Origin of the sequence: Daejeonella rubra, assembly GCF_900103545.1 — a bacterium.
Taxonomy (GTDB): domain Bacteria; phylum Bacteroidota; class Bacteroidia; order Sphingobacteriales; family Sphingobacteriaceae; genus Daejeonella; species Daejeonella rubra.
The window spans coordinates 1-115,343 of record NZ_FNHH01000009.1 but is presented as its reverse complement, the minus strand read 5'-3'; the positions used below and the strand labels follow the sequence as shown (position 1 = coordinate 115,343).

Sequence of the window (115,343 nt, the reverse complement as noted above, 5' to 3'; positions counted from 1 at the left end):
ACTTATTCTACTGACTTTAACCGTGACGGACAAACAAATGATTTGATTTACATTCCTAAGGATGCTTCTGAGATCACTTTTGCAGCTCGTCCGGCTTCTTCAGGAACAAGTAATGTTGCCTATACTGCACAGCAGCAAAGTGATCTCTTCTTCGCTTATGTTGAGCAGGATGATTACCTTAAAAAGAACAAAGGAAAGTATGCTGAGCGTAGTGGAGCTAAACTTCCATGGAGAAACCAGGTTGATGTTAGATTAACTCAGGAAATTTTCAAGGATTTTGGTAAAAGCAAAAATAATTTCCAATTCACTGTGGACGTTATGAACTTTGGTAACTTATTGAGCAGCAAATGGGGTAATGTTAATTTTGTTCAAACTGCAGCTGTTCTTGTTCCTCAGAACGTTTCTGCGTTAACACCAGGTGGAACAACTAAGCCTACATTCTGGTTAAATACATTCAATAATAAACCGGTAAGTTCAACTTTTGGAACTTCTCAAACTTTTGCATCTACTTATTATATGCAATTCGGTTTCCGTTACAATTTCCAATAATATTTTTTGGATTATCCAAAGACCTGCTTCGAAAGAAGCGGGTCTTTTTTTGTCCTTTATTATTTAGAACAGTTTCATCTTGCTTTCTAAGGCATTATATTTGCATAACCAATTTTATTAAATCAAAATTTATGAATCGACTAAAATATGTCTCAGTCATACTGATGGCATTTGTATTGTTTTTGGCTCAGCCTCTAAAGGCTGATGAGGGTATGTGGCTTCCAATGCTCATAGGAAAGAATTATGAGCAAATGAAGAAGCAAGGTTTTAAATTAACTCCCGAAGATCTTTATAGTGTAAATAAGGCTAGTATTAAGGATGCCATTGTTTCATTCGGTGGTTTTTGTACAGGTGAGATCGTTTCCAAAAATGGATTGATCTTTACTAATCATCACTGTGGTTATGATGCTGCTGCATCTAATTCTACTCCCGAGAATAATATTCTTGATAATGGTTTTTATGCTAAATCCTTTCAGGAGGAAAAACCAATCAAGGGATTGTTCGTTCGCTTTCTTGTGCGTATGGAAGATGTTACACCAAAGATAATGGCCGCTTTAGTTGGGGTAGAAGAAAAAGACAAAGCAGCAAAAATAGCTGAGGTAAGCAAGAAGATCACTTCAGATGTAACCTCTGGAACTACTATGGAAGCAGATGTTAGGGATATTTATAAAGCAAATCAATATCTTTTATTTATCTATGAAAGGTTTAATGACATTCGCCTGGTTGGAATACCTTCTCAATCAATTGGTAAATTCGGAGGTGATACAGATAACTGGGAATGGCCTCGTCAAACCGGCGACTTTTCCGTTTTCCGCGTTTATGCTGATGCAAATAATAAATCTGCCGCTTATTCAGAGAATAATAAACCTTATACTCCTAAAAAATCACTTCCTATTTCAATTAAAGGAATTAAAAATGGCGATTTTTCAATGGTTTATGGTTTTCCGGGACGTACAGACCGCTATTTAACTTCTTTTGGGGTAAATCTGGCAACAGAAAAAACCAATCCAACAATTGTTAAACTTCGTGATATCCGCCTTAAGGCATGGAAAGAAGAAATGGATAAAAGTGTGGATACCCGTCTTAAATTGTCTTCTCAATATGCAAATATTGCTAATTACTGGAAGTATTTTATTGGGCAGACTGAGCAGTTAAAACGCTTAAAAATTCAGGATGAGAAGCAAAAACAGGAAGCTGATTTTACCAAATGGGCAGCTTCATCCTCAGTGAATGTAAATTTGATTAGTGCTTATAAAAATGCATATGCTGCCTATGAGCCTTATGCAGTTCACATTACCTATATTAATGAAGGTTTATTGGCTTCATCCTTCATCCGTAATGCTAACCAAATTGGAAGTATGATCAAGTCAATGATCGCCCGTAAAGATGATGCAGCATATCTGAGTCAGGTAAATCAAAATTTGAATGTATTAGTCAATAACTACCAAAACACGTATTCTGAAATTGCAGATAAGAAGATCTTTGCTCAAATTCTGACTTCTTTTTATCAGGATGTTCCTAAGTCGCAGCATCCTAAATTCATCACCCTTATTCTGGAGGATTTCTGGAAAGGTTCAGCTGAAGCTAGTTTTAAAAACTACGCAGACCATTTATGGGAAAAGAGTAATCTTATAGATCCTGAGAAGATGCGTACATTCTTGTCAAATCCAAGTATGGAGGCCCTGGAAAACGATCCTGCGTATAAATATGCTGTAAATCTGGTACCACAGGATTATGTAAAGAATAATTTTGGTACTGTTTTGTCTGATTTTCAAACAGAGAAAAATCGTCTTGATAATCTTTATCTGAAAGCTTTGCTGGAAAAAAATAAAGGAATATTATCTTATCCAGATGCCAATTCTACTATGCGTATCAGTTATGGTACCATTCAAAACTACAGCCCTAAGGATGGTATTACATATGATATTAAGACCACTATTGATGGAATGGTTGCTAAATATCAACCCGGAGATGATGAGTTCGATCTTCCGAAATCTTTACTTGAAGCTTATGCAAAAAGAGATTTCAGAGAATATGCGGAGGGAGGTACACTTCCCGTTGGATTTATAAGTAATAATGATATCACCGGAGGTAATTCAGGATCACCTGTACTAAATGGTAATGGAGAATTAATTGGAATTGCTTTTGATGGTAACTGGGAAGCTATGAGTGGTGATATTGCATTTGATAAGCAATATAAACGTACTATTTCAGTAGATATCCGATTTGTACTTTGGTGTATTGATGTTCTTGGTGGTGCCAGGAATATTATTGATGAATTGGATATCAGAACTAATAAATTACCGGTTCCAAAAGATAAACTGATCATGAAGAAACAATAAATTTTAATTTCCTGGTAGATCAGGTGAGATATAATTAAACGAAGAAAGCCTTTTTGAAAAATCAAAAAGGCTTTCTTATATAGGAATAAATTTTAATGATATATAAATTCACCGTATGGAGAGCGTATTGTGACCTGTTTAGTTTCTGAATCTTCCACATGTCCGATTATCTGCGCATCAACATTGAATTCTCTTGAAATATCAATTATCGATTGCGCTATTTCCTCTGGCACATAAAACTCCATTCTGTGACCCATGTTGAATACTTTATACATTTCTCTCCAGTCTGTATTGGATTGTTCCTGTATAAGGCTGAATAGGGGTGGTACCGGCATCATATTGTCTTTTATGATATGAAGCTTGTCAATAAAATGAAGAACTTTCGTTTGCGCACCACCACTGCAGTGAACCATGCCGTGAATGTTTGAACGGTGTTTATCCAGGATCTTTTTAATTATTGGAGCATAAGTGCGAGTGGGTGAGAGAACTAGCTTTCCTGCAGTAATTTCAAGAGCCTCATTAAATTCTGTCGCCGGAATACTGATATTGTCAGTTAACCTTTTATTACCGGAAAATAATAATTCATATGGCACTGCCGGATCATAACTTTCAGGATACTTTTCTGCAATATATTTATGGAAAACATCGTGTCTGGCAGAAGTTAGTCCGTTTGAACCCATTCCTCCATTGTATTCCTTTTCATAGCTTGCTTTTCCATAAGATGAAAGACCAACAATAACATCCCCTTGACGAATTTGATCATTGGATATTATATCTGAACGTTTCATTCTGCATGTTACAGTAGAATCTACTATAATGGTCCTGACAATATCTCCAACATCGGCTGTTTCACCACCGGTAGAATAGATCCCAATTCCAAGGTCACGCAATTCACCAAGAATTTCTTCTGTACCATTGATCAGTTCAGCAATTACTTCACCCGTTACCAGGTTTTTATTGCGACCAATAGTGGATGAAAGCAATATATTATCAGTAGCGCCTACGCAAAGCAGATCGTCAAGATTCATAATGATGGCATCCTGGGCAATTCCTTTCCAAACTGAAATATCACCAGTTTCTTTCCAGTAAATATAGGCTAAGGATGATTTTGTGCCTGCACCATCTGCATGCATGATATTACAATAGGCATTATCAGATCCTAAAATATCAGGTATGATCTTGCAAAAGGCTTTTGGAAAAATTCCTTTATCTATGTTTTTGATGGCATTATGCACATCTTCTTTATCAGCTGAAACGCCGCGCTGGTTGTATTTGAGGTCTGACATTGGTGCAAAAATAGTACTTAGAAATGAGATGTGAGATATGAGATGTGAGATTATAGATATGAGATGTGAGATTATAGATATGAGATGTGGGATTATAGATATGTTTATTTGGCTATAAACAACAAAGTTCCGCCGAAGCAGAACTTTGTGTCTCATATCTCAATACTCTGTACTCAATACTCAGTACTATTTGAGGAACAATAATTCTCTGAATTTCGGCAGAGGCCATTTTGAGTCATCCACTAATTGCTCAAGTTTGTCAACATGATAACGGATAGGATCAAAGTATGATTTAACTTTCTCATCATACGCAATTGATTTATCTCTGATGTCTTCAATGTTGTTAGCCTTTTTACGTTCATTAACCATTTCAAGGTTTGCCGTTCTGATAAAGTTAACATGTCCTGAAATTTTCTTGATGATATCAAGCTGAGCTGCATAGGTATCTTCACCTAAACCAAGATCTTTCAATCCCTTTACGTTATCGATAAGGGTTGTTTGATAATTAATGGCGGTTGGAATGATCACGTTATCAACCAGGTCACCCATAACTCTTGCTTCAATCTGAAGTTTCTTGAAGTAACTTTCCAAAAGAATTTCATGACGGGCATGTGATTCGCGTTTACTGAACACACCTGTATCTTCAAATAATTTGTCCGTTTTAGGATCAAGTAAAACATCAAGTGCTTTCGGAGTGGTTTTGATATTTGATAAGCCTCTCTTTTTAGCTTCTTCAGCCCATTCATCGCTATAACCATTTCCTTCAAAACGAATGGCTTTAGATTCTTTGATATAACGTTTGATCACAGTCATGATAGCAACATCTTTTTTGTCGCCCTTTTTGATCAGTTTATCAACTTCCGCTTTGAATTTATTCAACTGATCTGCAACGATCGTGTTCAGGATGGTCATTGGATTGGCTGAGTTAGCTGAAGAACCAACAGCACGCAATTCAAATTTATTACCTGTAAAAGCCAAAGGTGAAGTACGGTTACGATCTGTATTATCCAATAATATTTGTGGAATCTTAGGAATGTTAGTCCATAATGACGGTTCCTGTTTCATCTTGTTGGTTACTCGTGATGATTCAATTTCGTCTAACAGGTCATTCAGCTGACTGCCAAGGAACATTGAAATGATTGCCGGTGGAGCCTCATTAGCACCTAAACGGTGGTCATTATTAACAGATGCAATAGATGCTCTCAACAGATCTGAATATTCGAAAACAGCTCTGATCGTATTTACAAAGAACGTAAGGAACATCAGATTGTTTTTTGGAGTCTTCCCGGGAGAAAGCAGGTTTTTGCCTGTATTGGTAATCAGTGACCAGTTATTGTGTTTACCGGATCCATTGATTCCTGCATATGGTTTTTCATGTAAAAGAACCTTGAAATTATGCCTGCGGGCAACTTTGTCCATCAGATCCATTAATAAGGAATTGTGGTCAATAGCCAGGTTCATTTCCTCATACAATGGTGCACACTCAAATTGAGATGGTGCAACTTCATTATGACGAGTTTTCAGAGGAATTCCTAATTTAATTGATTCAGTCTCAAAATCCTGCATATATGCAAGGACACGCTCAGGAATTGAACCAAAATAATGATCATCTAACTGCTGATTCTTTGCAGACATGTGTCCGAAAAGTGCTCTTCCAGTTAGGTAAAGGTCAGGTCTTGCATTAAATAAGGCAAGATCAACAAGAAAATATTCCTGTTCAATACCCAATGAACTATTTATCTTTTCTATGCTCTTGTCAAAGTACTGTGCCACAGCAACAGCTGCTTTATCCATTAAGCCAATTGCTTTCAATAATGGAGCTTTATAATCCAAAGCTTCTCCAGTATAGGAAACAAATACAGTAGGTATACATAAAGTAGAACCAATGATAAATGCTGGAGATGATGCGTCCCAGGCAGTATAACCCCGGGCTTCAAAGGTGCTTCTTATTCCTCCATTTGGAAAACTGGAAGCATCTGGTTCCTGCTGAGATAAAGCTTCGCCAGAAAATTTCTCTAATCCCTGGCCATCAGAACCGGGCTCAAAAAAGGAATCATGCTTTTCTGCAGTAGTTCCTGTTAATGGCTGAAACCAGTGAGTGTAATGAGAAGCTCCCATAGACATAGCCCATGATTTCATGGAAGAAGCAACTTGCTCCGAAATACCTCTGTCAATTTGAGTTCCCGAATTGATTGATTCAACAATACTATTATAAGCTTCTTTAGATAAACTATCTTTCATTTTCTTCTGATCGAAGACATTACATCCATAAAAATCAGAAAGTTTTGATGAAGGCATTTTTACTTCAGGAATTGTCCTTGATAGTACTGCATTTAGTGCTTGAAATCTTAAAGATGACATTGTTTGGCTTGGTTTTAATTAAATTTTGATAAAAATAATCGTTTTGACCTAAAAATCAATAAAAAAATCAAAAAAAGATTGAAATAATTTAAAATTAATGTCTTTTGATGAAATATTGGCCTCGATTTTCGATTATTGACGAATAATTTTAATTTTCGATTGATTTTTTGTCAGATTGGTTTATTGTATTTGAAATTTTCCCGACATGTTTCATATTTTGAATTCACCCGGTATAATCTACTGGACTAAAATTGGTTTTGTACATATTGAAGTATAATCAGGAATATTGTACCCTATATATAATAGAAATATCAGGGTATTTTCTATTTTTGAGAAGTTCGATCATGAACTAATTGGCATGAGTTATAGCTTCTTTCTGGCTGAGCTTCTGGAAGGGCCTTGTTAAAATGTTAGTTATATTAAATACAGACATTAATTAATAGACAGAGTTTCTCAGGGAGAACATAAAGTTGATGATCTTATTTGTCGTTGCTTTATTTCAGAATCTAAAGCCCAATACAACAGGTATTAATAAGAAACATGGAAAATGGGTGAGTTAGACTTGAAGCGTGTACATCATCTGGCAATAATTTGTTCTGATTACACATTGTCAAAATATTTTTACACTGAGATTCTTGGTTTAAAGATTTTACAGGAGGTTTATAGAGCTGAACGTGATTCATATAAGCTTGATCTTGCAGTTAACGGGGAGTATCAGATCGAATTATTTTCATTCCCTGAACCTCCGGAAAGGTTATCTCGCCCTGAAGCAACAGGATTAAGGCATATTGCTTTTGAAGTGAAAGATTTGTCGTCATCTGTTGCAGAACTAAATAAAAATGGAATAACTACAGAAGATATCAGAGTTGACGAATTCAGCGGGAAAAGGTTTGTTTTTTTTACCGATCCTGACGGACTTCCGATAGAGCTCTATGAAAGCTAATGGCAAGCATTTTTCAATTTAAGCAGTTCAGTATTGATCAAACTGATTGCGCCATGAAAGTCAATACTGATGGTGTTCTTCTTGCTGCGCTGGTTGATTCAGATGCTCCAGCTCAAATACTAGACGTTGGAACAGGAACAGGGCTGATTGCGCTAATGCTTGCTCAAAGATTTCCTTTGGCTTTAATTGATGCTGTTGAAATAGATGATAAGGCTGCAAAAACAGCTGAAAGTAATTTTTTTGGATCCCCATTTTCAAAAAGGAGCCGCTTATTTCATATCTCGATCGAAGAATATTTTTTGAACTATAATGGTCAGTATGATCTGATTGTTTCAAATCCGCCATTCTTTATAAATTCATTAAGGTCTGAAGATCCGGCTAAGGGAATAGCCAGGCATACTAATAAGTCTTTTTTTGAAAATTTGCTTAAAGAATCAGCCAATAAGTTAAGCGATAAAGGGCTTTTATTTATCATTTTGCCGATAGAAACTTCCGAATTAGTTAAAAAATTAATTGTTTCAATCCCCAAATTAAAAGTGAAGAGAGAAATTATGATCCATTCTTTTTCAGAATCAAGCCCTCACAGAAAAATATTAGCAATTGGTTTTGGAATTTCAGAACCAATTAAAAATAAATTTGTTATCTATGAGAAGGCTGGTATTTATACCTCAGAATACCGAACTCTGTTAAAGGATTTTTTAACAATTTTTTAATACGAATTGATTTATGATGAGGATAGGGTTGATATCAGATACCCATGGTTATCTTGATGATGCAGTTTTTAAACATTTTGATCACTGTGATGAGATATGGCATGCAGGGGATTTCGGAACTCTTGAGCTTGCAGATAAGTTAAACTCATTTAAACCACTGCGAGGAGTTTATGGTAATATAGATGGAAAGGATATCCGCTCAGTTTATCCCGAAAAAATCAGATTTGTTTGTGAAGAAACTACTGTTCTGATGACCCATATTGGAGGCTTCCCCGGAAAATATGATCCCCGGATCAGGGAGGAAATTTACAGCAATCCTCCTGGTTTATTTATCTCCGGACATTCTCATATATTAAAAGTTATGTATGATAAAAAATTGAATTGTTTACACTTAAATCCAGGAGCTGCCGGAAAGCATGGTTGGCATAAAGTGCGCACATTGCTTCGGTTTTGCATTTCTGAAGAAAAAATTCATACCTTAGAGGTAGTAGAATTGGCAATTAGATAACGTACAAAATACACTAAGTATATGCAGGGAGTTTTAACATTAGGACAATTTATTATTGAAAAGCAAAATGATTTTCCATATGCCAAGGGCGAATTATCCCGTCTTCTTCGGGATATTGGAATTGCCTCAAAAATTGTAAATCGTGAAGTTAATAAGGCCGGCCTTATGGATATTCTCGGTGATGCCGGTACAATAAATATACAGGGAGAATGTCAGAAAAAGCTGGATGTATTTGCAAATGAGCAGTTTATATCAGCTTTGAAAAGTGGTGGAGAGTGTTGTATAGTAGCCTCTGAGGAGAATGATGAATTTGTTTATATCGATGGAGAGGTTTCAAAGAATGCCAAATATATTGTAGCTATTGATCCGCTTGATGGCTCATCAAATATTGATGTTAATGTGGCTGTTGGAACCATTTTTTCAATCTACAGGCGTAAATCCGTTGATGGCAAAGCAACTCTCGCGGATGTTTTGCAAAATGGTACAGAACAGGTTGCGGCAGGCTATGTTATTTACGGTTCTTCAACTATGCTTGTCTATACAACCGGAAAAGGAGTCAATGGCTTTACTCTGGATCCATCGATCGGTGAATTTTGTCTTTCGCATCCAAAAATGAAAATTCCGGAGGATGGTACTATCTATTCGATCAACGAAGGAAATTATGTTCATTTTCCTGAAGGAGTGAAAAAATATTTGAAATATTGTCAGGTTGAGGATACTGATACATTAAGGCCTTATACTTCCCGCTACATAGGTTCTATGGTAGCAGATATACATAGAAACATGATAAAAGGAGGGATCTTTATTTATCCAACTACTTCAAGTGCTCCTAATGGTAAACTTCGGCTTGTTTATGAATGCAATCCAATGGCATTCATAATTGAGCAGGCTGGAGGACGTGCCACCGATGGTTATTCAAGAATACTTGAAAAAGACGTGACTTCATTACATCAGAGATCTGCAATTTTTATAGGATCTGAAAATATGGTTCTTAAGGTTGAGTCATTAATGAGTGAGTATTCACCACTGCTTTATGAAGAAAAAATTGATACGAAACTCGAAAGATTAGGTGTTGTAGGGGGTATTGATTAAATATTTAATTTAAGCTCTTCCTTCTCAAAAAAAGTATCAGTTAACAAATTTCTTTGTTGCGATGCTTGTACAGCCAATTCATCGCATCTTTCATTTTCAGGATGGCCATTATGTCCTTTTACCCAGGTAAATTTTATATGATGTAATTTGTAAACGGCAAGGAACCTAAGCCAGAGATCTTTATTTTTCTTATCCTTGAATCCGGTCTTTACCCAGTTAAATACCCATTTCTTCTCAACAGAATCAATGATGTACTTCGAGTCTGAATAAACCATAATCTCCTGACCTGTTTTTTTTATACTTTCTAATCCGCTGATCACTGCAAGTAATTCCATGCGGTTATTGGTTGTTTTCCGGTAACCTTCAGAAAGTTCTTTGTAATGTTTGCCAGATCGGAGTATTACACCATACCCACCCGGACCCGGATTTCCACTTGATGCTCCATCTGTATATATCTCAATCATTAAATCACGCTTTATTGGGCAATTATAGTGATTTTGTTTTTAAGCGGATTGAATTTCCAATAACAATTACATCAGAAAATGCCATTGTTAATGCTCCAACCATCGGATTCAAAAAGCCTAGTGCAGCAAATGGAATTGCTACTATATTGTAGAAAAATGCCCAAAAAAGGTTCTGCTTGATAGTTAATAAAGTGTGTTTCCCAATTTTCAGCATATTATCTATTGATGAAAGATCGCTTTTAAGCAGTATAACTTCTGCCGATTGAATGGCAATATGACTTGAATCACTCATGGAAATGCCTACGTCTGAGCTGGTAAGTGCAGGTGCATCATTAATTCCATCGCCTACCATTGCGGTCTTCCCTCTTTTTTTAATTTCGTCAATGATCGCCAGTTTTTGATGAGGCATAGTTTCAGCATAAATTTCTTCAATCCCCAATACCGCCCCAAGCTCCTCACATTTCTTTTTCTGATCACCGCTTAACAGAACCGGAATTATGTTCAATTTCTTCAATGTCTTAATTAAATTAACCGCTTCAGGCTTAATTTCATCTTCTATGGCTATTCTGGCAACAAGAATATCATTCATTTTGAGGAATAAGCTGTAATTGCCCGGATCTTCGTCAGAATTTAGTATTTGCATAGAGCCAAACATGTAGGTATTTCCTTCCGAATCAGTAGCTGTCATCCCTAATCCTTTTTCCTCTGTTACTTTGATAAAGATCATTTTTTCAGGTGATTTCAGGCTTAATTCAGTGACCAATGAACGTGCTATCGGATGATTGGAATAGCCCTCAATTCCCGAAATTATAGATTCAGCTTTTTTCTCAGAAATTTGAATGCAATCGAGAGCCCTGATCTTGAAATTGCCTGTTGTGAGTGTTCCGGTTTTATCAAAAACCATGAATTTTAATTTTGCGATCTCCTCAATGGTATTTCCGCCTTTTATTAAGATACCGTTTTTGGCTGCTCGTCCAAGTCCCACCATAACTGCGGTAGGAGTGGCTAAGCCCATTGCACAGGGACAAGAAATAACAAGTACAGCTATTGCATTCAGCATGGACTTTTGAAAGCTTACATCAAATGCATAGAAGGCCAGAAAGAAGGTGATGACTGAAATACCAACAACAACAGGGACGAATATTGCAGCTACTTTATCTCCAAGTTTTTGAATAGTTGGTTTTGCTGCTTGTGCTTTCTTCATCAGTTCAATGATCTGTGAAAGAATTGTATGTTTTCCTGTTTTAGTCACTAATATTTGGATGCTTCCCTTTTCAATCATTGTTCCGCCTATTGCCTGGTCGTATTTTGATTTTTCAACAGGCAGACTTTCACCTGTTAGCATGGCTTCATTAATCGATGCCTCTCCCCAGATTATTTCACCATCAACAGGAATTTTGTCACCTGAATTAATTACAAGTACATCACCTGGACGGATCTCAGATGAGTGTATCTCTACTATTTCACCATTCAGCATTTTATTGGCCTTTACTTCCTGGAAAAGCATAAGGTCGCGAACTGCAGATGTAGTTTGTGAAACAGACCGTTTTTCTAATAAATTGCCTAAAAGTACAAGTGAAATAATGGTTGCAGCTGTTTCGTAAAACAAGAAATCGGGACCCAGATTCTGAATAGTACCGTATAAACTATACATAAAAGCGGCACTTGATCCAATAAAGATCAGTACATCCATGTTGGGAATTCCATTTTTTAGAGAGTGGTATGCACTTTTTCCAAAATGTAAACAGCCTAAAATGTAAACAGGGGTACATAATGCTAATTGAACCAATGGGTTATGAAGCCAATGGAATGGAAGGAACATGTGTGAGAACAAGGGGATGGTAAAAAGCAGACTGAAATAAAATTTATTTTCAATCTTTTCATATGACTTTTCTTCAATAGGAATACTGTCCTCACTAACCTTGTATCCAAGACCTTCAATTTCCTTAATGATCAGTGGGGTAGAAGTGGGGTCATCGGTTTTAAACTTGACCTCATCATTGGCGAAATCTACATAGATATCATGCAGGCCTTTTTTCTCCAATAATTTATGAACAGAAAGAGCGCAATTGTTACAGTGCATTCCGCTAACCTGAAGTTCAACCAGTTCTTCTTTTTCCATCATGGGATTGATTTTATCTTATGCAAATTTAAAACTAATAAGAACTAATGATATAAGACCTCGATTATAATGTTTTTTATATGACAGCACCAGTCTTCATAATGGCCCTGAACGAATGTAATCTGGCAATTGAATTGCCATCGTGCTGATAATCAGTATAGAAAATTACTCAGAAAAAATTTGCAATATATGCCGAAATGCTTAGTTTTGCAGAAACAAAATGGTGGCTGTAGCTCAGCTGGTTAGAGTATTGGTTTGTGGTGCCGAGGGTCGTGGGTTCGAGCCCCATCAGCCACCCATTTTAGATTAAGATTCCCCTTTCAAATTTTGAAAGGGGATTTTCTTTTTTAATCCTTCCCGGAATCTTCTATTCTTAGGTTATGATATCAAATTCTGACGTTTTCTGATAAGCAAAAGATTCAAAATTTCAGCTTGTTGGTGATAATGTAAGTTAAAGGTGGCATAAACTTTAAGGTATATCTGCAATTTCTGAATATTTAATAAAATGAGGGCTTTCAATTCTTCATTTTAAAAATAGAGACAAGGAATGAAGAAATAAATATCATTTTCGACAGTAAGATCTTTTCATATTTTAAATAATCTTTAAAATACACCTAGAAACAAATGTTTTTTTAGCCAAATTTTGAAGAATATTTAATTTATGGCTAGGAAAAGGTGCATTTTTTTGAAATTTTGTTCTATTGTGGTATAAGTGATGAATTGTTTTCAAAACAGGCGTAAATGCACTCAATAACGGGGAAATAAATCTACACTCTCGGGTATTTTATCTACAATGTGGGAATTATTTAGTGGTCTGATTGAGTAATTTGAGGTTCTGGCATATCTTATTGAATGGCATGTAAATTGTCTATTGATTAGTGCCCCAAAAGGGCATGTTTTTCATAGGTAGATGTAGGGTCGAATACTTGTTATTCGGCCCTTTTTTTATGCGAAATTTTTCAGGATGAAAAAAAAGTAAAAAGACTTTTTAAGGAAGGAAAGAATTATTAGAAGAGCGTGTAGATTAAATATTACCGATTGCCATCATTTTATCCATAGTGGGGTTTAAACTTCCACCTCTGGGTTCAAGAGTGACTGCAAATGCCTGGACATCTTTGATGAATTTCATTTTTTTCATTCCGGTACTGTCGTCATTTGCATCAAAGACACCGAGATCAACCGGCTTTCCATCTACTATGGCCCATAACTGATACTGATGCTCCTGGTCATTTGAAGGCATATTAAGTGATGTCATATCGATCATCACCTCTTCCTTGTCAGCATTGAAAGCAACTAGCAAACTGGCATCCGGAGCTTTTGTGGATCCTTTAAGCGTTACAAGTTTATAAGCAGCAGGATCTTGATAGAATTGAAGTGCATTTTTAATATCCCTTAGTTCGCCTTCTTTATAATTTACCTGATTGGAGAATTTTTGATTATCAGATTGCAGAACAGCAAGCTGAACATAGGATTCATTAAGCTTATTGTTCAGATTGATCAAAAGGATGCCACTTAGGAAAAGAAGTGATAATGATGCTGCAAAAGCGTATTTGTAAAATTGCAAATTTCTTAAAGATGCTCCTCCAGTGTTTATTGAAGGAGAATTATTGACCTGATCGATAGTATTTATTGAGTTCAGAAAATTGGTTTTAACTTTTTCGGATGGCTCAATAGCATTTGATCTGGCATAGCTCATCAATGCATTTTCAATCTCCTCTAATTCTTTTCTGACCTCAGGATATTGAAGGGCATTATTTTCTACATCAAGCTTTTCTTCATTGCTCAAATCACCGAAAACATATTGTTCCAGTATCCCGCTTTCCAGATATGTTTTGAGGTCTTTCACTTAATTAAATACCTTTCTTAAAGTAATAATAGCATTTCTTAATCGTGTTTTTACTGTTCCCAAAGGAATTTCAAGCTTTTCAGCAACTTCAACGTGCGTAAAGCCTTCGAAATAAACAAGATCAAGAATAATTTTATGTTCAGGTTTTAGTTTTTCAATTAAATCCTTCAAACCGATTATTTCCGGATTGATTTCAGAGTTAACCTTCTTATCTAATGTTAATACGTTATTTTCTATGTCTTCGGTTTTTGAACTGTTACGAAATTCTTTAGATCTTGTTTTATCGATCGCAATATTTCGTGCTACATTGACCATCCAGGTAAATAATCTTCCTTTGGAAGCATCATAGGAAGAGAAAGAATTCCAGATTCTTATAAATGTATCCTGAAGAAGATCTTCTGCTATTTCTTCGTGCTGTACAATTCTGAAAATTACTCCATACAAAGATGAAGAATACATATCATATAGCGCTTCTGCTCCACTTTTATCCTTTTTTTGGATAGCATGGACAAGCTCAGGCTCAGATAAGGTTATTTTTGTTTTCAGTCCCAAAGATTAATTATAGAAGTACAAGGTATGTTTTTATAATTTGGAATAAATATATAAACATAAAAGCCCCGGAATTGATACGGGGCTTTTTTTTACAATTGTTTGATTAATTACTTAGGTAAAACAACAGAGTCGATCACATGGATCACACCATTTTTTTGATTAACATCTGCAATTGTAACGGTAGATGTGTTTCCATTTTCATCTTTCAAAACTACGCTGCTTCCTTGTAGCATTGCTGATAATTTGCCTCCGCTAATAGTAGTGAATTCTGCAGTTCCTTTACCAGCTTTTATAGCTTTTACAATATCAGCAGCATTAAACTTGCCGGAAAGGACGTGATAGGTCAGAATCTTTGTCAATAAAGCTTTGTTTTCAGGTTTTACAAGTGTTGCCACTGTTCCTTCAGGAAGCTTGTTAAAAGCATCATTAGTTGGTGCAAATACTGTAAAAGGGCCGTCAGTCTTTAGTGTTTCAACCAATCCTGCTGCTGTAACTGCTGCAACAAGTGTGGTGTGGTCTTTAGAATTAACTGCATTATCTACAATGTCTTTTGTAGAATACATTGCTGCACCTCCAACCATTTTAGTTCCCTGTGCGAAAGTTGTTGTGCTTATTGCAGTAGCTACTAATGCAAAAGCCATGATAAATATTTTTTTCATAATTCAATTTTTGTTTTGCTGAATTACGAGCTTGTTCAGGAAACGGTTTTATGAAACTGAATTATTTTTAAATTTGTTGATTTCAATAATTAGCCATTCAAATCTTAATTAATGATCTTTCCGGAATTTGATCTTAATACGCAGGATTAAATAAAAAATCTTGTGATTAAGTATATCCTAGCCTATTAAAATTTGAATGCTATCGAGAATCTCCAATAATTCAGCTATCTCCAGTTCACCATTTTCAAGCTTCTCAATGGCCTTGATAATTTCCAGTTCATTCATTTTATTGTTTCTATTTTAAAGATTTTAAGTTTAATCAGTAATTTATCTCCTGAGAATAGACTTAGTTAATACATTTTGGTTACACCAGATTTAATAATTTCTTAGTCCTGATATTTCTGTTTTAGTATAAATTTATATAAATTCGGGTACGTACACGGTTTTGTTGCAAATATTCCAAAAAGATTAAGATGTATAAAAAGATTTTATTGATAGTGACTTTATTGATATCATGCACATTTCATGGTATCCAGGCTCATAATTTATATCAGTTGCAAAAAGCTGTCCCAGACATCTCAGCTTTAAAACAGGAAGTGGAACCATTGATTAAAATGTCATTGGAAGAAGTTAAAGCTCAGGTACCAATAGCTTCCGGAATCTATTTTATTGGATGTCCTAATTGTAATGGGGGAGCCCAGGAAATGAATGTGCTGGGATGGAAGCCTGAATTAGGTAATAAGGTCAAGTGCAATTATTGTAACATGATATTTCCAAACGAGCAATATCCTGAGAATCATGAAAAGGTAATACTTGCACCAAGTGGTGTCAAGCAGGTATATCGCTATCATCAAAATGCCCAGGGTAATCAATACTTTTATGAAGCACATAGCTGGTTTGAACGCTGGAAGTGGATACAGCAGAATGGAGAAAGACTGGCTAAAATTTGGTCTTTAACTAAAGATAATGCTTATGGAGATCGCGCTGCAGTTATTGCCGGCCGTTTTGCACAGTTATTTCCTGATTATGCAATACGTTACGATTATCCTAGTGCAGCCAAAAAATTCTTTCCTGCTGATCAAAAATGGCCTTATGAAGGCTTAGTTCCATATCGTGGGGCGAAATGGAATTGGTGGGCATATGGTGATATTCCAATTCAAATGGCAAATGTTTACGAACTTTTGAAAGATGGATACGACTGGAAAAGAATGGATGGTATTATCGGAAATGATACCGACAAAAGGATCGTGAAAGATCTGCTTATCTCAGGCTATGAATTTACTGCAGCAAACCCTGAAATCTATACCAATATGTCGCCTGGTATGTACAGGGATATGGTTCGCCTTGGAAGGATTTTAAATAAACCGGAAATGGTTCATGACGGAGTCAATCGTTTTAGCGAATTTTTGAAACTTGGATTTTTTGCCGATGGATGGTGGAAAGAGGGTACAGCATCTTACCATGATCAAACGATTGGTGGATTGAGGAGTGTAGCTTTGGCAGCTCAGGGATATTCAGATCCGGCAGATTATAAAAAAGATCGTTTTGATAATCTCGATCTCACGAACAAGATGCCTTTTTATACCAAAGCTTTGTCGGTAACTCAGGAGGCTGTTTTACCAAATGGACGAAAGATCCCCATTAATGATACCTGGGCAAGCAGAAATATCTCTGCAAAAAATACAGATAAAACAGTTTCCCGTTTATGGTCTTCTCTTGGAAATGCGGCCCTTGGCAGCGGAAGTGGAAATGATCAAATGCTGCTCAACCTGAACTGGAGCGGAAATTATGGTCACTCACATTATGATAATGCTTCTATTATTTTATTTGCAAAAGGAGAAGAATTACTATCTGATATCGGTTATACCCATTCAAAATATAGGGGTTGGACTTTGCATACTGCTTCCCATAATACCGTTGTAATAGACCAAAAGGCTCAGGATGCTGGTTCAATGGCAAAGCCAGTAACCGGAAACCTGAAATTTTATGATGATAAGAATCCGCATGTAAAGCTGATTGATGTCGAAGCCTCTCCAGCCTATGCAGTCGCCGGTACTTACCGCAGAAGGTTGATTATGGTTCATGCAGCTGAGGGTCGCGATTATGTGATCGATCGTTTTGATGTGGAAGGAGGAAATACCCATGACTGGTTCCTGCACGGAATGTGTGAGGAGGAAGGAAAATTAGAGACCAGTATTTCTTTGGAAACTAAGTTGAACACATTGGTTCCAGACTGGGGTGGAAGTAATGTTCCTAAAAATCAGTACGATTCAGATATTGAAGGAAAGCGTATTCATGCCTATTCTTATTTAAAGGATATTAAAACCGGAAAGACCAGCAAACCATGGACGGCAACATGGCGGTATGAGAAATCAGGGTTAAGAACGCATAATATTCCACCTGCAGATTCAGAAATATTTAGTTTCCGTTCTCCCTCAGTTAGACTGGCAGGCGAAAATGATAATAAACTGGATGATTTTATGCGGCTTGGGATTATGCAAAGACATACAGGTGGTAAATCTTCATTTGTGGCTATTCATGAGCCGTTTAACAAGGATCCATGGATAGAATCTGTTCATGCGGATGGTGATAATTACCGTGTTAAGTATATTATAAACGGAAGAATGATTGAAGATCGAATTAGCATAAAGGGGAATGATATTGAAATTGTATCCGGAGCTGGCTGGTCATATCAATCTGGAAAGGAACATTCAGGCATGATAGTTGGAATTGATTTTAAGGATGGAAAATGGAAAATGGAACTTGACAATGAAATTCCGGAAGTAAATTATTTACGTGTTGATCTGCCGGGTGGGGGGACACGCTATTATCCTGTTGCCAGTGTTTCTGGTAAATGGCTCGAGTTGAAGGAAGATCCTGGATTTATCATTGAAAAAGGAGGTAAATTAAAATTTCAAACCTTTCCGCATGACGAATATTCAGGTCAATTGAGATATACTGTTTTTGAGCAAAAACGTTAGATTGATTTTATTTACATGACAAATACAAGCCAGTATTTACATTTTAAATTAAATTTTTAAATATCGTTTTTAAGTTATATTTTCGGGTACGTTACCGCTTGAATAATTTCAGGTTTTTATAGATCTATTAATTGATACTATACAAATACAAAAGCGATACAGATCCAGATGATAATTGCGTAATTAGGTATACCCAATTGGTTTTTTAAACAGAACCATTTTGTTTTATTTATCGTAATTAACATGGTGATTCATTAAAATATCTATTAAAAATAAGCAAAGAATGAAGACTCGTTTCAAAGGAAAAAAAGCCTTATTATTATTACCCTTTATCTTATTAGCAGGAGATGGCATAGCACAGCGCTATGCTGGTCCGCTTAGCCCTGAAGAATCTTTAAAAAAGTTAAATGTTGCAAATGGTTTTTCAGTACAATTATTTGCATCAGAACCCCATGTTTTTGATCCCGTTGCACTTGAATTTGATGAACAAGGAAATGCATATGTGATTGAAATGCCCGATTATCCTTATGAGGTAGAACCGGGTAAAGGGCATGGCCGTATCCGTATTTTAAAGGATACGAATGGTGACGGAAAAATTGATAAATCAATAATATTTGCTGAAAATGTAACGGAAGCTACCAGTATGCTGCCCTGGAAGGGCGGACTAATCGTTACGGCTGCTCCCAATATTCTTTATTTAAAAGACACCAATGGTGACGGTAAGTCAGATTCCTCAGAAATTTTATTCTCGGGCTTTTTTCAGAATAATTCAGAGGCTCAGGTAACCAGTTTGAAATTAGGAGTTGACAATTGGATCTATGCAAATAACCGCGGACAAAGCGGAAAAGTAACATTTAGTAAAACTCCCGGTGCTGCACCAGTAGAGGTGAGAGGTGCTGATTTTCGTTTCAGAATGGACCGGAATGTATTTGAACTGGAAACAGGTCCGGGGCAATTCGGACAAACTATTGATGACTGGGGACATCGGTTCTTTACTGAGAATTCAATTCACCTGCAGCAGGCTGTTATTCCGTGGAGATATACTCACAGACATGCATTTCTTCCAACATCCAAATTCAATGTTAGTATTACTGATCATGAAGAGATCATGTTTCAGGAAACTGCTCCAGCGTACTGGAGAGCCGAAAGAAGTGCCCGCAGGAATAAAATGTACAAAGAAGCGAATCTAACAAGGATTGAATATGCAGAGGATCGATTCACAGGTGCATCAGGTGGTACTATTTATAACGGAGATGCATTGCCGAAAGAATTCTATGGAAACGTTTTTACTTCAGATGTATCAGGACATCTGGTTCACAGAGATATCCTTAGTCCTAGCGAAACAAGTCCGGTTTTAGTTGCAAAACGTCCTGAATCTGAAAAAAACAGAGAATTTATTTATTCCACTGATACCTGGTTCCGTCCGGTAACATTCTCCGTTGGTCCTGATGGTTATTTGTATATTCTTGATTACTACAGGCAGCATATTGAAACTCCTGTTTCTATTCCTGATGATCTGAAAGCAGATATGGATTTCATGGCAGGAAGTGATATGGGCAGAATTTACCGTGTATTACCAACAAACAGTACTTATAAAAGTGTTTCTGTCAATCTAAAAGACGTATCAAGTATAAAACTACTTGATTTCTTATCTCACAATAATGGATGGTACCGTACTCAGGCTCAACGTTTGCTTCTTGAGCGTCAGGATAAGTCGGTTGTTCCAATAATTAATAATTTATTTAGTAAAAGTGCTGATCCAAGAACAAGATTACATCTATTGTACGTTCTTGAAGGTTTAAACTCCCTGAATGCAGGTATCATCAGGAAGGGATTACAAGATTCTTCTCCGGGAGTACGTGAAAATGCATTGATGCTTGCAGAGCGTTATCCGGAAACTCTTCCTTTAGTATTAAAATTGATCAATGATCCTTCAAAAAGGGTAGCCCTTCAGGCTGCTTTAAGTCTGGGAGAATTCAAAGGTCAGGCTATAATTCCTGCATTTTCGGAAATTGTTCAGAAGCAAGGTCAAAATGATTGGTTCAGAAGTGCTGTATTAAGTTCAGAAGCAGGTTCTTCAGCAGAGATTCTGAAGGTACTGGCTATGCAAAAAACATTTTTTCAAAATCCTGAGCCATGGAAACTGAGTTTCTTACAGGATCTTTCTAATATAATCGCAGCAAGAAATAATAAATCTCAGGTTTCATCGTATTTAAATGTCATGGATCTTCCAGCTATGAGTAGTTTAAATCTGCAAACTGCTGCTTTAAAAGGACTTAAATTAGGTTTAAATAAAAATGAAGCATTAAAAGAAACCGCAGAAAAGCTGAGCACAGATTCTGAAACTGATGTAAAAGCGTCATTTCAATTATTAAATAAGCTTTATTAATCCTAATAATTTTATTAATCCCAGTTTTTAGAAAGTTAATACCCAGATACCATTCATATGAAAGATAATAAGTATTCAAGAAGAAACTTCCTGCTGAAGTATTTGAAAGCAGGTTCAATGCTGGCAGGAGCTGGTTTTGTCCTTAGCTATACCTCAATAAATTCTGTAGCGAAAGGGCTTGCTCAATCTGGTTCTTTCAATCAGCAACCTCCAAAGAAAGCAGTTCAACCTGGTCAGAAAAATCCATGTGATGATCTTACGGGAGTAAGTGCAGAGGAAATTGAAAAGCGAAAAAAACTGGCATATGTAACCAAGACACCGATTCCCGATAGTCATTGCAGTAATTGTACGCTGTATATTCCTGCAGCTAAGGATAAGCCATGTGGTGGTTGTATGTTATTTAAAGGTCCTGTTCGTCCTGATGGCTATTGCGCATATTGGGCACCTATAAATAATTAGGATTCATGTTAGCTGGAAATTGTTTTCGTGAAAAATATTAGGCTAAAGAGTAGTCAATTAATTAGTTTATGAAAAGATCGATCCTGATATTTTTGATTATTGGCAATTTTTCTTCTTTTGCACAGAATCCTGAAATTCAATATTCTCAGACTTCCAGACAAAATGGTAGTTCAGATGCAGTAATTGTAAAAGATGTTCCTCTTGCCCATACAGCCCAAATTGTATCTATAGACAAAGGGGGTAAATTTATTTTTAAAGGTGATCTTCAAAAACAAATCGGACAAATATTTAGCAATATCTCCAAAACGCTTGAAATTGCTGATTCAGGTCTGGGGAAGGTAGTCAAACTAAACATATATCTAAAAAATTCCGACTTTATCACTGTAGTAAAAACAGAGATCAGCAAGCGATTCAAACCAGGAAAATTACCAGCTGTCAGTTATGTAACTGGGAATTTAAGTCACCCTGATGCACTTATTTCAATTGATGCCATCGCTGTATCTGCTAATTCTTCTGATAAGCAGGTAAAATATTTTCATTCAGGTTCCGCACAAGTATCAATCCTACCAGCGGGACCGGTTGTTTATGTTTCAGGGCAGGCAGCCAAGGGTAATTTAGCAGAAGCTACTCTCAATACATTGAAGCAATTAGAGGAAACACTAAAATTTCTTGGTCTTGAAAAACAAGATATAGTTCAGATTAAATCGTTCATTAACCCAATCTCAGATCTTAGCATTGTGCAGAATGTGATGGAAGAATTTTTTAAGGAAGGCACTATTCCTCCGCTGGTTAATGTGGAGTGGCTCAGTAAAGATCCGCTTATAGAGATTGAGCTGATCGCATCTTCTACTAAGAGATCAGGCAAGGCGACTGAGCAGATTGAATTTATAACACCAGAGGGAATGGTTCATTCTCCTGTATACAGTAAGGTTACCCGTATAAATTATGGGAGTAAGGTTTATGTTTCAGGCTTGTATGGTAATGTGCAGGGTGGCGTCAAGGCTGAGCTGAGTGATGTTTATAATTTTCTTGATCTTATCATGAAGAAATCAGGAAGTGATCTGAGGCATCTTGTAAAGGCCACCTATTATGTAAGTAATGATCTTCACAGTGCGGCCTTAAATGAGATCCGTCCTAAATATTATGATCCGAAGCGTCCACCAGCAGCCTCAAAGGCACTGGTTAAAGATGTTGGATCATCAAATGCAGGAGTGGGTATCGACATGATAGGGGTGGTTATTGAGAAATAGCGTGTTCATTAATTTTGATCTTGCTTTCTATTTAAAATAGTTTTGCCATTGTATATATTTTGACATGTAAGTCTATGTCATATAATAATTTATCCTAATTTATTTTCACAGGAGTATTGTTTCGTTGAAAATATTTTATATTTTCGGGTACGTAAACGTAAATGATATGAATCCTCGAAAAAGAGGCGAATATTAAAAATAAATGATCGTTGCCAACAGTATAACCTATTCCTGAAAAGCATAAACTGATAATAAAGAGTCATGAAAAACAAAAATAGTGATCCATCGAGACGAAAGTTTTTAAAACAAACATCTGTAGCAGGTATTGGAACAGCTCTGACTTTGGGTATTTCTCCATCACTGATTGCCGGGGGATTGGATAATTCGGCAACTCCTGCCATTCTTGGAGGTCCGTTAGCTTCGAATCCTGCAAAATGGATCAAGTGGCCGATCTGGATTCCTGAAACTGATGAGAAAAGGGTTCTTGAGGTATTAAGAAGCGGTATTTGGTCGCGTGCATCAGTAGTGAATGAATTTGAAGCGCTTTGGGCTAAAACTAATGGTGCCAAGCGTTGTCTGACAGTCAGCAATGGAACAAACGCTTTAATAGTAGCTCTGAATCAGTTGGATATTAAAGGAGGCGATGAAGTTCTTGTGCCACCTTATACATTTATCTCTACAGTACAGGCAATTTTAATGAATGGCGCTATGCCAGTATTTGTTGATATAGATCCGGATACTTATCAAATTGATCCGGCTAAAATGGAAGCTAAGATTACTCCCCGGACGAAGGCGATTTTGCCAGTTCATATTTTAGGTATGCCGGCTGATATGCCAAGAATCATGGCAATTGCAAAAAAACATAACCTGGTGGTTATTGAAGATGCATGTCAGGCACCGCTTACCGAAGTAAATAATCAAAAAGTCGGGACTATTGGAAATGCCGGTTGTTTCAGTTTTCAAAATTCAAAGAATATTCCAATTGGGGAAGGTGGAGCAATCATTAGTAATGATATTGCATTCATGGATCGCTGTGTTTCATTTCAGAACCTTGGATTGCCATTCGGAACTGCAGTTGGAACATTTAATGCCGGAAGTGTCAGGATTGGTACCAAGGTCCGTTTAACGGAATACCAGGCGGCAATCGGACTTGCTCAGATTCAAAGGCTGGATGCACAAACAACTGTACGTGAAGAAAATGCAAAATACTTAAAATCAAAAATTGAAAATATTCCCGGAATAGTACCTTATAAATTATACGATTGTGCAACGAGAGTTTCATTTCATCTCTTTTCTTTCAGATATAAGCAGGATGCATTCAAAGGATTAACAAGAGCTGCATTCCTTCAGGCTTTAAGAGCTGAGGGAGTACCTTGTTCTGGTGGTTACAATCCATTAAATACTCAGGAATTTATTAAAGAGGCATTTGAATCCAAAAATTATAGAAGGATGTATCATAAGGATATGCTGGACTATAAAAAATATATGGAAAATAACCAATGCCCTGAAAATGACAAGCTATGTACAGAAGCTGTTTGGTTTACCCAGAACCTTTTATTAGGCAGTAAAGAGGACATGGACTCAATCGCTTCTGCTATCAGTAAAATTTACGCCAGTGCCGATGCTATTAAGAAATCCCTGGAAAAGTAATCATAGGTAGATTGGTTTATTGATGGGATTTAAGAATAAAAGATAAATGGATAAAATTGATGAAATTGAAGCTGGGCTACAAGCACCCAATACTTCAGAAACGATTAGTAATTTAACAGCTAAAACATATAATTCGGGTTTTTTTCAGGCTCATGATACCTATAATGCTTTATCTGCAGCGAGTGATGGTAAAATTTATTACATCTTATCATCAGATAAAATTGATTTTGCCGGTAAGATGTACGTTTATGATCCCGAACTTGATGATACAGAGTTCATTGCAGATCTGAATGATGTTTGTGGTGAACAGGGAAAAATGTTTATCCCTCAGGGGAAGAGTCATACACGTTTTTACGAGAGCAAAGGCAAATTATATTTTTCAACTCATGTTGGATATTATGAATTAATAAGAGGAATGGACCGCCTGCCGGTCAATCCTCCCGCAGGTTATAAATTATATCCCGGTGGTCATGTTATCTCATATGATTTGAAAACTAAAGTGTTTGAAGATCTTGCTCTTCTTCCAAATGGGGAAGGAATGGTTTCAATGACAATGGATTGTGACCGCGGGCAGATTTATGGTATTACCTGGCCAAAAGGCAGCTTTGTACATTATGATGTAAATACAAATGTCCTTAAAAATCTGGGTCAGATTTCTGGTAATGGAGAAGGAGGGGAACCAGGAGATGATTTCAGATCTCTTTGCCGGTCACTTGTTGTAGATCCTAATGATGGTACGGTTTATTTTTCTACTTCCGAAGGAGATATTTTTTCATATAATCCAAATGAAGGAAAAATAGAAAAATTAGCAGATATCAATTTAAGACTTGATTACTTTGGAAAGTATGATCCTACACGTCCGGGAAGTATGGGCTATAACTGGAGAAAGATTTTTTGGTATAAGCCAGAGAATGTTGCCTATGGTGTTCATGGTAACTCAGGTTATCTATTTCGCTTTAATCCTCAAAATAAGCACGTTGAAGTTGTAAGAAGGATAACTTCTGAACCCTCTCATAAAAGTGGAATGTTTGATCAATTCAGTTACGGTTATCTTGGATTTCAATTAGGTCCGGATGCTGAAACTATCTATTATCTAACCGGCGGACCAATTTATGAAAATGGAAAACGTATTGCAGGAGATGATGAAATTGCAAAGGGTGCTGCAAAGGGCCTGGAAAATCTTCATTTGATAACTTATAATATTCCATCATGCACATATAAGGATCATGGACCTGTATTTTATGAAAATGGTGATCGTCCTTTATATGTAAATTCAATTGCTATTGGAAAGGGAGGGGAGGTATATGCATTGGCAAGAGTAACAGAAAATGGACATACACGAACTGATCTAATCAAGATTCCTAATCCATTTTTATAGTATACAGACTTATTAATAAATATTTTAAGATAAAAATTCAAGCTATTTATATTTATAATTTATAATTTTTAATATATTAGGGTACGTTAACGTTCAGGATTTCGAAAATTAGATAGAAACATATTTTTAAGGAATAACATTAAATGGATTTCTTGTTTTTATAAATGTTTTATCATTCTTAATTAAGGAACAAAATATAAATGTTGACGAGTAAATGTTTTTGAATAGCAAATAAGCAAAAGCATTTTTTATTTTTTCTAACCAATAAATTAATTTCTATAAAACAGTAAAATGCAAAAATTAATACTTTTTTGAAATACGGGTACGCACCCGTATTTAATCAATTGTCTATCTAATCACTCTTAATTATAAACTATGCTAAAAATTTACATGATGAAGTTGAAAAAACCATGGTTCTTTCCCTCCAGAGCAGGGATTGTAATGCTGATTATGCTTGTACTGAGTTTTTCAGAGCAAGCCTTATCACAGCAATTAAAAACTATAACCGGAACTGTACTTGAAGCTGGCCAGCCTCTGCCGGGAGTTACCGTAAGGGTAAAGGGAACAAACAGAGGAGCAACAACCCTGGCAAATGGAAGGTACAGTATTCAGGCAGCAAGTAATGAAACACTTGTATTTGCTTTTCTTGGGATGGTTACTCAGGAAACTGTCGTAGGTAACCGTACATCGGTTAACATCACCCTTCAGGTGTCCAGTTCTTCATTGAGTGAGGTAGTTGTTATTGGCTATGGTACAGTAGCTAAGCCAGATCTTACTGGTTCTGTTGGTGTAGTACCAATGGATGATATGATGAAGGCTCCTGTCGGAACATTCGCAGAAGCACTTGCCGGCCGTGTTGCGGGTGTAAAGGTTAACGCATCTGATGGTCAGCCTGGTGGTGGTATCAATATCGTAATCAGAGGAGCTGGTTCTTTAACTCAAAGTACTTCTCCACTGTTTGTGATCGATGGATTTCCTGTTGAAAATCCTGATCCGGCAAGTATAAATCCTGAAGAGATTGAGTCAATGACCATATTAAAGGATGCTTCTTCTACTGCAATTTATGGATCAAGAGCTGCAAACGGTGTAATTCTAATTCAAACAAAACGTGGTAGTGTAGGAAAACCAGTAATCAATTTTGCTAGTTCTTATGGTCTTCAATCAGTTCCAGAACCAATGGATGTAATGAGCCCTTATGAGTTTATTAAATATCAGACTGAATTAAATCCATTGTCGGCAACAACAAGGGCATTTTTTGCAGGTGGTAAAACTCTGGAGGATTACAGAAGTACTGAGGGAATAAATTTTCAGGATTATGTCTTACAGCAGGGAACTATACAGAGTTATAACCTGGCTTTGAGAGGTGGTACCGATCAAACTAAATACTCAATTTCTGGATCTTTATTTGATCAGACCGGCTCAATTATCAATACTGGTTTAAATCGTTATTCAGGAAGAGTAACACTTGATCAAACCATAAGTAATAAAATAAAAGCTGGAATAACTGCTAATTATAGTGGTATCAAGCAATTCGGACAAGTTATTAATCAGGGTGCGGTAACTTCCGGAAACCCGACAGCTTTTGCTTTGGCCAGAGCATGGTTATACCGTCCGATCACTCCAAACCCAACTGATGATCTTCTTTCTGATTTAGTGGATGATGAAGCATTGAATGCTTCCGATTTTAGGATAAACCCGTTCATTGACCTTCAAAATCAGCATTCATTCAATATTACCAGTCTTGTTGAGGGTAATGGATATCTTAGCTATCAAATCAATAAAGATTTAAATATTAAGTCAACTGCAGGTATCCGTCATAATAAATTAACACTGGAGCGTTTTTATAATTCAAAAACAGCGCAGGGAGGTTCTAGTCCAAATAACGTGAATGGTGTCAATGGTTCTATAAATAATGTTTTCTCAAATAGTTTCTCAAATGAAACTACTTTGAATTACAAGAAAACATTCAAGAAAGATCACACTGTTACTGGTCTTGGCTTATTTGCGATCAATAGTAGCAATACAGAGGGTAAAGGATATGGCGGAAGATTGTTACCTAATGAGAATTTAGGAATGGATGGACTGGATGAAGGATTGGCTTTCAATCAGACATCAAATTCAAGTCGTAATTCCATGGCTTCCTATGCAGGAAGGTTGGATTACAATTACAAATCCAAGTATATAATAACAGGTACGTTCAGAGCGGATGGTTCATCTAAATTCCAGGAGCACTGGGGATACTTCCCTGGCGCAGCATTAGCATGGAATATGCACAAAGAAGGATTCTTTGCTAAATTGTTACCTGGCGTTTCTACATCAAAGCTGAGAACCAGTTATGGTAGTAATGGAAATAACAGGGTAGGCGACTTTGATACTTATGCTCGTTTATTGCAGAATATTGATGGTTATTCATTCAATAACTCTACACCTATTGCTTCTAATTATGTTTCTGCAGTTGGAAACCCTGCTTTGGCGTGGGAGAAAGTAAATACTATTGACTTAGGTTATGAGATAGGTGTTTTGAAAGACAGGATCACTCTTGAAGTTGATTTGTACAGAAAAACCACAGAGAACTTATTGTTAAATGCGATCCTTCCTCCGTCTACAGGATTTGGTTCTGCTGTTAAGAATATTGGTAAATTGAGAAATGATGGTCTTGAATTTACTTTGAATACAGTGAATGTTCAGTCGAAAAACTTTACCTGGGAAAGTAACCTGAATATCAGTTTCAATAAAAATAAGGTAATGGAGCTTACCCGAGGACAACGCTCTCTTCCTTCTAACTCAGAGTATGTTTCTCAGTTCAACAAGCCTTTATACGTTGCTGAAATTGGAAAGCCTGCCGGAATGATGATTGGATTTATCTGGGAAGGTAATTACCAGTATTCGGATTTTGATAATCCTTCTCCAGGTGTTTATATCTTAAAACCTTCTGTTCCAACCAATGGTGCCGTTCGAAATACTATTCTTCCTGGTGATATCAAATACAGAGATATCAATGGAGATGGTATTATGAATGATGCAGATTTAACTTTTATAGGTAGAGGACAGCCAATTCATACAGGCGGATTTTCAAATAATTTCAATTACAAGGCATTCAGTTTGAATGTATTCTTTCAATGGTCTTACGGAAATGATATCTACAATGCCAACAGATTGATCATGGAAGGAAATAGTAATGGATGGGCTAATATCAATCAGTTTGCAAGCTATTCAAATCGCTGGTCTCCTGAAAACCCTACCAATGCAAATTACCGTACTCGCGGACAAGGGCCAATTGGTTTCCACTCATCCAGAGTTGTTGAAGATGGTTCATTCCTACGTATGAAAACAGTTTCCTTAAACTATAACTTACCGGCTAAACTAATTAAAACTGCTTATCTGAGTAATTTAAGTGTGAATGTTTCTGCACAGAACCTTATTACATGGACAAATTATTCAGGTATGGACCCTGAAGTTTCAACCCGTAACAACACTTTGACTCCGGGTTTTGACTATTCATCCTATCCAAAGGCACCAACAATTGCCTTTGGTATCAAAGCTGGATTTTAATTAAATCAATCGAAAGAAAATGAAAATAAAATATTATTTGATCGCAATACTTTTCTTAACGAGTTTAGGCTCTTGTAAGAAATACCTGGAAACAGAACCGACTGATTTCCTTAATCCGAATAACTATTATGAAACTGAGGCACAGTTGCAATTTGCACGTGCTGGTGTTTATCATCACCTGGGTGCAGGTGGCTTACATGGTACTTATGCAAGTTATCTTCTTGCATGGCATGGTGATGAAGGCTATATGAACAGAGCAACTCTGACCACCGGACCATGGAATTACTTCTATTCTTCAGCAGATCAGTACAATGCCGGTCTTTGGAGTAACCTGTGGGCAGGAATAAATAAAGCAAATGTTCTGATTGCAAACGTGGATAAAAACACAGCTATTGCACAGTCAAAGCGTGATGCGATCAGAGGAGAAATGTTATTCCTTAGAGGTTATTATTATTTCACTCTGGTTCAGTATTTTGGTGGTGTTCCTTTGAAACTTACTCCAACAACTTCTGTAATTGATGTTGATATCGCCAGATCACCTGCCAAGGATGTTTATACCCAGATAATCAAGGATATGGAAGCAGCCGAAAAATTAGTTCCGGGTATTGCTGCTTTGGGCTACGGTGGTGCTATCAGTAAGTCGGCAGTACGCGGTCTTTTAGCGCGTGTAAACCTTCATATGGCTGGAGATCCTGTTAAGGATAAAACAAGATATGCTGAAGCCAGTAAATGGGCAAAAATGGTAATTGATGATGCTGAGGCTGGTCACTCTCTTAACCCCAGCTATTCACAGATCTTTATTAATCTGGCTGCTGATAAATATGATATCAAGGAAAGTATCTGGGAAGTTGAATTCTATGGTAATCGTACTGACCAATATGTTGAAACCGGAAATATCGGATGGATCAATGGTCCGGCAGCAGGTGTTGCTTCATCTACAGGAAGGGCAGATGCTTATATGAACATCACATCAGAGCTTTATAATGCATTTGAACCGGGTGATAATAGAAAATGGTTCAGCATTGCTCACTTTACTTATACAGCAACGGGGGCAAAAACAATGAGCTTATTGCCTGTGGATGAGAATGCCAAGAATAACATGAAGCCTGGAAAGTGGAGAAGAGAGTATGAGACTTTATTACCGAAAAGTCCTACCACAACTCCAATAAATATGGTACTTCTTAGATATTCTGATATTTTGTTAATGTATGCTGAAGCACAGAATGAAATTAGTGGTCCTACTGCTGAGTCTGTTGAAGCATTTAACAAGGTTAGAAGAAGAGCATGGTCAACTGGTATAAAAGCAATTACGGTAGCTAATGGCGGTGCCGGATATACTACCGCCCCAACTGTGAGTATTAGTGGTGCTGGTGGTGCTACTGCTACTGCAACAATCTCTGCTGGAAGAGTTACTGCAATTAATCTGGATCGTGATCCTGCAGCAATTACCTATTTCAATGAAGGCAAGTATTCTGCTGTTCCTACAATTACGATCAGTGGTGGAGGTGGTGCAGGTGCTACTGCAACAGCAACTATCAGTAAGGCTACAGATGGAGATATAAATCCTGCATCTAAATTAGCCTTCTTAGAAGCAATTCAGGTTGAAAGAATGAGAGAGTTCAACTTCGAAAACACAAGAAAAGCCGACTTGCTTCGCTGGGGAATATTTTTAAAAGTACATCAGGATATGGGTAATAAATTACAACAGCAGAGTCCTGGACAATACTTTGTTAAATATTATTCAAATGTTAGTGCAAGAGATCTGTTCATGCCAATACCGATCAATGAAATGTCTTCGAACTTAAAAATGACACAAAATCCTGGTTGGGAATAACATTAATTCAAAATAGAAATTATGAAACTTAAAATATATAGTATTGTCGCAGCGGCCCTTTTAATGGCTTCCTGCGAAAAGCCCACTCTCGAAGCAGAGGCGCCGGCTTTTGATGTTACGACTGAAAAAACGACCTATAAAGTAGGAGAGACCATTAAATTTATGATTACTGGTGGTGAAACTCAGAATATCTCATTTTATTCTGGTGAGTTACGTAAAGACTATGCATCAAGTACTGGTCGTGTGGTTGATGTTGCTGGTGCAGGAGCAACTCTATCCTTCAATAGCAGTGTTCAGTTGGGAACTCAAGCTAATCAGGTAACGCTTTGGGCATCAACTAATTTTTCTGGTGATTATAGCAGCCTTGCAAAGGTACAGGCCGCTACATGGGTTGATATTACCGGCAGATTTAAATTGGGTACAACTACAGCCTTGCTTGCTTCAGGAACAGTTGATATTTCTGATTTGTTACTAGCCGGAAAGCCGATCTATTTCGCCTTCCGTTATACTACAAAGGCTCAGGCTACCAATGGAATAAATCGTCAATGGTTTATTCAGTCCTTTGCTGTTAATAGTAAAAAGTTGTTAGATAACACTATGACTCTTACTATTGCGGATCAGGCAGGTGCAGGATTCAGGATCGTGGATGATTTAAAAGATAAAGCTCCTGCTTTATCTTCAGTAACAGCAACCAGATTAACGCTTCAGGGCAATACTTATCTGAATGCTGGTTTGCCTCAATTTAACCCGGCTAATCCGATCTTTGATCCTAAAAATGGAATTTATAATCCACTGGATCCGGCATATCAGCCGTCCGCAGTTTATAAGCCTTTTGTTGCATTTGATCCTGCGAGCCCATTCAATGATCCAGCAACTGAGCATTGGGCTATCACTAAGGCTATAACAATTGATAAAGTTGATCTTGGACCAGACTGGTCATTGGCAATAAAAGGTTTGACAAATCCTGTATTGCCTGAATACCGTTATTCTTACCCAACAGCGGGGACTTATAAAGCCGTTTTTGTTGCTTCTAATGGTAATATAGATCAGCAACTTAAAATTACTAAGGAGATTTCTCTTACAATAACTCCTTAATTTTAATAGTTTGTGTTAGAAGGATTAATCCATTCGTGGGTTAATCCTTTTTTATTAAATAATCTTCTCAATTAGAATCATAATGATCATGTCATGTAAATTCAGGATTCTGCTTATTTCCCTTTTTGTCTCCATCCCAGGGATGAACTTTGCTCAAACTGGTTCGAATATGCTGAATCAATACAAGGAAGTTACCGGGAAAAACAAGATCAACAGTACTGTAAAACATACCAGGGAAAGACTAAGAATTCTTTATAATATGGAGAAGGTAATGGGTAAATTACCCAATCGCAGCAAACTTATTCCATTCGATATACTGATCACAGATAGTACCACAGAAGAAAATTTTACCCGTTATACACTTACTTTTAATGTAGCTGATAAGGAACGATTACCGGTTTATCTTTACATACCTAAACAGATCGGAATACCAAAAAAACTTCCCGCAATGCTGGTACTGCACGGTACCCATGCATTAGGCAAGGGTGTTGTTGATGGACAGGGAGATAAGCCAAACCGCGCTCATGCAAGAGAATTAGCTCAAAGGGGATATGTGGTTATTGCACCTGATTATCCAAGTTTTGGCGATTTAAAAGATCATGATTTTGAAACAGACAGATATAAATCAGCAACAATGCAGGCAATATTCAATCATATGCGTTGCATTGATCTGCTACAGAACAGAGCAGATGTGGATCCTGAAAGGATAGGTGTTATCGGACATTCTCTTGGAGGCCATAACTCCATGTTCGTTTCTGCCTTTGATGAACGTATCAAGGTAACCGTTTCAAGCTGTGGCTGGACTCAATTTGAGTACTATAATATTGGAGAAGAAGGAAGTAAAAGATATGGTGGCCGATTAGGTCCCTGGGCTCAAACGAGGTATATGCCTTTGATCAGATCAAAATATGATCTGGATGAACGTAAGATTCCATTTAATTTTAGTGATGTAATATCAGCAATAGCTCCCAGAGCTTTTTTCTCTGTTTCACCATTAAGTGATAGTAATTTTAATGTGGAAGGGGTAAGGAAAGGCATTTCAATTGCTGAACAGACCTATACTATATTAGGAGCACGTGATATGCTACAGGTACGTTATCCTCAGGCAGAACATGATTTCCCTGTTGAAAGCCGTATGGAAGCCTATGCTTTTATTGATAAGATGCTCAATTTTAAACCATTAAGCACTCTGATAAAATAGCCGGGAAGAGAATTAGTGTTTTGAAAAATGATTCAATTGAATTAAGATATTTTGATCAACTATAATGGATAATTGAAAATTCATTTGAACAGATTTATAGAAATTGATCTTTATATTTATTGAACAATCAGGATGAAATTTATAATGATGGAAATAACAATCAATTGCAGAAAGTTCTGCACGAAACTACTGTGGATATTTTTATTTACTCCTTTGATCATTTCTGCTCAGGACAACTCTCCTGCAAGCTTAACTTCTGATAATAAACATCAAAAAACACATAATAATCACAGAGCCCATATTCTTAAGGATATGGAAAAAGCTATGGGTAAACTGCCTGTTAGAGGGGCTATCAAACCCTCGGATATCCATATAGTTGACAGCCTGAAAGAAACTGCATTTATTCGTTACAACATTCTCTTTACAATTGCAGAAAACGAAACTATTCCAGTTTATTTATACATACCAGTTCAACGTGGAGCTCCAAAAAGACTTCCTGCCATGCTTGTTTTACATGAAACGGATCCTTTAGGAAGAAAGGCAGTTGATGGACAAGCTGGAAAACCTAATCGTGCTCATGCAAGAGAGCTTGCAGAGCGGGGGTATATTGTTATAGCTCCTGATTTTCCAAGTTTTGGCGACCAGAAAGATTATGATTTTGATACCGATCGATATCAATCAGGTACAATGAAGGGCATATTTAATCATATGCGGTGCATTGATCTGCTTCAAAGCAGAGCTGATGTTGATGCAGAAAACATTGGAGTTATCGGCCATTCGTTGGGAGGGCACAATTCTATTTTTGTAGCCGCTTTTGATAATCGTATAAAAGTAGCAGTTAGTAGTTGTGGGTGGACACAATTTGAATATTATAGTATTGGTGAAGCAGCTGAAAAAAAATATGGAGGAAGATTAGGTCCATGGGCACAAACCAGGTATATGCCATTGTTGCAAACTAAATATAAGCTTGATGGCGATCGCATCCCTTTTAATTTTGATAAGGCTATTTCTGCGATAGCTCCGCGTGCCTTTTTTTCTGTATCCCCCCTGCGTGATGCAAATTTTGATTACAAGGGCGTTGAAGCAGGTATTGCAAAAGTAAAGCCTGTTTATGATTCTTTGGGTGTTCCGGATATGTTGCAGGTGCGTTATCCAAATGCTGAGCATGATTTCCCGGTTGAGAGCCGGAAAGAAGCCTATGCATTTATTGATAAGATATTAGGTCATAAGCCTGTTAGTACAGATATTAAATAAAGGAAATATGACTGAAAAAGAATATTCAAGACGTGAGTTCCTAATCAGGAATTCAATTCTTGGTTTTGGAACAATTTTGTCAATAGGATCGGTCAATTCATTGTTTGCCGGCTCATTTATTCAAAACAATTTGGATCTGCGAAATCCAAATGAGCCTATCATAGACATTCATCAGCATACAGATTACAGCGGCAGGAATAATGAATTTCTCCTTTCTCATCAAAGAGCAATGGGAGTAACCAAAACAATACTGCTGCCTTCAGGAAGGCCCCTGAGTTATGGATCTACTTATTATGGATATAGTAATGGTTTACAGGCTTCTGCTACAGGTAATGAAGTATGTTTTCAGTATGCTAAATCGCATCCGGGCGAGTTTGTATCTGGAGCAAATGAGGTTCCTGATATGCCGGGGGCAATTTCTGAAATTGAAAAATACCTGAAATTGGGAGCTCCTGTAATTGGCGAATTGAAATTTGGCCTGGACTGTGATTCAAAGCACATGCAAAATATCTATGAGCTTGCACAAAGCTATAATGTACCGGTATTAATGCACTGGCAATTTAATATGTATAACAGGGGCTTTGAACGGTTCCATACGATGCTTAAAAAATATCCCAAAGTAAATTTTATTGGTCATGCCCAAACCTGGTGGGCAGATATTGATAAAGAACATACAGACCCCAATGTGCTGTATCCAAAGGGTAAAATAACTTCAGGAGGATTGACTGATCGTCTTTTGACTGAATATTCAAATCTTTATGCCGATTTCTCAGCAGGTTCCGGCTTAGGTTCACTTACCAGAGATGAGGATCATGCAAGGGGGTTTCTGGAAAGGCATCAGGATAAACTACTCTTTGGCAGTGACTGTTCAGATAAAGCAGGTTCTGGCAATTCTTGTCTGGGAGTCAACATCATTAAGGCAATCCGGCAATTATCTCCTTCCAAAGAAATAGAAAGAAAGGTTTTGCATGACAATGCAAAGAAGTTATTCAAACTCTAAAGAAATTAACACATATCTATTGCTATTATTTACAGAATTAAACAAATACATTCAAATGAAAATCACCCTAATCAGTTTAACTTTTTCTCTATTTATCCTTTCCTGCATTCCTTCTTCTGCGCAAAATACTTCAACTAATTATAGCTGGAAGGCAGGAGTTTCAAGTGTTAAAATTACCCCTGCCGAAGCGATGCCAATGGCTGGTTTTGCTTCCCGTACGCATTCTTCTGAAGGAACTCTTCATGATATATGGGCAAAGGCTTTACTTATTGAAGATTCAAAAGGGAAAAGAGCTGTTATGATCAGCAGCGATCTCTTAGGTTTTCCAAAAATTATGTCAGATCCGATCAGAGATCGTATTAAAACCCAATATGGACTTGGCAGAGATCAGATACTATTAAATAGCTCGCATACTCATTCCGGGCCAGTCATTGGGGATGCATTATCAGATGTATATGTGCTTGATAACCAGCAGGTAGCTAGTGTAAAAAAATATTCTAAAATTCTTGAGGATCAGATCGTTAAACTGGTTGGTGATGCGATAAAAAACATGGAACCTGTAGAACTTTTTTCTCAAAATGGAGTGACCCGTTTCCAGGTCAATCGCAGGAATAATAATGCTAATCTTTTAACTCAACTGACAGAATTACAGGGACCAAATGATTTCGCAGTTCCTGTACTTAAAGCTGTGACTGCAAAGGGTGATCTTAAGGCAATAGCTTTTGGTTACGCTTGTCACCCAACAGTTTTGAGCGGTTACGATTGGTCGGGTGATTATCCCGGATATGCTCAGATTGAATTGGAAAAAGATCATCCGGGTACTACAGCTTTGTTTTTTCAGAGTTCAGGTGCAGATCAGAATCCACTACCCAGACATACTGCGCCTTTGGCCAAACAATATGGAAGGGAGCTTGCAGCAGCTGTTGACCGTGTTTTAGAAGAGGATATGCGCAAACTTCCATCAATCCTGATCACAAGTTATTCTGAACTTGACCTGCCACTGGCGACTAGTCCGACAGAAGCTGAGTTAACTAAAATTGTCAACACTTCTGCTGTTCCTTATCAAAAGCGATGGGCTCAGCGATTTCTAAATAAAATCAAGGCTGGTGAGAAATTAATGACATCCTATCCATATCCGGTACAGGTATGGTCAATCGGTAATTTGCCTTTAGTAAGTTTAGGGGGTGAGCTTTTGGTTGAATATGGGATAAAAATCAAACAAATGCTGGGTGAAGATACTTTCGTTTATGGCTATTCAAATGATGTGATGTCTTATGTCCCTTCATCCACGGTACTGAAGGAAGGTGGTTATGAAGGAGAATCGGCTCATACAGTGTATGGTTTGCCATCAAAATGGCAGGTAGGGGTGGAAAGCCGGATATTAAATGAGGTGCTCAGGCTTGCTGAGAAAAACGGTCAGATTAAGAATTCTAAATAATTTATTTTACAGTATTATTAAAAAAATATCTCTTAGTCAGAAATTAACAATTGTTTTGAAAGGGATATTAGAATTAAAAATTTAATAATATATATTTACGTGTACGTAAACGATACTAATTTTATGAATAAATATCTGCTGATTTTTACATTAATCACTATTTCCTTTAGCGTCAGGGCTGATGATGGAAGAACAGATTCGCCAGGAAAACCTAAAGGTGAATGGATCAGTCTTTTTGATGGTAGATCTTTGAAAGGCTGGCATCTTTTCAATAAAACCAGTGAAATTAAGACCTGGAAAATTGAAGATGGTGCTTTGGTTTGTCTTGGAGGAAAGGGCCCGAGTGGTTCCGGAGATATTTTTACAGACCAGTCCTTTGCAGATTTTGAATTAAGATGGGAATGGAAAGTTGATAAAGGAAGCAATAGCGGAGTATTTTACCATGTTTTGGAAGATCCTAAATACAAAAGAGCAATTGAGACTGCTCCAGAATATCAGATCATTGATGATATTAACTTTCCAGCAAAGCTTGAAGATTCACAAAAGGCAGGTGCTGATTATGGGATGTATACTCCCTCAGATATCAAACAGTTAAAGCCGATCGGCGAATGGAATACAAGCAGGATCATTTTTAAAAATGGTCATGTTGAACATTGGCTGAATGATATCAGAATCATTAAATTTAAGGCCTGGAAGAAAGATTGGACCAAAAGAAAAACAGAAGGTAAATGGAAGGATTATCCAGATTACGGGATGTCAAAAGCTGGTCTGATCGGATTACAGGATCATGGGAATAAAGCATATTTTAAGAACATAGAAATTCGTGAATTATAAAATCAGTATAATGGACAAGGAAAAAACTTCATTCTTTAAGAAATCATTACTGGCACTCAGTGCTGGTGTTCTGTTATTTTCATTCACTAGTTGTCAGAATAAACCAAAGGAAATGGATAAAAGTGAACAAAAGGTACGTCTCATCACACTCGATCCCGGGCACTTTCATGCCGCCTTATTGCAAAAGTCGATGTATGAAGAGATTGACTCTGTGGTTCATGTTTATGCTCCTGATGGTTCTGAACTTGAAAATCATATGAAACTGGTTGATAGTTATAATACTCGTTCCGAAAGTCCAACATCCTGGAAACATGAAATTTATAAAGGACCTGATTACCTTGAAAAAATGTTTAGTGAAAAGGCCGGTAATGTGGTGATCATATCGGGTAATAATAAAAGCAAGAGCTCTTATATCAGCAGATCCATTGATTCAGGCTTAAATGTACTTGCCGATAAACCTTTGGCAATAGATCAGGAAGGCTTTAAATCTCTTGAAAAAGCATTTGCAGTCTCAAAAGATAAAAAAGTGCTTTTGTACGATATCATGACTGAGCGTTTCAATATTTATTATATTCTTCAACGTGCACTTAGTCAGGATACCGCATTTTTTGGTCAATTAGAAAAAGGAACACCTGATAATCCTGCAGTAATGCAGGAGAGTGTGCACCATTTTTATAAGAATGTTTCGGGTAAGCCATTAGTCAGACCGGCCTGGTTCTTTGATGTTGAGCAGGAGGGCCGCGGACTTGTAGATATTACCACCCATATGGTGGATCTGATCCAATGGACTTCTTTTCCTGATGTTACTCTGGATTACAAAACTGACGTTAAAATGATTTCTGCAAAAGAGTGGCCTACTTCGCTTAGCCTTGAACAGTTTCAAAGATCAACCCAAAAAGATGTTTTCCCTGATTATTTAACGAAATATGTAAAGAACGGAACCTTGAATGTTATGTCAAATGGTGAAATGAACTACACTTTGAAGAATGTTCATGCACGGGTTGGAATTAAATGGAATTATGAAGCTCCGGAAGGCACAGGTGATACTCATTATGCAAAAATGCGTGGAACTAAAGCAAATATCCTGATCAAACAGGGCAAAGAGCAGAATTATAAACCAGTAGTCTACCTGGAAATTTTAAAGTCAGCATCAGAAAAGGAGCTTCAATCGGCAATCGCCCGTTTACAAAGTAAATTTCCCGGTGTATCCGTAATTAAAACAGGTAATCTATGGGAACTGGCTATTCCTGATAAGTACAAAGTGCCGCATGAAGAGCATTTTGCTGAGGTTGTAAAAAACTATCTTGGCTATTTAAAAACAGGTGAACTTCCTGCATGGGAGATCCCAAATATGCTTGCAAAATATTATACGACCACTCAGGCTGCAGAAAAGGCAAAAAGCAAATAAGAAACGATAGTTAAATTTAATTTTTTTAAATAATATAATCCTAACATGACTGAATTAGAAGCATTAGAACAAGAATTGTTGAAGCCATCAGAGGCTTTAATATCTGATATAAGTAAAATTGAAGGTGATATAATTCTTTTAGGTGTTGGTGGTAAAATGGGCCCTAGTATGGCTAAATTGGCCAGAAAGGCGATAGTTCGTGCAGGGATTGATAAACGTATCATTGGAATTTCCAGATTTTCTGAAGCTGGAACGCGTGAAGAACTTGAAGCGGATGGAATTGAAACTATTTCTGCTGATCTGCTTAATGAAAAAGACCTGGCTGCTTTACCTGATGCAAAAAACATTATTTATTTGGCAGGGACCAAATTTGGAACTACAGGTAAAGAACCATTTACATGGGCAATGAATTCATACCTTCCCGGGCGTGTAGCCGAGCGTTATAAAAATTCACGGATCGTAGCATTCTCTACCGGAAATATTTACCCTTTTACTCCGGTAAGTTCAGGCGGATTATCTGAAGAGCATCTTCCGGCTCCTGTAGGTGAATATGGCCAGTCATGTTTAGGCAGGGAACGTGTATTTCAGTATTTTTCAGAAAGGTATGATATTCCAACACTGATCTACAGACTAAATTATGCCATCGACCTTCGTTATGGAGTTATGCTTGAAATTGCTAAATCAGTAAATGAGGGAAGAGCAATAGATCTTACAACCGGTAATGTGAATGTGATCTGGCAAGGAGATGCCAATGAAATTGCCATCCGTTCATTATTACATTGTGATGTTCCTGCAAATATTTTGAATGTAACCGGACCAGAAACTTTATCTGTAAAATGGCTGGCCGAGCAATTCGGAATATTACTGGGAAAAGAACCGCTATTTGAGAACGAAGTGCAACCTAATGCCTTATTAAATAATGCATCTAAAGCACATAAACTTTTTGGTTACCCTAGAGTAACTGTGCGTGACATGATCGAAATGACAGTTGCCTGGCTTCATGCCGGAGGAAAGACCATTAATAAGCCTACACATTTTCAGGAAAGAAAAGGCCAATTTTAAGTTTATAGATTTTAATTGATAATAGATATGTCAACAAAAACATTGGATCCGGTTCTGAAAAGCGTATTGCATAATGGTACAGTTATTCCGGCAATTCCACTGGCCCTAAATTCATCACGACAGTTCGATGAGTCCCGGCAGCGGGGACTTGCACGGTATTATCTGGCAACAGGTGCCGGAGGTCTTGCTGTTGCAGTTCATTCCACACAATTCGAGATCAGGGATCCTGAAGTTAATTTATTTGAAACCGTTTTAAGGGTTGTATCAGAAGAACTGGATTCCGCTAATAAGGAAGGCCGTCCCTTCATTAAGGTTTCAGGACTTTGCGGTCCTACTGCTCAGGCGGTGAAAGAGGCTGAAACAGCTTTGAAATATGGCTATGATCTGGGTTTGCTTAGTATGGGCGGACTACAGGGATGGACTGAAAAGGACATACTTCAGCGTGTAAGAGATGTTGCTGAAGTAATGCCGGTAATTGGCTTCTATCTTCAGCCATCAGTTGGGGGACGAATCTTTACTTATGATTTCTGGCAGGAATTTGCAGAGATCAAAAATATAGAAGCAATAAAAGTTGCTGCGTTTAACCGTTACCAGACATTGGATGTTGTGAGAGCGGTATGCGCATCTTCAAGATGTAATGAAATTGACCTTTATACTGGAAATGATGATAATATAATTCCTGATCTTTTAACCAAATATAGTTTTGATATTAAGGGTAAGAAGGTGGAAAAGGAGTTTGTAGGAGGTTTACTTGGACATTGGGCGGTTTGGACAAGAAGTGCTGTTGAATTACTGGAAGAGGTAAAAGCCTGTAAGTCAAATGGTAATAAAGGTATTGCTGAATTACTCACTAAAGGAATTGAAGTGACAGATATGAACGCTGCGATCTTTGATCCTGCCAATAGTTTCCATGGCTGTATTCCTGGTATTCATGAGGTATTAAGAAGGCAAGGGTTGCTTGAAGGGCGCTGGTGTCTGAATCCGCATGAGGAACTTTCTCCAGGTCAAATGGAAGAGATCGATCGTGTTTGTTCTGCTTACCCTCATTTAATTGACGATGAATTTGTGAAGCAATTATTGCTTTCGGAATAGATACTGAATTGACCTTTAAAGGCTTTAGGGTCATCCCATGATGGACAGAAGAAAATTTGTAAAAGGTGCTGGTCTTATGGCTGCATTTAGTGCATTTGATTTAACAAAACTGAATGCCGGTTCTTCAATCGGCAATAAAAAGATAAGTATTGTTAAAACTGCATCTGTCTATGAACGAGAAAAACTTATACGTCCATTTGGTTTTAAAGGCGGTTATTTGACTGAACTTTGGCAGACGGCATCCAATATGTCTTCTGCCTCAGGTTTCTCAAAGACAGGAATTGCAACCCAAAGTGTTCTCTATGGCGATGCTGATCTGTTCTCTTCACATTCTGAAGCCAGGGGTAATTCGATGATGTATGCCCTTACTAATAAGGCCTTAGATCTGGTCAGACAAACAACTTTTTATACTCCGGTTGATCTTCTTGATAAAATATTGCCAGAGGTTATACTTGAAGGTAAAAGGATAACAGGAAAATCTGACCTGAATATCAATTTTGTTTATAATGCTCTTGTGAGTGTAGATAATGCCGCATGGTTAGTTTACGCTGCTGAAAATAACTTCAATAGCTTCGAAACGATGATGCCAGGGCCCTATAGAAAGGCGCTCTCGCATCGAAATGATAAAATTGCTGTCATGTATCAGATTCCATATGGGATGCCGATGCAGGACCTTTTGGAGGCCGCTAAAAAGGGATATTTCGTTTTTAAAGTCAAAACAGGCTCACCGGGTACGCAGTCTGAGATGTTAAAGGCCGACATGGATAGGTTTACCATGATCCATACAACACTTAAAGATCTTCGTACGGATCATACCTCAAATGGTAAACTGATCTATACAATGGATGCGAATGCCCGGTATGAAAAAAAGGAATATTTATTAAAATACCTTGATCATGCAAAAAAGATTGGAGCTTTTGAACAGATCCTGCTTTTTGAAGAACCACTGAATGAAACTAACGAAGAGAATGTGTCGGATGTTGGTATCCTGATAGCAGCTGATGAAAGTGTTCATAATGAGGAATCTGCACTAAAACGTCTGGATCTCGGCTATAATGTGCTGGTATTGAAGGGAATTGCTAAAACACTAAGTATGTCGGTTAAAATAGCGAAACTGGCTGCAGAAAGAAATGTTCCTTGTCTCTGTGCCGACTTAACTGTGAATCCGATCCTTATCGACTGGCATAAAAATCTATCCGCCCATCTGGCTCCATTTCCTGGTATTAACATGGGATTAATGGAAACTAATGGCGACATGAACTATGTAAACTGGAATAATATGCTTGATTATCACCCTGCAGCACATGCTCCATGGATGAAGGCAAAAAATGGGGCTTTTGAACTTGATCACGATTTTTACCAAAGAAGCGGCGGTATTTTTGAACCTTCCGAACATTATGAAAATATGTTTTAAGCTCTTTTAATTGAGTGAAAATTTAGAAGATGATGCCTTTAAAGAAATTAATAGTGTTTTTTCTGTTCTTTCTCTCAGTTAAACAGCTCCTGGCTGGACAGACTGCAGATTCTGTAAAAACAGTAAAAATAGAGGTGCAGGTTGGTCTGCAGTTCGATGTGGTCAGGTTCCATGTTAAACCAGGTGAAAAGGTAAAGCTTATATTCAGCAACAGTGATGATATGAGCCACAACCTATTGATCACTAAACCCGGGTCAAGGCTGAAAATTGTCAATGAAGCACTTGAATTAGGTGAAAAGGGTCCTTCTATGGATTATACCCCAAATTCAACTTCTTTGTTATGGGCAATTCCTGTTGTGAACCCCAATCAGATAAAGACCATTAGTTTTACCGCACCACAGGAAGCGGGTGTTTATCCTTATGTATGTACACTTCCCGGCCATGGTTTTATCATGTTCGGAGCAATGTATGTAAGTGCTGATGGAAAAATGCCTGAGCTTAATAATGATCCCAACATTCCCCCAAACCGCAGACTTGATACTATTCCAGCAGTAAGTGTGCAACATAATGAGCATAAAGAAAGTGGGGGAGACAAGATTAAAAATGTTAAGCCACTGCATCCATATGTACCTGTATCACCCTACTTATACAGGGTTTTCATTGAAGGTGCAAGTCCTGCGGCCATTGCAGTTAGTCTTCCGGGTGATCTGTCATATTGTTGGGATGCAGGAACATGCAGACTTCGCTTTGCCTGGAGTGGTGGGTTTCTTGATAATTCTGAATTATGGAAAGGTAAGGGAGATGTGTTGGCAAAGGTTGTTGGTACCATTTTCTTTAGGGATAAAACAGAATTTCCTTTAACCATAGGCGATCCTCAAACAAAACAGAATGTTGATTTTAAAGGATATTCACTTATAAACCGGTATCCGGAATTTCATTATACACTTAATGGTGTGGATGTATACGAGTTGATCATGCCAAAAGCCGATGGTATAGGATTAATCAGAACATTCAGAATCCCAAATGCGAATAAAACAGTCTGGTTCAATTCTGACCCGGCCAACGGGACAAGCTATGTTTCCTCAGCAGGTAAATGGACTAGTGGGAAATTGAAGATTTCATCTGCAAAGGCTAAAAAATTCTCCATTACTATGAGCAGAAAGGAAGGAGGTTCTTTATGATAAGTAGAATGACTAGGAGGATTCTGACAGGTGTTTTGTTTTGTGTCTTAATACAGACACTCAATGCTCAGGAAAAGAATGGATCATATAAGGTAGAAACTATTCCTATGCCCGAAGGTTTGACGAGTGAAACCGGAGGAGTTGAATTTCTACCAGATGGCCGTCTTGTAGCATGTTTCACACGGGGAGAGGTAATGACCTATGAACCATCGACTAAGAAATGGAAATTATTTGCGGAAGGACTTCATGATCCCCTCGGTATTTTGGTGGTCAGTAATTCTGAATTATTGATTATACAACGTCCTGAATTGACAAGAGTAAAAGATACAGATGGCGATGGAACTGCAGATCTGTATGAAAAAGTGACGGATGATTTCGGTTTTTCAGGGAATTACCATGAATTTAATTATGGTCCTGTTAAGGATAAGGATGGTAACCTTTTTATTGCTTTGAATTCTTCATCCGGAGCCGGAAATATAAGGCCTGAAGTACGTGGCGAAATAAATCCGCTTGGCCGCGAAAATGGCAGTAAGGGTCAGATGTTTTCGAATGTACCTTACCGTGGTTGGGTAATGAAACTAAGCCCTGATGGTGTTTTAAAGCCATTTGCTTCCGGCTTTCGTTCACCGAACGGAATCGGTTTTGATTTGGACGGTAATCTGTTTGCTACTGATAATCAGGGAGATTGGATAGGTACTAGTCCGCTGCATCATGTTCAGGAAGGTAAATTTTATGGACATCCTGCAAGCCTGGTATGGCAAAAAGGCTGGAGCAATGGTAATCCATTTTTATTGCCTGTCCCTTTTTTGGATAGTATGCGAACCAGGGGGGCTGTTTTATTCCCGCATGGTATAATGGCTAACTCACCAACACAGCCTCTTTGTGATAATACCGGAGGAAGGTTTGGTCCTTATTCCGGTCAGTTGTTTATAGGAGAAATGAACAAGGAACGGATAGTAAGGGTAATGCTTGAAAAGGTTGGCGGAGAATTCCAGGGTGCCTGTATTCCATTTTTTGACGGCAATGGTTTGCGAAAGGGGAATAACCGCTTAGTATTTGGCCCCGATGGTAGTTTGTGGATAGGTCAGAATTCACATGGCTGGCTAGGTGATCAGGGTATTCAGAGAATAGTTTTTACAGGTAAACAACCTGCAGATGTTTACACGATGAATCTGACTGAAAAAGGCTTTGATCTTACATTTACACAGCCAATTGACGAATTGACCGCAACAGACCCTGCTAATTTTAAATTTCGTCACTATTATTATAAATACCATAATAAGTATGGATCTGAACAATTCGATGTTCAGAATGTACCTGTTACAGCAATTAAAATTTCGGATGACCGTAAGAAGATATCATTGACGCTGAGTACTTTAAAACCCGGATATGTTTACGAATTGACGCTCGGTAATATAAAAACCTCTAAAGGGGATGAACTGACTAATAAAATTATCTGTTACACATTGAATAAATTAAAAAGCGCTAATTTTTAAATTTTAAATTTTTCAGGATCAGATATCTGGAATGTTTAATTGTATAGAAAATAAATTAAGCATGAAGATATTTTTTACAAGAGCATTTTTTCTTTTATCCTGTTTCATTCTCTTTAATCTGAATGTTTCCGCTGCTATAAATTGGGGCTATGGTGAAGATGTTAATTCATCTTTTCAAAATCCCGATTCAACTAAAAATCGCTTTAGATTTATCAATACTAATTTTGAAAATGCTTCTCAGCTTGACTGGGAGTTAGATTCACTAGGCATTGTTAACATAAGTCTAAATTATGATCATGAACGTTCATCTATTAACCGGGCGAATGGACACTGGCATTTTCAGCTTGAAGCTGATTCAGGAATAGAAGTGACCCTTCTACTTAAAAATTTTGAGAACATCTGGAATGGGATGAAAGGAATTCCGGTATCAGAAAAAACAAACTGTTTGATCTCAGAAGATGGTGTTAACTGGTCAATAATTCCAGCTGATCTTATTTCAGGTAATCAGCTAAGGGTTAAGATCCGCATGAAAAGCGATAAAATTTATGTGGCCAGCGTAGAACCTTATCGCATAAGCGACCTGGACAAACTCTTAAGTGAAATAGGGCAAAATCCACTTGTTGAAATTACAGATATCGGAAAAACCGTTGAGGGGCGCCCCCTAGAGATCATTAGGCTGGGTGATCCTGAAGCACCATTCAGTGTTTTTTTAAGGGCAAGAGCCCATTCATGGGAGCCTGGTGGTAATTGGGTTGTTCAGGGTTTGATAAGAAAACTCCTTCAAAAGGATTCTGCTCCATTTCTGAAGCGTTATTGCGTTTATATCTTGCCAATGGCGAATAAAGATGGAGTGTCGCGGGGAAGAACCCGGTTTAATACTTTAGGGAAGGATCTGAATAGGGAATGGAATTTTCCTGCCGACAAGGTTTTAACACCTGAGAAATTCGCTTTCAAGACCTGGCTGAATATGATGGTAAAAAAGGGAAAGAAGCCAGATCTGGCAATCGACCTGCATAACGATCAGGGAGGTAATATCCATGTTAATCTACCCACATCTGACAATGCTCCTTATATAGCCAATATGAAAAGATTTGAAAACCTATTATACCGTCATACCTGGTTTACTGAAGGCCCTTCACATGTTAAAAATCCAGGTTCTTTTGGAGAAGGATTGGCCAGGCGTTTCGGGATAGATGCTTTTGTTTACGAACTCAATTATGAATGGGCAAAGGGTCTTAATAAGGCGCCGATGGCTAAGGATTGGGAGCTTCTTGGAAGCCAGTTAAGCAAGGTATTTTATCTTTATTTCGATAAAGATAAATAGACATTAAAATGTAAATAAATAGTTTAATTAAATTCTATAATATATTATATAACAAATATTTATAAATGTTAAATGTTTAAAAATTTATTTAAATCTGGATTCTTTCTCCTACTATTTCTGGCTAATTCTGATTTATTCGGAGCTGAAAATTTTCATTCTGCAGATAGTACTATTTATGAAAAAATATCTCCACGATTGCTTCTAAAAACAACCAGTCTCCTCAGTATTAAAATCGTGGTTCCGGATGAACCTGAATGGAAGGCTCTGGCTAATGACCTTCAGCGAATCATAAAGAAAAAAACGAGCCTTACTGCAGATATCAGCACTCCTGATCCGCTGAAGTTTGTTAAGGGATGGTCTGGTAATACAATCGTACTCGGTAATTTGGGGAATAATAAGCAAATGGCTCGCCTTTATGGTATGCGATTATCTTATGCTGATGCCGTTTATCCTGGTAAGGCAGGCTATCAGCTTGCAACTTTGATCGATCCCTTTGGTTCAGGTGGAAATACGATAATTATTGCTGCTTCAGATATTGCCGGTGCCAAATTTGGAACAGAACGCTTAATAAATATCATAAAGGATCAAAAGGAATCATCTGTTCCATGGTTATTGGAAGTGAATATTCCAATTATTACCAGTGATTACTTCAATTCTAAAATAAAAAATGAAGATGTTCTTCTGGCAGCAATGAAACCTGTGAAGGAGAACGAAGTAATAGCTGATGCACTTCTGGCAGTGCTTGCCGGAATTAAATCATCTGGTGAGTATTATCAGCTTAGCGCTAAACCAGAGTACGGAGATAGCTATAAAAAATTACTATTAGGTTATGCTTCTTTCGTCAATAAATACCCCTCAGAAGCCATTTATCAGCTTGGTGTCAGAAAAAATATGTGGATTCAGGGTGAAAAACTTCTTCAAAACTGGTCTGTCATAGAAGGTTCTGGTTTATTTTCAGATTCAGAACGTGCTAAAATTGTATCAGCTTTATTTTTAACCTGCAAAGCAAATTATCTGGATAATTACCTGGTTCGTGCACCAGAAAGTGCTCCACGATGGAATCATGAGATTTTTCCTGCCTTATCATTGGTAGGTTCCTGCAATTATTTTATGAACTATTATAAGTTTCCAGAATTAACTGAATGGAAAAGCAGGGGAGACATGATCTTCAGAGGTAATACATCCTATATAAGCATGGATGAAGGATCAGATTACCTCGCGCATTTGCCGGTAGCTAATATCGATTATGCCATGCTCAGCGGAGACATGAAATTTATCAACCGAAGTCTGAGGCCAAGTGCAGACCTGCATTCAATGATGATCGATAATCTGGGCACACTTTCGGGCGGTGGAGATACTTATCCATTTGGGATGAGCAGCGCTTATTCCTGGGGTCATTCTCAATTACTGAATGCCGCATCCTGGTATTATACTGATCCCATCTATAATTTTCTTTTGGAACGTACCAGAACTGGTCCTTTCCCTGGACAAAAGATGCCCGATCTGATCTATCCCATACATCGTTATATCGCACAGCTGAAAACTACTGGGCAACCCGATGGTAATCTATATCCTAAAGTTCAGGCTCAGGAGATTGAAAAGGGGGTTTATGATGATTTAAAAACTTTGATCGATCAGAATGTTCCGGAATTTCAGGAGAGTCTGAAAAATGATGATCTGAAAATTCAGAAAAAGGATAGGATGAGTGTTGAGCAGAAGGAAACTTTTCATAAACTGACATTCCGATCAGGTTTCGGATTAAATGATAATTATCTGATTCTGGATGGTTTTTCGGCAGGAAAACATGGGCATCAGGATGGAAACACAATTTTGAATTACAGTGCCAAGGGTCGTCTTTTCTTAAATGACCGTGATTATATCCAGAATACTCCTGAGTATCATTCAGGTTTAGTTGTTGTGAAAGATGGCAAACAAAGAAAGAAGCCGCCATTGGTGAAACTTGATTGGGTAGCTGACCTGGAAGGAACCAGTACCAGTCGCAGTATTGTTCCGGATTATAATGGCCTTGATTGGGAACGGACCATTATAAGCCCTGAAGGCAAATTCTTTATTATCTATGATGATCTGAAGATCAGGGAATCAGGAAGGTTTTTGTTGAAAAATCATTGGCAGTCCCTGGGTACCCCTAAAATAGAAGATCAGACCTTCAGGATTGAACAAAAAGGGGTGAACATGCTCCTGCAGAATCTGGCCCCGGCTGATCTTAGGATGAAGGATATTTACGGACATTTTATCAAATACTGGAAAACCGTTTATCCTTATCCATTTGCGGATAACGAAACGGTTTTAACCGAGGTGATCAATGAAAAGGAATATATAAAAGGTGATCATGCAGGCTTTATTAATGTACTATCCAGTCATTCAGAAGAAAGCGATGCTGTTCAAACGAAAGTAATTAGTTCCGATATTATTGAAATCCAACAAGGAAAAAGTAAATGGCTGGCTGTTAAAGGTGCGGTCAATAGCCCCGGGTATTCCAGTAACGGAACTTTTCACCTGATCGGGGATCAAGAGGTCGTTTCTGCTTCTGTAACCCGGTTAAAGATCGGATCACAGGAATTAAATTTTCAGCACCCCGTACTTTTTAAACTCAACAAAAAGAGCGGACAGTGGAAAGCCTTTGATCTGTTGAAAAATAAGATCAGTTATGATCAGTCTGGTGAACCGCTGAGACAGGGAGAAATTGACTCCGGACAGGTTCAATGGAAAGATGATTCTGTTAAAACTTTAGGAATAGCTCCTGCCAATGCTTTAAAAGAGAGCCAAATTACCAGGTATGATTCATTCAGATCAATGCAGGTTAAGGATTCAAACAAGCTTTATTCCTTTAATGAGCAGGTCAGCAGTTCATTTGCAACAGACCTTAACAGCGACAAAAAAGATGATATTTTATTAGGTGGAATTAGCGGAAAAGTACAGGCCATTGACTCTAAAGGAAAATTATTGTGGACATTTTCTGCCAAAGGCCGGGTGAATGAAGTTAGTCTCCAATATGCCGGAAACCGTCCTCTGATCTTCATCGCGACAGAAAACTGGTATATGCATGTCCTTGATATAAATGGCAAGGAATTATGGAATTATAAGTTTCCGGATGATGCTGCCCGTAAGGAATATAAAGGCAATTTAATTGGTATTACCAATATCAGAATTGCCAATAAAAATGGAAAAGATCAGGAGCCTGTCATTATGGTTGGTACCCAGTTCCGGTATTTGTATGAATTGGATCTTCAGGGCAAATTGAGAGCTGAGACAGCCCTATATTTTTATGGTATTGAAGATATGGAATATGCCGATTTGGATGCTGACGGTAAAGAGGAAGGCATTTTTGCGCTTGAATACTATTACTATACTCTCATCAAGGATAATGAACTGATTACCGGAAAGTCTGGCGGTCCGGGCTGGAAGATAGCCCATGTATTAAATAAGGATTCTAAAACTGTTCCGCCGACGGTCTTATTGGGAACCAAGCAAAGTGAGATCCGGATGATCGGTTTCAAGGATAAAGTTCAGGAATATTGGATCACAAATGTGGGAGGGGAGGTCAATGATATCCGGCATGGTGATTTTAACAATGATGGTAAATTTGAAATTCTTGCAGGTACAGAAGGATTTCAATTTTATGTTCTTGACGATAAGGGAAACACCATTATCCGGAATACACTGAGTGACCGGGTGATAAAAGTTGCAGGATACAGGCAATCCGGTAGGACTTATTATCTTGCTGCAACGGCACAAGGTATTTTGTATTTAATTAGCGAAAACGGACAGATTGAAAGCAAAGTTCAATTTCCAGCTGAAATTGCCAATATTCTTGTTGGAAAGGACAATTCTGAATATAGGATAGTTTTAGCCAATGGAGAACTGTACTGATTTTAATTGTTTTTATTCTAAAAAAAATAGTATTTTCTATTTTTCCATATTGAACATATCCAAAGCCTTCTTAACACTGCCATGTTCAAGTAAAAGTTCTTTTGCCTGATTGTAATCTTCCAATCCGGTATTTTTCATTAACATTTTAACTGCACGGTCAACAATTTTATCATTTATTAGTTTTACGTTAACCATTTGATTATCCAGTACCCGTCCGAGTTTGATCATGGTTGTTGTGCTGATCATATCAAAGATTATTTTCTGGGCAGTTCCGCACTTCATTCGCGTACTTCCAGTAATAAATTCGGGACCAGTGATTACTTCTACTGGAATATCTGCCTGCTCAGCAATTGGAGAATCCGGATTACTTACGATACAGGCTGTACTGATCTGATGTTTTTTACATTCTGTTAAAGCTGATAAAACAAATGGGGTAGTGCCACTCGCCGAGATACCAATAACAATATCCTTTGCAGAAACATTCTTTTCTTGTAACATCATCCATGCAGCATTGACGTCATCTTCTTTTTCTTCAGGTGCTTCAATCAGATGCTCTTTTCCTCCGGCAAGAATTACATTGAAAAGATCGGATGAAACTCCAAATGTGGTTGGTAATTCAATCACATCCAAAACTGATAAACGTCCTCCGCTTCCTGCACCCACATAAAATAACCTGCCGCCATTTTCTATTTTACTTACGATCGAATTAATTAAAGTATTCAATTGAGGTAAAGCCTTTTCTATAGCTAATGGTACGGATTGATCTTCCTTATTTAAGTTTTTGGTTAGTTCTTCAACTGACATTTTTTCTAAATGCCTGTAATTCGATGCTTGCTCTGTTATTCTTGTCATGATTATATTGATATCCCTTCAGCCTGATTAATGTATGCGTTTTTGATATTCAATTATACGTATTATTGATTCAAAAAATCAACTGTTTTTATGGATAAACGAATCAGCAGAGTAAAAATGAATAGTCCTAAAATTGAATAAAATATTCTGTTCCCGTGTACGTAACCGTATAAATATCTTAACTTGGGTTAAATATTAAAATTTCGTTAAAATTTTTATGTCAAATCTTATCAATCGAAGAAAATTTGTGACCGGGACCGCGCTTTCTGCGGCCGGTATTCTGATGTCTGATCGCGTTTTGGGGATGCATCATGCGGGTGAAACATCAGATGCATCTGTTACAGAATCAGTCGCCTCCAAATATAACCTGATGAAGGATGTGATGAAGTACAGAAAACTTGATTCACATGTTCATGCCCATTTATTTGATGGAGGCCCCGAAGGAAATATAGCATTTGCTGATCGTCTGGGAATAGACAAAATGTTTGTTTCTCTTCCAGCTTACCATGGTGTCGGTACCCCTCAAGAATTCAGGTCGTTTAATGATTTAATGCTTAAGTGCATGAAACAATATCCTGACAGGCTCATTGGGCAGTTTACAGCGAATGCCATTTATCAGAAAGAGTCGATTGAAGAAATAAAGCGCTGTGTGGATCTTGGAATGGTTGGATTAAAGGTTTATACTCAATTAAAGATCAATGATCCCCTGTTTTATCCGATCATAGAGAAAATGATCGACCTGAAGATGATCATACACATGCACGCATACACTCAGCTTGGTCTTGGCGGATACAGAATGAAATATGATACCGGAATCAGACCGAATACCTCCATACCGGAAGATTTCGTAAACATAGCAAAAAGATATCCCGAGGCTATGTTTCAGTATGCTCATATTGGTGGAGGCGGCGACTGGGAGTATGCCTGTAAATCATTTGTTCATTATCCCAATATCTATGTGGATACATCCGGCAGCAATAATCCGGAAAACATGATCGATTCTGCTATGAAACTTTTAGGTGAGGACAGGCTATTTTTTGGTTCGGATAATTGTTATTATCAGAGTGTTGGAAAGATCCTGGCATCTAACCTGACGGAGAATCAGAAAAAGAAGGTCTTTTTTGATAATTACAACGAAATTTTAAAAAAATCAGGAAGAAATGTTGATTGATATTAATGCATATGTTGGAAATTGGCCATTCCAGCAATTGAAGTACAATACTTGTGAAGCATTATACGAAAGAATGAATAAATTCGGTGTTGATGTTTCAGTGATCAGCAATCTGAATGGTATTTTTTATAAGAACACCCAATCAGCAAACGAAGAATTATACAAGGAGATCCGGTCAAACCGCAGGTTTAAAGACCGTTTTATTCCTTATGCGGTAATTAACCCGATCTATGCCGGCTGGCAGGATGATCTGGAAACCTGTATAAAAACGTATGGTTTTAAAGGGGTTAGACTTTATCCCAGATACCACGATTATGAAATTCTTGATCCGGCTTGTATTGAACTTGTAAAACGGGTTCGTGATTATGGTCTGCCAGTAGCATTCAATTACAGAATGGTGGATAGCAGGGAGCGATCATGGATGGATATTTCCAATATGAAGGGTAATGCGATCAGAGAATGGAATCTGAAGAATATTCTTCCGATTGTAAATGCTGTTCCGGATGCGAAGTATATGATCCTGAATTTTGCTAATGCAGCCAAACTGGATACAGAAGAGATGAATTTGGTCAAAAAGAGCGATCTTTTATTTGATACTTCAGGTAGGACCATTACCAATATGTCCGATTTTCTGAATCTTTATGGTTCGGATAAGTTTGCATTCGGGACTCATTCACCGATACTTGATTACCTGACCGGATTACTTCGTATTGAATCTCTTCATAGCAATGAAGCTGATGAAAATACGAAAGAAATGCTGAGGTCAGGAAATGCAAAAAAGATGCTTGGCTTCTAAGAATTGGCTTATTTAATTTCCATTATCTGTATGAAAAAACATTTCATTCTTGCTTTAATTGCCGGATTCTACGGATTTACCGGATATGCCCAGCAAAATGCGGACTGGGTTCAGGAAAGCCCTGCAGTTGCCTGGCAAGCCAGAGATTCTCAGGCAGAGCTGGTTTACAAAGATCAACTCTGGATATTCGGTGGATGGTTCAATTCTAAAGAGGCACCACCCCGCGATGTGTGGAGTTCTGCTGATGGTAGAAACTGGAACATGATCAGCAACTCAGCGCCATGGATTCATAGTGATCTTTCTATGTCCATTGTTTTTAAAAATAAAATGTGGATGATGGGAGGGTGGTATAATGGCCGTCTCGAAGGACACTCAGCAAGTAATAATGTTTGGTCTTCAACTAATGGTATTAAATGGAAGTCAGAAACAGATCATGCAGCCTGGACCCCGAGAATAGCATCAGCTATTGTGGAGTTTAAAGGCAAGATATGGGTACTGGGAGGTACAGAAAATTACTATTTCGGTGATAAGAACAGCCTGAAAAATGATGTCTGGTATTCATCAAACGGGAAGGACTGGAAACTGGCAACAGCAAATGCAGGCTGGTCGCCGCGTGCATATCATCAGGCAGTTGTTTTAAGAAATAAAATATATGTTTTTGGCGGAGGTAATTATGTTCCGGAATACCAGGCTTTTAATGATGTTTGGAGCTCTGAAGATGGAATTAACTGGGTAAAAGAAATCTCAAAAGCTCCCTGGCAGGAGCGTCTGTGGTTCAATTCAGTTGTTTACCGTGATCATATTTGGGTAATGGGTGGCTGGTCAAATAATCCGTACAAAAATCATTCGGATGTTTGGTATTCAAAAGATGGAAAAAACTGGAAAGAGTATAAAACTAAAAAGGTCTGGAAAGAGCGCCATGAAGCATCAGCCTTCGTTTTCAAGGATAAAATATGGATAGCAGGAGGGATGACGCCACCACTGGTTAATGATGTATGGTCATTGAAACTTCCGGAAGATTGGAAATGATGAACTGGAAAGATTGTTGTCTGATGTCTGTTTTCTGTTATCAGTAGTTAGTGATATAGATTACAACGGCAAATGATTAGAAATTATTCAAGTCGACTGAATTTCTGAAATATGTTTTTTTTATGGAATTGATTAGACTTTTCCTGAAAAGCCCTTGATGATTTCATCGGAGGTGACAGTGTATTGTCCGAACATTTCAAAAAACAGTAGTGCCCCATTGGTTTGCTGTAGTCCTGCCTGTGAATTTTTGCTTTCCATTCCTGTAGTACAATCGCGCACAACACTTACCTGATAACCTCTGTAATTCATTTGTAAAGCCCCGTAATCGCGGGTAATCATACATGCATTGGTATTAAAACCAGCCATGAACAGAAATAATATACCCTTTTGCTTACAGTAGCGATGTAATTCCTCTCCATATCCAATAACTGCCTCATTATTCATCGGAACAACTTTTGGGTGAAAGGTCAGCGGTGTAAGTGCATTACGCTCTGCTTCTTTTGGTTTAAAAGGGCGTCTGTAAGCATTATATGGACCGTTTAAATTACGAAACTCTTTGGGTGGCCAGCTATCAGGAACAGGTTTTAGCTCTGCTTCAGTCATTAGTTTAACCCAGTTTGGATGTGTTTTTGCGACCTGTGGTGATGGACAATGGATTACTTCCATCCCGTAATCTCTGCACTCCCTTAGGAGTGGTACATATTTTTCATTAATAATCTTCTCGGCCCTTTCTTCAGGTTCCTTCAGATAGTGTCTCTGCCAGACATCAAGTAAAACCAGCGCACATTGAGAAACAGGAATATTCCAGTCGAGATTTGCCTGCCTGGTGTTAAGCTCCAGCCATTCTTCTCCTTCGTCCACTATCCAATTATGAAATCTCGGTTTAACATGAAGTTTTTCATTACTGATTGAATGTTCAGATGTGTTAAGACTTTCTACAGCAATGGCTGGAATCGTTATTCCAATTCCTAATGCGGTTCCAAGTCCTCCCAATGAGCTTTTTTTAATAAAATCGCGTCTTGATTTATCTTTTGCAGCCATAGTTATCAGTGATTAATTTGAATTTACTGAATTTCATAATAAAAAGCCATTTCGGATTTATTTTGACGCTGAGGGAATCGTTTTCATTTTGCGTTCCCATCTCAGCAGTTCAGCAGTAAAAGCAAGATTTTCTTCTCCCCTGTTCAGATAGGTTTTTCGGATCTCATGATAAACCTCCGGATTTGCAGCTGCAAGTTCAAGCCAGCCATGTAAAATAGGGAAGTAAGCAGCATGATCACCTCCTTTACCATCAACCGCTCTCCTTATCCCGGTTCTGTCGGGAAGAAGCACATTTTTAAGAAGCGTATTTGAAAAGCGCATTAGATCCTGTTTTGTAAATACCAGGCCTTCGCGATTAGCAGCCATTATCATCGCTATATCAAGTACTCCATGGGAGCTATCCTCCATATTTGGAGCGCCTTTATAAAACATCACATTAGATGATAACTTATCTTCCGGTTTCCATCCCACAGTTGTCATAGGCTCATACCAGTAAGTCCATACATAAAGATCTCCTTCCTGATCATACTTTGAGCGGTTTTTTAGTAATTGTGACATTTTTTCTGAACGATCACGATATTCTTTTTTGCCGGTCAGGCGAAATAATGCAAGCTGTGTACTGGTATGCATGGCTAAGAAATTGATCGGCTGACCAACATTGTCGGCAGGAAAAGATTCACCTCTTTCACAGGTTAAATAATAGCCTTCACCTTGATTGGGGCCATTGCGCCATAAACGTGCATTGGCATCTTTGTAAGATTCTTCAGCAGCCTGAATAAAACGATTCGCTGCAGGCAGGAGATCCGCTAATTCTGGTTTGGATCTAGCAAATTCTGCCATTCTTAGCATAGGATTATAGATAATTCCCAAATAGCCTGTATACGCCAGAGGGATTGACTTTAAGGTGATGCTCTGAGCAACCGGTATAGTTGAATCTGAAATTTTTACCCTGATCAGGTTTGATTTGGTATCAGTATATTCTCCTGCACGTGTTGAATATGGAGACAAAGGGTCATTAACTATCTTTTCAATGAAACGTTCATCCTTTGGATCGAAACTTAGATCAGAAAAGCTCTCATTTCTCTTCCAAAATGAATTACTGATCTTCAGGTTGAAACGAGCCGGTTTCGAATCCGGGGTCAGTTCGATCTTCGTCAGATCATTGTTCGCATAAGGAGTGGAGCGGATACTTGCAACAACCTTGCCGGATGCATCCAGCAGATCCTCTTTTGCTACTACATATTTCAAACCCATACTCCAGGCCGGCCTTATTTTTCCTGAACCATCTGCGATGCCTCGTCTATCATCGCGATGGGTCAGCAAGCGGTCACCGCGCCTGGCTACCTCCTTCAAATAAGAAGGGTCCTCCGTCGCTTCATAAAGATCAACCAAAGTTTCTAAGGTGGCAGCCTCACCCCAGGCTAAAGCGCTGCCGTCCTGTCGTACAATCCATGGATCAGTGCTGGGTAATTTCGAAAATAGTTCATCGGCTCTTTTTCTGCTAATTTCGATCGGGGCTATCAATTTTTCATCAGAATCAATGTCATTTTTTTTAAATATCTGATTATCATAAGATTGGAAAGTAAATGGTATCAGAAGCAAAACCGGCAGGAAGATGTAGGGTTTCATAATTTCGGAGAATTTAAGGTGAAAGCCTTGTACTGATTATTTAAATATTTTTACGGGTACGTAAACGAATTTAATTAAATTTATGGAATGAATATCAAAGTATCAAAATTAAAACTCAGATATGCTTTTAAAATAAAGATATCAGTTAGGATGATTTCGGGTATTTAGATGAAAATTTTCAAAGTGTAAAAATGATGAAATAAGGTCTGTTTAAATGTGGTAAGCATCAATATTAAAAATTACAGCATTTTTGGAGGTATGATCTTCGTTTTATTGATTTTATGACATTCATTTCATCCTGCCTGACTTTGATTATTATGAAAAACCGGAGATATGACTTATAATTGTGTAAAAGATACACGATATTTAAATTGGGGTTTGTTATGAAAAAAAGAATTACTGAGCTAACGGGAGTAAAAGAAATTGCCAGAAGAGCAAATGTTTCAATTGCCACGGTAGACAGGGTGCTTCATAACAGAAAAGGTGTTTCTAAACAAACCAAAGAGAAAATATCTCAGATCATTGATGAGTTAAATTATAAACCTAATTTATTAGCACAGCGGCTTGCTTCCCGTAAAACTCTTCGATTAGCTACATTGATTCCTGCAAGTTCAAAGGAGACCAGCTTCTGGGATGCTCCATTGAAAGGGATTGAACAGGCAGATGATGAAATAAAGCAGTTTGGGATCATAGTTGATAAATATTTTTATGATCAGAACCTGATAGGTTCTTTTGTGGAACAGACACGAATTATACTTGAAAGTAAACCGGATGGAATTTTACTTGCTCCATCATTTATTGATGAATCGGTTGCCTTTACCAATAAATGTAAAGAATTAAACATTCCCTATGTTTTAATTGATTCTGATCTGCCCAATGATGGCAGTTTGAGTTATATCGGTCCCAATTTATATCATAGTGGTTATCTTGGTGCTCATCTGGTAAGTTATCTGGCCAAGGATAGTGATGAAATATTGATCGTAAATATCTCCAGAGAAATTGACAATCATCACCATTTGTTAAAGAAAGAGGAAGGATTCAGGGCATATTATCAAGACAACAACAAGGCAGGAAATATTATTAAACTGGATATAAAGGATACTGATCTAAAATCTATTGAAAGGAATCTAACAAGGGTATTTGATGAGCATAGTAATATAAAGATTGTATTTGTTACAAATTCAAGGGTTTCAAAGGTTGCTCATTTCATTGAACATACCCAAAAGGACGTTATTCTGATAGGTTATGATTTTCTAAAGGAGAACATAGAATATATGGATAAGGGTGTTGTTGATTTTCTTGTTTGCCAAAAACCTAAGCAGCAGGGGTACAGGGGATTGATATCATTGTATCAGCATCTGGCTTTCGGATCTCCGGTTGAAAAGATCTACTTTATGCCGATTGACATCCTGACCAAAGAAAATTCAGCCTTCTACAGAAATTAATAAATTTCTCTAAAAAACTCCTTTTCTGCTTATCTATCTCTGAGGTATCCTTGTAAAGGATTTGTTCATTTTTTTTAACTACACAGGAAGATAAATATTGTGACATTAATAAAATGATTGCTATATTCGGGTACGTAAACGTATATAATATTTAATCCTAATCTCATATGAAACAAAGCTATAATCGTCGCAAATTTATTCATTCTGCTGCTATTGCAGGAATTGGCATCGGACTTTCAGGTCCTTTAAATTCCTTTGGAAACATTAAAAAAACAGCTCAGAAGCGTGTTGGAATTATAGGTTTGGATACTTCCCATAGTGTAGCATTTGCTAAGTCACTAAATAATCCCGCAGCTGGAAGCAAATATGCAGGATATAAAGTAACTGCCGCTTATCCTCATGGAAGTAAAGATATTCAATCAAGTGTTGAGAGAATTCCGGGTTATATCGAGGATGTGAAAAAACTGGGAGTTGAGATCGTTGGTTCAATTAAGGAATTGCTGAAAAAGGTTGATGTAGTTCTTCTGGAAACAAATGATGGTCGCTTGCACCTTGAACAATCAATTGAAGTTTTCAAATCAGGAAAGAGGGTGTTTATTGACAAACCTATTGCCGCCTCATTGGCTGATGCTATGGCTATATTTAATGCAGCTGAAAAGTATAAGGTTCCTGTATTTTCGGCTTCCTCTTTGAGGTTTACCCCGGGAGCCCAGGAAATTGCAGCCGGAAAAATAGGCAAAGTACTTGGTGCGGAGACTTATAGTCCCTGTAAAATTGAAAAGACTCATCCTGATCTGTTTTGGTATGGTATACATGGTGTTGAGACCTTATTTACTGTAATGGGTGTAGGTTGTACCTCAGTAGTCCGTGTAAATTCTGAAGTCGCTGATGTTGTTGTAGGTACCTGGAAAGATAAACGAATTGGTTCATTCAGAGGTATCTATCAGGGAAAACAGGAATATGGAGGAACCGTCTTCGGCGAAAAAGGTGTTTCTGCCATTGGCGCTTATGCAGGTTATGATCCACTACTTGTAAAGATCATTGAATTCTTTGAAACCGGCATTCCTCCTGTAAGTGCTCAGGAAACATTAGAAATGTGCGCATTTATGGAAGCTGCTGATGAGAGTAAGAAAAGGGGTGGTACTTCTGTTAGCCTGGAATCTATGTTTAAAAGAGCGCTTGCAAAAAATAAATAAGTCAAATTGCAATTCATTTTTGATAATTTCAGGTTAAACTGCTTCTGATCATTGATTAAATTTTTATTAATAAGAAACAGCTTTTCAATACAATAGACGATGAGAAATATGTACAAAGTGCCTTTTATTCGTATCATAATCACTTATGTGTTTGTTCTGCAATCATTTTTACTTGCTGCTGAACCGGTACAAAGCACTCTTAAAATAGCCACTTTTGATATAGATGCTACTCCTCCAATAGGAAGCAGCCTGACCTATGATCCGATGGTCAATAGTTGGGATATGGGCTTACGTGCTAAAGGCATTGTGATCCTGGGTGCCGGCCAACCGATCGTGATGTGTTCTGTCGACTGGATTGGGATCAGTAATGATAGTCAGGATGAATTTAAACGCATAATGGCTGAAGCTGCAGGAACGATACCTTCGAGAGTGGTTGTACATGCCATTCACCAGCATGATGCACCGGCATCTGACCTGGGTGCTGAAAAATTATTAATAAATGCTGGATTAAATCCTATTGCTTTTGAAGGAACTTATACAAGGGATCTGATCAAACGTCTGGGTTTAGCGATCAGTAAATCGATAAGTCTTGCGGTACCATTTACTCATATTGGCAGGGGTGAAGCCCCTGTTTACCAGGTTGCTTCTAACCGCCGTATCCTTGGCCCCGATGGAAAGGTTAAAGCCACGCGGACTTCAGCAACACGCGATCCCGCAATGAGGGCAGAACCTGAAGGCCTGGTCGATCCCATGGTTTCTCTGATCAGTTTCTGGAATAATAATAAACCTCTTGCCGTATTAAGCTATTATGCATCACATCCGCAAAGTTATTACAGAACAGGAGTGGCAAACCCTGATTTTCCGGGAATTGCCAGGTTTATGCGTCAGCTTGCAGTTCCGGATGCCCTACATATTCATTTTAACGGCGCAGGAGGTAATCTGACAGCCGGAAAGTATAATGATGGTGCTAAAGAGAATAGGTTGATCCTCGCTGAGCGGCTTGCCGATGGAATGAAACGTGCATGGGACTTAACCAAACAGGAGCCTGTCAATGCTAGTTCAATTCAGTGGAATGTAGAATCTGTAGCATTGAAACCTGCTATTGGTATTGAAACTCTTGAAGCAAAAATGAAAACTGAAACCCCTGTTTTTGTGGCAAATAACCTTTCAAAACTGGTTTGGTTAAGGCGTTTGCAGGCAGGTAAAAAGATAGATCTTACCTGTTTAAATATTGGCAATGTAAGGATCCTGCATCTACCGGGAGAACCATTTGTTGAATATCAGTTAGCTGCAAAAGCTGAACGACCTGATCTATTTGTTGCTGTGGCAGGTTATGGTGATTATGCAGTAGGATACATTGGGAATTCAGCCGCCTATGCACAGGGTGGTTATGAAACCGGACAGGCTTCAGGTGTAACCGCTGAGGCTGAAGGAATATTAATGAAAGCGATCCGTAAACTTTTACATTGATTTAAAACCTATTTGAAATTTTTATATCAGTATCAAGACCCCTCATTACTTTGTTATTAATTAAGCTGGCCATTTTAGGCTCTAAAAATACATCTTATGAAATTTAATGACTTAAGCAGAAGAAATTTTATCGCAGCTGTAACTACTACCACAGTTGCTACAGCTTTTTCAAATGTTATTCCTGTTATGGGTAGTACATCTAAACATTCAGGAAAATTAGCATTATTTGGAGGAACACCTGTACGGGCTAAAGCATGGCCTAAATGGCCTGCAATGATCGCAGATGATAAATTAATTGAGTCTGTATTGAAGACAACCAAAAGCGGTATATGGAGTCGTATTCAGTCTCCAACCGGTACAGTTGCTACTTTCGAAAAAGAATATGCCCGTTTAATGGGTACACAGCTATGTATTGGAACAGGTTCAGGTACACAGGCTCTTGCAACTTCTGTTGAGGCCATGGATTTCGGTCCCGGTGATGAAATAATAACCTCTCCATACAGTGATTTTGGAACTGTGTCTGCAATTCTGACCAGTCGTGCACTACCTGTTCTGGCAGATCTCGACAGAGACTCTTTTCAGCTTGATCCTGATGAGGTTGAAAAAAAGATCAATAAGAATACAAAAGCTATCATTCCTGTGCATATTATGGGTATGCCATGTAATATGGAGAGGATCATGGCAATAGCCAAAAAACATAATTTGAAAGTTATTGAAGATGCTTGTCAGGCCAATTTTTCCAAATATCAGGGAAAACAAATAGGTACAATTGGTGATCTTGGATGCTTTAGCTTTCAGGCAAGTAAACAGATCACCTGTGGTGAGGGCGGAGCCATTATTGGTAATGATGCTGATCTTATGGATAGATGTTTCACAGTTCAAAATCATGGAACGAACAAGAAAGGAAGCAATGTGACCATTGGACCCAAATATAGAATGAATGAGTTTGAGGGTGCTGTATTGATGGGACAGATAGCTGGTGCAAGAGAACGTTTTGAACGCCGAAATGCGAATGCAGCTTATCTAGATTCTAAACTCAGGGGTTTCAAAGGTTTAGTGCCTCAGAAGAAATATGAGGGGACTGAAAGTTCGGGCTACTATAAATATGCGATGAGCTACCGTAAGGAGCATTTTAATAATGCCGACAGAGGTAAATTTTTGAAAGCTGTATCTGCAGAAGGGATTAATCTCAGCCCATACATAGCAAGAGGTTTTCATTCTGAACCATGGATAGATGAAATTTTAGGACTCAGAGAATATAAGGCTATGTATTCTCCATCACGGCTTAAGCGCTATAAAGAGGAAATGCAGATGCCAAATTGTGATCTGGTATGTAATGAAGAAATGGTGGTGCTTGAGGGAGTTGCGTCATTACTGGGAACAACCCAGGATATGGATGATGTGATCAATGCGATCATGAAGGTTTACGAAAACAGAGATAAACTTTAGAATTATTTCATCATTTAGATTTTTAACTATTCGAAATTGACATCTACAAGGCAGGTTTTCCTGCCTTTTTTTATTGGCTAAAATTTTCTTCAGGGCTTATTTTAATATCTGCACCATGAATTATCCCTTTAGAAACTGGTATATTTAATTGTTGTTTGTAAGAGCTTAATACTGTTTTCATCGTCAGTGGTCATAAAAGGATAGATTAAAACAAATGGATTCAATTACTCATATCGCTCTGGGTGCCTGTATGGGTGAAGCATTTGCCGGAAAAACCCTTGGCAGAAAGTCAATGCTTTGGGGTGCATTAGCTCAGAGTATTCCTGATATCGACTTTCTTGCCTCTTTCTGGATGTCAACATCCTCAAATATTCTTGCACACCGGGGCTTCACTCATTCATTTCTTTTTTGTTTCCTCATAGCCTTTATAATGGCACTTTTAGCCGAAAAATGGCATCGTCCTCATAATATCAGTCTTTTAAAGTGGTTCCTGTTTTTCAGCTCTGTGGTATTCATCCATGTATTTATAGATGCTTTTAATAATTATGGAGTGGGATGGTTTGAACCTTTTAGCCATAAGCGGATTTCATTTAATGCCATCTATGTTGCGGATCCTTTTTTTTCAATATGGCCGGGAATAGCCCTTTTTGCCTTGCTATTTCTTAAAAAGGGTCATACTCATCGGAAAAAATGGTTAAGAATGGGCTTAGGACTGAGTTCCTTGTATCTTATTTATTGTTTAGTGAACAAAGTAATGATAGACAGGGATGTTAAAAGCATATTAAGTGAAAAGAAAATAAGCTATACCAGGTACTTTACTACACCGGCTCCACTTCAGAATTGGTTATGGTATGTGGTTGCAGGAGATGATAAGGGGTATTATGTGGGTTTCCGATCCCTGTTTGATGAAAACAAGACCATTGATTTTCAATATTTTGAGAGAAATGACTTTTTACTTAACCCGATAATTGAACATGAAGACCTAAAGAACCTTATTCGCTTCTCACAGGAATTTTATACAGTTGAACATCATGGGGATAGCCTGGTTTTTAATGATCTGCGCTTTGGCCAAATTATAGGATGGCAAAATCCCAGAGGTAAGTTTGTATTTCATTATTATTTACAGCATCCGGAAGATAATGCACTGGTAGTGCAGCGTGGCCGTTTTGATGGTTGGAATATGAAAACGGCCAGGGCATTGATCGATAGGGTAAAGGGTGATTGAAAAATGTTTTTAAATAGATATCTGTACTTAAAGGTCATAAATGTGAGGTGCATCAACTTAATTATTGACTGGTATCAGTGTTTATATTAACGACAAATAATAGTTTTGTAAGGAGCATAAATTTTCGCTATTAAATAGATCATGTCTATCAGGTCAGACTTTAAATCATTCTTAGACGTTTGCGGCGAATTATTCAGATTCTCTTTGCGATTTTTCAGACATGGCTTTCAGCCACCCTATGAATTCTCCGAATTTCTTAAGCAATGTTATGTAATTGGCTATAAATCATTGCCTCTTATAGGTCTTACAGCCTTTATTATGGGAATTGTTCTTACCATGCAGCTTCAGCCCTCAATGGCAGACTATGGAGTAGAATCGCAGTTGCCCGCAATTGTAGCTATTGCTATAGTCCGGGAGGTGGGTCCTGTTATTACAGCCCTGATTTTTGCAGGAAAAATAGGAAGTAGTATTGGCGCTGAACTAGGTTCAATGAAAGTTACAGAACAGATTGATGCAATGGAAGTTAGTGGTACGAATCCTTTCAGATATCTGGTCGTTACCAGAGTTTTAGCCTGTACCTTTATGTTGCCAGTTCTGGTGATGCTTGGTGATGCTATTTCATTATATGGTGCCTATCTTGGAGTAAACATCCATACGAATACCAGCTTTAATTTATTCTGGACTCAGGTGTTTGATAATCTTGTTTTTGGAGATGTTGTACCTGCATTTATTAAAAGTTTCTTTTTTGGATTTGCAGTTGGCATTATTGGTTGTTATAAGGGGTATAACAGCAGTAAAGGAACAGAAGGAGTAGGCCGTTCTGCAAATTCTGCAGTGGTAGTTTCCTCAGTTATGATCTTTATTATTGATCTGCTTGCAGTTCAGGTTACCAATATTTTTGGGTATTAAATTCCAATTATGACTATTAAAAGGAAACTTAATGTAGTTGATGATAAGGTAATGATAATTAAAGACTTATGTAAGTCTTTTGGTAGTAATCATGTCCTGAAAGATTTTGATCTCGAATTGAAAAGAGGAGAGAGTGTGGTAGTTTTAGGAAAGTCGGGATCAGGAAAATCGGTCCTGATAAAGTGTATAATTGGATTATTAAAACCGGATAAAGGCAGTATTCAGATATTCGGAAAAAATATCCCGGATATGGGCCATGATGAGTTGGATCTTATCAGGGCTAAGGTGGGTTTCCTGTTTCAGAGTAATGCTTTGTACGACTCAATGACCGTTAGAGAGAACCTTGAGTTTCCATTACGCAGGCACTGGATCGAAGTAGCACAGGGAGAAGTTGATGAAATGGTAATGGATGCTCTGAAGGATGTTGGTCTTGCCCATACTATTGATATGATGCCAGTGGAATTATCGGGCGGAATGCGTAAGAGGATCGCTCTGGCGCGTACTTTGATATTAAAACCTGAGATCATTCTTTATGATGAGCCAACAACCGGACTGGATACTATAACCAGTAAAGAGATCATTGAGCTGATGATTGAGATTCAGCAAAAATATAATACAACCTCATTGATCATCTCACATGACATGACCTGTGTGAAAATGGCTAGTAACAGAGTGGTAATGCTGATTGATGGAAAGTGTTATATATCAGGAACTTACGATGAATTATTAAAATCTGAAGATCCAAAAGTTAAACTATTTTTTGAATAAGAATTATATGGCGAGGCAAACAATTAATAATGCTAAACTTGGTGCTTTTGTTCTGGGAGGCTTATTATTCCTGATACTTCTATTATATATGATAGGCAGGAACAGAAGCCTTTTTGGATCTACATACTTGTTAAAAGCAAGGTTTGAAAATGTTCAGGGATTAATCCCAGGCAATAATGTTCGTTATGCAGGGATACAGGCAGGAACTGTAAAAAAAATTGATATCCTGAATGATACCACTATCGAAGTCTCGATGATCATCGAAACAAAAATGGAGAATATCATACGGAAAGATGCAATTACCTCGATCGGTACCGATGGTTTAGTGGGTAATAAGGTGATAAATATTGTTCCTGGAAGATCAAATGCAGCTATAGCGATCGAAGGTGATTTGCTGGCTACAAAAAAAGCCCTAGACACTGACGAAATATTAAATACCCTTTCCAACACAAATAAAGATGTAGCGATCATAGTATCAGGATTAAAGTCTACGGTAGAACGTATCAACAACAGTTCTGCCCTATGGACTTTGTTAAGTGACGAAACAATTCCCGCAGATATTCGGAATTCAGCAACAAATATTCGACTTGCTACCTCTAAGGCCAGTATGATGACGAATGACCTGCATGCTATTATTGGAGATATAAAAGACGGTAAAGGTTCTGCAGGTATACTTTTAAAAGATACTGCCTTTGCATATAATCTTAATGAAGCAGCAATGAAAATGAGATCAGTAGGTGTTCAGGCAGATAATTTAAGTACTCAGCTTAATTCCCTGGTTTCCGGGATACAGAATGATATTAACACTGGCAAAGGTCCGGCAAATTCCCTTCTTAAAGATACCTCAATGGTTAATAAACTGAATAAAAGCCTGGATAACATTCAAATGGGAACCGATGGGTTTAACCAGAACATGGAAGCCTTGAAAAAATCATTCCTCTTCAGAGGATATTTCAGGCGTCAGGAAAAACAAAAAGAGGCTGCTAAACGTCTTCCTTAATATTCTTTGGTGTTGTTAAAGCTCTGAAAATAAAGGGTTTTACAGGTATTTTAATTTAAGAAATGCTAAATCAATTTGGGGTCTGACCTAAACATAGAACCAATGATCCATTTTCTCTATTTCATATTATTTCATTTTTTTTATTCCTTTCAGGTAAATGATGCAAAGGATATAGTAAAAAAGGCAGATGAAAAAATGCGTGGAAGTACCATGCAGGCAGAGATCATTATAAAAACTATCAGGCCGACCTGGTCGAGGGAAATGCATTGCAAAATCTGGGAAAAAGGTAATGATCTGGCATTGATCCTGATCCAGGCACCTGTACGAGATAAAGGAATTTCCTTCCTGAAAAGAAAAAAGGAAGTTTGGAACTGGCTTCCAACCCTTGAACGCACTATTAAACTTCCACCATCTATGATGAGCCAAAGCTGGATGGGTACTGATTTTACGAATGATGATCTGGTTAAAGAATCATCAGTCGTAGATGATTACAATCATAAGATCATTGGTGATACTCTGATTCAGGAAAGATCTTGTTTTATTATACAAATGATCCCCAGGCCGGAAGCTGCTGTGGTTTGGAGTAAAGTCATCATTTGCATTGACAAGAAAGATTTTTTGGAACTGCATAGCCGCTTTTATGATGAGGAGGGAGATTTGATCAATACAATGAACAGCTTTGATATTAAAATGATGCATGATCGAATCATTCCGACACGCTTTGAGATGATTCCAGCAGATAAAAAGGGACAAAAGACAATAATGATCTATAAAAATATACAATATAACAGTCCCATTGCGGATAACTTCTTTTCTATAGTACAAATGAAAATGCTTAAATAAATATGTGGCTGTTTAGAATGGCATGGAAAAATATCTGGCGTAATCGCAGCCGGACTATAATTACTATGGCTGCTATATTTTTTGCTGTTATACTATCTATTCTGGCAAATAGCCTCAAAGATGGTGTCTTTAATAACTTAATTAAGAATGTCGTTAGTTTTTACAGTGGCTATGTTCAAGTTCACAAGCAAGGCTATTGGGATGAACAAATTCTTGATAATAGCTTTGAAGTCTCTCAGACTATTGAATCCAGGATTCTGAAGAATCCCAATATTAGTTCTTTAACAGGCCGGCTTGAATCATTTGCGCTGTCCTCTTCGGAAGAACTTACCAAAGGTTGTCTGATTATTGGTATTGACCCGGAAAGAGAGAATTTGATCACTTCCTTGAAAAGTAAAGTGATTGATGGTCAGTATATTAAAAATAGTGATCTATCTGTATTATTATCTGAAGGACTTGCTGCCCGATTAAAATTAAAGGTTAATGATACGATCGTTTTGCTCGGACAGGGATATCATGGTGCCACAGCAGCAGGCAAATATCCAATTAAGGGAATATTGAAATTTGGTTCACCTGATCTGAACGACAAAACATTATTTATGCCTCTGCCTTTGAGTCAGGATCTCTTTCAGGCTTATGGTAATATTACTTCCTATATTTTATCCTTAAAAGATACTGAAGCACTGGATGCCACTGCAGGTTCGCTGCGCAAAAATTTAGGTGCCGATTATGAAGTGAAAACATGGGAGGAAATTATGCCCGATATCAGGCAGCATATTAAAGCCGATTCCAATAATATGTTCTATGTGCTAGCCATATTGTATATGCTCATCTGTTTCGGAATATTTGGAACTATTCTGATGATGATGGAGGAACGAAAATTTGAATTAGGCATGCTGGTGGCTATTGGAATGAAGAAATCACTACTGATTGTTTTGCTATTGATCGAATCTGTACTTACCGTATTTGCCGGATGTATTCTGGGTGTTTTAATTAGTATTCCCCTTATTTATTATTTAAAGATTCATCCAATAAAGTTTCAGGGGGAAACTGCAGCTGCTTATGAGCAATTTGGTTTCGAGGCAATTTTTCCCGCTTCGACTGATTATAACATCTTTTTGAATCAGAGTTTGATTGTACTGCTAATTGGATTGATACTTTCTTTATACCCGGTCTATAAAATTATCCGTTTGGATCCGATTAATTCAATGAAAAGATAGGAGGGGAAATGATAGTAATAATGGCATGGCGTAATATATGGCGTAATAAAACGAGGAGTATTGTGATCATGTTGTCCATTGCGATCGGCCTGTTTTCAGGAATTGCTATTCTCGCTCTGTACGCAGGTATGATGAATAGCAGGGTTCGGACTGTAATAGATGTGGAGGTGGGGCATTTGCAAATACATCATCCTGAATTCAAAAAGGATTATAAACCGGAATATACAATTCATGATGGCCTTAAGATGTTGAAAAGCTTGACTTCAATGCCTGAAGTTAAATTGGCTGTTCCAAGAAGTATTGCAACTGGTATGCTTAGCACTCCCGGTGGAAGTTCAGGTGTTCAGATTAATGGTATTATTCCTGCTCAGGAATATTTAGTATCTAAACTCAGGGATAAAATTATTGCAGGAAATATCTTCAGCCCTGCAAAGAGAAACCAGATAATAATAGGGAAGAAGCTGGCCGATAAACTTAAACTCAATATTGGTTCTAAACTGGTGTTGACCTTTACTGATTCCAGTGACGAAATCGTTTCCGGGGCTTTTCGGGTAAGCGCAATCTATCAAAGTAATAATGCCCCACTGGATGAAGTAAATGTTTATATCACCATGAAGGAAATAAACAGTATGCTTAAAATTGGAGATGAATTTCATGAAATTGTTTTGATCCTCAAGCAGGATGATTATATGGATACTTTTCAGTCGCGATTATCCAAAAGGTTTATTAACTCTAAAATAGAGACCTGGAGGGAAATTTCTCCAGAAACAAACCTGCTGGTCAAAACAACCGATCAGTATTCTTACATCATCATGGTTATCGTAATGCTTGCACTTGCATTTGGTATTATAAATACCATGCTTATGGCTATCCTGGAACGAACAAAAGAGATCGGAATGATGCTGGCTTTAGGAACCAACCGTATCAGGATATTCTTTCTTGTTTTACTGGAAACCTTCATGCTGACCTTTGTGGGTACACCTGTTGGCATTCTTTCGTCCTGGGCTATTATATCCTATTTCAATAAAAAAGGACTTGATCTGTCGGGAATGGGGAATGAGATGATGAATAGTTTTGGATTTGATTCTATGATCTATCCTGAGTTTCCTGTTGATAAGATCCTGAATGTTTTTTTAATAGTCTTTTTAACAGCTCTCTTTTCCTGTCTGTTTCCGGCTTTAAAAGCATTAAGCTTACAACCAGTAGAAGCTTTGAGGAGATAAATGAAAATATTTTGAATTTTAAATGAATCAGATATGGATACGGTAATTGATGCCCATAATGTCAGCAAGGTTTATAATAAAGATACAATTCCTGTTTATGCCGTTAATAATGTTCACCTCCACCTGGAAAGGGGTGAGTTTACGGCTCTGGTTGGGCCATCGGGATCGGGAAAAACTACCTTATTGAACATGATTGGCGGTTTAGATAAGCCTGATGAAGGAAATATTTATATTAATGGTCAGGATATTACTCAATTATCAGCAAATGCTTTGATTGATTTCAGACTTCGGAATATTGGTTTTGTATTTCAATCATTCAATTTAATTCCTGTATTAACTGCAAAAGAAAATGTGGAGTTTATCATGCAGCTTCAAAAAATAAAGAGGAAGGATCGTGATGCCAGGGTCAATCAACTTTTTAAGCAAATTGATATGGAGGAAAAGCTCAACGAGAGGCCCTCAAAACTTTCAGGAGGCCAACAACAAAGGGTAGCAGTAGCCAGAGCGCTAGCATCCAAGCCTCAATTCATTCTGGCGGATGAACCAACCGCAAATCTTGATACTAAATCTGCTTCCAATCTATTGGATATTATGGCCAGGCTGAACAAGGAAGAGAATATTACATTTCTGTTTTCTACACATGATCAGAGGGTTATTGACCGGGCCAGAAGAGTGATCACCCTGGTAGATGGAAGAATAGTGAATGATACCTCGGTTGTATCTACCAGTCACATGGAGGATAAATTGCATAATTAAAAACCTACCATTAAAATGAGAAAGTGGATACAGGTGTTAGGCTATGTATTATTGAGTTCCAGGGTTCTGGGACAAGATAGTACAACTGTATCTGATAAATTCCTTGTCAATGGTTATATCAAAGATCTTCAGTCAGTTCATTTTAAAGGAAAGTTTAGCGATAGTTATTTCGGAAATATTGTTCATAACCGATTGAATTTCAAGTATATTCCTTTTGAAAAATTTACAGCCACAACAGAAATCAGAACTCGTCTGTTTTGGGGTGGAGAAGTGAAGCGCATCCCTGGTTTTGAGTCGTTCCTGAGAAATAATAATGAGAAATTAAACTTACAAAAGGCCTGGAAACTAAATAGCTCAATGGTATTGCATACAAATATTGAACGTTTAAATATTAATTATGCGGATGCCGGATTGAACATCAGAATTGGAAGACAACGAATCAATTGGGGTGTCACGAGCACCTGGAATCCGAACGATATTTTTAATGCCTTTAATTTTTTAGATTTTGATTACGAAGAAAGAGCCGGTATTGATGGTGCCAATGTCCAGTATGCATTTGAGAATAGGAGTGGTCTTGAAATTGCTTATGCTAATACAGGTAAGGCTGAACAGATAGTTGCATTGAAATATTCCTTGAATAAATTGAACTACGATATTCAGTTTATTGGTGGATCATATAAAAATAGGCTAACAGCGGGAGCTGGTTGGGCAGGTTACATACAGGACGCTGGATTTAAAGGGGAAGTTCAATATTTTTTGCCCCAAAAAGGAACAACAGGTCATGTCAATATGGTAATTGAAGGTGATTATATGTTTAAAAATGGCTGGTATCTGAGCGCAGGATTTTTGTACTTTAACATGGGTTTATCAGAATCTGTTACTGATTGGAATCAGATTGATCTCAGACTCTCACCTGAAAATCTGATGCCAACGAAATGGAATTCTTTAATCAGTGTTGCAAAAGAGATAAATCCTTTATTATCAGTTAATTGTACTGCACTCTATTCTCCAGGAACCAATTTGTTAATTCTTTACCCATCTTTGCAATATAATTTAGCAACAAATTTAGATATGAACTTTGTTTGGCAATCATTTTTCGCTGAATTAAATACAGATTTTAAAGCGGTGAATCATCAGGGATTTGTTCGGGCAAAGTGGAATTTCTGAGTTTGTAAATTGAACTAATTAAGTGCATTCATAATCAACAAAAAACCTGCATGAGCAATAGGGATTTTTCAAAGGCTGCATAGTTAGCTGATGTTTATAATTAAGATATTAGCCTGGGTTTGGTTTATAAAGAAAAATGGAAATAAAATATCAATCAGCAGAAGATGCTGTCAAATTTATTCAAAGTGGACATCGGGTTTTTGTCCATGGTAGCGCTGCTACTCCTTTAAATCTGCTGAAGGCACTTTTAAAGAGGAGTGGAGAACTAAAGAACGTTGAATTAGTTAGTATAACAACTTTAGGAGATAATGTGTTCAATCATCCGGATTTTGGGAAAAGCTTTTTTATTAATTCACTTTTCGTTTCACAAAATGTACGGACTATAGTTAATAGTGATTTTGGCGATTATATTCCTGTTTTCCTGAGTGAGATACCCTTATTGTTTGAGAAAAATATTTTACCTCTGGATATTGCCTTGATTCACGTTTCTCCACCGGATAAACATGGATTTTGTTCTTTAGGTACGTCCGTGGATATTGCCAGATCAGCTGTGAAATATGCGAAAAATATCATTGCACAGGTTAACACTCAGATGCCACGCACACACGGTGATGGGATAATTCATATCAGTGAGATTCATACGCTTGTTCAGGTAAATGAAGCTCTGCCTGAAGTAAGTTATAGCTCCAGAGTGGATGAAGGTACCATGACCATCGGGCGTTACTGCGCCGGACTCATTGAAGATGGATCCACTTTGCAAATGGGTATTGGAGCAATTCCAGATGCAGTTCTTTCCTGCCTGACAAACCATAAAGATCTGGGGATTCATACTGAAATGTTTTCAGATGGTGTAATTCCACTTGTTGAAAGTGGTGTAGTTAATAATAAATACAAGAAAAAACACAGAGGAAAGATCGTTACAGGATTTGCCATTGGTACACGTAAATTATATGATTTTGTAGATGATAATCCTCAGGTAGTGTTTTTGGAAATTGATTATGTTAATGATACCAAGATAATACGAACTAACCCTAAGGCTGTAGCCATCAATTCGGCCATTGAGATAGACCTTACCGGTCAGATTTGTTCTGACTCGATAGGGACTTATCAATATTCAGGAGTAGGCGGACAAATTGACTTTATGAGAGGTGCTGCTTTATCTGAAGGAGGCAAGCCCATTATTGCTTTGGCATCCACAACAAAAAACGGGGAATCTAAGATCGTTCCATTTTTAAAAGAAGGAGCGGGAGTGGTAACTACCAGAGCACATGTGCATTATGTGGTCACAGAATATGGAGTAGCTTATTTATTCGGCAAAAATTTGAGACAAAGAGCTATGGCTCTGATTGGGATTTCACATCCGGCACATAGGGAGTGGCTTGAAAAGGAAGTGATTAAAAGATTTGGAAAATAAAATATTCGCTAAAAAACAGATCGTTTTTTTTAATTCTTCAGCATGTTTTTTTAAAAACAAAGTTCATGATAGGTTTAATTTAATAAAGAGGGAATTCACAAAAGTATTTCTACCGTGTGTCATTTTTAAAGATGTTTCCCAATATAATTATAGTGATACTTTCTGAAGATGATGATGGTAAAGTTCCTGAAGACTTTGAACCAGGAGCTTTAGATCAATAGGTTTTGTTAAAAAGCTATTTGCACCAGCATTCAAACAGCTTTCTCTATCTTCATTTGATGAATTAGCAGTTAAAATAATAATATTGGGCTTTTCACCATATAGACTTCTGATTAATCTGGTAGCCTCTAAACCATCCATGTTGGGCATTTGCATATCCATTAAAACCAGATCATAATTTTTTAATTGCATCATTTCCAGAGTCTCCTGACCATCAGATGCCAGATCAGGGTTATATCCAAGCTTATTCAGGATCATAAGGATCAATTTTTGATTCATTAAATTATCTTCTGCCACCAGAATATTAAATGGATGTTCAGATGCAAATTTATGCTGCAGGATGATCCCATCTTTTGTTTTGTGTGAATTTTCAATGATGGTTCCTTTTTTTGAATCATTTTCCTTGAATGCCTCTTTGCAAAAAATATTAAATATTACACTGGTACCTACATCTTTGGTACTTTGAATATGAATATTGCCGTTCATCATTTTAACAAGACGTTCACAAATAACAAGCCCCAATCCTGTGCCGCCATATTTACGGCTTATCGAGGAATCTAGCTGATGAAATGCCTTAAACAAATTGTAATGCTGATCTTCAGGAATTCCTATACCGGTATCCTTTATTACAAAACAAATATCCTGTCCATCATTTGTCCTACTATTCAAACTAACATCGATAAATATTTCTCCTTTGACTGTGAATTTTACCGCATTACCAACCAAATTGAGCAGTATTTGTCTAAGACGTAAGCTATCACTGCATAAATGTTCAGAAATTGATTCATCAATGCGATATCTAAGTTTAACCCCTGATTTCTTGATCTTAAGTTCAAACAGCAAAAACACGTCTTCAATAACCTTTCTTAAAGTAAAGGTATGCTCGTCTAATTCAAACTTTCCTGATTCGATCTTTGAAAAATCAAGTACATCATTTATAACTGTTAACAGGGACTTACCACTTTCTTTGATGGACTCTGCATACTCGGTTTGTACCTTAGTTAATTTGGTTTCTGTTAGCAGAGAAGCCATCCCAAGTACACCATTCATAGGAGTTCTGATCTCATGACTCATAGTAGCCAAAAATGTACTTTTTGCCAGATTTGCCTTTTCTGCTTCCTGTTTTAAATTTTCAGCGAGAAACCGTGCATTTTGTTCCTGCTTCTTTTGCTCAATCAGGATCTCGGTTTGTTTCTTCAGTTCTTCGTTCAGGCTCTGAACATTTTCCGCCTGTTTGCTGATCTCAGAAGTACGTTCGGTAACTAATTTTTCTAATTCGATCTTTTGTTTTTGAACAGTACTAATCTGAAACCGGAAAAATAAATAAGTGATTCCAATTACTAATAAAATGACTAAACCTCTAAACCACCAGGTCATCCAATAGGGAGGAGAAATATGAATGATGAGGCTGATACCGTCATTATTCCAGATATTGTTTTCATTCGAAGCTTTTAGTCTGAATACATAAGTTCCTGGATCTAAGTTGGTATAGGTGGCTTTGCGTTCTGTTCCAACATAGTTCCATTCCTCATCGAATCCTTCAAGTTTGTAGGCGTAGTTGTTATTTTCTGAAATGGTGTAATCCAATGCCGCATAAGATATTGTAAATACCGATTGTGAATATTTTAATTTTATTTCCTTTGCCAGGATAAGACTTTCATTTAAAGGAGAATTATCCTCACCTATCTTCACAACTTTATTTAATACTTCAAGGCTTCTAAAAGCAATTTTAGGCTTGTTTTTGTTATACTTTATATTCTGGGGATCAATAATATTGAATCCATTTATACTTCCTAATACTATCTCTCCACTTTTTAATTTGATACCGGAAGCCATATTAAACTCCATGCTTTTAAGCCCATTGAACCTCCCGAAATTCTTGAAAAGTTCATTAACCGGATCCATTCTAACAACTCCCTGATTCGTACTTAACCAGATAAAACCACTATTGTCCTCACTTATATAGTTTATCGTGTTATTCCTCAGGCCATTATCCTCAGAATATGAATCAAAGGTTTTTGTTTTGAGATTGTATTTATTAAGCCCCTTTTCCATAGTTCCAATCCACATATTGCCTTTGGAATCTTCTGATAGAACACTTGTTATATTGCTGTTTAGTTTACTATTTGAAGTGTTTAAATGGGCGAATTTTTCTGTGACAGGATCAAAAATGCTGAGCCCGTTTGTATATCCGGAAATCCAGATATGACCGCGCTTGTCTTCATATATATATTGAATACTATTGTCGGCTATTGACCCTGGATCGTTCTTATCATTGATATATTTTGTGAAGGTTTTTTTAACTGGGTCAAATACATTGACTCCACCACCATCTGTACCAATCCAGATCTTTCCGCTTCTATCTTCAAGTAATGAATAAGTATAATTTGTATTCAGGTTAAATTGACCTTTACCTGCTTTATAATGTTTGAATTTTCCAGTACGGATATCAAGATAATCAAGTCCATTGGATGATGTTGCTACCCATACACCGGTATTTTTCCTGTTGACCAGTACTGCTGCCGTATAGTTACTTGTCAGACTACCTGCATCAGCAGAGGAATGCTTAAATGAAATATATGAACCATCTGATCGGTTATAATATTCCAGCCCTGCATCAGTTGCCAAATAGATGTTTCCTTTAATGTCTTCGGAAATACCTCTCACAATATTCTTTGCAGAAGGGGTATTGGTAACAGAATACTTAAAAGCAGGAAAATAGGTTAAGTTTCGGTCATATTTAATAACACCTTCACTTGAAGTTCCTATCCATAGAATTCCTGAATTATCTTCTAATAAAGAATATATACCATCATTGGGAGTTAAATTCTCATTTCCTGAATTATCATTAATGGAAATGACATTTTTATTTCTAATATCAAATAGCTGAAGGGTGGTATTGGATCCAACCCATATTTTTTGATTCCTTGAACTGGCAAGTGCATAAACAGGATTAACACCATTAGATGAATTTTTATCTTTTTCTATAGCATAATATGTTAACTCGCCTGTTAGTGTATTTACATGATTTAAACCATAGGAAGTTCCAATCCAGAGTTGTTTATGATCATCCTCTACAATAGCATTAATATAGGAATTGGAAGGATTTTTAATTTCGTCATTAGAAAATCTTTTCCAGGTTCTTTTATCTTTATTTAAAAGGTTTAAACCTTTATCCGTTCCTACCCAAATATTGTTTAGGTGATCTTCAAAAATTGAAAGTACGTTGGAACTGCTCAGACTATTTTTTTCTGAGTTCTTATTAAAGTATTTATGAAAATTTCCAGTCTTTTCATCGAATACATTCAGACCAGATTCTGTACCAATCCAAAGTGATCCATCTTTAGCAATAAATACCTTATTAACCTTATTACTGCTTAATGAGTTAGAGTTACCAGGTTCATGACTATAATTGATAAAAATGTTTTTAGTTCTTACAAATTTACTTATTCCAAAGGCTCTTGTACCAAGCCAAAGGTTTCCATTTATATCTTCAGTAATACTTTGAATATGATTTGCTGGCAATGAAGACTTATTATTTGAGGAGTGCTTGAAAATTTCAAACTTAAATCCATCATATTTATTAAGTCCGTCTTGTGTAGCAAACCAAATAAAACCAAATTTATCTTTTTGTATTGCAAGAATAGTATGTTGAGAAAGGTCATTTGAACTGTTTATTGCATTCAGATTTAGTGTCAGTTTTTGGGAATAGACCGTGAATGCCGATAAGACAGCAGAAAGTAAGAATATAAAAAAAAATTTAACCTTCATTGACCCGATTAATTGACAAAACTTATGCCCTGCATTAATTATCCGGACCTGATTGAAGCAAATCAATTATTTATTCATTATTTCAATAAATAGAGGCTTTGGGCGGTGATTTCCAATCTATTGAGTATAAATATTAAAATGTAAGGGATTTAAAAATATAAAATATTGGGTATTATTTTACCCGAAATGTGGATATAATTACCCTAAGTCTAATTATTTTCAGGTCTGTATCTTTTTGCTTTAAATAATTATATTTTGAAAATCATATCCTATGTATTTTTTTATTTTATATAACTTAATGGTCTCAGTATATTAGAGTTGACAAATAAATTAAACATAGCATAATCAGCTATTCATTTCATGAAAAAGAGGATCTACTATTTTCTGTTTTTACTTGTTTCAGTACTTTATACTGTACAATCCTGTAATTATATTGGAGGAGCTCAAAGTTCTGAAGAACAAATTCCGGATCAGGTAAGCTATAATTTTGACATCAGGCCGATACTTTCAGATAAATGTTTTTCATGTCATGGTCCGGATGCTAATAAGCGTGAAGCTGGCCTCCGTTTAGATAATGAGGAAAGTGCTTTTAAAGCATTAAAAGAAAATCCCCAAGCACATGCTATAGTTGCAGGAAAACCTGAATTGTCGGAAGTTTTTATGAGAATTTCTTCAAAAGACACCTCAATACTGATGCCTCCGCCTTCATCCAATCTTAAATTAAATTCCCGGGAGATCGATCTGATCGAAAAATGGATCAGACAAGGTGCCAAATATGAAACACATTGGTCTTTTACCAGGCCCAGAAAATCTCCGCTTCCAAAAGTAAAAGATCCCAAATGGCCCAGAAATGAAATTGATCATTTCATTTTAAGCAAAATTGAACAAAAGAGTATGATACCCAATCAGGAAGCTGAGAAGGAATATTTATTAAAACGTCTGAGTCTTGATTTAACAGGCTTGCCTCCCGGTTTAGATATGATGAATCAATTTCTGGCTGATAATAGTCCAAATGCCTATGAAAAGGCAGTTGATCAATTGCTTAAAAGCCCCGCCTATGGAGAAAAAATGACCCTTCATTGGCTGGATGTTGCTCGCTATGCCGATTCTCATGGATTTCAGGATGATAGCTACCGATCAGCCTGGCCATGGCGCGACTGGGTTATTAATTCGTTTAATACTAATTTACCCTACGATAAATTTATTACACTTCAGTTAGCAGGTGACCTGATGCCTAACGCAACTAAGGAGCAGATTCTGGCAACAGGCTTTAACCGAAATCACAAAATTACCGAAGAAGGGGGAGTAGTTGATGAAGAATATAGGGTTCAGTATGTAATTGACAGAACAAACACCTTTTCAAAGGCACTTATTGGTGTAACAATGGAATGTGCACAATGCCATGATCATAAGTATGACCCATTTTCACAAAAGGAATATTATCAGCTGTATGCATTTTTTAATAACATCAAGGAGGTTGGATTGCAATCAACAGTTGGAGGACCAGAAACTTACGCAAAGAATCCAATGATCGAGATCAGTAATGATGAGGTTAAAAATATACTTAAGTTTATCAATAAGCAGGACACCAACAAGCTGATCGTATCTGTAATGGCAGACCGTGATACTCTTCGAAAGACTTATATTCTTAAACGAGGAGCCTATGATGCTCCGGATAAAGAAGTTGCTGCGGGTACTCCAAAATCTATATTGGAATTTGACAATAAACTTCCTAAGAATAGATTAGGACTGGCAAAGTGGTTATTTGATAAACAGAATCCACTAACATCCAGAGTGTTTGTCAACCAGCTTTGGCAGGAGATATTTGGCAGAGGGATCGTGAAAACCGCTGGTGATATGGGAATGCAGGGTGAACTTCCAACGCATCCGGAATTACTTGATTGGCTCGCCGTTGATTTTATGGAACATGGCTGGGATATTAAGCGCCTCGTTAAACAAATGGTATCATCCGCCACATATCGTCAATCTGCTGTAATTTCAAAAGATAAGTTACAGGCTGACCCGGAAAACATATATCTATCCAGAGCACCCCGCTATCGAATTAAGGCTGAGCTTGTGCGGGATTTGATCTTGTCAAGCAGTGGACTTCTGATTAAAACTATCGGCGGTCCGAGTGTAAAACCTTATCAGCCCGGGGGGTTATGGGAAAATGCCTCATCAGGCCGTGGTATTTTGAGAACCTATAAACAGGATCATGGTTCTGACCTGTATCGCAGAGGAATGTATACCTTCATTAAGCGTACTGTTCCACCTCCTGTGATGGGAATTTTCGATGCCAGCAACAGGGATCAGTGCGAGGTTGTTCGATTAAAAACTAATACACCGCTTCAGGCTCTAATCATGATGAATGACCCTACGGTTATTGAAGCCTCACGTGTTTTAGCATCGAAACTGGATGTCGAACCAATTCAGGTTCAGGAAAAAGTAATAAAAGCTTTTCGACTGATCGTATGCAGGAAGCCTTCTGAAAAAGAAGTTAAATTATTGAGTACCTATTATAATGACCAACTTATTGCCTTTAAGAAGGAACAGAGCCGGGCAGATAAGCTCCTTTCCATTGGGGAATATCCAAACCCTGAAAAATTGAATAAATTGAGTGTAGCTGCATTGATGCAGGTAATTACTGCACTCTATAATTTGGAAGAAACTATAACCAGATCCTGATGCAAAAAGACTTTTTAGAACATGGATTAAATTTTAACAGGCGCCGGTTTCTTTCACGGCTAAGTTTAGGTCTTGGCAGTGCCGCTCTGGGCTCATTACTTGTTCCTGACCTTTTTAGCGGTGCTTCTTCTGAGGCAGGGTTGGCTCCTGGTATTCCACATTTTGCTCCAAAGGCAAAACGGGTAATTTATCTGTTTCAGAATGGAGCGCCTTCTCAATTGGAACTATTTGACTATAAGCCCAGGCTGAGGGAAATGATGGGTCAGGATCTGCCTTCATCAATCAGAGGTAATCAGCGTCTTACCGGCATGACAGCTAATCAGACAGCCTTTCCAATGGTTGGTTCATTTGCCAATTTCAAGCAATATGGAGAATCACGAAACTGGATAAGTGACATGCTTCCATATACTGCAAAGGTTGTAGATGATATTTGCATTATCAGATCAATGCATACCGAGGCTATCAACCATGATCCGGCATTAACATTTTTTCAAACTGGTGCCCAGCAGGGAAATCGTCCGAGTATGGGTTCCTGGTTAAGCTATGGCCTGGGAAGTGAGAATAAAAATCTACCTTCCTTTACTGTATTACTTTCGAGGGGTAGAGGTAATAGTCAGGGTGTTTATTCCAAATTATGGTCGAGTGGTTTCCTGGATTCTATTCATCAGGGAGTCCAGTTCAGTAGCGGCGATGATCCTGTCCTTTATTTAAGGGATCCTGATGGGATGAACAAATTTGAACGCAGGAAATTTCTTGATCAGGTATCACAATTAAACCAAATTTCGTACGAAGAATTTGGTGATCCGGAGATCAGTACAAAGATCCAGCAATATGAAATGGCCTACCGTATGCAAACAGCTGTTCCCGAAATTATGGATCTTTCAAAGGAGCCAGATGATATCATTAAACTCTATGGTACTGATTCAATGACTCCCGGGACCTTTGCTGCCAATTGTTTACTGGCACGAAAACTCTCGGAAAATGGGGTTCGTTTTGTTCAGCTCTATCATCAGGGATGGGATCATCATGGTAATCTGCCTTCCGAAATAGCCTCCCAAGCCAAAGACGTAGATCAGGCATCAGCGGCACTGATCACAGATCTGAAACAAAGAGGATTATTGGATGAAACCCTGGTAATATGGGGTGGTGAATTTGGCCGGACAAATTACAGCCAGGGAAAATGGACTGCTGAAAACTATGGGCGTGATCATCATCCGCGTTGCTTCAGTATCTGGATGGCCGGGGGTGGTATTAAGCCGGGCATTTCTTATGGAGAAACTGATGAATTCGGGTATAATATTGTCAAAGATCCGGTACATGTACATGATTTTCAGGCTACTATTTTGAATCAACTGGGTCTGAATCATGAAAAGTTAATTTTTAAGCATTTAGGTAGAAGATACCGCCTGACAGATGTCTCAGGCAAAGTAATTAATGATATTTTAGTTTAACGATTAGCTTTTTATAATCATTTTATGGATAGAAGAAAATTCATTCAGAATAGTGCTGGTGTTACTGCAAGTTTTTTTATTGCCAAAGATCTGTTTGCGGTTGATAAAGGACCTGTTTATGGGCATAATAATATGAAGTATACCCTTGATACAAAATGGGGGACTTTAGATTCAGCAAAATTTCCTGTCAATGATTGTCATGAAATGGTTCAGGATAAGAAAGGCAGAATTATTCTGCTTACTAATGAAACTAAAAACAACATTCTGATCTATAATAAATCAGGAAAGTTACTGGATAGCTGGGGGCATGACTTTCCGGGTGGTCATGGACTTACCATAGCTGATGAAAATGGAACTCAATTCCTTTATATCACAGATACCTCAAAGCATCAGGTTTATAAAACTACAATGGACGGTAAAATATTGATGACCATTGATGTTCCGATGGATCCCGGTATTTATAAAAATGCGAAGGAATTTGTACCAACAGAGGTAGCAGTTGATTCAAATGGGGATTTTTTTATTGCGGATGGATACGGATATCAATATATCCTGCATTATGGCCATGATGGTAAATTTAAAGGTTATTTCGGCGGCCGTGGAAAAGGGGATGAACACCTCGATAATGCCCATGGTATTGTTGTTGACAGAAGGTCCGGAACTCCAAGCCTATTAGTAACTGACCGTACCCGCAATTGCTTTAAACGATTTTCAATGGATGGAAAGCTACTGGAAATAATCAACCTGCCGGGCGCTTGTGTTTGCCGTCCAGTAATAAAGAATGATTATCTGTATGCTGCTGTACTTCGATCACCGAATCTTGATAATACAGGTTCAGGATTTACAACAATTTTAGATAAAGATAACAAGGTAGTTTCCAATATTGGAGGAACAGAACCTGTTTACAAGGACGGAAAATTGCAACCGATGTCACAGGCTGAAAAGATCTTTGTCCATCCGCATGATGTATGTGTTGACGATGATGAAAACCTGTATGTGGCACAATGGGCCTCAGGCAAAGTATATCCTTATAAATTCAAAAGAGTCTGATTTCTGTACCACAAGATCTTTTATATGAAAAGCAAGCTTAATGCTTATGCTGTTAGTGTAATTTTTTGCCTCAATATCCTGATCATTTTTTTATTGATCTTTGAGCAGCAACTGGAGATTCCTCAATGGCTACAGCCCATTGGCAGAATGCATCCAATGCTACTGCACTTTCCAATTGTGCTGCTTATTCTGGCTGCAGGCCTGGAGTTTTTTCGCTTTAAACCTGTAAATAAAGAAATAAGCTTTTACTATAATTTTACCACAGGATTATTCCTTAGCGGGATACTTTTATCCGGAATCACAGTCCTGATGGGCTTGTTTTTATCCCTTGAAGATGGTTATGAAGGTGATACCCTGATATATCATAAGTGGTTTGGGGTTAGCACAGTTTTCTTATCCTCTGTTTTATATAAGTTAAGAGATTTTAAATGGTATAATGAGATCAGTGCCAAAGCAGGTTCAATCACTTTAGCTCTGATCCTTATCGTTGCAGGTCATTTTGGTGCGGTACTTACCCATGGGGATAATTTTGTACTGGAACCAATTTCAAAGCCAATTCCGGTTCCCCTGGATCAGGCAAGGGTATATGATCATGTAATACAGCCTATTTTTCAGGAAAAATGTGTTAGTTGTCATAATGATCAGAAATTAAAGGGTAGTTTAAAACTTACTGATAGCCTATCCATACTTAAAGGCGGTAAAACAGGAAAATTATTTATAGCAGGAAAACCTAATTTAAGCCTCTTGCTGGAAAGGATACACTTGCCATCAACCGTGAAAAAGCATATGCCGCCTTCGGGTAAGCCTCAGCTAACTGATGAAGAATCTGAACTTCTTTTTCTGTGGATCAAGGGTAATGCCTCATTCAGCAAAAAAGTGATGGACCTTGATCAGAATGATTCCTTAAGAGTATTGGCAACATCAAGGTTAAAACCTGCAGAAATTCAGGAAGAAGGTTTCGACTTTGATGCCGCAGATGATGAAACCATAAAAAAACTGAATACTTTTTACAGATTAGTAGCCCCTGTTTCACAAGGGTCGCCTGCACTGGCAGTCAGTTTTTTTAGTAAAAGTGGCTTTGATTCAAAATCACTGGATGAATTGACAGCCATTAAAGACCAAATCATTAGTTTGAGGTTAAGCAGAATGCCTGTAAAGGATGCAGACCTGAGTAAAATTTCAAAATTTAAGTCATTACAGAATCTGGATTTAAACTTTACTGATATTACCGGCAGCGGATTAAAAGAACTTTCCGGATTGAAATTTTTGAAAAGCTTATCACTTTCAGGTACACAGGTTAACTTAAAGCAGGTGCAGCCTGTTATAGCATTGAAAAGTCTGGAAGAGTTAACGATATGGAACACTTCATTTTCTGCAAAAGACATTCAGGAATTAAAGCGATTGAATAAAAATTTAAAGATCATTACCGGATTTAAAGATGATGGAACTACACTCATACGACTATCACAACCATTATTAAAAAATAGTTCAAGGGTATTTAAGGATCAGAGTGCAATAGAACTTTCTCATCCAAGGCAAGGTGTGACCATTAGGTATACATTAGATGGCACTGAACCTGATAGTTTGACATCTGCTGTGTTTAAGAATGATTTGAACATTAAAATGAATGCTACTATAAAGGCAAAGGCCTATAAAAAGGGATGGCTTAGCAGTGAGGTGAGTACCTTTGGCTTTTTAAGAACTGCAATTAAACCAGACATGATAAATTTGTTATTCGTGCCTAATGAATATCATAAAGCGGCAGGTGCCAAGTCCTTAATTGACGGACAATTAGGTGATTTTGATACCAATAATAATAACTGGCTAGGCTTTCAGGAAAACAATCTGGAAGTTTTGTTAGAGTTTAAGACAGTCAGGAAAATTGAAAATATTGCCTTAAATACCTTGATATCTTCAAATGGATCAGCTTTTCCTCCAACAAGTATTCAAATTTACGGAGGGACAGATAAAAATAATTTAAACCTGATCGCTACTCTAAATCCAGAAATGCCTGTTAAAACCAGCCAGCAGGAAATTAAGACCATTTACACCAGTTTTAAACCTCAAACAGTTTCTCATCTTAAAATCATTGCAAAACCGCTTAGAAAGCTTCCGGTGTGGCATCAGGCAAAGGGTAAACCTGCACTGCTGCTTGTTGATGAAGTTTTAGTCAATTAAATTTGGAAATAGCACATAACTGATCATTTAATTGAAAATTCAGATGATTTCTTCTGTTTTAAAATAGTACTTCTTTATTCCTGGTAAGGCAATTATAATTTAGTTTTAATTTTAATATCAATTACCTACCTGACGAATATCAATACTTGATAGTTCCTGGACGTCTAATTTTGTATTAATAATAAAAATTAATACAGGAAAAATGAAAACTAAGATCAGTATCCTTCTAATAATATTGTTAGGAGCAGGAAGTATGCTTAAGGCGCAGCAACAGGATCAGATTCAAAAGCAGGACAGGATCCATCAGGAAGAACATTTAAGATTTTATGATGGTAAGTTGTATCAATATAAAGATGGTGTTCAAAGCCAGGTTACGGAACAGGTGAGATTAAGGAATGGAACTGTTGTTAACCCTGATGGTTCTTACCAGTTACAAAATCAGGAAAGGTTCCAGCTTCGGCAAGGTGAGTGCCTTGATATGGATGGAATTCGCTATAGGACTCAGAATAAATTCAATAAGCGCAGGAGCATCCCTGATAAGCAGATCAGCCCAAATAGATCAGGTGGAATAAATAGAAACAAACCTGCAGGTAGCAGGGGAGGAGGTGCAGGTGCCAAACGAGGAAAGAATAATTAAGTTTTATAAATGCTTCCTGAAATATTAAACGTGAACTCCGTATCTCAATAAAGCCCAATAACCAAGTGCAATAAAACAAACGATCCCTTTCTGTGATAACAGAAAGGGATCGTTTCGTTTCTCCGGGTGGCAAAACGATGAACATCCGCCACAAATAAAGCCAATCAGTAAATTGTATTTCGAGTATCCCAAACCTCACCGTTTTGTTCAACTCTGTTCTAAACCTTGGCTAAACCATACTGGATATCTTGTGGATAAGGAAAAAATTTGCGGAGAACAGATTTTTAAAATGATTTTAAAAATTATCAAGCAATTCATGAAGGAGTATGTAAATCCGATCAGTGGGTCATATCAGGGAGATCAGAAGAGCGAATTATTAAACAGATCAATTTAATTTAATATCATACATTTACGTAAGACAACAATTCTTCTTACAGCCAATTAAAAACATATCTTATGAAAGCACCTTCAGCACCAAAACAAATAACCTGGATGATTGGGTTAATCTGTGGTATTTCAGGCATCATTGGTCATTATGCTAATGTTCCTGTATTGACAGAATATAATTACCCCTTATTACTGATTGGTTTTATTGCTCTTGCTGCAGGGACAACCTTTCGGGGTATGTAAAATAAAACGGAGCCCTGTCTTTTAACGTATAGGCAGGTTTTTTATAGGACATTGGATAACCGAAAATCTAAATCCGGTTATTTTGGAATCACTGTATAAATTATTACCAAAAATTACAAATAAAAAAACCACTAAAACAAACAATCCCTCTCTGTTTTCACAGAGAGGGATCGTTTTGTTCGGTCGGGGTGGCAGGATTCGAACCTACGACCTCCTGGTCCCAAACCAGGCGCGATACCGTGTTTAAAGCGAGGTTTTTCATGAAATAAATTTGTTTAAAATGCTTAGGTATCCTAATAGGTACCTTTGAATCATTATGATTTACTTAAAAAGCGTAATCATCGTGTGTTCTTAGTTTCTCTGTTGAATGGCAGAAACTAATTCCGGTAATAAACCCTTCTTCAACTTCTATATTCCAAGCAGTGTATTTGAATAGGGCATTAGATTCTTGTTTAGGAAACCTGCCTTCATCAAATATCACTACAGTTCTTCCTACTTGACAACCGTTACAAATGTCCGTCATGTATGTAATAGTTTGATTGGCACTTTCAGTTCGGTAGGAAAACATTTGTTTAACTAACCAATGCAGATATTCGTTTCGACTGACTTTGATATTGCCTACAGTTTCAAGATTCTTACACTTACTTCCAATTAAACGTTTTATGCTTTTTACATCATATTTGGAAATTGCAATGGCGAGAAGATGAATTGGGTCAGAGCTTTCACTAGTAATCATACTCAATTGCTTATTGTTTTTTTGACTCTTTAAACGCGCAATTGAGCTGACTATTAATAATTTTTTGGCTTGGTTTAATTCTTACAGAATCTCCTTGTGTTTCAAGTATTATTTCTTGTACCGCATTATTAGATAGCTTTGTATAATTATCCTCATTTAAATTGAAAAAGTTCCCTGTCATATTTACTTTTTCATTCATAGTTCCTTCAATATGTTCCTCTGTTGTTAATACAATAACCGATTTATCTGCTAATTTGAACGTTGCTTTCACTACTGGCCAAGAGTTTTTGGTTGTCAAAGTGTAAGTTGATAACAATAATATTTTTTCAACCGTTCCGGATGTTGTATCTATTTTGAAGGATGCTGCTGTTTCAATTGCGTTAACTTTTTCCTCTCCTTGCGATTGAAAAATAAAAGACCCTGAGGTTCTGAATGTTTTTATGCTTCCTTCTTCCTTAATTTTTACATTACAACTATAAGGAGATTCTTCATCTTGTTTTTTTTGTACACATGAAATAGTACTTAAAAGTACGCTAATGATGACTAAGTTTATTATGATATTTCTAATGATGCTCATGATGTAAATAAGTTATTATGGGATGTATATAAGTTTAATCTTTTTGCCAATGTTTAGTATTCTCATCTCCTTCATTACAACCCTCAAATGCTGAGCCCAAGATTACATCTGGTATTGGGAAGCTTACGCTCCGAAAATAGTACCATATATCATGGTTTTTGTTATTCTTTACCAGCCGCTGCTCCAATTAATAAACCTAGCGCATCAAGAATCAACACTTTTCCAATTGCTCTTTTAATTATGTTTGACGTTCATTAAGAGTTTTAATTAATGCTTCAGTTATGATTTTCGAAATGCGCTTAAAGGTTCTACTAGAGCCTAATACTCTAATTAGTTTAGGTGACAAGTAATAATATATCTGTATAAAAGTCCTTCCTAAAATGCTTTTGTCCAATTCTTCGTCTCGGAACTTTCTCAAAAGTACTACTTCAGGTGCATCGAAATCACCGTAAACATAGGTAGCAATAAAACAGCCTTTCGACCCATTTAGTCGTTTATGGGCTGTTGCTGAAATGTTTTTTGTTTCCTCAAGAAGTTCCTTTGCTCTTGAGGACATTTTTAAAGTACTTATAACTTTTAAAATATCATCAGCTGCTTCCAAAGCGATTTTATAATCCATAATGATGGCATTAGGGTTGCTCCTAAAATCACTTGCCATTGCGGAGACAGCTGTATGTTGACATGTAAATCTTGCCAACGTTATAGCTGTAACAGCTATGATTTCACTTAACTCTATAACTCTCCTATCCTCTTGTGGAATTTCTGAAATAATATCATTGTATAATAGAAGACTCTCCTTTAGAAAGATGTTACCTAAGTAGGAGCCATTCTCCATAATATGCGGTAAATTTCCCAACTGTTCAAAAGAGGTATGGAGTTCCTCAGCTTTTTCAACTATTGCATTGGAACTCTTATTTAGGCTTTTGTCTCCAAAGTCAATTCTGTTAAATTTCATAATAATCAGCTTACTTACTTTGTATGTTGAATAGTTACTTAAATATATAATATCTAATGCAAATACCAATTATAATTGGTAGACATTAATATTTCATAAGGTCAACTTAGACCTGTGAATATTCGTGATGAGGTCATCTTAAAGAAATTTGGAAATCGCCTTAGAGATTTAAGGAAGGAAAGAAATATATCACAACAAAGCCTTGAACTTAAAGCTGGCATTTCTAAGAATCAAATAGGAAATATAGAAAGGGGTGAAGTCAATGTTACCCTAATTACATTAATTGCAATTGCTTCTGTACTTGAGATTTCCCCTAAAGAATTCTTTGATTTTAGTTGAATAAGTTCTTCCAAGGTGATAGTTTAAAGATTTATCACTTTGAAAGAACCCTATATTCAGATATCACTAGATTAGAATTTCATAATCTCTATGATTTACTTCCACTTTATTAATTTCATACAGAATTATATTATCATCAATCTGATATATTTGGTCTACCACATATAATTGATGTTCTTGTAATTTGATTGCATTTTTCCCCCTTACCCTAAAAGGACATGAGACTCTGAATAATTTTCCTTTCTTATTTATAAATAAGCAGGAATTCAATTTACTTTTCATGCAAAACTTATAGAGTGGAAAAGGGTAATACTAATCTAGAATTCTTACAACATTTTCAATTTGGTGATTCGAATACCATCTCTTCCATACTTGCTGCTTCATCAGAGTACTCGTATCTAAAATCAAGCTTAATCACCTCATTACTATTAGGGACAGTATACTCATACTCATCACATTGAATTCTCTTAATAGAACCAGGGAACTTAGTACCAATTAGGCTTTTGCAAGTCTTCTTATCGAATGTTGTCAACACGAATGCTCTTCTCGTGGTCATATAGACCCTTTGTGAGTTTAGTGACTTTACAAATTCCGGCTGTCCTTGTACTACTAAATAAGCCAGTTCTTTTCCTTCACCACTTTGGCGAACGGAACAATCAACTACTGTTACCATTTTTTCTTTTTCTTTGAGTGTGTATTACCCCTTTTTATAGTGGATTATCGGGGGCACTTCGATATAGCCAAAACTTAGGGGGTGGTTGTATGATGTGGTACTGGCACTTGTCCTTTTAAGCTTCTGAAAAGAGAAGATTTGTCTTTTCAACTGAAAAAAACTTCGGAATTTGTTTATTTTCTTAGTATTTGAGTAGTGAGGTTGTACTTATAGATAAAGAGGGGGGATTGGGAATCTCTATATTATAAAAGGGAGTGTCTGATGAAAGTGCTAATTGAAAGGCATGAGTATGGTGTTTGTTCTGGTGCGAGCAAATGACTTGGGGAGTGTTTTAGATTTAATAAAATCTATTTGTTTAGGGATGTATCACAAGAAGAAGTATACATCTCTTTTATAAGAAAAACCTAAAACTTGAATCTGTCTCTAAATCTTAGGATGACTGACCATTAAATTATTCCTTCATCGGCAAAACTGTAATATCCTTCGGTTGAAAGAATGATATGGTCGAGTACTGCTATATCTAATATCAGGCCACCATCTTTAAGCTTTCTTGTTAATGATATATCTGCTTCACTAGGAGTTAAATTTCCACTTGGGTGATTATGTGCTAAAATTATTGAAGTAGCACATGATTTAAGTGCTGCTGCGAATATTACTCTTGGGTCTGCGACTGTTCCACAAATACCACCTGTTGATATATCGTAACATCCTATTACTTTATGTGCTCTATTTAGAAGTAATATCTTGAACTCTTCAATAAATCCAATGATTTCTGTGTTCCAAATGCTTATTAAGAGATTGTAGCTGTCCAAAGAATTGGTGATTTTAGGGCGTTGGGACGGCTTGAAGGTTTGTTTATAAACAAGTTGTAATTCACATACCTTAAATGTGTTGTCTAGATTTTTTTTCATAATTCATGAGTTTGAAGAAGTGGTTAATGCGAGACGTCTGCGAGTTGAGCCAAAAGTCCCTGCAAAGGAAATCCGAAGGATTGATGCAGGGTATGTCAAAGACACGAGGACGATATAGGATGTGTGATGGAGTCCGAGCTTTTGGTGACAATCAGGCGAGCATATAAAGACGAAAAGCGAGTGTATTTACAGCGAAGGTTGTGTAAAGGGTAAATACAGAGGAAGCTTTTATGGAGTAATGACTTTGCTAAAGCAATCACCCATGACAGATACGAAGCGTCGCATGTGATGGTGAATCTGGCTTTGGTGTTGCTGAGCATTGGAAATTGCGAAATTCCATGTAATCTGGTGTGTGAAAGGCCAACTACCGGAATTGCTTATGGTTCATATTGCACGAGACAGAACCTTTGAAGAGCATAAAAGTAAGCAATAAGGTAATTAAGAAGTGTTGAATTAATATTATTGGTCAATAAGGCATGCATCATTGACTTTTGCTTTGATTCCAGCGCGTAAACGACATTTTTCACTTGCAAATCTGCTTTTTGATTGATAAATTAGTACTTCCAATAGTTAAAAACAGAAGCGCTTCACTGATCTAGGTGATTTTTTAACTAAATGTTACCGAAAATAATCCTGAATCCATTTTTCCATAAGAAATAGAGTCGAAAGAATTTTTTTTTGGTAACAAAATCAATATTTTTTTCATTTAAAATTTATGTTATGAACAAAATCGTTAAAAATGTCTCCTCTATGGAGCAGATTATTGTAAATGCAAGTACAGGTATCAAGTATTTAAGCGAGGTAATAAACGAATTACCTCCTAACACGATGTTTAATAAAGGCAAAACAGGATGTGGTGGTACGGAACTTGAATTAAAAGCGAAAAGACATTCAATTATTATAGTTCCATATATAGGTCTTATTAATTGTAAGTGTGAAAATAAGGACTTTCATCTGATGGGTGTATATTCAGGTATACAAGACAAAGATATTATAGCCTATTTGAACAATACGGAAATTAAGTACAAAAAAATCATGGTTACTTATAACTCAATTGATAGGGTAGTTCGATGCATTAACAAATACTCTGACTTTCAAATTGGCGGTGTTCCTGCAAATGCAGAACGTGATTTTTTTTTGCTTATTGATGAATATCACCTGCTTTTCAACCAATATGATTTCAGGAACGATTCAATTACAAATCTCTTAAAGGTCTTTCCAAGATTCGATAAAGTAACGTTTATGACTGCCACTCCAATTGAACAAGAATTCATGTTAGAGGAATTAAAGCATTTTCCTATAACAAAAGTAGTGTGGGAAGATGTTCCTGAACTGAATGTTAGACTAGTTGAGACCAAGAGTGCGATTAATACTGCTGTTCGTATCATTAAACAACGAATTGATAATAAGTCATTTGGAAACATCCATCTTTTTGTGAATTCAGTTATAACCATTGCGAAAATTATTAGAGCTTGTGGGCTTCATCCCGATATCGTCAAAATTATATGCGCTGATAAACCAGAAAACCAGCAAAAGCTTGGGTCAGTTCATAAAATCTCAAAAGATTTGAAGACTCCCAAACTTATAAATTTCTATACTGCAACTGCTTTTGAAGGTGTGGATATATTTGATAAGGAGGGAAAAACCTTTATTCTATCTGATGGTAAACTTGCTCATACTCTTATAGATATATCGACATTATTTATTCAAATCTGTGGTAGAATTAGAGATAGTGAGTATAACAATGAAATAACTCATATCTATTCAAAAAGTCACAGATATAACGGGCGCGATATGACCTATGAGCAATATATAAACTTCACTGAAGAGCAAATGAATGAGGAATTAGAGTATGTGGATTGGCTAAATAATGAGATGGATTCCACAAAGGGTAATGGAAAACATAAACAAAGAACGATTAAAAAAGTTCTTTCAGTTAATTTAGGTAATGATTATCTTAAAGTGGATGAGAACAGAAAAGTATATTTTGATATCAATAGAGTTAAGGTAGACCGAATGAACTTTAAGATTAATAATTGCTACCGTAATTCTGGTAATCTGGTAAAGTTTTATAAAGATTTTGGTTTTGACATAAAAGATCAACTAGTCTCTGATGTTCTAAAATCTAAACCCCATTCAAGGACAACATTTAAGCGGCTTTTTGAAGAATATGTGTTATTAAAGCATAATATCAATCAACCAATTGGAAACGGGGAGGAAAGAATACTATTTATAGAACTTGAAAGACCACTTGTTAAAAAAGCTTTTGATACGCTAGGTGTTGCTGAAGTCCGTAGGATGAAATATAGTGTTAGTAACATAACCAAGAAATTAGCAATACGGGGAGATGATAGTGAAAACGTAAGGGTGAAGAAAGTTTTAGCAGGGAAATTAGCCTTTAATACTACTTACAAAGTAAGTAAGGTTGTAGCGATTCTACAAAATGCATATGATATTTTGGGTTTGAAAAGAAAAGCAAAATCTACCAACTTGGGAACGTGGTACGTAATCGAACACAACAGCAGACGATTTGAGTCAGAGGTTAACCGAACCATTACTATATTAGGTGAAAAATACGTTTTAGATTAGGCACTGATGAAACCAACTTACTGTTTTACGATTAGTCAGTAAGTTGGTTTTCTAACTATTTTCTATTATTCGTCCAATAACTTCTTTTCCAATGAACTCATCAAGTTATTCATATCTACACTGATTTTAGCTTCTATCACCTTAGCATAAATTTGAGTAGTTCGAATATTTGTATGGCCAAGCATTTTGCTTACAGTTTCAATTGGAACTCCATTACTTAACGCCACAGTAGTCGCAAATGTATGCCTTGCAACATGAGTGCTTAGGGGTATGTTTATAGCAGCCAATTGACCAATAACTTTAAGATGCTTGTTCATCTTTTGATTTGATAGCACAGGAATAATCGGCTGACCCTCTAACGTAACCCTATTAGAAACAAATTGGTTAATGATAACTGCTGCTTGGGGCAGTAAGGGAATTGTTGATTTGGTTTTTGTTTTCGTCCTTTCTATAAATATCCAAGGTTTGTTATCAACTCCATTTGAGATGTCCTTATTAGTTAATTTCTTGATATCCGAATAGGCAAGCCCCGTATAGCATTGGATGAGAAATACTTTCCTTACCGTATTAGTTGTGGAATTGATAATATCTAGGTTATTGATTTTCATCAGGTCTTTCCAATCCAAAATCTTACGTGAATATGGATGAAGTCTTAATTGCATGTTCTCTAATGGCTTAAATGCTATAATCCCTAATTTAAAAGCGTAAAGTGTAATCTTTTTAAGTCTTTGGATATGTTTAATCGCACCATTATTATTGCATATATCCCTAGAGACAAGATAATTATAGTAGCTGTTTGCGAAACTATAGGTCAGTTCTTCTATATGTAAATCATTTTTTGAATAACATTTTTGGATAAAGTTCTCAATCAATTTCAGCGTTGTCTTATAATTTTTATAAGACCCAGTGCTGTATCTTACTCCGATAAGAGATTCAAATTCTTTATTATGTTGTCGTATAAGGGATAAAATAGAATGGGATTCTTCTTTATCTCCGGATAATTCCCTCCTTAGGTTCTCAATGGTAATCCTCTTCTTTTTAATTAACAGTTCAGCATATGCATTGTATACTGTTGTAGTTATTACTTCTAAATGTTTGTTCAGGGAATTAAGATTATTATTCAATGGAAATGCTCTTCCTTTAATCTTATCCCAATGAGCTTCAGGAACCTTTCTTTTTGTACTAAGGAAAGTTCTTTGTCCATCTATTGTAACTCTTGTATAAATTGGCACTAGGCCTTTAGCATCTACTTTTTCTCGTTTGATGTTAAATGATACGTGAAAGGACTCTGTACTCATAGCATTATGATTAAAAGGCATGAATAGGAGAGTATATTACTGAAATAGGTATCCTGATAGGTATCCTCAGAGAAGGTGTAAAATTGAAAGTGCTCTAGTAGAATCTCTTCTCTTCTATAAGGAATACCATGTAGAGTATTCAGAAGAAAGGTTTTGAGTAGAAACAAGAAAAGCCAATCACTGCTGATTGGCTTCTTTGTCGGGGTGGCAGGATTCGAACCTACGACCTCCTGGTCCCAAACCAGGCGCGATACCGGGCTACGCTACACCCCGAACTTTTAACAATGATTGCGAATGCGTTTCAGTTGTTAAGGGACTGCAAAGATAGACTTTTCATGATTTGTGACAAATATATTTGAAAATAAATTGAAGATATTTTTACGATCATGATTGAAATTAGTTTAAAGTGCTGACCAGTAGGGTAAAGTATGATAAATGATTAACGAAAGATTGTTAAAGCAGCTTATTCAAAAAAAAATGCTTTCCCTGATTATCAGGAAAAGCATTCAAAATCTATATTTTTAATTAATTGACCTGTCCAAGATTAACACCATTGAATAGGATGTTAAATTCTGTTCTTCTATTTATTTGCTGTAAGGCAAGTGAACAATTTGGATCACTATTACAAGGGTTGGACATATCTGGTCTGCCATGCTTTTCGATCACCAAACGATTGGCTGAAATTCCTTTAGAAATAAGATAAGTTCTTGCAGCTTGTGCTCTGTTGAATGCTAACTTATCATTGTATTTAGCCATACGGCTATCTGAAAAAGCTGAAACAGCAACACTAACACCAGGATTTTCATTTAATAATGTAACAAGGCTGTTCAGTGCAGGTAAAGCATCAGGACGGATACTTGCGTCATCAAGATCAAAATATATATCAGATGTTTTAAATGAACTCTTTAGTGAACTAAGATTATCAAATACAAACTGCTCAGATGCCATATACATAGCTTTTGTGCTCATTTTGACTTTTTCTGATTCGAAATTGACATATTCAGAACTTCCTTGTCCCTTTATGGAAAGCAGGTTTGATGAATTTTCAGATGCTGAATTAATGGCCATATAGCTTGATGACCTATTTGCGCCTAAAGACATTTTTGTATTCTGAGCACTGGTAGTAGTGTTTAAAAAAGAAATGCCTGAAAAGGTGAATACTGCGATAATAAATAATTTGTTTTTCATTACACGTTTTCCTCTCAATTAAGTAGATAGTATTAGTACGTTAACTATTTGCAATAGTTACACTAAATATGTAAGCAGATTTATATTTTGGTATTATAACTACAATAGTTTAAACAGAATTTAATGAAGGCACTTATATACAAAGTTAACCCACTAGTTTTAATATTCTGCAAAGTAGCCGTAATGCCAAATTAATGGTAAAAAACGTTGTTTTAGTCGTCTACGAGCCTATTAATATTTAATTGACCCGTTTCTTTGAACTCAACGGATGCCGGAGCCTTGATTACAGCCATTTCTTCCAATGACTCAGCAATTGCATACAGTAAGTCTTTGGCTTCTGCTAAGGGAATACCTTCAAGCACCCTTGCGACTTCGACCTGTTTTAATTTGAAAGTAGTGGTATCCACTATGGATGCTTCACTCCTGTCTAACCGAAAATTACTCGTTGATTATTGTGGTTTTAAAAGTTTGTTTTTGTAATTTTAAAATGTTCCGATAAGCCTAAAACCTAAAAGCCTATTCAAAGAAATAATTAATTAAATATCATAGAAGCGTTAGCTTTTATTCTTGCACTCAGAATCTTGGAAAATTCGCACTACAGCAAGGAGTATCAGTTACCGTTCACGCCAAAGCGTGGGCTGTACTTTGCTCTGCTGTTTTAGGTCTTCCAAGAACCTTGAGTGCGGGTAATGCTACATTCCCACGCTTCTTTACTTTAAAGACCTGACAGGGAGTGTAAGGCTTAAATTAAAATGAAATATTTATTACTGTGTTTGATGGTATTAATGTCGATTACCGCTAAGTCTCAAGCCCATTTAATCGGAATGACCTACCCAGAGTTAAGAGCCGAATTGAAGACCAATAATGATCTGACATTTATGGGTAACAAAACAACAGAGGGTATCACGATGGTGCATTATAAAAACATCCTCACCAACGACGATAACTCATTTTTATTTGAAAATGGAATTTGCAGGATGTATTCCAGAGTCTCCAATAAAGAAAATCTAATTCAGTTCATTCAGAGACTCAACGAAACTTCGACAAAGGTCAACGAAAACACTTGGATTGACCCTAAAAACATATACAGAATTGAATTGCGGTACATAAAGGATAACCCATATTACGCAGTAGACTACACGAAAATATAAATAGATGAAGTTACCCAAATCCACTCACTTTGAAATTGTGGGTCTCTTAGCCCATCGGGGTGTCAACAGGGCACATGACCTCAGTGCGTATTTCAGGCTATGGTTACGCAGCCCGGATAATATGTTTGACGTAGTTCATTTGAACAAACAAGAAAATGTAAATCATCTAATGAGAATATTAGAGGAGTTGGGGCATATCCAAGACTACAGGAATAATTTCGAATTCCCGAACGAGGGTTACACCGACGATGAATATGTAAAAAAACTAAATGTTTCTGCATCGTTAACCCACGCTGGATTTGAGTACTATAACCAACAGCTTCTTATAAGATCGAACCTTTTGGTAAACGAAGGTTCTCAAAAAAACTTTATAGCTCAAAAACGTATGGGTCTTGCGACCTTGTTGGTTGCATTTCTTACGATTTCGGTTTCAGCGATAAGTATTTATTCTACGGAATCCAAAATGGACGAATTAGAAAAAAATATGTACAAACAACAAAAGCTAATAGACAGGCTAATAGCAGACCGGACACCAAAGCAAAATCCAGTAACATACCCTGTGGGGAAGTCCCGTATTTATCAGCCATCCGGCGTAGATAGTTTACAAACCACATATTCTGAGAAATTAAAAAGCCCCAAATAAGGGGCTTCGATGTTATTAAATCTTAGGGGACTTCTTTTTGAGCAGTTTATCAATAGCATCATCAAAAGCCCTGTCACCGCTTTGCTCCTTTTTAGGAGGTAACGGCTTATCCGCTCGTTTTTTTATTAATGAGCTTTGACCCGGTGGTGCTTTAGATTGTTTTTTACTCATGCTACGTTTTTAATGAGGTCTTTGTATTTCAGCCTACATTGCACATTGTCAATAATCTTTTCCATTTGTTGCTGAATATTCAAATCTCGGTAATTATAACGAAAACTTGATTCCTGAACATATTTGTTTAAATGTTTTCTGCTGACTTTGATGTGTGTGCCTCCCAAATGCCTTTTAAAATGGCTCCAGAAGTTCTCAATCCCGTTGGAGTGTATTTCCCCGTCTGCATAGAATCCTTTGCCGTGGTCAACGCTATACAGCTTAAAATAGGGTTCTAAGCATCGATAACCATTAAACCCATCTCCCATTAGCAATGTGCCTGTTTTGATCTGTGGCAATATCTCCTTTTTAAGGGTTACCATTAATACGTTGGGTATAACCATGGCTTTAACCTTGCCGTCACGCTGTAGCATTCCAAGAACCGGAGTTTTATCAGCCCATCCACGACCTGGATTGTACTTAATGCGCTTATCCTTGTGTTTAAACCTTGCCTTACCTCCTACAAATGTTTCATCTATCTCGACAATACCTTCTAATTGTTCTTCTGGCTCATTACCAAGTGTTTCCCTTAGTCGGTGCAACATAAACCAAGCTGTCTTCTGTGTTACGCCCAAATCTTTAGCTAACTGTACTGAACTTATGCCTCGTTTGTGCATGATCATGAAGATTGCTATAAACCAGTCCATCAGGCGTATTTTAGAGGCTTCAAACACGGTTCCGGTCTTGGCATTGTAGATTTTCTTACAACACTTGCATTTGTAGCGTATACCGTCTTTAAAGACATAAGCCTGATCTCCTGCACATCCTTCAAATGGACATTCCATATAACCTCCCCAACGTCTGGAGGCTAAATATTGGTGACATGATTCTTCGGTAGGGAAACGGTGTATTAAATCTCGTATCGTTCTAAATTCTTTGGTGTTCAGCATAAAAATAAAAAGGTATCTTATTAGGTAAATAGTTGTTTTTCAGATAAATGAAGTATATTAATAAAAAGTTATTTATGAATATCTATTTGAACTTCGCTATTGTAATAATTTACATAGCGGTATTTGTATGGCAGTTTAGTCTGATTAATACCCTTAAGTCAAAATTAGAAACCCTAGAGAGGTTTCAAAATATATTTGACATTAAAAAGATCGAAGAATACGTTGCATTAATGGATTCCAAGTTGGAAGCCGAAAAAGAGGTCATTAAGCTCTCAAAGATTGATAATGAAATCAAAGCACGTGTAGATTATCACATGGCAACGATACCGCAGGAACTTAAAGATAAATATCATGAATTATTTGCCTACCTCATGTTAAAGGTTGAGGAATGTCCCCAAGAGAGTCGTCCTCTTTTTCTGGAACTGTTCCCGTTGAATTCGGATGATCTGGTAAAGGCTGTCCACCTGTTTCAACAACAAACTGGCGCAAAGAAAGGTAGTTAGCATTCGTATCTATTCCCAGTTCCAGTATAAAATGGAACTTCTCGTCAAACTCTTTTGCATTCATAATCCGTTTCGTTATTTGTAACTCATCAGTACGGGCACTCACCCGTATACGGCTACTTTTACCGAGAGGCTCTTTCAACTCTTACGGACTCTTACGCTTTTCGGTGTCTGATCTATCACCTTACTTTACGGCAGTTTTCGGGATTGATACCCACTAGGTCTGCACCTATCTAGTTTTTGACTAAGACACAGCTAGCGCCATGTTTCGACCATTCAGGTCTCATCAGTTAGTCTTAAATAATTGGGAGATTTAACAGAAACGCAATTATCTAAAAAACGCCTTTAATTGGGTCAAGTTCGTATATAAGTGCCTTAATGAACTATTTGAAATTCTACTATATTTTAAATTATAAACCTTCATTAATCAAAAACTCAAACTAATTAATATTGCTATTAATTGCATGGATTTTCAACAAAACATAAAAATGAAAGCCTGTAATAAGCTTATTAATAGATATATATGAATGTTTTTTTGGGACTGGGTATTGAAAATTGGAATTCATAATAGATTGATGCAGATTCTAAACTCTTTAGTATTTTTCCTCAGGTTACTCGCAGGGAATATGTTGAAACGCATGTTGGTTTTAACAATTAAAATACCTTATTAACTGCTCTGATTTTTTAGCCTTTCTTTCCTGAAAATTTAATTTTTTTAATGATTATTCGTGCCTTAAAAGTATTTAAACGACTTTTGTCAAATTAATGTCAGATTTATAAAATCAATTTGTAAATAGTATACTTGTATTTAATTTTAATTAAATTAATTAACCAATTGATTAGTGGAAGTTTAGTTTTTTTTCAAATGAACTTCTTAAATCTCAATTCCTTTTTTCAAATAATTTTATTCAAGAGTTTTAATTTTACAATTATTAAAAGCAATTAAAACATTGATTATTTCGTCTCTAAATTTTGAAATTATGTTATTTAGCTTGTGCTATTAAAGATTTTAAATTAGAGAATATGAATTCTTCAGAACATACAATGATTTTATTATTTGATATTTAATTAAACATTATTGTTTTATTTTTTAGCAAAACAATAGTTTAAGCCATATTTTTTGATTCAGTAGGAACATTCAACGAAGCAATTTCTTTTATAGTTGAATTCAGAGTTACAATACTACATGTTCATTGTCGGTACTATTTTTTTTTATTGCTTAATAAAATAATATTAAGAGAAAAAAATATAATTCCTGTTGCTGGCACTATAATGGTGGGGGGTATAAAGGTTTTAATTATTAGCTTCTAAAAATGAGATTTCGTAAAAATACTGGATTGTATTTCAGGCTAACTGTAGAGGGCTTTACTGATGAGCATAATGGAGATTTTGCTGAAGTTAGTGGGTTAAATGTTCGGATGAAACAAGAAGAACCACATTCGACTATGAATGAGCTTTTTAAGCAGTTTGTTCCTTCTCCACCAAAACATGCAAACATTACCCTTAAAAAAGGCATCTTAAGGGGTTTGCTGCTTATTGAATGGTTGCAACCTCGTTATGAATCACTTGTTTTTACCAGCAAAAACCTAAGTCTTCTGCTTATTGATGAAGTTGGGACCATTTATTCAAGCTGGAAATTAGTCAATGCATATCCAATATCAATTAAACTTGCATTTTCTGAAAAACAGGACGATTTATTAATTATTGAGACACTGGAACTGAGCTATAATTCTTTTACTAAAACAAGCTGATTCCTGGCTTCCTGAATTTCAATTTCATTACTCTTTATATGTAAAGATCTTGAACTTGTTAATGAATGTCACCATTAAATTGCTGGGAGGCTTAGTGATTAGCATATTGAATTTCGTACCTCGGAATAATCTCCATTAAAAAAATACCCATTCTGAATAAGGTCAAATCATCTATTACATTGGCAGAGAGGGGTGTTGTTGATTAGAACACTAATGGATAGGCTTTATCCCAAATGCTTTCTATTCCTATAGAGTATAAATTACATTTTTTGTTTTTCGGCTACCCAGTATCGGCGCGGAGGTCGCCTTAAAACAAAAAATGCTATCCCAGTTCTGCTGGGATAGCATTTTATTTTGGCGGAGAGAGAGGGATTCGAACCCTCGGTACCGTTGCCAGTACGACAGTTTAGCAAACTGTTCCTTTCGGCCACTCAGGCATCTCTCCTTAAAAATAAAAACCCTCTTTCGAGGACTGCAAATATAGCAAATCAGTCTGCCTGGCAAAAAATATTTTTAAATGAATCCATTATTTATTTTTTGCAGTGAATAAAGGCCTGATTATCTGTCACATCGAATCCAAACAGCAGGTAAATACGCTAATGTTTATCAATATCATAATCGATTCGAACATGATAAATACCCATAAGCATCGTTTTAAAAATGAGTTTTATGGTCTCAATATCCTTCAGAGTAATATTGCTATTGGTTAGTTGGTCCTGATCAAGCTTATAATCAATGATACGTTCAACCAGATCACTTATACTTATTGCATCTGGCTCTTTTAAGCTTCTTGAGGCTGCTTCAACAGAATCTGCAAGCATTAATACTGCAGTTTCTTTTGAAAATGGAATAGGACCGGGGTAACGGAAAATATTCTCATCAACAAATTTTTCTGGGAAGTTCTTCAAAAAGGACTGATAAAAATAATCTACCCTTGTGTTGCCATGGTGTGTTCGGATGAAGTCGATCAGCATTTCCGGGATGTTGTTCTTCCGTGCAATTTCTACACCCTTATGTACATGCTGAATGATGATCTGGGCACTTTGTTCATAAGATATGGTATCATGAGGATTACTTCCTCTGTTCTGATTCTCAATAAAATACTGAGGATTAACAGTCTTTCCAATATCATGATATAAGGCTCCAGCCCGCACAAGCAAGGTATTTCCTCCGATCTTAAAGATTGCTGCCTCTGCAAGATTAGCTACCTGAAGTGAGTGCTGAAAGGTTCCGGGGGCTTTAAATGCCAGATCACGCAATAATTTAGAGTTGGTGTTGGTAAGCTCCATCAGTGTAACATCAGAAGTTATACCAAACATTCTTTCGAAGGCATAAATTAATGGATAGGCAAGCAGGGATAATAATACACTGAAAATAAAAGGTACGAAATTCAGCCATTCTATATCAGTGACAGAGCCATCCCTGATCAGAGAAATTCCTAAAAAGGCAATAAAATAATTAAGTAATATCAGGAGTGCTGAAATAAGAAATTGCTCCCTTTTTATCAGGTTCTTTATGCTGTAGATAGCCACCATACCAGCTGATATCTGCAAAAAAGCGAATTCAAAGCTGTTTGGCACAAAAAATCCGGCAATCAAAACAACCAACAGGTGTATATTAAGAGCTAAACGTGTATCAAACAAGATCCTGATGATGATAGGAACAATACAGAATGGAATATAATAAACGCTGGGTATTTTAATACGTATTGCCCAGGATAAACCAACCAGCATTCCTGTAATTACCAATAGAATAAGTGCTAATTGCCTGTTATCAGCATAAATATCCTTTCTGAAAAGAAATAGAAAGATCATCAATAGAGTAATGATCAATCCGGCCAGTAAAAATTGACCGAATAATATCAGATTACGATTTCCAATAACCTTGGCATCCTCTTCATAAGCAGCTCTTAAGGATTCAAGCTTCTGATAAATAACGGAATTAACCATGGTACCTTTAGCGATAATAAGTTCACCTTTTTGCACCATTCCTCTGGTTAGAGATAAGCTGTTCAGGGCATTTTCTTCCAGCTTATCCGTCAATTGTTCATCATAAACATAATTTGCCTTTAAATGATTGGAAACCAACTTTATTAGCCAATCCTGGTTTTCAATTTTTTTATTATTCTTTATTGTTTCCTTGATAAATGAGATGGCATCAGACATATTGAATGCATCTGCAGTGTTTACTTGCGTTGATACATTATTGAAAACCAGACTGAAATTATAATTTGGACCGCTGCGCTGATACTTTTTAACTGGGTTCATTAGTCCCCGTGCATAAATATTTTTCAGAAGTGCATTTCCATCCGTAAAATATATCCCCTTGTTATTTTCAGGGATCCCGGAACTTTTCCACTTGGTTTCAAATTCTGAATTGAAAGCGTCCATAGCATTTTCTACAATCTGAACATCATTCTGGTAAATAGGAAGTACAGATTTTAAGATATCATCCCTGTCTTTTTCTATTTCTTCATTGGTCTTCCGGATAGAAAAACTATGAGGAGAATACAGATCCTTTTGCATCCAGGTTTTACCTTTTTCGTATTCAAATCTGAATCGGGCTTGTTTTGGCAGGAAGAGGGTAACGAAGAATACACACAATGCCATCATAACAAATTTCAGATTCGAACTGTATTTGCGGTAGAGTACCAGGTGTAATTGCTTTTTGAGTTTTGCCAAAGTCTTGTTCTTTGTGTCAAAAATAGTAATTTCTATGAGATACCTGAGCAACATAAGCCAGTCTTGCCAGACTGACTTACAGGCAGATGCGTATTAAAGATTGAATTTTGTTCATTTATATTTATAAAATGTACTCTTTAGTTTGAGTTTTTGTGATGTTTTTATACTTTTGTCGCAGAATGCGCCCATAGCTCAGCTGGATAGAGCAACGGTTTTCTAAACCGTAGGTCTTAGGTTCGAATCCTAATGGGCGTACACATCAAAAAGGCTTCCTGGATCACCAAGAAGCCTTTTTCTTTGGAATATGGTCTGATATTCCTTGATATACTCGTAGAGCACATCTCCTATATCTGGCGCGGAAATGGCGCGTATGGTTAATGATTAATTAGCAAATCACTCTAAAATCAGTCTGCATTAAGGTCTAAATTGTACCGCTTGCTGATTTATTTGCTACAAAAATGGTGTAAATGCTCATTAAATCTGCTGGAATAAGGGAACAGTATCGCGCATTTCTTAAATATTTACTTCCCCTAATACTCAAAGGTAATCCGAGTTACAGCAATTGAGCCATTATCCCTTCAAACCTCAGTCTTAGAGTTTTTCACTCAATTTATAACTGCTGGGCAGAACATATTGATTTGTGTAGTTATATTTAACAAGTAGATTTATTAAAAGAAGGTGTTTAGGATGAAAGACCTAAGTCTAATTCATTCAGCTCGTTAATAAGAATTTGCATCTTCCAATTAATGTATTCGTATTAGAAGGTATATTTAATCCCAATGCCAAATCTGGCAGGCTCGATCGCTCCATCCAATAGAAACATAGTTGGCCTCCAATCAAAATTAAATGCAAGAGGAGCTTCTTTAATCTTGTATTCTAATCCAGCTGTTGGCTTAAGCAAAACTGTCGATCCGTAATTGTACAACTCGATCCCGGCTCCACCACCCACAATAAAGTTTAAGGTGGGAGCTCCTATTACCGGGAAATGGTGCTGATAGAATGCCTGGATTAGAGTTGAATTCCCTCCAAATAATACATCACCCTGAATGGCCGAATTCTTGGTAAAAAAGTACTTTGCTGATGGTCCGACCATGGTGCTACCGGTACCAAAGTCGATTCCCAACCCCAGTGATGTTTTGTAGTCCTGAGCATTTACATTATTGCTCAGCGAAAAAAAAGTTGTCAGAATAACTAGCTTACAAAGTGATTTCATGTTCTTTTTTAGTTTGAAAGATAGGTTTGCTGGATGAATATACGAAAATGCTGAAGACAGTTCGTTTAGAAAATTGTCTGGTGATGTTTATGTAAATATGAGTTTTACTGTGAAATATCTGTAAAAAATACCAAATGCTGAAAATTTAAAACCAATTAAAGTGGTTGATGAGGGCAGGCGCAATATAGCCTGAAAGCTCTGTGTAAATTCCTTACACAATCCCATCTCATTTTTTCAAAATTCAAATTTTATTGTAGTTTTATGTTATCAGATAATTTTATTTATAAACCTATGATCAACAATTTATTAAGAACTATTTTCATATTAATTATTGTGTCATTTCCGGCAATTTCTCAGGTAAAACCAATCATTGGTGTTGCCGGCATTGCACATGAATCTAATAGCTTCAACATTAAAAAAACGGAGCTCGAAGATTTTAATGTAAAAATTGGAGAAAGTCAGCAGGAGAGGGCAAAGCGTTTTTTTGCAGGATCAACAGCTAAAACAACAAGCGCCGGGTATATCGAAGGTGCAAAACAGTTTGGGCTTGAACTTTATCCAAGCCTGATAACATCTGCTACGCCCAGAGGGCCGGTTACTGATAAAGCTTTTAACGCGATGATGAATGAGATCATGACTGGTCTAAAAGCCGGTCCAAAGCTTCAGGGCATCTTATTAAATCTGCATGGAGCTATGGTTGTTGAAAGTTATCCCAGTGGTGATGAAGAAATGGTTAGAAGAGTCAGAGCTGCTTTTGGTCCGGCAATGCCTATTGTTGTGACCCATGATTTCCATGCGAATATCACACCCAAAATGATTGAATTGTCAACTGTGCTGATCACCTTCAAGGAAAATCCACATTTAGATACGTATGATCGCGGAATGCAGGCCGCCGATATTATGGCAAAAATAGTAAGCGGGAAAGTAAAACCGGTTCAAAGCTTTGTCAAGCCTCCAATGGTATATAATATTGCCTTCCAAAATACTTATTCAAACCCTTTATTGCCGATAACTTCCGAAAGTAAAAATGTGGAAAAAATACCCGGCGTTTTGGCTGTTAGTGTTTCGGGTGGATATCAGTATGCTGATGTTCCATGGATGGGCCCTTCGGTGGTGGTAGTTACAGATAATAACAAGGCTTTAGGAGATAAGGAAGCTAACAGATTATCTCAAATGCTTTGGGATACACGTGAAAGTACCAGAATAAATAACCCTAAACCTGCAGAGGCTGTGAAAATGGCTATGGAGCATGAAGGGCGACCGGTAGTTTTGATTGACATGGGAGATAATATCGGAGGTGGATCAACCGGTGACAGCTCATTTATGCTTGAAGAATTGATCAAACAAAACGCAAAAGGTTGGGCAATGGTCATTTACGATCCTGAAGCTTACAAAATAGCTGAAAAGGCAGGCGTAGGAAAAGCTTTTGATTTTACAGTGGGTGGCAAGATGGATAATATGCATGGAAAGCCTGTTCCTATCAAAGGTGAAGTACGCTCCTTAAATGTTGGCAGATATCTGGAAACGGAAATCCGCCATGGGGGAGGTCGCTACTGGGACATGGGTAATACAGCTGTAGTTCAGCTTGATGGATCAACACTTGATGAACCAAATCTTCTCTTAATAACCACTAAACCTGCCAGCCCTAACAGCGCACATATTTTCATTTCTAACGGAGTTTATGTAGAACGCCAGAAGATACTGGTCGTTAAAGGTGCAATTGCTCCACGCGCCGCATATGAGCCTTTTGCCTCTAAATTAATCTCAGTAGACAGTCCGGGGGCAACAGCTATTAATCCAGCCTGGTTTAAATATTACAATATCCGAAATAACCTGTTTGGAATAGAGCGATCAGAAAAGAAATAAATAGGGAATAAATATAAAATAAGTGCTAAAAATTGATAAGAACCACCCCCTTTAATTCCCCCGCGAGCGGTGGACAATGGCTGGCCAGGTAATTTGCTTTAAACTAAAAATCCCAATATTGAATACATTTTTTTTATCCGTCACACTATCAATCGCTGGTGAGGAGAGCGAACTGCTTTTTGCGCTGGAAGGGTTAGTTTTTGAATATTATTGGGAGATTTAAGCAAGTTTTTCAGGAGTAATAATAAAACGATATTTATACTTCATTGAACTTCAAATCAGGAAATTTGAAACCAAAACCAGTTTTTGAACAAAAAGGCAATATTGTACTTATTCTTTGCTCCTTGTTCCTTTTCCCTTGTTGAACTCTGATCTTTTTTATGCCGATGCCGAATCAAATTTTTCTGCTTCTATTACTTCCTCGGCACTCATATCATCCACAGGATTCTTCCTCCACCAGTTTGCCAGGAAGGAACCTGAGATATCCATCCAGGTACCGAAAATTGCAGGATAAAGTCCCATGGTTGCTGCTCTACCCAGTTCAAAGGCAATACCAGCCGCCATTCCTCCATTCTGAAGGCCAACTTCTATAGCAATAGTACGACTATCCCGTTTATTCAATTTAAATAATCTTCCTCCCCAATAACCCAGTAAATAACCTGCTGCATTATGAATGGCTGCGGCCAGGAATAAAAGCAAACCAATATTTAACAGGCTATCTCTGCCTGCCGCAACTATAACCGCTATGATAATAACATTAGCAGTCATTGCGACTAAAGGCATTGCTGAATTTAACCAGCTGCTGCGTCTCCCAAATATTCTGTTAAATACTATTCCTAATATCAATGGAAGGAATATCATTTTACTTATACTTAGCATCATACCGGCAATATCAATCGGAATGAATTGTCCTGCAAGTTTTTGCATCAAAACAGGGGTAATAAATGGTGCCAGAAGTGTTGCAAATGAGGTTAAGGTAATAGATAAAGCCAGATTTCCTTTAGACAGGAAATTTAAAATATTGGAAGAAACCCCACAGGGTACACATCCGATCAGAATTACTCCTGCTGCAATTTCAGGAGGAAAATTCATAATCAAAGTCAGACTTAATGCCAGTAAAGGCATGATCGAAAACTGCAAAAACAGGCCGATAAAAACCCCTTTTGGCATTTTTAAAACACCAATAAAGTCCTTTAAGCCCATGGCAGTTCCCATTCCGAACATGATGAGCTGAATCAGAGGAACGATCAGTACCTCTGTTTTAAATCCGCCAACATCGGTTATGTACTGCGGAAAGATCATACTGATAGTTGCCGCAGCGATCACCCATAAGGTAAAGGAGAATCCTTTTAAAAATTCAGATCCGTTTATTCCTGCCAGAAGAAAAATAAAGAAAATGAAGGTCATTGCCTTTGCTTCCATTTCATAACCGAGTTGAACTAATACTGTAACCCCTAAAAGAGTAATTAAGGAAAGCCAAAGTAATGCCTGTAGTAGTTTTTGTATTTTCATATATTTTTTGAAATGATCTGATAATCAATTTTCTGTCTGTTATTTAATTCAATACTATTCCAATAATTAAAATTATAAACTTTTTTGATAGTTTGATTTTCAGCAGAGTATAAATTATTTTATTTTTTTTATCTCATAATAGGGCTTCTTTGTGCTTAGAATTCAAGGATAAAAACTAAAGAGACAGGCAGCATTTAGATTTATCTTAAAATTAAGAAACAAGGAAAAGATTAGTTAGATTTAAATTTAGAAGAGGGTGAATCAGAGGGAATGACATTTGCTTCTTAATTAATTGTAGACCTAAACCCGACTGATCTATAAAATGGTTTTCCGATTAAATAAAAGGCAAATAAATAATACAAAAAGGATCAATATCAATCAATGAATCGTTTAGTTCGGGCACTTACCTTTTTTGCAATTCTGATTGGGATTTTTCATGTGGCATCCTGCTCTCCCGACTTACCTAATGATGTTGCTGAAGCTTATGCTGATCTTCCGGATAAAATGGATTACAATCTTCATGTAAAGCCTATATTATCAGATAAATGTTTTTCTTGTCATGGTCCGGATATGGCTAAACAACAAGCCGGACTTCGTCTTGACCTTCAATCTTTTGCTTTTGCAGATCTTCCAGAGAGTCCCGGAAAAGTTGCAATTGATCCGGGTGACTTAAATGGAAGTGAATTATTTCACCGCATTTTGTCGGATGATCCTGAATATAAAATGCCCTCTAAAAAATCCAACCTTAACCTTTCAGCTACTGAAAAAGCCATTTTAATAAAATGGATCAGGGAAGGAGCAGAATATAAAACTCATTGGGCATTTGTAAAGCCTGAAAAAGCTGAAGTTCCCACAGTAAAATTGGATAGCTGGGTCATCAATCCGATCGATAATTTTATCGTCCGGAAATTAGAAATCGAAAACCTGCAGCCATCGAGCCAGGCAAAAAAAGAACTTTTGCTGAGAAGGCTTTCTCTGGATCTAACAGGTCTGCCACCAACTCTTGCTGAAATTGCTGCCTTTGTGAATGACAGATCGCCGGAAGCCTATGAAAAGCAGGTTGACCGTTTACTCAAATCACCGCATTACGGAGAAAAAATGGCTGTAAATTGGCTTGACCTTGCTCGTTTTGCAGACTCCCATGGCTATACTGTCGATCGGCTTATTGATATGTCACCCTATCGCGATTGGGTTATCCAGGCCTATAATAAGAATATGCCTTATGATCAGTTTGTAAAATGGCAATTAGCGGGCGACCTGATGCCGAATGCTAATAAAGAAATGAAGATAGCCACTGCATTTAACAGACTCCATCAGCAAAATCTTGAGGGTGGTATAATTGAAGAAGAATTTCAGGCGGAATATGTAATTGATCGGGTTAATACCACTGGAATTGCTGTTATGGGCCTTCCTATAGGTTGTGCCAGATGTCATGACCATAAATATGATCCAATTTCACAAAAGAATTATTATGAAATGTTCAGCTTTTTCAATCGGGTAAAAGAAGCGGGACAAATTTCATGGGATGATGCCACACCTTCTCCAACAATCTTACTTCCTTCAAAGGAGCAGGAAAGGATCATTAAATACATAGATAATAATATTTCAAAACAGGAAAACAAATTAATTATAACAAAAAATGGTTCAGAAGCCGGGTTTCGAAATTGGATAAAGAGCAATGACTTTAAAAAATTGGAAAGAGAGCTTATTCCTTTAAACGGTCTGCAGGCGCACTATACCTTTTCAAATGGTTCATTAAAAAATTCAGTTCATGGACCTAAAAATACTGCATTAAAAAGCTCATCTACAGATAAACCGGTATTTGAAAAGCGGGATAATGGAAATGCACTGGTTTTAAATGGAGACCAGTGGTTTGACCTGAATCAGGTAGGTGTTTTCAGAAAATCAGAACCCTTCAGCATTAATATCAGTGTTTTTATCCCAAAGGAATTTAAAGAGGGTGTGATTTTTCACAAATGTGTTGCAGAACGTTTATATAATTTCCGTGGATACCATTTGTATCTGAAGGACAATAAGTTAACCGTGAACATGTCACATGCAGCACCTTCCAATGCAATTTCCAGAATTACACAGCAGACCGTACCTCGTAATCAATGGGTTCAGCTTACTATGACCTATGATGGTTCTTCCAAGGCAAAAGGTTTGAAATTGTTTCAAAATGGCACAGAACTGAGGCTGGAAACTACCATGGATCAGCTAAGCAAAGATATTCTGATGAATTCAAAGGAGCAGCCGGGCCTTCAGATTGGTGCATGGGATCGTGGACTTGGGTTCAAAGGGGGTAAGGTTGATGACATTATGGTCTACAATAGAGAATTAACAGATCTTGAAATAAAAATACTTGCCGGACGGGCAGCATGGAGTTCCATTGTTAAAAAAACAAGCGCACGGTTTTCGGATACAGAATTAAGTCTCTTGAAAACATACTACTCCTCTGTGATTGATCCTGAAGTTCAATTTGTAAATAAGAGGCTAACAGAAATCAGGACAGAACTGGCTGATTCTACTGAAAAGATTCGGGAGCTAATGGTTATGCAGGATTCGCCACAGCCTAAAAAGACATATCTTCTAAAAAGAGGCAATTATGATAGTTTTGGTGAAGAGGTTTTTCCGAATACCCCTGAATCCATCCTTCCATTCCCTGGAAATTTACCAAAAAACCGTTTAGGATTAGCCCAGTGGCTTACTGATGAAGATCACCCACTCACCGCAAGGGTATCTGTTAACAGGTATTGGCAGAATTTTTTCGGAACTGGTCTTGTTAAAACTTCCGAAGATTTTGGTAATCAGGGCGAATTGCCTAGCCATCCTGAATTATTGGATTGGTTAGCAGTTACTTACAGGGAATCTGGATGGGATAATAAAAAATTGTGTAAGCTAATTGTTATGTCGGCAACTTACAGACAAGATTCCAGGGCTATTGCCTCCGCGAAAATGAAAGATCCTGAGAACAGATTTTTATCTCATGGTCCGGCACAGCGCATGTCTGCAGAAATGATCCGCGATAATGCTTTAATGGCGAGTGGTTTATTGAATAAAAAGATTGGCGGTAAAAGCGTGAAGCCTTATCAGCCTGATGGATTATGGGAAATTAATAATACAAGCTATAAAGCTGATTCTGGTGACGCTGTTTACAGGCGAAGTCTGTATGTACTGGTTAAACGATCGGTTCCTAATCCTACACTCAATACTTTTGATGCCACAACCCGTAGTTATTGTGTGGTCCGCCGACAAAGCACAAATACTCCGCTTCAATCGCTTGTTTTGCTTAATGATCCCACATTTGTGGAAGCCTCAAAAGTAATGGGACAGGAAATTACATCCTCCAAAGACACATCTAAGGCTATTTCTGATATTTACAGTAAATTAACAGGTATAAGGCCTGGAAAGGCAGAACTTGATCTTCTTAAAGCATTGCAATCCAAAGAATTACAAAGATTCAGGGCAGACATAAAAAAGACTAAAGGTTGGTTAAGTGCAGGACAATTTAAAGTAAATAAGTCACTTGAACCTGCTATGGTAGCTGCTAATTCTGTGGTGGCCAGTGTTATTTTAAATTCAGATGCGACACTTACAAAAAGATAAATTATGAGTGATCATCATAAAGAACCCTTCAAATTGCATTCACCTGAGTTTGATCAGTTGAATAAAGGTTGGGACAGGCGCAATTTTTTAACCAAAACTTCTTTAGGAATTGGCGCATTAGCCCTAAGCTCATTAATTGGGAAATCAGTTCTGGGTACCCTGGCAAATAAAATGGCTTCAGAAAGCCCTTCAGCTTCCCTTGAACAGGAAATTCTTCGCGCATTACCTCATTTTGCTCCGAAGGCAAAGAGAGTAGTTTATCTGTTTATGAGTGGGGGACCTTCTCAATTTGAAACGTTTGATTATAAACCAAAATTGGTTGATATGTTCGGGCAGGAATTACCTGCTTCTGTTCGTCAAGGACAAAGATTAACAGGAATGAGTGGCAGTCAAAGTACTTTACCAATTGTTCCTTCAGCATTTAAGTTTAATCAGCATGGTGATTCCCGGACATGGATAAGCGAGCTATTACCCCATACTGCAGAGGTGGTGGATGATCTTTGTATCATTAAATCCATTCATTCTGAAGCGATCAATCATGATCCTGCACTAACATTCTTTCAAACAGGCAACCAATTACCCGGTAGGGCTTCCATTGGATCCTGGCTGAGTTATGGACTGGGTTCTGACAATCAAAACCTTCCGACATTTATTGTACTTGTTTCAAAAAATGCAGCGAAAGATCAACCCTTGTATGCAAGATTATGGGGTAACGGTTTTCTGCCTTCAGAACATCAGGGAGTGCAGTTCAGAGCAGGTAAGGACCCTGTTCTCTTTCTTGACGATCCGGATGGATATGAGGGAAAAGACCGGAAAGAAATGCTCGATTATCTTTCCAGATTAAATCGTCTTCAAAATGATGCCTATGGTGATCCTGAAGTTGAAGCGCGTATTGCTCAATATGAAATGGCATACCGTATGCAGACCTCCATTCCTGAGGTGATGTCTACAGCTGATGAAACTGATGAAGTTTTTGATATGTACGGTCCCGATAGCCGTGATCCGGGCACCTATGCAGCCAATTGCATTCTGGCCAGAAAATTACTGGAAAAGGATGTCAAATTTGTACAACTATATCATCAGGGATGGGACCATCACGGAGATCTTCCCGGAAATATGATTAAGCAATGTAAAGATACGGATCAGCCAACAGCAGCCTTTATCAAAGATCTCAAAAGAAGAGGATTATTGGAAGATACCCTTGTTATTTGGGGTGGAGAATTCGGTCGCACGGTTTATTCTCAGGGAAAACTATCCGCAGATAACTATGGTCGTGATCATCATCCCCGTTGCTTTACTATGTGGATGGCGGGTGCCGGAGTTAAACCAGGGATCAGTTATGGTGAAACCGACGACTTCAGTTATAATATTGTGAAGGATCCTGTACATGTGCACGACTTTCATGCAACTCTGATGCATATCATGGGTGTAGATCATGAAAGGCTCACCTATAAGTTTCAGGGGAGGCGCTTTCGTTTAACTGATGTAGAAGGCAAGGTGGTGAAAGCGATTTTAAGTTAAACTTTATTATTTTCATTAAAAAGATCAAACCTCATAACATTCAATAGAAAATGATTTCAAGAAGAAATTTCCTCAAAAATTCAACCATGGCCACAGCACTTACAATGGCTGGAACAAGTGCAGGCTTTTCAAAAGAATCTGCAGGTCTGTCAGCCGATGATTCCTTAATTGGACATGGAGAATTCAAATATAAGGTCGATAAGGCCTGGGCTAAAATTAGTGTCAATAGCAATCCGCTTTTCAACTGTCATGAAATGGTTCAGGATAGTAAAGGCAGATTGATCATGCTGGGTGATCATACACACAATAATATCTTAATATTCGACAAATCAGGAAAACTCCTGGATAACTGGGGGACAGCATGGCCTGGTGGACATGGTTTGTCGATCAGTAAGGAAGGTGGAGAAGATTTTTTACTGATCGTGGATTGCGGATGGTATCAAAATAAATCAGGAAACTGGAATCCTCAGGCAGGACAGGTTATAAAAACGGATATAAATGGAAGGATAATTTTTGCTATCGGTCATCCAAAAACGATCGGTATCTATAAAGATGATGAAAAGTTTATGCCAACCGAAACAGCCATTGGCCCTAATGGAGATATTTATGTCGCAGATGGATATGGATCCGATTATATTATCCAATACAACAGCAGAGGCCAGTATATAAGGCATTTTGGCGGACGAAATAATACAAATCCTGATCTTAATCTTCGATGTGCCCATGGTGTTGCCATTGATTACAGGAACAAAAACAATCCAACCTTGATCTGTACATCCAGAGAAGAAAACTGCTTCAAAGTATTTACTCTTGATGGCAAATTTCTGCATCGCATTGATATGCCCGGGATGCATGTTTGCAGACCTGTTATGGATGGAGATAATCTGTATGCCGGAGTTTGCTGGTCGAATGATGCAGCCGGGAAAATGATCGGAGGCAATAGTGGATTTGTAACCATTTTAGATGCATCTAACAAGGTAATTTCAAATCCCGGAGGAAATGCGCCGGTTTACAAAAACAATGTATTGCAAGCCACCCTGCAAGCGCCTGGTCAGATGTTCCAGCATTGTCATGATGTTTGTATTGATGAAGATAAAAACATTTATGTCTGTCAGTGGAATGCCAATAATACTTCCCCGATCAAATTAACAAGAGTATAAATGGTGCTATTAGATATAGCTGCTTTTTCGGGACAACTTCATCCGCTGATCGTTCATTTACCGATCGGATTTCTGATACTGGCTCTCCTGTTTGAGCTGTTATCGTATTTTAAGAAATATGAATTCCTGAAATCTTCTGTATCGATTACGTTATTATTGGGCTTTGTGGCCGCGGTATTGGCCTGTATCTTTGGTTATATTTTATCATTAAGTGGCGATTACGACTATCGGGAACTAAATAATCATAAAATATCAGGGATTGCACTTGCTTTGGGTACAGGTTTATTATTTCTATTAGTCAGTGATCCTGTTAAAAAGTTATTTGAGATCAAACGGTCTGTTTTTTCTGTCCTTTGCATTTTTATAGTCGCTTTAGTAAGTTATACCGGGCATCAGGGCGGCAGATTAACTCATGGATCAGAATATCTCTCTTTAAAAGTACTTTTAGAAACGCCCCGGGAGAAACCAGTGAGTGTCGGGCAAGCAATGATCTTTGAAGATGTAGTTCATCCAATTCTTATTCAACGTTGTTCTCAATGTCATAGAGATGGTAAAAGGAAGGGTGAGTTTTCTGTTCAAACCTTAGAAGATTTGTTAAAGGGTGGCAAAACCGGACCAGCAATTGAGGCGGGAGCTCTGAATAAAAGCGAATTGTTTGCCCGCATTATGCTTGATCCCACAAATGAAAAGTTCATGCCTAGTGACGGTAAAACACCTTTAACGAAAACAGAAATTGAGATCATTCAATGGTGGATAGAGAAGGGGAAAGCTGTGGATGGAAAAAGAATGTCGGAGTTGCAAAATACCCAGGTAATTAATGCAAAAGTAGCTTCCTATTTAAAATTGGGTAATTTCTCGGGTAGTGATGAGTTGGCAGGTGAGACAAATGATGCTGTTAATCAGGATATACCCGCGTTTGTGAAGATGGCTTTGATTGATACACTTCGTTCTAAGGGGTTGAATATTAGAGTAATGCAGCATAAGCCGCTCATGCTTGATGTTACTTTATCGGAAGGGAAGGGCGATCTTATCAATTCAATGAAGACTAATTTGAAATCCATCGCAAAAAATATTATTTGGCTTAATCTATCTAACAATGAATTGACAGACCAGGATCTTGATTTTTTAGCTCTGATGAGCAATCTTGAAAAACTTCGATTAGAAAAAAATCCAATTACAGATAAGATCATTCCCAAAGTTCTTAGCTTAAAATACCTGGAATCAATCAATCTGAATGAAACTAAACTGACTAGTGCTGGAATAGAAAGATTGAAACAAAATTCTTCTGTGAAAAGAGTATACCAATGGAATTTGGTTTCAAAGTAGGCTCTGGCGTATGCGTATCGCGTGTGCTTCTCTTACAATATCATAGCTTTTAAGCCAGTTTTTGCTTGGTTTGAGGATTTTCTTACCTATGGAAGGGCAGGAATCTGGGATCATGACGAAAAGTTGGGGGGATAGAAAATTCAGGCATAGATTTTAGATAGCCGGAATAGAAAAAATGTGGTATCTCTAACGCCTCTTGA

At 37.3% G+C, this 115,343-nt stretch carries 86 protein-coding genes and 4 tRNA genes (1 of these 90 running past the window's edge); 64 read left to right on the top strand and 26 right to left on the bottom strand.

Going from position 1 to position 115,343, the window contains the following annotated elements:
• Window positions 1–549 carry the 3' end of a TonB-dependent receptor gene (locus BLR27_RS08610; RefSeq protein ID WP_090703774.1) on the top strand. The gene continues 2,748 nt to the left of window position 1, outside the view, so 549 of the gene's 3,297 nt are visible here — the last part of the coding sequence; its start codon lies beyond the left edge, outside the window; it ends in the stop codon at window positions 547–549.
• A gap of 131 nt (window positions 550–680) precedes the next feature.
• Window positions 681–2,891 carry a S46 family peptidase gene (locus tag BLR27_RS08605; protein ID WP_090703770.1) on the top strand — a complete coding sequence of 737 codons (2,211 nt, stop codon included), beginning with the start codon at window positions 681–683 and terminating at the stop codon, window positions 2,889–2,891.
• A 92-nt stretch (window positions 2,892–2,983) separates the two neighbouring features.
• On the opposite strand, the gene BLR27_RS08600 is transcribed toward BLR27_RS08605, so the two are convergent.
• Window positions 2,984–4,177, bottom strand: a complete 1,194-nt coding sequence (locus tag BLR27_RS08600) for an AIR synthase related protein (protein ID WP_090703766.1) — start codon at window positions 4,175–4,177, stop codon at window positions 2,984–2,986.
• A 186-nt stretch (window positions 4,178–4,363) separates the two neighbouring features.
• Window positions 4,364–6,538, bottom strand: coding sequence for a glutamine synthetase III family protein (locus tag BLR27_RS08595; RefSeq protein ID WP_090703762.1), 2,175 nt, complete (start codon window positions 6,536–6,538; stop codon window positions 4,364–4,366).
• A gap of 547 nt (window positions 6,539–7,085) precedes the next feature.
• Here BLR27_RS08595 and gloA2 point away from each other — a divergent pair.
• The 4 genes from gloA2 to fbp are packed head-to-tail and all read left to right on the top strand — an operon-like array spanning window position 7,086 to window position 9,794.
• Complete coding sequence (gene gloA2, locus BLR27_RS08590) at window positions 7,086–7,481, top strand: SMU1112c/YaeR family gloxylase I-like metalloprotein (protein WP_090703759.1); 396 nt, start codon at window positions 7,086–7,088, stop codon at window positions 7,479–7,481.
• A gap of 53 nt (window positions 7,482–7,534) precedes the next feature.
• Window positions 7,535–8,194, top strand: coding sequence for a tRNA1(Val) (adenine(37)-N6)-methyltransferase (locus BLR27_RS08585; RefSeq protein WP_176767645.1), 660 nt, complete (start codon window positions 7,535–7,537; stop codon window positions 8,192–8,194).
• A gap of 13 nt (window positions 8,195–8,207) precedes the next feature.
• A complete protein-coding gene (locus tag BLR27_RS08580; protein ID WP_090703752.1) occupies window positions 8,208–8,702 on the top strand; it encodes a metallophosphoesterase family protein in 495 nt (164 codons plus the stop codon).
• Window positions 8,703–8,723: 21 nt separating this feature from the next.
• The gene (fbp, locus tag BLR27_RS08575) at window positions 8,724–9,794 is read left to right on the top strand and encodes a class 1 fructose-bisphosphatase (RefSeq protein ID WP_090703749.1); all 1,071 of its coding nucleotides are present in this window, start codon (window positions 8,724–8,726) and stop codon (window positions 9,792–9,794) included.
• Here the strand turns inward: fbp and rnhA are convergent.
• Together rnhA and BLR27_RS08565 are read right to left on the bottom strand one after the other, a co-directional pair.
• Window positions 9,791–10,258 carry a ribonuclease HI gene (gene rnhA / locus BLR27_RS08570; RefSeq protein WP_090703746.1) on the bottom strand — a complete coding sequence of 156 codons (468 nt, stop codon included), beginning with the start codon at window positions 10,256–10,258 and terminating at the stop codon, window positions 9,791–9,793. The two genes, fbp and rnhA, sit on opposite strands and share 4 nt — an antisense overlap.
• A gap of 22 nt (window positions 10,259–10,280) precedes the next feature.
• Entirely contained in the window at window positions 10,281–12,383 is a 2,103-nt protein-coding gene (locus BLR27_RS08565) for a heavy metal translocating P-type ATPase (protein WP_090703742.1), read from the bottom strand.
• Between the two features lie 220 nt (window positions 12,384–12,603).
• On the opposite strand from BLR27_RS08565, the gene BLR27_RS08560 reads away from it, so the two are divergent.
• A tRNA-His gene (locus BLR27_RS08560) sits at window positions 12,604–12,677 on the top strand.
• A 727-nt stretch (window positions 12,678–13,404) separates the two neighbouring features.
• On the opposite strand, the gene BLR27_RS08555 is transcribed toward BLR27_RS08560, so the two are convergent.
• The 3 genes from BLR27_RS08555 to BLR27_RS08545 all read right to left on the bottom strand — a co-directional run bounded on the left by BLR27_RS08555 (window position 13,405) and on the right by BLR27_RS08545 (window position 15,437).
• Window positions 13,405–14,226, bottom strand: coding sequence for an anti-sigma factor (locus BLR27_RS08555; protein ID WP_090703738.1), 822 nt, complete (start codon window positions 14,224–14,226; stop codon window positions 13,405–13,407).
• Window positions 14,227–14,778 carry an RNA polymerase sigma factor gene (locus tag BLR27_RS08550; protein ID WP_090703735.1) on the bottom strand — a complete coding sequence of 184 codons (552 nt, stop codon included), beginning with the start codon at window positions 14,776–14,778 and terminating at the stop codon, window positions 14,227–14,229. It lies immediately after the preceding gene.
• Between the two features lie 107 nt (window positions 14,779–14,885).
• Window positions 14,886–15,437, bottom strand: a complete 552-nt coding sequence (locus tag BLR27_RS08545) for a fasciclin domain-containing protein (protein WP_090703732.1) — start codon at window positions 15,435–15,437, stop codon at window positions 14,886–14,888.
• 473 nt (window positions 15,438–15,910) lie between these two features.
• On the opposite strand from BLR27_RS08545, the gene BLR27_RS08540 reads away from it, so the two are divergent.
• The 22 genes from BLR27_RS08540 (at window position 15,911) to BLR27_RS08435 (ending at window position 50,620) form a co-directional block, all read left to right on the top strand.
• Window positions 15,911–18,418, top strand: a complete 2,508-nt coding sequence (locus BLR27_RS08540) for a heparinase II/III domain-containing protein (RefSeq protein ID WP_090703728.1) — start codon at window positions 15,911–15,913, stop codon at window positions 18,416–18,418.
• 283 nt (window positions 18,419–18,701) lie between these two features.
• Window positions 18,702–20,807 (top strand): PVC-type heme-binding CxxCH protein, encoded by a 2,106-nt coding sequence (locus tag BLR27_RS08535; protein ID WP_090703723.1) that lies wholly within the window; start codon window positions 18,702–18,704, stop codon window positions 20,805–20,807.
• Window positions 20,808–20,864: 57 nt separating this feature from the next.
• Window positions 20,865–21,266, top strand: a complete 402-nt coding sequence (locus BLR27_RS08530; RefSeq protein ID WP_090703718.1) for a high-potential iron-sulfur protein — start codon at window positions 20,865–20,867, stop codon at window positions 21,264–21,266.
• Window positions 21,267–21,334: 68 nt separating this feature from the next.
• Window positions 21,335–22,516: a RidA family protein gene (locus BLR27_RS08525; protein WP_090703714.1), complete on the top strand. Its 1,182-nt coding sequence runs from the start codon at window positions 21,335–21,337 to the stop codon at window positions 22,514–22,516.
• Between the two features lie 261 nt (window positions 22,517–22,777).
• On the top strand, window positions 22,778–24,166 hold the full coding sequence (locus BLR27_RS08520) for a DegT/DnrJ/EryC1/StrS family aminotransferase (RefSeq protein WP_090703710.1): 1,389 nt from the start codon (window positions 22,778–22,780) through the stop codon (window positions 24,164–24,166).
• A gap of 46 nt (window positions 24,167–24,212) precedes the next feature.
• Window positions 24,213–25,544, top strand: coding sequence for a hypothetical protein (locus tag BLR27_RS08515; protein WP_245704482.1), 1,332 nt, complete (start codon window positions 24,213–24,215; stop codon window positions 25,542–25,544).
• A 375-nt stretch (window positions 25,545–25,919) separates the two neighbouring features.
• Window positions 25,920–29,096: a SusC/RagA family TonB-linked outer membrane protein gene (locus tag BLR27_RS08510; protein ID WP_245704481.1), complete on the top strand. Its 3,177-nt coding sequence runs from the start codon at window positions 25,920–25,922 to the stop codon at window positions 29,094–29,096.
• A 19-nt stretch (window positions 29,097–29,115) separates the two neighbouring features.
• Complete coding sequence (locus tag BLR27_RS08505; protein WP_090703707.1) at window positions 29,116–30,930, top strand: RagB/SusD family nutrient uptake outer membrane protein; 1,815 nt, start codon at window positions 29,116–29,118, stop codon at window positions 30,928–30,930.
• Between the two features lie 21 nt (window positions 30,931–30,951).
• Entirely contained in the window at window positions 30,952–32,025 is a 1,074-nt protein-coding gene (locus BLR27_RS08500) for a DUF5017 domain-containing protein (RefSeq protein WP_090703704.1), read from the top strand.
• 169 nt (window positions 32,026–32,194) lie between these two features.
• Window positions 32,195–33,226 (top strand): alpha/beta hydrolase, encoded by a 1,032-nt coding sequence (locus tag BLR27_RS08495; protein ID WP_245704480.1) that lies wholly within the window; start codon window positions 32,195–32,197, stop codon window positions 33,224–33,226.
• A 144-nt stretch (window positions 33,227–33,370) separates the two neighbouring features.
• On the top strand, window positions 33,371–34,480 hold the full coding sequence (locus BLR27_RS08490) for an alpha/beta hydrolase family protein (protein WP_245704479.1): 1,110 nt from the start codon (window positions 33,371–33,373) through the stop codon (window positions 34,478–34,480).
• Window positions 34,481–34,487: 7 nt separating this feature from the next.
• Window positions 34,488–35,480 carry an amidohydrolase family protein gene (locus BLR27_RS08485; RefSeq protein WP_090703694.1) on the top strand — a complete coding sequence of 331 codons (993 nt, stop codon included), beginning with the start codon at window positions 34,488–34,490 and terminating at the stop codon, window positions 35,478–35,480.
• A 55-nt stretch (window positions 35,481–35,535) separates the two neighbouring features.
• Entirely contained in the window at window positions 35,536–36,918 is a 1,383-nt protein-coding gene (locus tag BLR27_RS08480; RefSeq protein WP_090703925.1) for a neutral/alkaline non-lysosomal ceramidase N-terminal domain-containing protein, read from the top strand.
• A 123-nt stretch (window positions 36,919–37,041) separates the two neighbouring features.
• A complete protein-coding gene (locus BLR27_RS08475) occupies window positions 37,042–37,752 on the top strand; it encodes a 3-keto-disaccharide hydrolase (RefSeq protein WP_090703691.1) in 711 nt (236 codons plus the stop codon).
• A 10-nt stretch (window positions 37,753–37,762) separates the two neighbouring features.
• Window positions 37,763–39,160, top strand: coding sequence for a putative oxidoreductase C-terminal domain-containing protein (locus BLR27_RS08470; RefSeq protein ID WP_090703922.1), 1,398 nt, complete (start codon window positions 37,763–37,765; stop codon window positions 39,158–39,160).
• Between the two features lie 45 nt (window positions 39,161–39,205).
• Window positions 39,206–40,222: an NAD-dependent epimerase/dehydratase family protein gene (locus tag BLR27_RS08465; RefSeq protein WP_090703688.1), complete on the top strand. Its 1,017-nt coding sequence runs from the start codon at window positions 39,206–39,208 to the stop codon at window positions 40,220–40,222.
• A 27-nt stretch (window positions 40,223–40,249) separates the two neighbouring features.
• On the top strand, window positions 40,250–41,314 hold the full coding sequence (locus BLR27_RS08460; RefSeq protein WP_090703684.1) for a dihydrodipicolinate synthase family protein: 1,065 nt from the start codon (window positions 40,250–40,252) through the stop codon (window positions 41,312–41,314).
• Between the two features lie 37 nt (window positions 41,315–41,351).
• On the top strand, window positions 41,352–42,728 hold the full coding sequence (locus tag BLR27_RS08455) for a mandelate racemase/muconate lactonizing enzyme family protein (protein WP_090703680.1): 1,377 nt from the start codon (window positions 41,352–41,354) through the stop codon (window positions 42,726–42,728).
• 29 nt (window positions 42,729–42,757) lie between these two features.
• On the top strand, window positions 42,758–43,909 hold the full coding sequence (locus BLR27_RS08450) for a plastocyanin/azurin family copper-binding protein (protein WP_245704478.1): 1,152 nt from the start codon (window positions 42,758–42,760) through the stop codon (window positions 43,907–43,909).
• An 8-nt stretch (window positions 43,910–43,917) separates the two neighbouring features.
• Window positions 43,918–45,405, top strand: coding sequence for a PQQ-dependent sugar dehydrogenase (locus BLR27_RS08445; protein WP_090703676.1), 1,488 nt, complete (start codon window positions 43,918–43,920; stop codon window positions 45,403–45,405).
• A gap of 61 nt (window positions 45,406–45,466) precedes the next feature.
• Complete coding sequence (locus BLR27_RS08440; protein WP_176767644.1) at window positions 45,467–46,729, top strand: M14 family zinc carboxypeptidase; 1,263 nt, start codon at window positions 45,467–45,469, stop codon at window positions 46,727–46,729.
• 72 nt (window positions 46,730–46,801) lie between these two features.
• Entirely contained in the window at window positions 46,802–50,620 is a 3,819-nt protein-coding gene (locus BLR27_RS08435; RefSeq protein WP_090703667.1) for a heparinase II/III family protein, read from the top strand.
• 36 nt (window positions 50,621–50,656) lie between these two features.
• On the opposite strand, the gene BLR27_RS08430 is transcribed toward BLR27_RS08435, so the two are convergent.
• A complete protein-coding gene (locus BLR27_RS08430) occupies window positions 50,657–51,472 on the bottom strand; it encodes an N-acetylmuramic acid 6-phosphate etherase (protein ID WP_090703664.1) in 816 nt (271 codons plus the stop codon).
• 217 nt (window positions 51,473–51,689) lie between these two features.
• Between BLR27_RS08430 and BLR27_RS08425 the strand changes: the two genes are divergently transcribed.
• The 3 genes from BLR27_RS08425 to BLR27_RS08415 are packed head-to-tail and all read left to right on the top strand — an operon-like array spanning window position 51,690 to window position 54,468.
• Entirely contained in the window at window positions 51,690–52,643 is a 954-nt protein-coding gene (locus tag BLR27_RS08425; protein ID WP_090703662.1) for an amidohydrolase family protein, read from the top strand.
• On the top strand, window positions 52,633–53,439 hold the full coding sequence (locus tag BLR27_RS08420) for an amidohydrolase family protein (RefSeq protein ID WP_090703659.1): 807 nt from the start codon (window positions 52,633–52,635) through the stop codon (window positions 53,437–53,439). Before BLR27_RS08425 ends, BLR27_RS08420 begins: the two co-directional genes overlap by 11 nt.
• A gap of 30 nt (window positions 53,440–53,469) precedes the next feature.
• The gene (locus BLR27_RS08415; RefSeq protein ID WP_090703656.1) at window positions 53,470–54,468 is read left to right on the top strand and encodes a Kelch repeat-containing protein; all 999 of its coding nucleotides are present in this window, start codon (window positions 53,470–53,472) and stop codon (window positions 54,466–54,468) included.
• Between the two features lie 132 nt (window positions 54,469–54,600).
• Here the strand turns inward: BLR27_RS08415 and BLR27_RS08410 are convergent, their stop codons facing one another.
• Together BLR27_RS08410 and BLR27_RS08405 are read right to left on the bottom strand one after the other, a co-directional pair.
• The gene (locus BLR27_RS08410) at window positions 54,601–55,509 is read right to left on the bottom strand and encodes an isochorismatase family protein (RefSeq protein WP_090703653.1); all 909 of its coding nucleotides are present in this window, start codon (window positions 55,507–55,509) and stop codon (window positions 54,601–54,603) included.
• Between the two features lie 57 nt (window positions 55,510–55,566).
• Complete coding sequence (locus BLR27_RS08405; RefSeq protein ID WP_090703650.1) at window positions 55,567–57,138, bottom strand: glycoside hydrolase family protein; 1,572 nt, start codon at window positions 57,136–57,138, stop codon at window positions 55,567–55,569.
• 383 nt (window positions 57,139–57,521) lie between these two features.
• Between BLR27_RS08405 and BLR27_RS08400 the strand changes: the two genes are divergently transcribed.
• The 14 genes from BLR27_RS08400 (at window position 57,522) to BLR27_RS08335 (ending at window position 73,223) form a co-directional block, all read left to right on the top strand.
• Window positions 57,522–58,583, top strand: a complete 1,062-nt coding sequence (locus BLR27_RS08400) for a substrate-binding domain-containing protein (protein ID WP_090703647.1) — start codon at window positions 57,522–57,524, stop codon at window positions 58,581–58,583.
• Between the two features lie 167 nt (window positions 58,584–58,750).
• On the top strand, window positions 58,751–59,779 hold the full coding sequence (locus BLR27_RS08395; RefSeq protein ID WP_090703643.1) for a Gfo/Idh/MocA family protein: 1,029 nt from the start codon (window positions 58,751–58,753) through the stop codon (window positions 59,777–59,779).
• Between the two features lie 99 nt (window positions 59,780–59,878).
• Window positions 59,879–61,249, top strand: coding sequence for a hypothetical protein (locus BLR27_RS08390; protein WP_221406313.1), 1,371 nt, complete (start codon window positions 59,879–59,881; stop codon window positions 61,247–61,249).
• A gap of 96 nt (window positions 61,250–61,345) precedes the next feature.
• Window positions 61,346–62,698, top strand: a complete 1,353-nt coding sequence (locus BLR27_RS08385; protein WP_090703639.1) for a DegT/DnrJ/EryC1/StrS family aminotransferase — start codon at window positions 61,346–61,348, stop codon at window positions 62,696–62,698.
• Between the two features lie 214 nt (window positions 62,699–62,912).
• The gene (locus BLR27_RS08380) at window positions 62,913–63,923 is read left to right on the top strand and encodes a metal-dependent hydrolase (protein ID WP_090703634.1); all 1,011 of its coding nucleotides are present in this window, start codon (window positions 62,913–62,915) and stop codon (window positions 63,921–63,923) included.
• Between the two features lie 141 nt (window positions 63,924–64,064).
• On the top strand, window positions 64,065–64,832 hold the full coding sequence (locus BLR27_RS08375) for an MlaE family ABC transporter permease (protein ID WP_090703631.1): 768 nt from the start codon (window positions 64,065–64,067) through the stop codon (window positions 64,830–64,832).
• Between the two features lie 9 nt (window positions 64,833–64,841).
• Window positions 64,842–65,600: an ABC transporter ATP-binding protein gene (locus tag BLR27_RS08370; RefSeq protein ID WP_090703627.1), complete on the top strand. Its 759-nt coding sequence runs from the start codon at window positions 64,842–64,844 to the stop codon at window positions 65,598–65,600.
• A 7-nt stretch (window positions 65,601–65,607) separates the two neighbouring features.
• Window positions 65,608–66,600, top strand: a complete 993-nt coding sequence (locus tag BLR27_RS08365) for an MlaD family protein (RefSeq protein WP_090703622.1) — start codon at window positions 65,608–65,610, stop codon at window positions 66,598–66,600.
• A 102-nt stretch (window positions 66,601–66,702) separates the two neighbouring features.
• Window positions 66,703–67,443 (top strand): outer membrane lipoprotein-sorting protein, encoded by a 741-nt coding sequence (locus tag BLR27_RS08360; protein ID WP_090703619.1) that lies wholly within the window; start codon window positions 66,703–66,705, stop codon window positions 67,441–67,443.
• A gap of 17 nt (window positions 67,444–67,460) precedes the next feature.
• A complete protein-coding gene (locus BLR27_RS08355) occupies window positions 67,461–68,663 on the top strand; it encodes an ABC transporter permease (RefSeq protein ID WP_221406312.1) in 1,203 nt (400 codons plus the stop codon).
• An 8-nt stretch (window positions 68,664–68,671) separates the two neighbouring features.
• Entirely contained in the window at window positions 68,672–69,886 is a 1,215-nt protein-coding gene (locus BLR27_RS08350; protein WP_090703612.1) for an ABC transporter permease, read from the top strand.
• A gap of 33 nt (window positions 69,887–69,919) precedes the next feature.
• Entirely contained in the window at window positions 69,920–70,642 is a 723-nt protein-coding gene (locus BLR27_RS08345; protein ID WP_090703609.1) for an ABC transporter ATP-binding protein, read from the top strand.
• Window positions 70,643–70,657: 15 nt separating this feature from the next.
• Complete coding sequence (locus tag BLR27_RS08340; RefSeq protein WP_090703606.1) at window positions 70,658–71,809, top strand: hypothetical protein; 1,152 nt, start codon at window positions 70,658–70,660, stop codon at window positions 71,807–71,809.
• Window positions 71,810–71,945: 136 nt separating this feature from the next.
• Window positions 71,946–73,223 (top strand): acetyl-CoA hydrolase/transferase family protein, encoded by a 1,278-nt coding sequence (locus BLR27_RS08335; RefSeq protein WP_090703602.1) that lies wholly within the window; start codon window positions 71,946–71,948, stop codon window positions 73,221–73,223.
• Window positions 73,224–73,370: 147 nt separating this feature from the next.
• Here BLR27_RS08335 and BLR27_RS08330 read toward each other — a convergent pair whose 3' ends face one another.
• Window positions 73,371–77,213 carry a hybrid sensor histidine kinase/response regulator gene (locus BLR27_RS08330; RefSeq protein ID WP_090703599.1) on the bottom strand — a complete coding sequence of 1,281 codons (3,843 nt, stop codon included), beginning with the start codon at window positions 77,211–77,213 and terminating at the stop codon, window positions 73,371–73,373.
• 360 nt (window positions 77,214–77,573) lie between these two features.
• Between BLR27_RS08330 and BLR27_RS08325 the strand changes: the two genes are divergently transcribed.
• The 6 genes from BLR27_RS08325 to BLR27_RS18500 all read left to right on the top strand — a co-directional run bounded on the left by BLR27_RS08325 (window position 77,574) and on the right by BLR27_RS18500 (window position 85,844).
• A complete protein-coding gene (locus BLR27_RS08325) occupies window positions 77,574–79,898 on the top strand; it encodes a PSD1 and planctomycete cytochrome C domain-containing protein (RefSeq protein WP_090703595.1) in 2,325 nt (774 codons plus the stop codon).
• Complete coding sequence (locus BLR27_RS08320) at window positions 79,898–81,349, top strand: DUF1501 domain-containing protein (RefSeq protein ID WP_090703591.1); 1,452 nt, start codon at window positions 79,898–79,900, stop codon at window positions 81,347–81,349. The genes BLR27_RS08325 and BLR27_RS08320 overlap by 1 nt, the downstream gene beginning before the upstream one ends.
• Before the next feature lie 24 nt (window positions 81,350–81,373).
• The gene (locus BLR27_RS08315) at window positions 81,374–82,399 is read left to right on the top strand and encodes an NHL repeat-containing protein (protein ID WP_090703586.1); all 1,026 of its coding nucleotides are present in this window, start codon (window positions 81,374–81,376) and stop codon (window positions 82,397–82,399) included.
• Window positions 82,400–82,423: 24 nt separating this feature from the next.
• Window positions 82,424–84,577, top strand: coding sequence for a chitobiase/beta-hexosaminidase C-terminal domain-containing protein (locus BLR27_RS08310; RefSeq protein WP_090703581.1), 2,154 nt, complete (start codon window positions 82,424–82,426; stop codon window positions 84,575–84,577).
• Window positions 84,578–84,779: 202 nt separating this feature from the next.
• A complete protein-coding gene (locus BLR27_RS08305) occupies window positions 84,780–85,214 on the top strand; it encodes a DUF6799 domain-containing protein (protein WP_090703578.1) in 435 nt (144 codons plus the stop codon).
• 456 nt (window positions 85,215–85,670) lie between these two features.
• A complete protein-coding gene (locus tag BLR27_RS18500; RefSeq protein ID WP_176767643.1) occupies window positions 85,671–85,844 on the top strand; it encodes a hypothetical protein in 174 nt (57 codons plus the stop codon).
• Between the two features lie 325 nt (window positions 85,845–86,169).
• Here BLR27_RS18500 and BLR27_RS08300 read toward each other — a convergent pair whose 3' ends face one another.
• The 3 genes from BLR27_RS08300 to BLR27_RS08290 form a co-directional block, all read right to left on the bottom strand.
• Window positions 86,170–86,580, bottom strand: a complete 411-nt coding sequence (locus BLR27_RS08300) for a hypothetical protein (protein WP_090703574.1) — start codon at window positions 86,578–86,580, stop codon at window positions 86,170–86,172.
• Between the two features lie 10 nt (window positions 86,581–86,590).
• Entirely contained in the window at window positions 86,591–87,157 is a 567-nt protein-coding gene (locus BLR27_RS08295; protein ID WP_090703570.1) for a hypothetical protein, read from the bottom strand.
• Between the two features lie 238 nt (window positions 87,158–87,395).
• Entirely contained in the window at window positions 87,396–88,112 is a 717-nt protein-coding gene (locus tag BLR27_RS08290; RefSeq protein WP_090703566.1) for a CFI-box-CTERM domain-containing protein, read from the bottom strand.
• 114 nt (window positions 88,113–88,226) lie between these two features.
• Between BLR27_RS08290 and BLR27_RS08285 the strand changes: the two genes are divergently transcribed.
• Window positions 88,227–88,451 carry a helix-turn-helix domain-containing protein gene (locus tag BLR27_RS08285; RefSeq protein ID WP_221406311.1) on the top strand — a complete coding sequence of 75 codons (225 nt, stop codon included), beginning with the start codon at window positions 88,227–88,229 and terminating at the stop codon, window positions 88,449–88,451.
• A 337-nt stretch (window positions 88,452–88,788) separates the two neighbouring features.
• Here the strand turns inward: BLR27_RS08285 and BLR27_RS08275 are convergent, their stop codons facing one another.
• On the bottom strand, window positions 88,789–89,124 hold the full coding sequence (locus BLR27_RS08275; protein ID WP_090703559.1) for a hypothetical protein: 336 nt from the start codon (window positions 89,122–89,124) through the stop codon (window positions 88,789–88,791).
• A gap of 446 nt (window positions 89,125–89,570) precedes the next feature.
• A complete protein-coding gene (locus BLR27_RS08270; RefSeq protein ID WP_090703556.1) occupies window positions 89,571–90,035 on the bottom strand; it encodes a JAB domain-containing protein in 465 nt (154 codons plus the stop codon).
• Window positions 90,036–90,755: 720 nt separating this feature from the next.
• Here BLR27_RS08270 and BLR27_RS08265 point away from each other — a divergent pair.
• Window positions 90,756–92,624, top strand: a complete 1,869-nt coding sequence (locus BLR27_RS08265) for a DEAD/DEAH box helicase family protein (RefSeq protein WP_090703552.1) — start codon at window positions 90,756–90,758, stop codon at window positions 92,622–92,624.
• Window positions 92,625–92,689: 65 nt separating this feature from the next.
• On the opposite strand, the gene BLR27_RS08260 is transcribed toward BLR27_RS08265, so the two are convergent.
• From BLR27_RS08260 to BLR27_RS08245, 4 genes are all read right to left on the bottom strand, one after another.
• On the bottom strand, window positions 92,690–93,922 hold the full coding sequence (locus tag BLR27_RS08260; protein ID WP_176767642.1) for a site-specific integrase: 1,233 nt from the start codon (window positions 93,920–93,922) through the stop codon (window positions 92,690–92,692).
• 199 nt (window positions 93,923–94,121) lie between these two features.
• Window positions 94,122–94,195, bottom strand: a tRNA-Pro gene (locus BLR27_RS08255).
• Window positions 94,196–94,447: 252 nt separating this feature from the next.
• On the bottom strand, window positions 94,448–95,110 hold the full coding sequence (locus BLR27_RS08250) for an OmpA family protein (RefSeq protein ID WP_143007717.1): 663 nt from the start codon (window positions 95,108–95,110) through the stop codon (window positions 94,448–94,450).
• A 212-nt stretch (window positions 95,111–95,322) separates the two neighbouring features.
• Window positions 95,323–95,517 carry a hypothetical protein gene (locus BLR27_RS08245; protein WP_090703543.1) on the bottom strand — a complete coding sequence of 65 codons (195 nt, stop codon included), beginning with the start codon at window positions 95,515–95,517 and terminating at the stop codon, window positions 95,323–95,325.
• A gap of 748 nt (window positions 95,518–96,265) precedes the next feature.
• On the opposite strand from BLR27_RS08245, the gene BLR27_RS08235 reads away from it, so the two are divergent.
• A complete protein-coding gene (locus BLR27_RS08235; RefSeq protein ID WP_090703537.1) occupies window positions 96,266–96,904 on the top strand; it encodes a hypothetical protein in 639 nt (212 codons plus the stop codon).
• Window positions 96,905–96,919: 15 nt separating this feature from the next.
• On the opposite strand, the gene BLR27_RS18495 is transcribed toward BLR27_RS08235, so the two are convergent.
• Both BLR27_RS18495 and BLR27_RS08230 read right to left on the bottom strand, forming a co-directional pair.
• Window positions 96,920–97,075 (bottom strand): hypothetical protein, encoded by a 156-nt coding sequence (locus BLR27_RS18495; RefSeq protein ID WP_176767641.1) that lies wholly within the window; start codon window positions 97,073–97,075, stop codon window positions 96,920–96,922.
• Window positions 97,072–98,004 carry an IS1595 family transposase gene (locus BLR27_RS08230; RefSeq protein ID WP_090703533.1) on the bottom strand — a complete coding sequence of 311 codons (933 nt, stop codon included), beginning with the start codon at window positions 98,002–98,004 and terminating at the stop codon, window positions 97,072–97,074. Before BLR27_RS08230 ends, BLR27_RS18495 begins: the two co-directional genes overlap by 4 nt.
• Window positions 98,005–98,078: 74 nt before the next feature.
• On the opposite strand from BLR27_RS08230, the gene BLR27_RS08225 reads away from it, so the two are divergent.
• Together BLR27_RS08225 and BLR27_RS08220 are read left to right on the top strand one after the other, a co-directional pair.
• Window positions 98,079–98,507: a hypothetical protein gene (locus tag BLR27_RS08225; RefSeq protein ID WP_143007716.1), complete on the top strand. Its 429-nt coding sequence runs from the start codon at window positions 98,079–98,081 to the stop codon at window positions 98,505–98,507.
• A 1,313-nt stretch (window positions 98,508–99,820) separates the two neighbouring features.
• Window positions 99,821–100,258, top strand: coding sequence for a phage tail protein (locus BLR27_RS08220; protein ID WP_090703527.1), 438 nt, complete (start codon window positions 99,821–99,823; stop codon window positions 100,256–100,258).
• Window positions 100,259–100,613: 355 nt separating this feature from the next.
• Here BLR27_RS08220 and BLR27_RS08215 read toward each other — a convergent pair.
• Both BLR27_RS08215 and BLR27_RS08210 read right to left on the bottom strand, forming a co-directional pair.
• Window positions 100,614–100,703 (bottom strand) — tRNA-Ser (locus BLR27_RS08215).
• Window positions 100,704–100,854: 151 nt separating this feature from the next.
• The gene (locus tag BLR27_RS08210) at window positions 100,855–102,939 is read right to left on the bottom strand and encodes an HD family phosphohydrolase (RefSeq protein WP_407641181.1); all 2,085 of its coding nucleotides are present in this window, start codon (window positions 102,937–102,939) and stop codon (window positions 100,855–100,857) included.
• Window positions 102,940–103,120: 181 nt separating this feature from the next.
• Here BLR27_RS08210 and BLR27_RS08205 point away from each other — a divergent pair.
• Together BLR27_RS08205 and BLR27_RS18795 are read left to right on the top strand one after the other, a co-directional pair.
• Window positions 103,121–103,194, top strand: a tRNA-Arg gene (locus BLR27_RS08205).
• Window positions 103,186–103,317: a hypothetical protein gene (locus BLR27_RS18795; protein ID WP_262485653.1), complete on the top strand. Its 132-nt coding sequence runs from the start codon at window positions 103,186–103,188 to the stop codon at window positions 103,315–103,317. The genes BLR27_RS08205 and BLR27_RS18795 overlap by 9 nt, the downstream gene beginning before the upstream one ends.
• A 379-nt stretch (window positions 103,318–103,696) precedes the next feature.
• Here the strand turns inward: BLR27_RS18795 and BLR27_RS08200 are convergent, their stop codons facing one another.
• Window positions 103,697–104,152 (bottom strand): hypothetical protein, encoded by a 456-nt coding sequence (locus tag BLR27_RS08200; RefSeq protein ID WP_090703523.1) that lies wholly within the window; start codon window positions 104,150–104,152, stop codon window positions 103,697–103,699.
• Window positions 104,153–104,443: 291 nt separating this feature from the next.
• Here BLR27_RS08200 and BLR27_RS08195 point away from each other — a divergent pair, with 291 nt between their 5' ends.
• Window positions 104,444–106,018 carry a M81 family metallopeptidase gene (locus BLR27_RS08195; protein ID WP_176767640.1) on the top strand — a complete coding sequence of 525 codons (1,575 nt, stop codon included), beginning with the start codon at window positions 104,444–104,446 and terminating at the stop codon, window positions 106,016–106,018.
• A gap of 378 nt (window positions 106,019–106,396) precedes the next feature.
• Here BLR27_RS08195 and BLR27_RS08190 read toward each other — a convergent pair whose 3' ends face one another.
• Entirely contained in the window at window positions 106,397–107,530 is a 1,134-nt protein-coding gene (locus tag BLR27_RS08190) for a bile acid:sodium symporter family protein (RefSeq protein WP_090703515.1), read from the bottom strand.
• Between the two features lie 381 nt (window positions 107,531–107,911).
• On the opposite strand from BLR27_RS08190, the gene BLR27_RS08185 reads away from it, so the two are divergent.
• The 4 genes from BLR27_RS08185 to BLR27_RS08170 are packed head-to-tail and all read left to right on the top strand — an operon-like array spanning window position 107,912 to window position 115,143.
• Complete coding sequence (locus tag BLR27_RS08185) at window positions 107,912–111,136, top strand: DUF1553 domain-containing protein (protein ID WP_090703512.1); 3,225 nt, start codon at window positions 107,912–107,914, stop codon at window positions 111,134–111,136.
• Between the two features lie 3 nt (window positions 111,137–111,139).
• The gene (locus tag BLR27_RS08180; RefSeq protein WP_090703508.1) at window positions 111,140–112,657 is read left to right on the top strand and encodes a DUF1501 domain-containing protein; all 1,518 of its coding nucleotides are present in this window, start codon (window positions 111,140–111,142) and stop codon (window positions 112,655–112,657) included.
• A gap of 50 nt (window positions 112,658–112,707) precedes the next feature.
• Entirely contained in the window at window positions 112,708–113,817 is a 1,110-nt protein-coding gene (locus BLR27_RS08175) for a twin-arginine translocation signal domain-containing protein (protein ID WP_090703505.1), read from the top strand.
• Window positions 113,818–115,143, top strand: coding sequence for a DUF2231 domain-containing protein (locus BLR27_RS08170; protein ID WP_090703502.1), 1,326 nt, complete (start codon window positions 113,818–113,820; stop codon window positions 115,141–115,143).
• Window positions 115,144–115,343 lie beyond the last annotated feature (200 nt).

Bases quoted from the DNA above. Each gene is read 5' to 3' on its own strand.
- BLR27_RS08605 (WP_090703770.1), top strand. From the start codon at position 681: ATGAATCGACTAAAATATGTCTCAGTCATACTGATGGCATTTGTATTG.
- BLR27_RS08600 (WP_090703766.1), bottom strand. From the start codon at position 4,177: ATGTCAGACCTCAAATACAACCAGCGCGGCGTTTCAGCTGATAAAGAA.
- BLR27_RS08595 (WP_090703762.1), bottom strand. From the start codon at position 6,538: ATGTCATCTTTAAGATTTCAAGCACTAAATGCAGTACTATCAAGGACA.
- gloA2 (WP_090703759.1), top strand. From the start codon at position 7,086: ATGGGTGAGTTAGACTTGAAGCGTGTACATCATCTGGCAATAATTTGT.
- BLR27_RS08585 (WP_176767645.1), top strand. From the start codon at position 7,535: ATGAAAGTCAATACTGATGGTGTTCTTCTTGCTGCGCTGGTTGATTCA.
- BLR27_RS08580 (WP_090703752.1), top strand. From the start codon at position 8,208: ATGATGAGGATAGGGTTGATATCAGATACCCATGGTTATCTTGATGAT.
- fbp (WP_090703749.1), top strand. From the start codon at position 8,724: ATGCAGGGAGTTTTAACATTAGGACAATTTATTATTGAAAAGCAAAAT.
- rnhA (WP_090703746.1), bottom strand. From the start codon at position 10,258: ATGATTGAGATATATACAGATGGAGCATCAAGTGGAAATCCGGGTCCG.
- BLR27_RS08565 (WP_090703742.1), bottom strand. From the start codon at position 12,383: ATGATGGAAAAAGAAGAACTGGTTGAACTTCAGGTTAGCGGAATGCAC.
- BLR27_RS08545 (WP_090703732.1), bottom strand. From the start codon at position 15,437: ATGAAAAAAATATTTATCATGGCTTTTGCATTAGTAGCTACTGCAATA.
- BLR27_RS08540 (WP_090703728.1), top strand. From the start codon at position 15,911: ATGTATAAAAAGATTTTATTGATAGTGACTTTATTGATATCATGCACA.
- BLR27_RS08535 (WP_090703723.1), top strand. From the start codon at position 18,702: ATGAAGACTCGTTTCAAAGGAAAAAAAGCCTTATTATTATTACCCTTT.
- BLR27_RS08530 (WP_090703718.1), top strand. From the start codon at position 20,865: ATGAAAGATAATAAGTATTCAAGAAGAAACTTCCTGCTGAAGTATTTG.
- BLR27_RS08525 (WP_090703714.1), top strand. From the start codon at position 21,335: ATGAAAAGATCGATCCTGATATTTTTGATTATTGGCAATTTTTCTTCT.
- BLR27_RS08520 (WP_090703710.1), top strand. From the start codon at position 22,778: ATGAAAAACAAAAATAGTGATCCATCGAGACGAAAGTTTTTAAAACAA.
- BLR27_RS08515 (WP_245704482.1), top strand. From the start codon at position 24,213: ATGGATAAAATTGATGAAATTGAAGCTGGGCTACAAGCACCCAATACT.
- BLR27_RS08510 (WP_245704481.1), top strand. From the start codon at position 25,920: ATGCTAAAAATTTACATGATGAAGTTGAAAAAACCATGGTTCTTTCCC.
- BLR27_RS08505 (WP_090703707.1), top strand. From the start codon at position 29,116: ATGAAAATAAAATATTATTTGATCGCAATACTTTTCTTAACGAGTTTA.
- BLR27_RS08500 (WP_090703704.1), top strand. From the start codon at position 30,952: ATGAAACTTAAAATATATAGTATTGTCGCAGCGGCCCTTTTAATGGCT.
- BLR27_RS08495 (WP_245704480.1), top strand. From the start codon at position 32,195: ATGCTGAATCAATACAAGGAAGTTACCGGGAAAAACAAGATCAACAGT.
- BLR27_RS08490 (WP_245704479.1), top strand. From the start codon at position 33,371: ATGATGGAAATAACAATCAATTGCAGAAAGTTCTGCACGAAACTACTG.
- BLR27_RS08485 (WP_090703694.1), top strand. From the start codon at position 34,488: ATGACTGAAAAAGAATATTCAAGACGTGAGTTCCTAATCAGGAATTCA.
- BLR27_RS08480 (WP_090703925.1), top strand. From the start codon at position 35,536: ATGAAAATCACCCTAATCAGTTTAACTTTTTCTCTATTTATCCTTTCC.
- BLR27_RS08475 (WP_090703691.1), top strand. From the start codon at position 37,042: ATGAATAAATATCTGCTGATTTTTACATTAATCACTATTTCCTTTAGC.
- BLR27_RS08470 (WP_090703922.1), top strand. From the start codon at position 37,763: ATGGACAAGGAAAAAACTTCATTCTTTAAGAAATCATTACTGGCACTC.
- BLR27_RS08465 (WP_090703688.1), top strand. From the start codon at position 39,206: ATGACTGAATTAGAAGCATTAGAACAAGAATTGTTGAAGCCATCAGAG.
- BLR27_RS08460 (WP_090703684.1), top strand. From the start codon at position 40,250: ATGTCAACAAAAACATTGGATCCGGTTCTGAAAAGCGTATTGCATAAT.
- BLR27_RS08455 (WP_090703680.1), top strand. From the start codon at position 41,352: ATGATGGACAGAAGAAAATTTGTAAAAGGTGCTGGTCTTATGGCTGCA.
- BLR27_RS08450 (WP_245704478.1), top strand. From the start codon at position 42,758: ATGATGCCTTTAAAGAAATTAATAGTGTTTTTTCTGTTCTTTCTCTCA.
- BLR27_RS08445 (WP_090703676.1), top strand. From the start codon at position 43,918: ATGACTAGGAGGATTCTGACAGGTGTTTTGTTTTGTGTCTTAATACAG.
- BLR27_RS08440 (WP_176767644.1), top strand. From the start codon at position 45,467: ATGAAGATATTTTTTACAAGAGCATTTTTTCTTTTATCCTGTTTCATT.
- BLR27_RS08435 (WP_090703667.1), top strand. From the start codon at position 46,802: ATGTTTAAAAATTTATTTAAATCTGGATTCTTTCTCCTACTATTTCTG.
- BLR27_RS08430 (WP_090703664.1), bottom strand. From the start codon at position 51,472: ATGACAAGAATAACAGAGCAAGCATCGAATTACAGGCATTTAGAAAAA.
- BLR27_RS08425 (WP_090703662.1), top strand. From the start codon at position 51,690: ATGTCAAATCTTATCAATCGAAGAAAATTTGTGACCGGGACCGCGCTT.
- BLR27_RS08420 (WP_090703659.1), top strand. From the start codon at position 52,633: ATGTTGATTGATATTAATGCATATGTTGGAAATTGGCCATTCCAGCAA.
- BLR27_RS08415 (WP_090703656.1), top strand. From the start codon at position 53,470: ATGAAAAAACATTTCATTCTTGCTTTAATTGCCGGATTCTACGGATTT.
- BLR27_RS08410 (WP_090703653.1), bottom strand. From the start codon at position 55,509: ATGGCTGCAAAAGATAAATCAAGACGCGATTTTATTAAAAAAAGCTCA.
- BLR27_RS08405 (WP_090703650.1), bottom strand. From the start codon at position 57,138: ATGAAACCCTACATCTTCCTGCCGGTTTTGCTTCTGATACCATTTACT.
- BLR27_RS08400 (WP_090703647.1), top strand. From the start codon at position 57,522: ATGAAAAAAAGAATTACTGAGCTAACGGGAGTAAAAGAAATTGCCAGA.
- BLR27_RS08395 (WP_090703643.1), top strand. From the start codon at position 58,751: ATGAAACAAAGCTATAATCGTCGCAAATTTATTCATTCTGCTGCTATT.
- BLR27_RS08390 (WP_221406313.1), top strand. From the start codon at position 59,879: ATGAGAAATATGTACAAAGTGCCTTTTATTCGTATCATAATCACTTAT.
- BLR27_RS08385 (WP_090703639.1), top strand. From the start codon at position 61,346: ATGAAATTTAATGACTTAAGCAGAAGAAATTTTATCGCAGCTGTAACT.
- BLR27_RS08380 (WP_090703634.1), top strand. From the start codon at position 62,913: ATGGATTCAATTACTCATATCGCTCTGGGTGCCTGTATGGGTGAAGCA.
- BLR27_RS08375 (WP_090703631.1), top strand. From the start codon at position 64,065: ATGTCTATCAGGTCAGACTTTAAATCATTCTTAGACGTTTGCGGCGAA.
- BLR27_RS08370 (WP_090703627.1), top strand. From the start codon at position 64,842: ATGACTATTAAAAGGAAACTTAATGTAGTTGATGATAAGGTAATGATA.
- BLR27_RS08365 (WP_090703622.1), top strand. From the start codon at position 65,608: ATGGCGAGGCAAACAATTAATAATGCTAAACTTGGTGCTTTTGTTCTG.
- BLR27_RS08360 (WP_090703619.1), top strand. From the start codon at position 66,703: ATGATCCATTTTCTCTATTTCATATTATTTCATTTTTTTTATTCCTTT.
- BLR27_RS08355 (WP_221406312.1), top strand. From the start codon at position 67,461: ATGGCATGGAAAAATATCTGGCGTAATCGCAGCCGGACTATAATTACT.
- BLR27_RS08350 (WP_090703612.1), top strand. From the start codon at position 68,672: ATGATAGTAATAATGGCATGGCGTAATATATGGCGTAATAAAACGAGG.
- BLR27_RS08345 (WP_090703609.1), top strand. From the start codon at position 69,920: ATGGATACGGTAATTGATGCCCATAATGTCAGCAAGGTTTATAATAAA.
- BLR27_RS08340 (WP_090703606.1), top strand. From the start codon at position 70,658: ATGAGAAAGTGGATACAGGTGTTAGGCTATGTATTATTGAGTTCCAGG.
- BLR27_RS08335 (WP_090703602.1), top strand. From the start codon at position 71,946: ATGGAAATAAAATATCAATCAGCAGAAGATGCTGTCAAATTTATTCAA.
- BLR27_RS08330 (WP_090703599.1), bottom strand. From the start codon at position 77,213: ATGAAGGTTAAATTTTTTTTTATATTCTTACTTTCTGCTGTCTTATCG.
- BLR27_RS08325 (WP_090703595.1), top strand. From the start codon at position 77,574: ATGAAAAAGAGGATCTACTATTTTCTGTTTTTACTTGTTTCAGTACTT.
- BLR27_RS08320 (WP_090703591.1), top strand. From the start codon at position 79,898: ATGCAAAAAGACTTTTTAGAACATGGATTAAATTTTAACAGGCGCCGG.
- BLR27_RS08315 (WP_090703586.1), top strand. From the start codon at position 81,374: ATGGATAGAAGAAAATTCATTCAGAATAGTGCTGGTGTTACTGCAAGT.
- BLR27_RS08310 (WP_090703581.1), top strand. From the start codon at position 82,424: ATGAAAAGCAAGCTTAATGCTTATGCTGTTAGTGTAATTTTTTGCCTC.
- BLR27_RS08305 (WP_090703578.1), top strand. From the start codon at position 84,780: ATGAAAACTAAGATCAGTATCCTTCTAATAATATTGTTAGGAGCAGGA.
- BLR27_RS18500 (WP_176767643.1), top strand. From the start codon at position 85,671: ATGAAAGCACCTTCAGCACCAAAACAAATAACCTGGATGATTGGGTTA.
- BLR27_RS08300 (WP_090703574.1), bottom strand. From the start codon at position 86,580: ATGATTACTAGTGAAAGCTCTGACCCAATTCATCTTCTCGCCATTGCA.
- BLR27_RS08295 (WP_090703570.1), bottom strand. From the start codon at position 87,157: ATGAGCATCATTAGAAATATCATAATAAACTTAGTCATCATTAGCGTA.
- BLR27_RS08290 (WP_090703566.1), bottom strand. From the start codon at position 88,112: ATGAAATTTAACAGAATTGACTTTGGAGACAAAAGCCTAAATAAGAGT.
- BLR27_RS08275 (WP_090703559.1), bottom strand. From the start codon at position 89,124: ATGGTAACAGTAGTTGATTGTTCCGTTCGCCAAAGTGGTGAAGGAAAA.
- BLR27_RS08270 (WP_090703556.1), bottom strand. From the start codon at position 90,035: ATGAAAAAAAATCTAGACAACACATTTAAGGTATGTGAATTACAACTT.
- BLR27_RS08265 (WP_090703552.1), top strand. From the start codon at position 90,756: ATGAACAAAATCGTTAAAAATGTCTCCTCTATGGAGCAGATTATTGTA.
- BLR27_RS08260 (WP_176767642.1), bottom strand. From the start codon at position 93,922: ATGAGTACAGAGTCCTTTCACGTATCATTTAACATCAAACGAGAAAAA.
- BLR27_RS08250 (WP_143007717.1), bottom strand. From the start codon at position 95,110: ATGAAAAACAAATTATTTATTATCGCAGTATTCACCTTTTCAGGCATT.
- BLR27_RS08235 (WP_090703537.1), top strand. From the start codon at position 96,266: ATGAAGTTACCCAAATCCACTCACTTTGAAATTGTGGGTCTCTTAGCC.
- BLR27_RS18495 (WP_176767641.1), bottom strand. From the start codon at position 97,075: ATGAGTAAAAAACAATCTAAAGCACCACCGGGTCAAAGCTCATTAATA.
- BLR27_RS08230 (WP_090703533.1), bottom strand. From the start codon at position 98,004: ATGCTGAACACCAAAGAATTTAGAACGATACGAGATTTAATACACCGT.
- BLR27_RS08225 (WP_143007716.1), top strand. From the start codon at position 98,079: ATGAATATCTATTTGAACTTCGCTATTGTAATAATTTACATAGCGGTA.
- BLR27_RS08220 (WP_090703527.1), top strand. From the start codon at position 99,821: ATGAGATTTCGTAAAAATACTGGATTGTATTTCAGGCTAACTGTAGAG.
- BLR27_RS18795 (WP_262485653.1), top strand. From the start codon at position 103,186: ATGGGCGTACACATCAAAAAGGCTTCCTGGATCACCAAGAAGCCTTTT.
- BLR27_RS08200 (WP_090703523.1), bottom strand. From the start codon at position 104,152: ATGAAATCACTTTGTAAGCTAGTTATTCTGACAACTTTTTTTTCGCTG.
- BLR27_RS08195 (WP_176767640.1), top strand. From the start codon at position 104,444: ATGATCAACAATTTATTAAGAACTATTTTCATATTAATTATTGTGTCA.
- BLR27_RS08190 (WP_090703515.1), bottom strand. From the start codon at position 107,530: ATGAAAATACAAAAACTACTACAGGCATTACTTTGGCTTTCCTTAATT.
- BLR27_RS08185 (WP_090703512.1), top strand. From the start codon at position 107,912: ATGAATCGTTTAGTTCGGGCACTTACCTTTTTTGCAATTCTGATTGGG.
- BLR27_RS08180 (WP_090703508.1), top strand. From the start codon at position 111,140: ATGAGTGATCATCATAAAGAACCCTTCAAATTGCATTCACCTGAGTTT.
- BLR27_RS08175 (WP_090703505.1), top strand. From the start codon at position 112,708: ATGATTTCAAGAAGAAATTTCCTCAAAAATTCAACCATGGCCACAGCA.
- BLR27_RS08170 (WP_090703502.1), top strand. From the start codon at position 113,818: ATGGTGCTATTAGATATAGCTGCTTTTTCGGGACAACTTCATCCGCTG.